80 protein-coding genes, 1 pseudogene and 1 riboswitch are annotated in these 88,900 nt (G+C 47.8%); of the genes and pseudogenes, 55 read left to right on the top strand and 26 right to left on the bottom strand.

Annotated elements, in window-relative coordinates; all coding sequences use genetic code 11:
- Nucleotides 1–600: 600 nt before the first annotated feature.
- From GKZ89_RS14780 to GKZ89_RS14755, 7 genes are all read left to right on the top strand, one after another.
- On the top strand, nucleotides 601–2,430 hold the full coding sequence (locus GKZ89_RS14780) for an IucA/IucC family protein (protein ID WP_155113170.1): 1,830 nt from the start codon (nucleotides 601–603) through the stop codon (nucleotides 2,428–2,430).
- A complete protein-coding gene (locus GKZ89_RS14775) occupies nucleotides 2,411–4,312 on the top strand; it encodes an IucA/IucC family protein (protein ID WP_155113169.1) in 1,902 nt (633 codons plus the stop codon). The genes GKZ89_RS14780 and GKZ89_RS14775 overlap by 20 nt, the downstream gene beginning before the upstream one ends.
- Nucleotides 4,309–5,520, top strand: coding sequence for an MFS transporter (locus GKZ89_RS14770; RefSeq protein WP_155113168.1), 1,212 nt, complete (start codon nucleotides 4,309–4,311; stop codon nucleotides 5,518–5,520). Before GKZ89_RS14775 ends, GKZ89_RS14770 begins: the two co-directional genes overlap by 4 nt.
- 2 nt (nucleotides 5,521–5,522) lie before the next feature.
- Nucleotides 5,523–6,701 (top strand): type III PLP-dependent enzyme, encoded by a 1,179-nt coding sequence (locus GKZ89_RS14765; protein ID WP_155113167.1) that lies wholly within the window; start codon nucleotides 5,523–5,525, stop codon nucleotides 6,699–6,701.
- A 599-nt stretch (nucleotides 6,702–7,300) separates the two neighbouring features.
- On the top strand, nucleotides 7,301–7,408 hold the full coding sequence (locus GKZ89_RS20925) for a YhdX family protein (RefSeq protein ID WP_162356919.1): 108 nt from the start codon (nucleotides 7,301–7,303) through the stop codon (nucleotides 7,406–7,408).
- Between the two features lie 287 nt (nucleotides 7,409–7,695).
- Nucleotides 7,696–8,739 carry a mechanosensitive ion channel family protein gene (locus tag GKZ89_RS14760; RefSeq protein WP_155113180.1) on the top strand — a complete coding sequence of 348 codons (1,044 nt, stop codon included), beginning with the start codon at nucleotides 7,696–7,698 and terminating at the stop codon, nucleotides 8,737–8,739.
- A 29-nt stretch (nucleotides 8,740–8,768) separates the two neighbouring features.
- Entirely contained in the window at nucleotides 8,769–9,527 is a 759-nt protein-coding gene (locus GKZ89_RS14755; protein ID WP_430697392.1) for an NAD-dependent protein deacylase, read from the top strand.
- Nucleotides 9,528–9,543: 16 nt separating this feature from the next.
- Here GKZ89_RS14755 and GKZ89_RS14750 read toward each other — a convergent pair whose 3' ends face one another.
- Nucleotides 9,544–10,380 (bottom strand): polysaccharide deacetylase family protein, encoded by an 837-nt coding sequence (locus GKZ89_RS14750; protein ID WP_155113166.1) that lies wholly within the window; start codon nucleotides 10,378–10,380, stop codon nucleotides 9,544–9,546.
- Between the two features lie 271 nt (nucleotides 10,381–10,651).
- On the opposite strand from GKZ89_RS14750, the pseudogene GKZ89_RS14745 reads away from it, so the two are divergent.
- From GKZ89_RS14745 to nadE, 9 genes and pseudogenes are all read left to right on the top strand, one after another.
- Nucleotides 10,652–11,408 (top strand): annotated as a pseudogene (locus tag GKZ89_RS14745) (SDR family NAD(P)-dependent oxidoreductase).
- Nucleotides 11,409–11,442: 34 nt separating this feature from the next.
- Nucleotides 11,443–11,748, top strand: a complete 306-nt coding sequence (locus tag GKZ89_RS14740) for an ArsR/SmtB family transcription factor (RefSeq protein ID WP_155113165.1) — start codon at nucleotides 11,443–11,445, stop codon at nucleotides 11,746–11,748.
- A 95-nt stretch (nucleotides 11,749–11,843) separates the two neighbouring features.
- On the top strand, nucleotides 11,844–13,226 hold the full coding sequence (locus GKZ89_RS14735; RefSeq protein WP_155113164.1) for an aldehyde dehydrogenase: 1,383 nt from the start codon (nucleotides 11,844–11,846) through the stop codon (nucleotides 13,224–13,226).
- Between the two features lie 151 nt (nucleotides 13,227–13,377).
- Nucleotides 13,378–14,889 (top strand): methyl-accepting chemotaxis protein, encoded by a 1,512-nt coding sequence (locus GKZ89_RS14730; RefSeq protein WP_155113163.1) that lies wholly within the window; start codon nucleotides 13,378–13,380, stop codon nucleotides 14,887–14,889.
- 261 nt (nucleotides 14,890–15,150) lie between these two features.
- The gene (locus GKZ89_RS14725) at nucleotides 15,151–15,921 is read left to right on the top strand and encodes an NUDIX hydrolase (RefSeq protein WP_155113178.1); all 771 of its coding nucleotides are present in this window, start codon (nucleotides 15,151–15,153) and stop codon (nucleotides 15,919–15,921) included.
- 17 nt (nucleotides 15,922–15,938) lie between these two features.
- Nucleotides 15,939–16,487, top strand: a complete 549-nt coding sequence (locus tag GKZ89_RS14720) for a cysteine hydrolase family protein (RefSeq protein ID WP_155113162.1) — start codon at nucleotides 15,939–15,941, stop codon at nucleotides 16,485–16,487.
- A gap of 25 nt (nucleotides 16,488–16,512) precedes the next feature.
- Complete coding sequence (locus tag GKZ89_RS14715) at nucleotides 16,513–17,979, top strand: nicotinate phosphoribosyltransferase (protein WP_155113161.1); 1,467 nt, start codon at nucleotides 16,513–16,515, stop codon at nucleotides 17,977–17,979.
- A gap of 6 nt (nucleotides 17,980–17,985) precedes the next feature.
- On the top strand, nucleotides 17,986–18,600 hold the full coding sequence (nadD, locus tag GKZ89_RS14710; protein WP_155113160.1) for a nicotinate (nicotinamide) nucleotide adenylyltransferase: 615 nt from the start codon (nucleotides 17,986–17,988) through the stop codon (nucleotides 18,598–18,600).
- Nucleotides 18,601–18,618: 18 nt separating this feature from the next.
- Nucleotides 18,619–19,437, top strand: a complete 819-nt coding sequence (gene nadE / locus GKZ89_RS14705; RefSeq protein WP_155113177.1) for an NAD(+) synthase — start codon at nucleotides 18,619–18,621, stop codon at nucleotides 19,435–19,437.
- A 182-nt stretch (nucleotides 19,438–19,619) separates the two neighbouring features.
- Here nadE and GKZ89_RS14700 read toward each other — a convergent pair whose 3' ends face one another.
- Nucleotides 19,620–20,519 (bottom strand): DMT family transporter, encoded by a 900-nt coding sequence (locus GKZ89_RS14700; RefSeq protein ID WP_155113159.1) that lies wholly within the window; start codon nucleotides 20,517–20,519, stop codon nucleotides 19,620–19,622.
- A gap of 172 nt (nucleotides 20,520–20,691) precedes the next feature.
- On the opposite strand from GKZ89_RS14700, the gene GKZ89_RS14695 reads away from it, so the two are divergent.
- Nucleotides 20,692–21,120: a YfmQ family protein gene (locus GKZ89_RS14695; RefSeq protein ID WP_155113158.1), complete on the top strand. Its 429-nt coding sequence runs from the start codon at nucleotides 20,692–20,694 to the stop codon at nucleotides 21,118–21,120.
- A gap of 390 nt (nucleotides 21,121–21,510) precedes the next feature.
- Nucleotides 21,511–21,900 carry a LytTR family DNA-binding domain-containing protein gene (locus GKZ89_RS14690; protein ID WP_155113157.1) on the top strand — a complete coding sequence of 130 codons (390 nt, stop codon included), beginning with the start codon at nucleotides 21,511–21,513 and terminating at the stop codon, nucleotides 21,898–21,900.
- Nucleotides 21,901–21,917: 17 nt separating this feature from the next.
- Here GKZ89_RS14690 and GKZ89_RS14685 read toward each other — a convergent pair whose 3' ends face one another.
- From GKZ89_RS14685 to GKZ89_RS14665, 5 genes are all read right to left on the bottom strand, one after another.
- Entirely contained in the window at nucleotides 21,918–22,202 is a 285-nt protein-coding gene (locus GKZ89_RS14685; protein WP_155113156.1) for a hypothetical protein, read from the bottom strand.
- Entirely contained in the window at nucleotides 22,199–23,095 is an 897-nt protein-coding gene (locus GKZ89_RS14680; protein ID WP_155113155.1) for a zinc metalloprotease, read from the bottom strand. The genes GKZ89_RS14685 and GKZ89_RS14680 overlap by 4 nt, the downstream gene beginning before the upstream one ends.
- Nucleotides 23,092–24,582 (bottom strand): hypothetical protein, encoded by a 1,491-nt coding sequence (locus tag GKZ89_RS14675; protein ID WP_155113154.1) that lies wholly within the window; start codon nucleotides 24,580–24,582, stop codon nucleotides 23,092–23,094. Before GKZ89_RS14675 ends, GKZ89_RS14680 begins: the two co-directional genes overlap by 4 nt.
- Nucleotides 24,560–25,330, bottom strand: a complete 771-nt coding sequence (locus tag GKZ89_RS14670; RefSeq protein ID WP_155113153.1) for an ABC transporter ATP-binding protein — start codon at nucleotides 25,328–25,330, stop codon at nucleotides 24,560–24,562. The genes GKZ89_RS14675 and GKZ89_RS14670 overlap by 23 nt, the downstream gene beginning before the upstream one ends.
- Before the next feature lie 83 nt (nucleotides 25,331–25,413).
- Nucleotides 25,414–25,611 carry a hypothetical protein gene (locus GKZ89_RS14665; protein ID WP_155113152.1) on the bottom strand — a complete coding sequence of 66 codons (198 nt, stop codon included), beginning with the start codon at nucleotides 25,609–25,611 and terminating at the stop codon, nucleotides 25,414–25,416.
- A 231-nt stretch (nucleotides 25,612–25,842) separates the two neighbouring features.
- On the opposite strand from GKZ89_RS14665, the gene GKZ89_RS14660 reads away from it, so the two are divergent.
- From GKZ89_RS14660 to GKZ89_RS14650, 3 genes are all read left to right on the top strand, one after another.
- The gene (locus GKZ89_RS14660) at nucleotides 25,843–26,085 is read left to right on the top strand and encodes a hypothetical protein (protein ID WP_162356917.1); all 243 of its coding nucleotides are present in this window, start codon (nucleotides 25,843–25,845) and stop codon (nucleotides 26,083–26,085) included.
- 9 nt (nucleotides 26,086–26,094) lie between these two features.
- A complete protein-coding gene (locus tag GKZ89_RS14655; RefSeq protein WP_155113151.1) occupies nucleotides 26,095–26,346 on the top strand; it encodes a hypothetical protein in 252 nt (83 codons plus the stop codon).
- Nucleotides 26,347–26,472: 126 nt separating this feature from the next.
- Nucleotides 26,473–26,685: a hypothetical protein gene (locus GKZ89_RS14650; protein WP_155113150.1), complete on the top strand. Its 213-nt coding sequence runs from the start codon at nucleotides 26,473–26,475 to the stop codon at nucleotides 26,683–26,685.
- Here the strand turns inward: GKZ89_RS14650 and GKZ89_RS14645 are convergent.
- Nucleotides 26,673–26,891, bottom strand: a complete 219-nt coding sequence (locus tag GKZ89_RS14645) for a hypothetical protein (RefSeq protein WP_155113149.1) — start codon at nucleotides 26,889–26,891, stop codon at nucleotides 26,673–26,675. The genes GKZ89_RS14650 and GKZ89_RS14645 overlap by 13 nt on opposite strands.
- 80 nt (nucleotides 26,892–26,971) lie before the next feature.
- Between GKZ89_RS14645 and GKZ89_RS14640 the strand changes: the two genes are divergently transcribed.
- Nucleotides 26,972–27,625, top strand: coding sequence for a hypothetical protein (locus GKZ89_RS14640; RefSeq protein WP_155113148.1), 654 nt, complete (start codon nucleotides 26,972–26,974; stop codon nucleotides 27,623–27,625).
- Nucleotides 27,626–28,519: 894 nt separating this feature from the next.
- Here GKZ89_RS14640 and GKZ89_RS14635 read toward each other — a convergent pair.
- Nucleotides 28,520–29,566: a ribonucleotide-diphosphate reductase subunit beta gene (locus tag GKZ89_RS14635; RefSeq protein ID WP_155113147.1), complete on the bottom strand. Its 1,047-nt coding sequence runs from the start codon at nucleotides 29,564–29,566 to the stop codon at nucleotides 28,520–28,522.
- 12 nt (nucleotides 29,567–29,578) lie between these two features.
- The gene (locus GKZ89_RS14630) at nucleotides 29,579–31,858 is read right to left on the bottom strand and encodes a ribonucleoside-diphosphate reductase subunit alpha (RefSeq protein ID WP_155113146.1); all 2,280 of its coding nucleotides are present in this window, start codon (nucleotides 31,856–31,858) and stop codon (nucleotides 29,579–29,581) included.
- A 113-nt stretch (nucleotides 31,859–31,971) separates the two neighbouring features.
- Nucleotides 31,972–32,151: riboswitch (cobalamin riboswitch) on the bottom strand.
- Nucleotides 32,152–32,347: 196 nt separating this feature from the next.
- Between GKZ89_RS14630 and dat the strand changes: the two genes are divergently transcribed.
- Complete coding sequence (gene dat, locus GKZ89_RS14625; RefSeq protein ID WP_162356915.1) at nucleotides 32,348–33,202, top strand: D-amino-acid transaminase; 855 nt, start codon at nucleotides 32,348–32,350, stop codon at nucleotides 33,200–33,202.
- Nucleotides 33,203–33,466: 264 nt separating this feature from the next.
- Here the strand turns inward: dat and bla are convergent, their stop codons facing one another.
- Nucleotides 33,467–34,363, bottom strand: coding sequence for a class A beta-lactamase (gene bla, locus GKZ89_RS14620; protein ID WP_155113145.1), 897 nt, complete (start codon nucleotides 34,361–34,363; stop codon nucleotides 33,467–33,469).
- 261 nt (nucleotides 34,364–34,624) lie between these two features.
- Here bla and GKZ89_RS14615 point away from each other — a divergent pair, with 261 nt between their 5' ends.
- The 3 genes from GKZ89_RS14615 to GKZ89_RS14605 are packed head-to-tail and all read left to right on the top strand — an operon-like array spanning nucleotide 34,625 to nucleotide 37,312.
- Nucleotides 34,625–35,425, top strand: coding sequence for an SGNH/GDSL hydrolase family protein (locus GKZ89_RS14615; protein WP_155113144.1), 801 nt, complete (start codon nucleotides 34,625–34,627; stop codon nucleotides 35,423–35,425).
- A complete protein-coding gene (locus tag GKZ89_RS14610; protein WP_155113143.1) occupies nucleotides 35,422–36,339 on the top strand; it encodes an ABC transporter ATP-binding protein in 918 nt (305 codons plus the stop codon). Before GKZ89_RS14615 ends, GKZ89_RS14610 begins: the two co-directional genes overlap by 4 nt.
- A complete protein-coding gene (locus GKZ89_RS14605) occupies nucleotides 36,332–37,312 on the top strand; it encodes an ABC transporter permease (RefSeq protein WP_155113142.1) in 981 nt (326 codons plus the stop codon). Before GKZ89_RS14610 ends, GKZ89_RS14605 begins: the two co-directional genes overlap by 8 nt.
- Before the next feature lie 242 nt (nucleotides 37,313–37,554).
- Here GKZ89_RS14605 and nhaC read toward each other — a convergent pair whose 3' ends face one another.
- Nucleotides 37,555–38,940: a Na+/H+ antiporter NhaC gene (nhaC, locus tag GKZ89_RS14600; protein WP_155113141.1), complete on the bottom strand. Its 1,386-nt coding sequence runs from the start codon at nucleotides 38,938–38,940 to the stop codon at nucleotides 37,555–37,557.
- 128 nt (nucleotides 38,941–39,068) lie between these two features.
- Nucleotides 39,069–39,593, bottom strand: a complete 525-nt coding sequence (locus tag GKZ89_RS14595; protein ID WP_241680272.1) for a universal stress protein — start codon at nucleotides 39,591–39,593, stop codon at nucleotides 39,069–39,071.
- A gap of 194 nt (nucleotides 39,594–39,787) precedes the next feature.
- On the opposite strand from GKZ89_RS14595, the gene GKZ89_RS14590 reads away from it, so the two are divergent.
- Nucleotides 39,788–41,833 carry a transglycosylase domain-containing protein gene (locus GKZ89_RS14590; RefSeq protein WP_155113139.1) on the top strand — a complete coding sequence of 682 codons (2,046 nt, stop codon included), beginning with the start codon at nucleotides 39,788–39,790 and terminating at the stop codon, nucleotides 41,831–41,833.
- Nucleotides 41,834–42,096: 263 nt separating this feature from the next.
- Here GKZ89_RS14590 and GKZ89_RS14585 read toward each other — a convergent pair whose 3' ends face one another.
- Nucleotides 42,097–42,381, bottom strand: a complete 285-nt coding sequence (locus GKZ89_RS14585; RefSeq protein ID WP_155113138.1) for a hypothetical protein — start codon at nucleotides 42,379–42,381, stop codon at nucleotides 42,097–42,099.
- Nucleotides 42,382–43,027: 646 nt separating this feature from the next.
- On the opposite strand from GKZ89_RS14585, the gene bmrC reads away from it, so the two are divergent.
- Nucleotides 43,028–44,785 (top strand): multidrug ABC transporter ATP-binding protein BmrC, encoded by a 1,758-nt coding sequence (gene bmrC, locus GKZ89_RS14580; protein ID WP_155113137.1) that lies wholly within the window; start codon nucleotides 43,028–43,030, stop codon nucleotides 44,783–44,785.
- Nucleotides 44,782–46,812 (top strand): ABC transporter ATP-binding protein, encoded by a 2,031-nt coding sequence (locus GKZ89_RS14575; RefSeq protein WP_155113136.1) that lies wholly within the window; start codon nucleotides 44,782–44,784, stop codon nucleotides 46,810–46,812. Before bmrC ends, GKZ89_RS14575 begins: the two co-directional genes overlap by 4 nt.
- A gap of 45 nt (nucleotides 46,813–46,857) precedes the next feature.
- Here the strand turns inward: GKZ89_RS14575 and GKZ89_RS14570 are convergent, their stop codons facing one another.
- Both GKZ89_RS14570 and GKZ89_RS14565 read right to left on the bottom strand, forming a co-directional pair.
- Nucleotides 46,858–47,502 carry an NAD(P)-dependent oxidoreductase gene (locus tag GKZ89_RS14570; protein WP_241680270.1) on the bottom strand — a complete coding sequence of 215 codons (645 nt, stop codon included), beginning with the start codon at nucleotides 47,500–47,502 and terminating at the stop codon, nucleotides 46,858–46,860.
- 449 nt (nucleotides 47,503–47,951) lie between these two features.
- The gene (locus GKZ89_RS14565) at nucleotides 47,952–48,155 is read right to left on the bottom strand and encodes an alpha/beta-type small acid-soluble spore protein (RefSeq protein ID WP_155113135.1); all 204 of its coding nucleotides are present in this window, start codon (nucleotides 48,153–48,155) and stop codon (nucleotides 47,952–47,954) included.
- A 235-nt stretch (nucleotides 48,156–48,390) separates the two neighbouring features.
- Between GKZ89_RS14565 and GKZ89_RS14560 the strand changes: the two genes are divergently transcribed.
- Complete coding sequence (locus GKZ89_RS14560; protein WP_155113134.1) at nucleotides 48,391–48,630, top strand: hypothetical protein; 240 nt, start codon at nucleotides 48,391–48,393, stop codon at nucleotides 48,628–48,630.
- Nucleotides 48,631–48,706: 76 nt separating this feature from the next.
- On the opposite strand, the gene GKZ89_RS14555 is transcribed toward GKZ89_RS14560, so the two are convergent.
- Together GKZ89_RS14555 and GKZ89_RS14550 are read right to left on the bottom strand one after the other, a co-directional pair.
- Nucleotides 48,707–49,834 carry an ABC transporter ATP-binding protein gene (locus GKZ89_RS14555; RefSeq protein WP_155113133.1) on the bottom strand — a complete coding sequence of 376 codons (1,128 nt, stop codon included), beginning with the start codon at nucleotides 49,832–49,834 and terminating at the stop codon, nucleotides 48,707–48,709.
- Between the two features lie 128 nt (nucleotides 49,835–49,962).
- Nucleotides 49,963–50,853: a PucR family transcriptional regulator gene (locus GKZ89_RS14550; RefSeq protein ID WP_162356911.1), complete on the bottom strand. Its 891-nt coding sequence runs from the start codon at nucleotides 50,851–50,853 to the stop codon at nucleotides 49,963–49,965.
- A gap of 105 nt (nucleotides 50,854–50,958) precedes the next feature.
- Between GKZ89_RS14550 and GKZ89_RS14545 the strand changes: the two genes are divergently transcribed.
- Nucleotides 50,959–51,255: a DUF3784 domain-containing protein gene (locus GKZ89_RS14545; protein WP_155113131.1), complete on the top strand. Its 297-nt coding sequence runs from the start codon at nucleotides 50,959–50,961 to the stop codon at nucleotides 51,253–51,255.
- Between the two features lie 85 nt (nucleotides 51,256–51,340).
- On the opposite strand, the gene GKZ89_RS14540 is transcribed toward GKZ89_RS14545, so the two are convergent.
- From GKZ89_RS14540 to GKZ89_RS14520, 5 genes are all read right to left on the bottom strand, one after another.
- Nucleotides 51,341–51,550: a YheE family protein gene (locus GKZ89_RS14540; RefSeq protein WP_155113130.1), complete on the bottom strand. Its 210-nt coding sequence runs from the start codon at nucleotides 51,548–51,550 to the stop codon at nucleotides 51,341–51,343.
- 80 nt (nucleotides 51,551–51,630) lie between these two features.
- Entirely contained in the window at nucleotides 51,631–52,659 is a 1,029-nt protein-coding gene (locus GKZ89_RS14535; protein WP_155113129.1) for a YheC/YheD family endospore coat-associated protein, read from the bottom strand.
- Nucleotides 52,656–54,026: a YheC/YheD family endospore coat-associated protein gene (locus tag GKZ89_RS14530; RefSeq protein WP_155113128.1), complete on the bottom strand. Its 1,371-nt coding sequence runs from the start codon at nucleotides 54,024–54,026 to the stop codon at nucleotides 52,656–52,658. The genes GKZ89_RS14535 and GKZ89_RS14530 overlap by 4 nt, the downstream gene beginning before the upstream one ends.
- A gap of 17 nt (nucleotides 54,027–54,043) precedes the next feature.
- Nucleotides 54,044–55,150 carry a YheC/YheD family endospore coat-associated protein gene (locus GKZ89_RS14525; RefSeq protein ID WP_155113127.1) on the bottom strand — a complete coding sequence of 369 codons (1,107 nt, stop codon included), beginning with the start codon at nucleotides 55,148–55,150 and terminating at the stop codon, nucleotides 54,044–54,046.
- Nucleotides 55,151–55,155: 5 nt separating this feature from the next.
- Entirely contained in the window at nucleotides 55,156–56,499 is a 1,344-nt protein-coding gene (locus GKZ89_RS14520) for a YheC/YheD family endospore coat-associated protein (protein ID WP_162356909.1), read from the bottom strand.
- Between the two features lie 115 nt (nucleotides 56,500–56,614).
- On the opposite strand from GKZ89_RS14520, the gene GKZ89_RS14515 reads away from it, so the two are divergent.
- Together GKZ89_RS14515 and GKZ89_RS14510 are read left to right on the top strand one after the other, a co-directional pair.
- Nucleotides 56,615–57,751: a DUF445 domain-containing protein gene (locus tag GKZ89_RS14515; RefSeq protein ID WP_155113125.1), complete on the top strand. Its 1,137-nt coding sequence runs from the start codon at nucleotides 56,615–56,617 to the stop codon at nucleotides 57,749–57,751.
- A 92-nt stretch (nucleotides 57,752–57,843) separates the two neighbouring features.
- On the top strand, nucleotides 57,844–58,191 hold the full coding sequence (locus tag GKZ89_RS14510) for a YlbF/YmcA family competence regulator (protein WP_155113124.1): 348 nt from the start codon (nucleotides 57,844–57,846) through the stop codon (nucleotides 58,189–58,191).
- Nucleotides 58,192–58,788: 597 nt separating this feature from the next.
- Here the strand turns inward: GKZ89_RS14510 and GKZ89_RS14505 are convergent.
- On the bottom strand, nucleotides 58,789–59,748 hold the full coding sequence (locus tag GKZ89_RS14505; protein ID WP_162356907.1) for an acetylxylan esterase: 960 nt from the start codon (nucleotides 59,746–59,748) through the stop codon (nucleotides 58,789–58,791).
- Nucleotides 59,749–59,936: 188 nt separating this feature from the next.
- Here GKZ89_RS14505 and ssuD point away from each other — a divergent pair, with 188 nt between their 5' ends.
- From ssuD to GKZ89_RS14445, 12 genes are all read left to right on the top strand, one after another.
- Nucleotides 59,937–61,007 carry an FMNH2-dependent alkanesulfonate monooxygenase gene (ssuD, locus tag GKZ89_RS14500; protein ID WP_155113122.1) on the top strand — a complete coding sequence of 357 codons (1,071 nt, stop codon included), beginning with the start codon at nucleotides 59,937–59,939 and terminating at the stop codon, nucleotides 61,005–61,007.
- A 436-nt stretch (nucleotides 61,008–61,443) separates the two neighbouring features.
- Nucleotides 61,444–62,679, top strand: coding sequence for an ROK family transcriptional regulator (locus tag GKZ89_RS14495; protein WP_338324935.1), 1,236 nt, complete (start codon nucleotides 61,444–61,446; stop codon nucleotides 62,677–62,679).
- 123 nt (nucleotides 62,680–62,802) lie between these two features.
- On the top strand, nucleotides 62,803–64,110 hold the full coding sequence (locus GKZ89_RS14490; protein ID WP_155113121.1) for an ABC transporter substrate-binding protein: 1,308 nt from the start codon (nucleotides 62,803–62,805) through the stop codon (nucleotides 64,108–64,110).
- Nucleotides 64,111–64,182: 72 nt separating this feature from the next.
- Nucleotides 64,183–65,103 carry a carbohydrate ABC transporter permease gene (locus GKZ89_RS14485; RefSeq protein WP_155113120.1) on the top strand — a complete coding sequence of 307 codons (921 nt, stop codon included), beginning with the start codon at nucleotides 64,183–64,185 and terminating at the stop codon, nucleotides 65,101–65,103.
- Complete coding sequence (locus GKZ89_RS14480) at nucleotides 65,103–65,930, top strand: carbohydrate ABC transporter permease (RefSeq protein ID WP_155113119.1); 828 nt, start codon at nucleotides 65,103–65,105, stop codon at nucleotides 65,928–65,930. Before GKZ89_RS14485 ends, GKZ89_RS14480 begins: the two co-directional genes overlap by 1 nt.
- Nucleotides 65,931–66,532: 602 nt before the next feature.
- Complete coding sequence (locus tag GKZ89_RS14475) at nucleotides 66,533–67,762, top strand: ROK family transcriptional regulator (protein ID WP_155113118.1); 1,230 nt, start codon at nucleotides 66,533–66,535, stop codon at nucleotides 67,760–67,762.
- Nucleotides 67,763–67,803: 41 nt separating this feature from the next.
- Entirely contained in the window at nucleotides 67,804–69,066 is a 1,263-nt protein-coding gene (locus tag GKZ89_RS14470) for an ABC transporter substrate-binding protein (RefSeq protein ID WP_155113117.1), read from the top strand.
- Nucleotides 69,067–69,102: 36 nt separating this feature from the next.
- On the top strand, nucleotides 69,103–69,954 hold the full coding sequence (locus tag GKZ89_RS14465; RefSeq protein WP_155113116.1) for a carbohydrate ABC transporter permease: 852 nt from the start codon (nucleotides 69,103–69,105) through the stop codon (nucleotides 69,952–69,954).
- The gene (locus GKZ89_RS14460; RefSeq protein ID WP_155113115.1) at nucleotides 69,954–70,790 is read left to right on the top strand and encodes a carbohydrate ABC transporter permease; all 837 of its coding nucleotides are present in this window, start codon (nucleotides 69,954–69,956) and stop codon (nucleotides 70,788–70,790) included. The genes GKZ89_RS14465 and GKZ89_RS14460 overlap by 1 nt, the downstream gene beginning before the upstream one ends.
- A gap of 12 nt (nucleotides 70,791–70,802) precedes the next feature.
- Entirely contained in the window at nucleotides 70,803–72,527 is a 1,725-nt protein-coding gene (locus GKZ89_RS14455; protein ID WP_155113114.1) for a glycoside hydrolase family 35 protein, read from the top strand.
- Nucleotides 72,528–72,531: 4 nt separating this feature from the next.
- Nucleotides 72,532–74,757, top strand: coding sequence for an alpha-galactosidase (locus GKZ89_RS14450; protein ID WP_155113113.1), 2,226 nt, complete (start codon nucleotides 72,532–72,534; stop codon nucleotides 74,755–74,757).
- A gap of 78 nt (nucleotides 74,758–74,835) precedes the next feature.
- On the top strand, nucleotides 74,836–75,711 hold the full coding sequence (locus GKZ89_RS14445) for a Cof-type HAD-IIB family hydrolase (RefSeq protein WP_162356905.1): 876 nt from the start codon (nucleotides 74,836–74,838) through the stop codon (nucleotides 75,709–75,711).
- Nucleotides 75,712–75,735: 24 nt separating this feature from the next.
- Here GKZ89_RS14445 and GKZ89_RS14440 read toward each other — a convergent pair whose 3' ends face one another.
- Complete coding sequence (locus GKZ89_RS14440; protein ID WP_155113112.1) at nucleotides 75,736–76,665, bottom strand: S66 peptidase family protein; 930 nt, start codon at nucleotides 76,663–76,665, stop codon at nucleotides 75,736–75,738.
- A 154-nt stretch (nucleotides 76,666–76,819) separates the two neighbouring features.
- On the opposite strand from GKZ89_RS14440, the gene GKZ89_RS14435 reads away from it, so the two are divergent.
- From GKZ89_RS14435 to GKZ89_RS14400, 8 genes are all read left to right on the top strand, one after another.
- Nucleotides 76,820–77,569 carry an alpha/beta fold hydrolase gene (locus tag GKZ89_RS14435; protein ID WP_155113111.1) on the top strand — a complete coding sequence of 250 codons (750 nt, stop codon included), beginning with the start codon at nucleotides 76,820–76,822 and terminating at the stop codon, nucleotides 77,567–77,569.
- A 77-nt stretch (nucleotides 77,570–77,646) separates the two neighbouring features.
- Nucleotides 77,647–79,149 (top strand): coproporphyrinogen III oxidase, encoded by a 1,503-nt coding sequence (locus GKZ89_RS14430; protein ID WP_155113171.1) that lies wholly within the window; start codon nucleotides 77,647–77,649, stop codon nucleotides 79,147–79,149.
- A gap of 144 nt (nucleotides 79,150–79,293) precedes the next feature.
- Nucleotides 79,294–79,731: a GNAT family N-acetyltransferase gene (locus GKZ89_RS14425; RefSeq protein ID WP_155113110.1), complete on the top strand. Its 438-nt coding sequence runs from the start codon at nucleotides 79,294–79,296 to the stop codon at nucleotides 79,729–79,731.
- Between the two features lie 795 nt (nucleotides 79,732–80,526).
- Nucleotides 80,527–82,086: a fatty acid--CoA ligase gene (locus tag GKZ89_RS14420; RefSeq protein ID WP_155113109.1), complete on the top strand. Its 1,560-nt coding sequence runs from the start codon at nucleotides 80,527–80,529 to the stop codon at nucleotides 82,084–82,086.
- Between the two features lie 17 nt (nucleotides 82,087–82,103).
- Nucleotides 82,104–83,252 (top strand): acyl-CoA dehydrogenase family protein, encoded by a 1,149-nt coding sequence (locus GKZ89_RS14415; RefSeq protein WP_155113108.1) that lies wholly within the window; start codon nucleotides 82,104–82,106, stop codon nucleotides 83,250–83,252.
- Nucleotides 83,253–83,263: 11 nt separating this feature from the next.
- The gene (locus GKZ89_RS14410; protein WP_155113107.1) at nucleotides 83,264–84,139 is read left to right on the top strand and encodes a 3-hydroxyacyl-CoA dehydrogenase family protein; all 876 of its coding nucleotides are present in this window, start codon (nucleotides 83,264–83,266) and stop codon (nucleotides 84,137–84,139) included.
- Nucleotides 84,136–85,287 carry a thiolase family protein gene (locus GKZ89_RS14405; protein ID WP_155113106.1) on the top strand — a complete coding sequence of 384 codons (1,152 nt, stop codon included), beginning with the start codon at nucleotides 84,136–84,138 and terminating at the stop codon, nucleotides 85,285–85,287. Before GKZ89_RS14410 ends, GKZ89_RS14405 begins: the two co-directional genes overlap by 4 nt.
- Nucleotides 85,288–85,300: 13 nt before the next feature.
- The gene (locus tag GKZ89_RS14400) at nucleotides 85,301–86,071 is read left to right on the top strand and encodes an enoyl-CoA hydratase (protein ID WP_155113105.1); all 771 of its coding nucleotides are present in this window, start codon (nucleotides 85,301–85,303) and stop codon (nucleotides 86,069–86,071) included.
- Nucleotides 86,072–86,113: 42 nt separating this feature from the next.
- On the opposite strand, the gene GKZ89_RS14395 is transcribed toward GKZ89_RS14400, so the two are convergent.
- Complete coding sequence (locus tag GKZ89_RS14395) at nucleotides 86,114–86,299, bottom strand: YhzD family protein (protein ID WP_155113104.1); 186 nt, start codon at nucleotides 86,297–86,299, stop codon at nucleotides 86,114–86,116.
- Nucleotides 86,300–86,435: 136 nt separating this feature from the next.
- Here GKZ89_RS14395 and GKZ89_RS14390 point away from each other — a divergent pair, with 136 nt between their 5' ends.
- Both GKZ89_RS14390 and GKZ89_RS14385 read left to right on the top strand, forming a co-directional pair.
- Complete coding sequence (locus tag GKZ89_RS14390; RefSeq protein WP_155113103.1) at nucleotides 86,436–87,335, top strand: ABC transporter ATP-binding protein; 900 nt, start codon at nucleotides 86,436–86,438, stop codon at nucleotides 87,333–87,335.
- The gene (locus GKZ89_RS14385) at nucleotides 87,328–88,578 is read left to right on the top strand and encodes an ABC transporter permease (RefSeq protein WP_155113102.1); all 1,251 of its coding nucleotides are present in this window, start codon (nucleotides 87,328–87,330) and stop codon (nucleotides 88,576–88,578) included. The genes GKZ89_RS14390 and GKZ89_RS14385 overlap by 8 nt, the downstream gene beginning before the upstream one ends.
- Nucleotides 88,579–88,900: the final 322 nt, after the last annotated feature.

Raw genomic sequence — 88,900 nt, 5'->3', positions numbered from 1 at the left:
GGAAGCAGAGTCTTCGGTCTCCAGAGCCGCTATTTGGTCCGAAAAGCGCGATTTTCCGGTGAAACGGTCTCAGCGGCAGCTATTTTAGGATTTTCAGCCGATTTGGGGCCGGAATTCCGCAAATAGCGTCTTTCAGGACCGAACGGGAGCAAAAAGATCAAAATTAGCAGAAATAGCGTCTCCTGAGACCGGAAGCAGAGTCTTCGGTCTCCAGGGCCGCTATTTGGTCCGAAAAGCGCGATTTTCCCGCGAAAAGGGTCTCCAAAGCCCTTATCTGATCCACAAAGCGCGATTTCCCCACGAGCCCAGCCGCCATAATTAATTTTCACCACCTCTAAAAACTGCATCATCAGCCGGGAGCGGAACCGTGGTTCTGCTTTTTCTCTGTTCCCGGCCGTAACGGTGGCCGGGCAACAGGCCGACCCTCTATGGTCCCTAGGAAATAGACTCCAGGTACAATGGTTTGCCATCCTTTCTTATTCTCCTAACTGCCTGACGGCTTGCATAGATTAAGACTATTGAAGTATTGATAAGTGGATGAAGATTATTTATGATTAATGAGATTGATTCTCATTATCGAAAGAGAGAGGTCCTTTTCCTATGAATCAAGTGAATCCTTTACATATAGCTAAGATGGGCATTTTGAACAGGCTTGTTCAAAGCCTGATCCGTGAACAGCTTGTTCCATACAGAATCGTTGGAGATGAGCTGTTCATCGATTTACAGCAGAAGGCATCCATCCGTGTTGAGATTAAACAGATGTTTTTTCTTAGCCGGTTTGAGAACGGCCGTATAGAGCTGCTTCAGGGTGGAGCATCAGAAACCATTGAGGAGGCTTCTAAGCTGATCGGCCTTCTGCAAACACATGGTCTTTTTCCTGTAACGGAGGAGGCAGATCATTTCAAGGCGGAATTGCAGAACAGTGAAGAAAATTATGCGATCGGTCTAAGCTCGTTTTACAGGCGCCAGTCTGAGTGGAGTCCGGAAAAGAATACTTTACTGTGGCTGGAGGAGCTGGCAGTAGAGGATGACTCATTCAGTCCGCTCGCTTTTCTTGAACAGCTTGCGGTTCATGGGCATACGCTCCATCCATGCACAAAGACGAAACGGGGGATGAGCAAGGCGGAGGTTAGAGCCTATTCTCCTGAGTGCGGAGGGAGAGCGGATATTGTGTATGCCGCGGTTCATAGAAGCCTGACCGCTTCAAGTCTTCTGCATGGTGAAAAGGTGAAAGAGCTGCTGTTCAGGCAAAACAGCCGGCTTGAATCGGTTTTTACGAACGAGCTTCAGCAGCGGTCGCTGAACCCCGATGATTATGAATGCATCCCGCTTCATCCATGGCAGGCAGAACATACTGTAATGGACCTTTATCAAAACGAATACGAAAGCGGCTTGATTTTGCTGCTAAAGGGTCTCAGGGAGCCGGCTTTAGCACTCGCTTCGCTCCGCACCCTCTTGCCGGAAGGAAAGGGAAGGAACAATCCATTTCATCTGAAAACAGCGATAAACGTGCAGGCAACGAGCGCAGTCCGGACCGTTTCCCCCGCATCCGCCATTCACGGACCGATGTTTTCAAAGCTGTTTAAGGAGCTATCCAGCCAGAAAGGCTTTCCGAAGAATCTGATCCTTCTCGAAGAAGCAGCAGGAATTCATTTTAAAGATCCGGAATCGGAGCTGCGGGAGAAAAATCTGGCAGCCATGATCCGGCTTAATCCGGAGCTTGAAATCAGCATCAGTTCCGGAGAAATCGCTGTGCCTGGTACAGCCTTTATCTCGGATTCTCCAACCGGAAAAGGTTCCTTTCTTTTGGAAGCAGCCGCTTTGTATAAAGAGACGATGGGGATCCCGACGCTTGAGCAGGCCGCAAAAAATTGGATCGGAGACTATGCAAGGGTGCTGTTCGAAGCCCTTTTGCCGATGATGACAAGGTTTGGAATCAGTCTTGAGGCCCATCTTCAGAACAGCATTCCGGTCCTGAAGCGAGGAGTTCCGGTAAGGCTGATGGTACGGGATTTTGGCGGGATCAAGATACTCAATCAGCGTCTGCAAAAATCAGGAAAGCAATTTGTGTTTTTAAAAGAGACCCATGTGGAAGCAGAGAATGAAACAGCCCTTCATGACACAGCAGCCCATGCAATCATTCAAAATCATCTTGGGGAGCTGATTGTTCAGCTTGTTAAAGAACTGCGGATAAATGAAGCCTTTCTGTGGGAAACGGTATATGAGGAAATGGAAAAGGTTTGGAGCAGCCTGAGGGATGATCCTGACATGGAGACAGACAGAAAGGCGATGGCAGGGGATGAGCTTTCCCTGAAAAGCCTTGTCGGGATGAGGCTCCAGTACACGATCGATAACATTTATTCGAAGGTTCCCAATCCGTTTGCCATCGTGAACAAGGGAGGAAGCATGCATGCTGAACTACAAAACTGATGCCAAAAAACATAGAAATCCGTATGCTGCGGGAATGAAGGAATTTATAGAGGAGAAGCTTCCTCATTTGAAACAAGCCTTTCTTGAACAGCTTCCTGCTGCGGAAGAGGCTATATTATACAAATGGGCGGAATCGCTTCTGCGGGAAGATGTACTGCAGCTTAGATCGGGTGCAATTGAATGGGAGCAGAAGCTTCCGGGAAGAGAAAAAGGTGCGCTGTTTCTTTCGGTTCCGCTGAGAGACAGGGCAAATCTTATTTTTTCCTGTTCAGGCAGACATGCCTTTAACCGGTTTATGATCTCCGAGCTTTTTCTGCTGAAGGACGGATTAAAAAAGATCCATTCCTGTCGGGAGCTGCTTGACGTGCTGGAATCTTCCCATCCGTCCTTTTCGGAATTTGAAGGGAACTGGGAAAGCTATGCCGATGAACTGATGAACGGAAGCGCAAACCTGGCGCTCACTTATGCCGTATATGAAGAGAGAAGGAAACATCTGCCGGAAAATCAAAATCTGCTGGAGTATGCCTTAGGGCTCGAAAATCCCTTTCTTTTCTTTGAACAGCTGTGCATTGAAGGACATCACCTGCATCCCGGCACTAAAACGAAAATGGGAATGGAGCCTGAGGAGGTCTACCGTTTTTCTCCGGAACTGAACGGAAAGGTATCCATCTCCTTCATGCTTGGGAAAAAGTCTGCTTTCCTGTGGAAGGTAAAGGATGGAGAGGATCCGAATGAATGCATGTACAGCGGGCTCCCCGGACTGAAAGATAAAGCAGAAGCCTATTGCTGCGCTTCAGGTTTGGATCTGAACGAATGGCTTCTGATTCCAGTGCACCCGTGGCAGCTTAAACACATCGTTCCCGGGCTGTTTGCAGATGAGCTGGAAAATGACATTCTGATTCCAGCTGATTTAGAATGGGAATGCTTTCCGACGACTTCGTTCCGGACAGTCGTTCCAAAGGGAAATGACTGGTTCCTTAAGCTTCCGGTCCATTCCCAGATGACCTCTACGAAAAGGTCCGTTTCAGCACAGACTGCTTTAAACGGGCCTGTCGTGTCCGAGCTTTTGATGGAGATTGTGGAAAAGGAGCCGCAACTGAAGGATACATTCATTCCCGTACCTGAAATATATGGAGCCGCTTTAAAAAGTGAAAATCCATTAAAAAGCCGCAACATGACGGCCATGGTGAGGAGCGGTTTGAAGGAGCTGCTCGGCGAGGGGGAAATTCCGGTTACGGCTTCTTCCTATAACAGCCGTTCGCCCTTTACTGAACGGCTTATCCTCGAAGATCTATTTGCTGCTTTTTGCGAAAAACACAGTCTTAGCCTGAAAGAAGGATTTCAACCCTTTATCAAGTCGTATATATCCATTGTGCTTCCCGGCACACTTACATTGATGACAAAGTACGGCATCGGACTTGAAGGGCACATGCAGAATTCTATTGCCGTTTTTAAAGACGGGAAACCGGTTAAATATCTATTCAGAGACTGGGGCGGAGCGAGAATTTACCGGAAACGTCTGGAGTCTCAAGGGTTCGAGCCGGAATTTATGCCGGGTTCCGTCTCACTGACAGATTCTCTGGATGAAATGCGGAGGAAAATGCATTACACCGCCTATCAGAGCCACTTTGGAGAGGTGTTCCGGATTCTGTCTGTCTTTACTGGCTGCAGCGAGGAAATCCCGTGGAAATGGCTGGCGGAGGAAACAAACATGATCCTGAGCACAATTGGGGGCAGCAATGCAGAGGAGGACCGGGAGTTCTTGTTCAGCCGGGCTGTAAAACACAAAGCCCTTTCCTCGATGAGGCTGTTCCCTGACCGGGACGGGTATGTATATGCAGATGCTCCAAATCCGCTGAATCTGGATTGGACAGTCGGATGATGACCGAATCTTCTGCTTTTCGTTCCCGTGCCTACCGGCTTTTCTATACATCAGGCTTTGCAGGGAGGCTGTGGGAGTGGGCGGATTTTACGGTGCTGAATTGGGCTGTTTTGCAAATGACGCAATCTCCGCTCTACTTGGGGCTGGTCAATGTGTGCCGTCTACTGCCAATCTTCCTGTTCAGCCTGATGGGAGGGGTGCTGGCTGACCGGTATCCGAAAAAGCTTGTACTGCTTCTCAGCCAGCTAATGATCATAGGTACCACCGTTTGGCTCATTTCGGCATGGGACGGGCCGATGACCCTCATTTTAGCGATTGTCTTTATCCGTTCCGCCATTCAGGCTGTAGAAGCACCTGTACGGAATGCCTATCTTGCCGACTTAACCGGGAAGGAACGGTTAACGAGTGCCGTTGCCCACTACAGTTCGATGATTCATGTCGCCCGGCTGCTCGGCCCGGCTGCTGCGGGCATGCTGCTTGGCGCCATGACACCGGAGTTTTTATTTACTGCGTTTCTTGGTTTGCTCGCTGTCTCGTGGGCTGTCATGATTTTTGTTCCGCCTGGACAAGCTGTCCGCAGCCGGAAAGGGAAAGAAGGCGGAGCCGGTTTGCGGGAAGCCATTACATATGTGAAAAAGGATTCCTGCATCCAGGGGCTGCTCCTGCTTTCTGTCATTCCAATGACTTTTGGGTTCCCCTATTCATCCATGCTCCCTATCTTTGCTGATTCGCTGATGGATATAGGCCCGGATGGATTCGGGCTGCTGCTTTCCCTTTCTTCGTTTGGGGCGATTATCGGGACGTGGCTTTTAGCGGGAGGCTGGATTCAGACGAACCACTGGACAATGATTGGTTCTTCCGTCCTGTTTGGTTTGTTCATTATGGGGATGATGACAGCTGCAGCAAGCACATATCTGCTGTTTATGATTGTTTTTTTGATGGGATTGTTCGGACAGCTATACCGGACGCTGAACAGGATTTCTCTGCAGCAGCACGTTCCTGCCCATTACAGAGGAAGGATTTTAAGCATCGCTCTTATGGACAGGGGGTTTATTTCCTTTGGTACCCTGCTTTTTACTCTTCTTGCTGAATGGAATGTGTATTGGAGCGGAATGATGATGGGGCTTTCCTGCTGTGTACTGACCCTTGTCATCGGGATCCTTTTCAGCCGTCCGCTTGGAAGAATGCATAATAATTCGGGAGGATAACGATGCCCAATACTGAACGGCTTATAAAAGAAATGATGAAAATGAAGACTTCCCCTTTTTGCGCGTACCTGTATGATGTGAAGGGGATGGAGGAGCATGCCCGAAACCTCGCTGCTTCCCTGCCGGAGAAGGTAAATCTTTACTATGCCATGAAAGCGAATCCGGATCCTGTATTGCTCCAGACCCTTAACAAGCACGTGGACGGTTTTGAGGCTGCGTCTCTCGGGGAACTGGACAAGCTGTCAGCTTATCCTGATCATCGCAAAGTCATCAGCGGACCGGCAAAAACGGACGATTTTCTTAAGGCAGCGATCGGGAGAGAGATCCGGATGATCCATGCGGAGAGCATATGGGAAGCAGAACGGATCGATCACATCGCCCGGATGATGGGGAAAAAAGTGGGCATCGCTCTCAGGATCAACCTTGAAAAAGCCATCGGAAAAGCGAGGCTGACCATGGCAGGCAAGCCGACACAATTCGGCATCAGCGAGTCAGAGCTGCCGGCTGCGATGGAAGTAATCAAGCAGCTTCCATTTATAGAAGTGAGCGGATTTCACTTTCATTCAGTCTCCAATAATCTGGATGCAGAGGCGCATCTCTCCTTTGCAGCCCAATGCGTTGAACGGGCTAAGCATTGGGAGCTGCTCTATCATCTGCAAATCGATTACGTTAACTTTGGCGGAGGCATTGGCATTGATTATGAACAGACAGATGCCCCGTTTAACTGGGAGCTTTTTGCTGAAAAACTGCCGTCCATTACGGATACGGCACCAGACCGGTGGGAGCTCGTTTTCGAACTTGGAAGATATCTTGCCGGACCGTTTGGATTTTATGCGGCAGAAGTGATGGATGTAAAAGAAAATCACGGCCAAGCCTTTGCGGCAGTAAGGGGAGGAACCCATCATCTCCGTCTTCCGGCAGCCTGGAAAATGAGCCATCCCTTTGAAATCGTGGAGATCGAAGAGTGGCCCTATCCGCTCCGCCGCCCCGAACTCAAGGGTAAGGAGATTTGGATTACGGGCGAGCTCTGCACACCAAACGATGTACTTGTGAGGGGTATGCCCTGTTCTAGAATCCGTGTCGGTGATATTGTCTTGTTTCACCAGGCAGGCGCGTATGCCTGGACCATCTCCCACCACGATTTTCTCAGCCACGGGAAGCCGGAGATGATTTACATGTGAATGTTTCCGGTGACCGATCCCACTCCCCTTCGATTTAATGGGGGGTGTTTTTTTATATTTGGCTTTGTTAAAGCATAGTGTTGATTTTTCATATTTGTTGATTGGAGCGGAAGGCGTGAGACTCCTGCGGGAGCAGCGGGACAGGTGAGACCCCACACTCGCGAAGCGAGGAGGAGGCTCACCGCCCGCCCCGCGGAAAGCGAACGCCTGCAGCGGAAATCAACAGCCAAGTTTAACAGAACTTTATATTTAAGCGATGTGTTGATTCATAAAAAAGGCTGCTGAACAGGGAGGGCAGGCAGGCGGATCCTTAAATCTGCCATCACGGAGCCTGTACGGAGGAGCGGGCGGAAAAAAATTTGGATATTTTCCAACCGAAAATACCCTTTTTTCCTAGAAAGAAATACCTGTTTATTCGAAAAGATTGTTTTTAAAATTAGAGGGAATTCGCCTATTTTCCCTTTTTTACGGCATTGTTGTCGGGATAGTTCGAATGAAGGCGGTTAAACCCTTTGGAGAATTTTCTGAGAAAATTAGGCAATCGGATTTATTTACTTAATATTCTGATAAATTTATGATGTGTAAAAGGAGGCGAGACAATGGGAAAAGGAAGAATTAGAGTGGAGGAGAGTATTAAAGTTGAGACGAATGAAGAGATGTACAAAGCCACCCTCGTTGACCAGAATAACTCTAAGGAGAAGAAATGATCCGGCTTCCATAAACCAACGTTTTCATGCCTTTTCAAGAAACTATACTTAAATCCTGCTTTAAGCTGCCAGGCCCCCCTAAACTGGCGGCTTTTTTAATTTCAGACAGCTTAAAAGAAAAATTAGCCGTTTATTTTTTATTGATACAGGTATAGATAAATAGACACAAAAACAGCTTCTATTAAAACAAATCTATAGTATAATTCTTTTCTGTATTCAGCAATGCCTGTTCGAAAGGGAGAGACTGCAAAGTGGAAAAATGGCTTACATATGAAAATGCAGTGCAGATGGGAATCAGTGTTGGCATCCTGCTGCTGTTTTTAATCTTGAGGAAACTATTCACAAAGTACATTTTTCATTTGATCATGAAGATCAGCAGAAGGACTCCAACGGAGTTTTTTACGCATATTTTGCTTTCATTTGAAAAACCGATCCGATGGCTTTTCGTTTCGATCGGCCTTTACCTGGCCATCATTTATTCTCCATTTTTCACGGAGAGGATGGAGGTTGTCAACGAGATTTACCGGTCCGCCATCGTTGTTGTCATCTCGTGGGGACTGTACAACCTTACAGGGTCTTCTTCCTTGTTTTTTAATAAAGTCAATACAAGGTTCGACTTGCAGATTGACGATATTCTGGTCCCGTTCCTTTCCAAGCTGCTTCGATTTGTCATTGTGGCGCTCAGCTTCAGCATCATTGCCCAGGAATTTGACTACGACGTGAACGGGTTTGTGGCCGGGCTTGGTTTAGGGGGACTCGCCTTTGCGCTGGCTGCAAAGGATACGATCGGGAATTTCCTTGGCGGCATCGTGATTATTACGGAAAAGCCGTTTACGATCGGGGACTGGATTAAAGCACCGAGTGTAGAAGGGGTAGTTGAGGACATCACGTTCCGAAGTACAAAAATTAGAACCTTTGCCCAGGCGCTCGTTACAGTACCGAATATGACGCTTGCCAATGAGCCGATTACAAACTGGACGAAGATGGGAAAAAGACAGATTAATTTTAAAATCGGTGTTACGTATCATACTACTCCGCAGCAAATGAAGGTTTGCGTAAAGAGGATCGAACACATGCTTGATGATCACGACGGTATTGATGATGAATCCTATCAGGTGAGCTTCGATACGTTCGGTGCCAGCAGTCTTGATATCTTGATCAATTGCTTTACGAAAACGACTATCTATGGCGAGCATCTGAAAATTAAGCAGGACATGAACCTGAGAATTATGAGTATATTGGAAGAAGAAGGCGTTGAGTTCGCGTTCCCAAGCCAGACACTTTATATTGAACGGTCGATGGAAGAGGAGAAGCAGCGGCAGTATTCTTAAAAAGGCAGGTTTTTTTTATGAACGGGCAAATTCAGATGCTGTCAGGATGGCTGGAAGAGGCAAACAGGATATCTGTTATGACGGGAGCAGGTGTCAGTACGGAATCCGGAATTCCGGATTTTCGGTCTTCCCGTGGACTATGGACAGAAGACCTTTCCAGAACAGAAGTGATGAGCCGTTCTTATTTCATGAGCCATCCGGAAAAGTTCTGGTTCTATTTTAAAGAGATTTTCCAGACGAAGCTAAGCAGCCAGCATTTGCCGAACAGGGGGCATCTATTTTTAAAAAGGCTCGAGGAGCTTGGAAAAGACGTATCCATCTTCACTCAGAACGTGGATGGACTTCATGAAAAAGCCGGATCCGGGAAAGTGTACAATATGCACGGTTCGATTCAGACAGCAGCCTGTCCGGAGTGCGGTGCCTCCTATGGACTTGATCATATTCATGAAGAGGATGTTCCGAGATGCAGTTCCCGCACTGAAACCGGCGAAAAGTGCGGGACCATCCTTAAATCAGATGTAGTCTTGTTTGGAGATTTTGTTCAGCATATGGAAGAAATCTATTCTTCTGTGGACCAGTCGGATCTGCTTATTGTGATGGGCACCTCGCTTGAAGTATATCCGGTCAATCAGATTCCAAAGGACTTCCGGTACAGGGGAAATAAAAAGATGGTCCTCATTAACCGGGAACCGACCCGGCTGGATCACTTATTTGATCTCGTCATTCATGATTCGATTGGTGACACAGTCGACGAGACGGAACAATGCATGAAGAAAGCCCGGCAGTAAGAAGCCGGGCTTTTTCCTATTGAAGATGGACAGGAATCATTTCCTCCTGTATGGATGCGAAAGAGTATCCTCTTTCTTTCAGCTTCGGAATCAATTGATCCACTGCTTCAGGTGTGACAGGCCGGTCATGCATTAAGATGACGATGGGCTCCTCCGGGAAGTCCTTCGTCCGCTTCTCAGTCTGTTCGAGGACATTTGACACAAAATCCGGCGTGCTGTGTTTCCAGTCGAGACTGTCCACATTCCAATCCCAATACTGAAATCCTTCTGCAAGCAGTGCCTCCTGCTCAGGCTCCGTTAAGTTCGGTTTGCTGCCGTAAGGAGTCCTGACAATACCCGTTGATACGCCGGTCAGCTTTTGGAGCGTGTCATTTGCGGTTTTCATTTCTCCTGTGGCCGATTCGGGACTGGCATAATAAAGATCCGGATTATGGGTTACTCCGTGAAGTCCTGCCGCATGGCCCAGCTGGATCGTTTTCAGCACTTCTTTGCGGTGCTTTCTCATATTCGGCTCCAGCATAAAAAAGGTAGCGGGCGCTTTGTGTTGATCAAGAACCTGGAGCAGTTCATCGGTGGATGCAGAAGGACCATCATCAAATGTAAGAAAGACGGTGTTTTTCCTGATTGATTCAACTTTTTCCGTTCTGGTCCAGTTCATACCCTGAGGGTCCCGTTTGAGCAGTTCTTTTTCGCTTCCATGACTGAGCACAGGGACTTCTCCGGTTTTGATTTTGGCTTTGACAGGTGTATGCCATTCGTTTCCAATCCAAAGAAAGATCAGCGCACCGCATAAGCCTGCAAGCAAGCCTGCTTTTAAGGCTAAGTATTTCACCGTCGGCTGTTTGCTTCCCACTTGAACATCTCCTCTTTGACGTTATTTTCTATGTATCCTTCTAGTAGTGTAACGGAAGATAACCAGATTGTTGTTACAAAAAGGTAACAATTTTGCGACAGGCAGCAAAGGATGGCTGATAAAAGCCTATTGTCCTGATGACTATATAATGGAAATCTCCTTCTGCTGTAATGGAGTTGACATTTATCAGCTGTACGAAGTATACTCGGATTGTAAGTTTAAGTGTTTAAATGTTTAAACATATAAAGGAGGAGATATTTTGAACAGGACCATGCTAATTACTGGAGCATCCGGAGGAATCGGACTTGAATTAGCAAAACTGGCAGCCGCAAATGGATTTTCACTTATACTGGCAGCGAGAAACAGAGCGAAGCTTGAAGCCATTTCAGCAAATCTTACTGAACAATTTGGCATAACTGCAGAGATCGTTCAGGCCGATTTATCAAAGCCTGAAGAAATCAGCAGGATGGCTGCCAGAAAAAGGAATCCGCGTTACACACCTCGTCAACAATGCAGGATTCGGGCTGTACGGCGAGTTTTCGGAAACCAATCTTGAAGAAGAGCTGAATATGATTGACCTGAATGTCCGTTCCCTGACTCATATCACGAAGCTGTTTTTGCCTGAGATCACGGCTGCTAAAGGCGGCATACTGAATATTGCTTCTACTGCAGCCTTTCAGCCCGGCCCGCTCATGGCTGTATACTATGCTACGAAAGCGTATGTGCTGTCCTTTTCAGAAGCTCTTGAAAATGAGCTGGAAGGGGTAAATGTATCTGCCCTTTGTCCCGGCCCAACTGCTACCGGCTTCTCTGAGAGAGCGGAACTCGGCAAATCGAAGCTTTTTAAAAGTGGAACCATGTCTGCAGAAGAGGTAGCAGAAATCGGTTATAAACAGTGGATGAGTGGAAAATCGGTGATCGTTCCTGGCTTTAAGAATAAGCTGCTTGCAGCCTCCGTCCGTATCTTGCCGCGTAAACAAATCACTTCCATCGTCAGAAAAGTGCAGGGAAGAGCAGATGGTGTATAATGGTTGTACTTGATTAAAGAAAGGCTGATTACACATGTCTGAACCAGTTTTAGACCTTTTCCGATCCTGCACACCGATTTTTCAAGCGCTTGGTGATGCAGCGAGACAGGATATTATTTTACAGCTTGCCAGCCAAGACACGTTAACGGTTAATGAAATTGCAGAGCAATCCCATCTTTCCCGGCCTGCGATCTCTCATCATCTGAAGGTTTTAAGAGATAACGGGCTGGTAGCCATTGAGCAAAAAGGGACACAGAGGTACTATTCTCTATCTCTCGGACCATCCGTCGACTTGCTGAAGCAGCTGATCGGAAAAATGGAAGAAGAGTGCGATCTCTGATAAATGCAGATCTGCTCTGTATTAAATGTTTAAAAGTTTGAACGTACGAAAATAATAAACGAGAGTCATTTCTGAATAAAGGAGACGAGAGACGAATGGAAACATCAAGAAGCGAAATCACCGATCTTCTCAGCCGGCAAAAAGCTTATTTTGCTGACCAAAAAACGAAGGATCTTTCCTTCCGGATCGAGCAGCTGGTTAAGCTGAAAGCAGCGATAAAAAAGCATGAGGGTAAAATAACAGAAGCGCTCGCTCTGGATCTGCATAAATCAGAACTAGAGGCTTACTCGACAGAAATTGGGATCCTTTATGAAGAAATCAACTTCACTTTAAAGCGGCTGAAAGGCTGGGCAAAGCCTGAGAGAGTCAGAACAGCATTAACACATACGGGTTCAAAAGGCTTTGTAATAAAAGAACCTTTTGGATCTGTATTGATCATTGCTCCATGGAATTACCCGTTTCAGCTCGCCCTGTCTCCACTCGTAGGCGCTATTGCAGCAGGGAATACGGCGGTCATCAAACCTTCAGAGCTCACACCGAATGTATCAGCGCTCATTAAGGATCTGCTCGGGGAAATCTACACGGATTCTTTTATTGCAACAGTGGAGGGCGGAGTTCCGACGAGTGAGGCACTGCTGGAGCAGCCTTTTGATTATATTTTCTTTACCGGAAGCGTGCCTGTCGGAAAGATCGTCATGGAGGCGGCCTCCAAGCATCTGACTCCTGTCACCCTCGAACTTGGCGGTAAAAGTCCGGTCATTGTCCACAAAGACGCGAACATTACATTGGCGGCAAAACGGATTGTTTTCGGCAAATTTACGAATGCCGGACAGACCTGTATTGCTCCGGATTACCTGCTTGTTCATAAAGAGGTTAAACAGGAACTGCAGGAGGCGATGCAGGAAGCTGTCCTTGAATTCTACGGAGAGAACCCGCTTGAAAGCACGCGCTATTCCAAGATTGTCAGCAAAAGACATTATGACAGGTTAACGGGCTACTTAAGCGACGGAAAAATACTGTTCGGCGGGAATCGGTCGGATGAAGACCACCGGATTGAACCGACGTTCCTCGATAGTCCGGATCCGGCATCCCCAGTCATGAATGAAGAAATTTTCGGACCAATCTTCCCAGTGCTGGAATTTACGGAACTGGAAGAGGCCATCACCTTCATAAATGGGCGGCCGAAGCCCCTCGCACTGTACCTTTTTACAGAAAGCAGGGAAATTGAAAAGGAAGTGCTCGGCAGAGTTTCGTTTGGAGGGGGCTGTGTCAACGACACGCTAATGCATATTGCCACCCCCTATCTCCCGTTTGGAGGAGTGGGAGAGAGCGGAATGGGCAATTATCATGGAAAGTACAGCTTCGACACGTTTTCCCATTCAAAAAGCGTCTTAAAGCAAACGTCAAGGTTCGATTTTTCGTTCCGATACCCTTCAGCTAAAAACGGATTAAAGCTGATCCGCAAGCTGCTCAAATAATCCAGCATGACAGGACGGTTCCCTTTTCGTCCTGTTTTTTTTTTTGGATTTGTCGAAAAATATTAAGGATCTTAAACGCATTAGGCTGATCTGTTTAGGACTATTGTACGTTATAGTAATTGTTAGCAATACTTACAGGAGGAAAAATTCATTGAATGCGTCTAAGAACCGGCTCATGCTCTGGGTTTCTGCAGTGTGCATCATCGTTGCCTGCGGAATTCAGGCCATCCATCGCTTTTGGCCTATGCACTGGAATGAAAGCCATGCGGCCCATTACTCACCAATCCTTTTTACAGCTATTATCTTGCCAATCGTGACACTGACAGCAGCTTTTTTTCTCTATCAAAGGGATCCTGAGCATAGAAAGGTGCCGCTGTTCATTGTTCTTACCCTGACTTTTTCAAGTATGGCCATGATTGTTTCCGGAGAGGGCATGGTCGTTTATCATTTCTCCATTTTTTTCGTTGTGGCACTGGCCGCTTACTATGACAATATTAAACTGATTTCAGTCATGACGGTACTTTTCGCTGTTCCGCATTTGCTTGCGATGTTTGCGTACACCGAATTATTTTTCGGGGATCATCACTACACCTGGTTTATGTTCTTTCTGCACGCTTTCTATCTTGTTCTGACATCTGGCGGCATCTCCTGGCAGATTCATACGAAAAACAAGCTCACGAAAGAACTCGTTGAGAAAAATGAGTGGCAGCAGCAATCCCTTGACCGTTTGACAGAGGAGCTTGCTGTAACAGCAACCCGCATCTTCGAGAGCGTGGGACAGCTTACAGAGAATGCAGAACAGACCGGGAAAATCAGTGCCGAGATAACCGGCACAGCGTCCGAAGTCGCTTCCGGAGCAGTAGCCCAGGTGGAGGATGCGAGACAGAGCGAGGAAAAAATGCATTTCCTCCAAAAAGGGGCTTCTGAAATATCGGCGGCAGCTATTGAAATCAGAAATCTGTCCACAAATGCCGATCACCTTGTGGCGGCGGGGAAATCCTCGGTCGTAGATACAGAGCAGCAAATGGAACAAATCCACCGGACGTTTGAAACACTGTCTCAATCAGTTGCGGCTCTGCATTTGCAGTCAAAGGAAATTGGCGGCATCGTTTCTGAGATAAATGCCATTGCCGACCAAACGAATCTCCTTTCCTTAAACGCAGCCATTGAAGCGGCAAGGGCAGGAGAATCAGGGAAAGGATTCGCTGTTGTGGCATCCGAGGTCCGTAAGCTTGCCGGCCAATCCGGTCAATCCACGGAAAAAATTAAAGAACTCATTGAGACGATCCAGTCCAACATCGACCAGGTCACCCGTGAAATGAATACCGGAACGAACGTTGTTGGAGAAGGGATGAAAAAAGTGAAAGCGACCGCCGCAGCCTTTGAACAAATTGCAGCTGCTTCCACTGAAACAGCGGCCGGAACTGACAGGGTAGCCCACGAGGCATCCGTGCTGATCCGCACCATTCAGGAAGTGAGTGACTCCATCACCGGTATGTCCACCGCTCTAGAACTAAGCCGCGATTCGAGCAGCCATATGATTAGCGGCATGGAAAACCAATCGGAAGCAGTCCGCCACCTGCACAGCATCGCCCGCTCCCTTGCAGACCTCACTGAAAATCTGAATCAACTTGTGACGACGCTTAAGGAAAAAAAAGACTAGAAGGAAAGCAGCCCGCGGGCTGCTTTTTTGCATATGTAAGTCGGCGGCAGACATTCGGAAAAACAGGCCATCCAGTCCGGAAATCAAGGAAATGAAACTAAACTAAACTAAAGGAACCGGTGTCTAAATTCCACATTCAATTCCACCCTTTCCGCCCATCCAAACTGCTTATTTGCAGCAAACGGATTGACATCTCCACTTAACCTCTATACAATACAATTAACAAAATGTTAATTAAAAGATGGTGATTGGTTGAACGAGTTGAATAAAGAAGCAGTTGAGCAATATGATTCGTCGGTGTACCGGACACCGGATGGCTACACCTCGGATATAGCGGTGTTTACGATTCATTCAGAGAAGCGGGAACATAAGCCGCCGGTTGTGAATCTAATGCTGATGCTGATCCGGCGTGCAGAGCAAACAGCTGAGGGGACACCGAATATAGAGGCTGGAAAATGGGCGCTTCCGGGAGGATTTGTGCAGCCGGATGAGACGGCACTCGAGGCAGCCCACAGAGAGCTTGAAGAAGAAACAGGGGTTAAAGGAATTCACATGAAGCATTACGGAATGTATGACCGGCCAGGCCGTGATCCGCGGGGGTGGATTTTATCTAATGCCCACTATGCGATCGTGCCGGAGGATCTGCTCGTAAGCCGGAAGGCGAGCGATGACGCGGAGGATGTTCAGCTTTTCAGGCTGGAAGAACTAAAGACCATTCCTCTGGCATTTGATCATGCAGAGCTGATCGCGGATGCCATTCGCGAAATCCGGTCCGATCTGCTGCAGACCACAGCCGCGAAAAATTTCCTTCCCTCGGAATTCACCTATTCTGAGCTGCAGGCCGTACTGCTGACCGTTACCGATGATCCTGCGATTAAAAGTGAGCAGGCTTTTGCGAGGAAAATTAAAACACTTCCGTTCATTGCTGAAGCAGAGGGGAAAACGACAGCCCGCACTTCTAAGAAGCCTGCAAAACTGTATAAATTTAAAGAAATGGATGTTATTAAGCCGATTTACACGGCACGATATTAATACAAGGGGGAACCGGGATGAAACGGGCGTTGCTTGTGATTGATTACACAAATGATTTTATTGCTGATGAAGGTGCACTGACATGCGGGAAGCCGGGGCAGGAGATAGAAACTGCTTTGGCCGGGATTGCAGAGGAATTTATCCAAAACGGAGACCTGACGGTTTTTGCGGTGGATTTCCATAAAGCCGGAGACCCTCATCATCCTGAAACAGCTCTTTATCCGCCTCATAATGTTGAAGGCACATCCGGGAGAGAGCTCTATGGAAAGCTTCGGGACATTTACAGGCAAAACAAAGATCACGGGCACGTCCTCTGGATGGATAAAACCCGCTACAGTGCATTCGCAGGCACGAATTTGGAAATCCTTCTCAGAGAGCGGGGCATCAGCGAATTGCATCTGACGGGTGTGTGCACCGATATTTGTGTGCTTCATACAGCAGTGGATGCTTATAATAAAGGCTTCAAACTGGTTGTTCATGAAAAAGCGGCTGCGAGCTTTGATCAGGAGGGGCACAGCTGGGCTCTGAGACACTTTAAAGGCAGCTTGAACGCGGAAATAAACTAGCTCTGGATGGAGAGGAGAAAAAGAGATGCACTACAATTATGAGGATGACAGTCTGGCCCTTCACACGGACCTTTATCAGATCAACATGGCAAAAACGTACTGGGAGGACGGAGTGCATAACCGAAATGCCGTTTTTGAACTGTTTTTCAGGAGGCTTCCTTTTGGAAACGGCTACGCAGTTTTTGCAGGCCTTGAGAGGGTGGTGCAATATCTGGAAAACTTCCGTTTTTCAGACAGTGATTTGAAATTCCTGAAAGAACTCGGCTATGAAGAGGAATTTCTCAATTACTTAAAAGGTCTGAGTTTTACAGGATCGGTCCGTTCGATGGAAGAAGGAGAGCTTGTATTCGGCGGAGAGCCGATGATCCGTGTTGAAGCACCGCTCGCAGAAGCGCAGCTGGTCGAAACAGCACTTTTAAATATTGTAAACTTCCAGACCTTGATCGCAACAAAGGCATGCCGCATCAAACAGGCCGTTGGCGATCAGATCGTGATGGAGTTCGGTTCCCGGCGTGCGCATGAAATGGATGCAGCCCTTTGGGGAACCAGGGCAGCCTTTATCGGCGGACTTGAGGCAACGTCCAATGTGCGTGCTGCAAAGCTCTTTGGAATCCCTGCAGCCGGTACGCATGCCCATGCTCTCGTTCAGGCCTACCGTGATGAGTACACGGCTTTTCTAAAATATGCCCAAAGCCACCGGGACTGCGTTTTTCTGGTCGATACATATGATACGCTGAAATCCGGCGTGCCAAACGCAATAAGAGTGGCACAGGAGCTTGGAGACAAAATAAATTTCATCGGCATCCGCCTCGACAGCGGGGATATGGCCTATCTCTCTAAAAAAGCAAGGAAAATGCTGGATGATGCAGGCTTTACGAAAACGCGAATCATCGCTTCCAATGATCTGGATGAAGATACGATTATGAACCTGAAATCCCAGGGCGCGCGGATCGATACATGGGGGATCGGCACGAAGCTGATTACCGCTTATGATCAGCCGGCTCTCGGCGCTGTTTACAAGCTGGTCAGCATTGAAGATGGGGAAGGCGTCATGCAGGATACGATTAAAATCAGCGGAAATCCGGAAAAGGTAACGACGCCCGGCCTAAAAAGAGTTTATCGAATCATCAATACGAACAACCACAAATCAGAAGGGGATTACATCGCTTTGGAAGACGAGCACCCTAATGAAGAAGAGCGGATTAAAATGTTCCACCCAGTCCACACTTATATCAGCAAATTTGTCACCGATTTTGAAGCACGGGATCTTCATCAGGACATTTTCTCGAACGGAAAGCTGATATACGAGCTGCCTGACATACGGGAGATTCAGGCAAAGGTGAAAAACAACCTGGAAGAGCTGTGGGACGAATACAGACGAAAGCTGAATCCAGAAGATTATCCTGTGGATTTAAGTGAAAAGTGCTGGGATAACAAAATGCGGAACATCCACGAGATTAAAGAGAAGGTCGAAAAAATCAGAAGAGGGTGAACGTGCATGGGGAAGATTGGGATTTACGGAAGTTCCTTTGATCCGGTAACGAATGTTCATCTCTGGACTGCGAGCACGGTGGCGCACCGCTGCAAGCTGGACAAAGTGATTTTTCTTCCATGTTCAAGCAAAAGAAAAGACAAACAGCTGAACACGACCGATGAGCACCGGATAGCGATGCTCAGGCTCGCCATGGAGGATAATGAGAAGTTCTTTCTGGATGATTATGAGATGAAACAGGAAAGCTGGAACATCTACACCCATCATACGATGCAGCATTTCCATTCCATCTATCCGGATGATGAAGTTTCTTTCATTATGGGGGCTGATCTGCTTGAAGACATCGCACTCGGAAAATGGAAATACTCCGATGAATTAATCTCCAATAACAAGTTTATCGTGATGGCCCGAAATGGTATAGATATGTTAAAGACCATTTCCAGGTCCCCCTTGCTGAGGAATTTTGATGACGGGACCCGCTTTCACTTGATTGATAAGGGATTGAATATGGAGATCAGCAGCACGTATATCCGGGACGAACTGGGGAAAGGCGGAGAGCCGCGGTATCTTCTCCCTGAAGCCTGCTACGATTATGTAAAAAAACACGGTCTTTACCAATAGCCTGAGGAGGGTTCCATGTTGAATATGCAGAGCCAGATTATGAAGGAATTGAATGTGCAGCAGGAAATCGATCCTGCTCGTGAAATCAGGAAGCGCGTCGAATTTTTAAAAGAGTACCTGAAAAAAACAGGTGCAAAAGGATACGTACTCGGAATCAGCCTTGGACAGGATTCCACTCTTGCCGGGAAACTGAACCAGATGGCCGTGGAGGAGCTGAGGGAAGAGGGATACGATGCCCAGTTCCTGGCCGTAAGACTTCCGTACAATGTTCAAAAGGACGAACATGACGCAAAGCTTGTCTTTGATTTTATTAATCCGGACCGTACGGTTACCTTTAATATTGCTTCTGCAGTGGATGGTTTTACCGATACGTACAACGGGTCCGATGACGAGAGACTCGCGGATTATCATAAAGGCAACGTGAAGGCGAGAATGAGAATGATTGCCCAGTATGCATACGGCGGCCAGCATGGGCTTCTCGTGACGGGAACAGACCATGCCGCTGAAGCGGTAACGGGATTTTTCACGAAGTATGGAGACGGCGGAGCCGATGTTCTTCCGCTGACCGGTTTGACTAAAAGACAAGGAAAGGCGCTGCTGAAGGAGCTTGGCTGTCCGGAAAGCCTGTATATGAAGGCGCCAACCGCCGATTTGCTAGATGACAAGCCCCAGCAGGCGGATGAAACAGAACTCGGCATCACCTATGACGAGCTCGATGATTACCTGGAAGGCAAAGAAGTCTCAAATGACGCAGCGGAGAAAATTGAAAAGCGCTACAAGCTGACGGAGCATAAACGCCAGCTCCCGGCTACGATGTTTGACGGATGGTGGAAGTAAGAAAAGAGGATCAGGAGCCCCCTGATCCTTTTTTTGTTAAGAAATCAATATCCAAGTCGGACTCCAGCGCCTGGCACAAAAGTCCATCAGCCTGTATGCAGTGTTTATTTAAGTGATTTTTACATAAAGAAAAAGCCGGGGTCAAAGGATTCCGGCTTTCGTTCTCTAAGGCTGATCCATTCTTACATCTGCCTGCCGCCAATCGGAACGGTTTCTTTCTTCTTTCTTACAGCCAGGTAGACCCCTGCCAAGATGACGATCAGCCCTATAATTGCATTACCGCTGATTTTTTCTTGTAGAAGCAGCGCTCCCCACAGCAGGGCCGTTACCGGAATGAGAAAGGTGACAGATACCGCCGTTTCAGGTCCGCCCTTTTTCGTTATGTAGAAAAAGAGCAAATGGGCGATGCCTGACCCAAAACAGCCTAAGCCAATAATGGAGACGAGTATGGTTCCATTCGCCATTTCATCAAGGACAAAATAGGTTTCGGAAGCTATCATTCCTGCAAGCCCGACAGCCGATCCGATCAGGAGAGAAATGGTTGTCGTAAACAGCACACCAATGTTTCCGAGATATTTTCTGACGATTTGAGCCGATGTCCCGTAGCATAAGGTGGCAAGCAGCATCGTCCCGACACCGGTAAAATTCTCCTGAAAAAGAGCACCCGTATTGAAGTCAATGAAGATCAAGATACCGGTCATCCCCAAAAACAATCCGAGCCACTGCCTGCCGGAGAGGCTGACAGAGAAAAAAATCATGCCGATCAGGCCGGTCCAAAGCGGCGTCGCCGCGTTCAGGATAGAAGCCGAGCTGCTAGAAATGACGGTTTCACTTAATGCAATCAGCCCCCAGGGAAGCCCGGTGTTAATCATACCGACGATAATAAGCGGGACCCACGGGACTGACCGGGGGAGGCTTTTCCGTTTCAAAAAAAGAATGGGAAGCAGCGGCAAAGCTCCTGCTGCACATCTCAGAAACACCGTTCCCCACACGCCTGCAGGTTCCACAAGAAGTTTAATAAAAACAAATGAAATTCCCCAAATAAAGCTCAGGGAGAGTAAAGCTGCATACACACGAATCATACATGCACCTTCCTGTACTAAGGATGCTTCCTGACTGGACGCTCCCATAAATCTTATCACAGAAGCATCCTGAAAAATGGAACAAAAATTAGACAGCAAGAATTCAACAAATCGACAAAGATAAGCAGTCCGGAGCATGGTACGATAATGGAAAGAACGTAAGGGGAGATGAATGGCTTTGACAACCTCTTTTATTATCATTCTTGTGCTGATCAGTACGCTCAAGCTGGTGCTTGCCAGTCCGCCCACGTTTGTAGTTGAATGGTTTATCGGTAAATTTGAAGTCCACCAAAAGCTTACAGAGAACCCGCTCTCTCTTCGCTTTAACGGAAAGCCGTTAAATGAGAAGGACAGAGTCCGATTCCTGCAATTATTCAATGAGTCTGGCTATTTGGATAAATATGAATTTCCCCCTGAACAAACAGGTACTCCTGTCGTGGTTGAAACAAAGAAAAAAAAGCATGATGTAAAGCTGTATGTGTATATGTACAGCGGGAGAATGGATGTTGTGAAAAAGTTTAAAAAGAAAGAAGTGGTCTATACGCTGCTTTCTGATCAATTGGAGGAAGGTTATCAGGTTTGTACAGAACACGCAGGGTAAAAAAACCCCCGATGCTAAAGAGGCATACCGGGGGTTTTTCTTCATTCTGCAGGAAACAGCTGATAAGCCAAAAGAAGGTCATTGGGGATTAGTCTTCATGTCACGAGTATGTATATTCTTCACTCATTAGTAAATTAATTGACCAATATCCTTCCGCAACCAAGCAGAAAGGGCTAAAAAGTGAAGGGTGGGAAAAAGGCCATGGTTTTTGGTGAAGCTTATCTTTCTGTACGTACACGTTTTGGATAAGGGTTTCGGATCAGATGGTAAGAAATTTGACCTGTTAGAAGAATTTGGTTCCATCTCTTCATTTTTCCTGGATTCATCCTATTGCTTCATTTCATTTGGTAGGATGTAGATGGTAAATACATGACGGAAGGGACCTAAACCATGATCTTGAATTTATCTTCCCAGCATTCCAACCGGTTAGTATTGGTAAAGAAAGCAGAAGTCAACTTCATTGATGTTGAATCCATCCTGTATATTGAGAAGCTTCAAAGAAAGACGTTCATTGTTACACCTTCCCGTTCTTTCACCACCACAACATCCCTTAAAGAAATAACCAGTCTGCTCCCGGCAAGGCTTTTCTTCCGCTCCCATAAGTCCTACCTCGTGAACATCCTTAAAATTAAAGATATTGAGCTGTATTCCAGTGCGTCGTACACGATTAAGTTTTTCGATTATAAAGACCGGGCCATGATGACGAGGGACAAGCTGAATGCCCTGATTGACATGCTGAACAATAGAGATGCATCAGGAAACCATCGATCAGCCACCTAGATGATGCCCCGCCGGTTTCATCTTCCTGTTCCCTCGCTGAACGCTTTGTGCAGCACTGCAGAGAGTGAGGAATTTACGAATCCTCCAAGCAGGGCGATGAGCAGCAGTCCCAGTCCAAAATGAAGCAGATGGCCGCCTTCAGCCATTGCTTCATAGCGGAAAACAGTCAGACCGAGAGGCCTCCAGGAAAAAGAGCCGAAATTGTTCATATCAGAGTATACACCGAGTCCCATTAAAGCGATGACGCTTCCAATTAAAATCAGCACAAAGCCTGCCGTAAAACTGATCACCATTTTTTTCACGCTTTTTCCTCCTTTACTGAAATCAATTTTCTGCCCGTCTTCCAAGCCTGAATCATTCGCTTCCCGTCTTCTGCAAAAGGAAGGAGCGAGATGAGATGGACGAGATTGACGGCTATGATGAGCACCGCAGTGGAAAACGGAAGGACCGGTGTCAATACGAACACTGCAGCAGTCAGTACAGCTGTCAGGAAAGGGATTCCGGGTCCAGCCAGCGAAGTGAGCCATTCGGTTTTGGGATCGGCGAGCGGCCGGACAATTTGAATCCCGCCTCTTCTCGCGGCGATAAAGATGCGGTATAGGCTTCCCGTCTTTTTTTGAAACACCGCATAATGGCCGAATTCATGCAGTGTAAAACTGATAAGAAAAGCGGCGGCCGTCACGGCTCCGTCATATACGGTCAGGAAAGGCAAAACGAAGGACGCCGCTGTAACGAGCAGTCCAAAACCCGCTGCAAAGTGGCCGAAAACGGACACCACGGCTGTCAGGAATAACAGAAGTGTTTTTAAAACAGGGGCACCAGCGGGAATATGGGTCCGCTTCTTTTTTTCCCATCTTACGCCCTGCAGCGTTTTAAAAAAGTACAGAACGGCAATGATGCTGTCTTTTACGATCAAGTCCGGTTTAAGAGGGGTTTTGATGTTCACTAAGTAATTCTGGTTCAGGGAAGCAAGCAGCTCCATAAAATCCCCGAGCACCTCACGGCTGTCCCAGCCACACTCCGCGGATACCTCGTCCGAAATGCGCTCTACAGACTTTTTCCCATCCACTTTCTTCAGCAGTTCAAACGCTGCCCCGCTGATTGGATGGCGGCTGTGCATGCCGCTGTCACAAATTTCAGTTTCCGACATGTCCACCCCAAACGGCCAAACAGGAATCGTTTCAGGTCTGATCATCGTTTTACTCCTTTCGTTTCAAGCGGGATGAGCAGCATAAGGCCCGCGGCAAGATACAGTCCCGCATATGCACCCGGAAACGGTTCATAAGGCTGCCCGAGCATACCCGCCAGACTGACCGCCCCGGCTGCAAAATAGAACAGCAGCATATTCATAAGCTGGCTGCCTGGATTGCTCCGGTTCATCGGCAGAACGGTTCCGATCAGATAGGCAGTAAGAAAAAGGATTTGGGCATTTAAAAAGAATGTGCCAGTGGATGGAGAGATCCCGGTAAGGAAGAGGCAGAGCCGGTATAAACCGAACGTTACGAGCGGCAGGAGGACGAGATGAACAGCGGCCTTGCTGACAGCGTACTCCCATTTGCGGATGCCCGAAGCGTTCAAGTATGGCCACAAACCCTGGTCCCGGCCTCTTGACAGCAGGGAGAAGAGGCAAAAGACGAAGGGAAGTCCATAGCTGATCACTGCTTCGTAAACCGGACCGTACACGAGGAGATTGTATTTTCTTAAACCAAGGCCAAGCCCGGCTAACACGACAAAGGCGAGTGCGCAATAAAATTGAGTTTCATAGTCGCGGGACAGCCGTTTGCCTTCAGTGATGATCAGGCTCAGGATGCGGTTTCGGGAAAAAGGCAGGAACCGGAGCGGCAGAGAGCCCTCCGTTTCATCCGGTCTCCATTCCGATTCAAAACGGAACAATAGTAAAATAGCAGCGCAAAGAATCATACTTGAGCACACCAGCATGGCCGCAAAAAGGAAGGCTCCGGAACTTCCTTCATGAAGCTTTCTGACCGTTTCTCCGAAAAGTGCTCCGGGAAGGAGGGAATCCAGTCCCCATTCTTGTTGTGCAGAAAAGTAAAACAGTCCTCCTGCCAAAATGGCTGAAAGGAAAAAAAGAATTTGATGCAGTGCGAGATGATGAGTCTCAGAACCCCTCCCGGCCCATCTTTTCGTCAGCAGGTGGATCAGCTGCTGCCACAATAACGCGGCAAGAATAGAATGGCCGATTAAAAGAAAGTATAAAAGGATAACGCCGATCTTTTCATATACCGGGAATTGAAGATTGTTTGCGAGCACAAGCAGCATGGGCATAAGTCCAAGAAGCGCAAACAGCCACATGATCAGCAGGACGGGAAGGAGCTGGCCGATCGTCCACGTGCTTTTGCGGACCGGAAGTGTTTCAAGAAGTCTTTTGCCGGCTTTTCCCCGCACTCCCCATTGCCAAAGAGTGACGACTCCGAACAGGGCAAGGAAATAGCTGAATTGAGCATAATTTGACGTATATTCATAGGTTCTGCCCAGATCCAGATTCGCACCGCCTGCAAAAAGCTGGTCCTCTACAAGCCCGTACAGCCGGTACATGCCAAATCCCGCTCCAAAAATGATCAGCAGGGGAACGATGGCAAGTAGCGGATAATCCTTTATCATCTCTAGAAAACGGTTTTTCCAGGTCAGAACGATGACTTTACCAATCTTCCATGAGTCCATGAACGCGCATCCTCTCTGCACCTAAATGATTCATTTTCGTATAGGCTTCCTCAAGTGTCCTCGACTGGCTTGCCTTCAGGAACGGTACAACTTCTGTTTCCTGAACGAGAATGCTGCCTTTATTGATAAAAGCAATCCGGTCACACAGCGTTTCCGCAAAGCCCAGATGATGTGTGGTCACGAGAATCGTTGTGCCTTTTTCCTTCAGCTGCGCCAAAATCTCCTTAACAAGAATAATCATATCCGGATCAAGCCCATTGGTCGGTTCATCAAAAATGAATATCTTTGGCCGGTGCAGGAGAGCGGAGATCAGCTGCACTTTTTTCCGCATTCCGTGCGAATACGATTTCAGCAGCTGGTTGCGGCTTTTCCATATATCAAACAGCTGCAGCCATTCTTTAATCCTGTACATGTAATGGAATTTAGGGATTTTCCGGAGGGATGCGGTAAACTCCAAAAACTCCATCGCGGTTAAATCGTCAACGAGCTCATCTGAATCCGGCACGATCCCTACATTCAGCTTGTAGAGAATGGACGTTCCGGATACCGCCTCATTTAAAATTCTCATGTCGCCCGCTTCACTCCGGATTGAGCCGGTGAGGAGCGAAAGAAGAGTAGTCTTACCCGATCCATTCGGTCCGAGCAACCCGAAAATCTCACCCTTTTTAAGAGAAAGAGATACGTCATGCAGCACTCGATGTTTTCCGAACGACTTGGATACGTGCACAATCTCTATCGTGTGTTCCATTTTCCAGCCACCTTGTTGGACGGTTTACTAATCGTACCCAGCCTGTCCAGCTATGAATTAAGGGATAATCTCACGTGAGTGGTTTATGGATAGATGCAGCCGATTGCTACGCTCTTATCATCTACGTTGTAGCTGCCTTGGAAATTTGCACCGTTTGCCGTACACCAAGCTGCATATCCGCCTGCAGCGATAACAGCTGCAAGAGCTACAACAGTCCAGGTAATTGCTTCGTTCACAGTATGTTCCGCATTGATTGAAACAGCAGGTTTTACGTAATTCATGATTTTGCACCATCCATTCTCAATTTTTATTTCGTTCCTTCAGGCTGGGCACATGTTTACTGTACCAAAATGGAAGATTCTTTCTATGAAGATGGTCTAAAACCGCTTTTTACTTGTCTGAAATAAAGTTTTGAAGACCTGTGGAAGTGGTAAGGAAAGCAGCCGTTTTCACTTAAAATGCCGCTCCTGCATACGCTAAACTAAACGTGGTTTAGAAACGGAGGATGCGATGTGCCGGTATCTGTTGTATTTAACCAAATCAATGTAGTAAGCATGGCTGCTAATGCCATTATCGGTTCCGGGCAGAACAGCCAGCCCGACTGGAATGCCCAAGGGAAATTTAACGCAGGCAACGGAAATTATGTGAACTCATGTGCGATCGGATGCACAAACATCATCAACGACCAGGATCTGTTTGATATGGCGATTTCCCAGCCTGAAGCAATCAATCCGCAGCCGGTTTCCCAGCTGTAAAGAGCCGTAATGAAAAACCTGGCGATTCACTTCAACAGCATCAACATTACGACTCTGTCTGCGAACTCAGGGGTTTTTACCGGCACGAACTCTCAATATGACTGGACTTCCAGTATAAAAAGCAATTACGGGTTCGGAAAAGTAATCGGAATGGATAACCTATCGATCGGAAATATAAATGTGGTGCAGGACGATGACATCATGGACTCAGACTTCACCCAAAATCAGGGCTCTAATGACCAGCCTGTTTATCAAAGCTAGCGAAAGCCATTCTCACCGGATGGTTTTTTCTAATCTTTTTTTGCATACGGTCCCCGTTATTTCTATATATTTGTACTAATAAAGAAGGGAAGTCCGTGGACAAGCCTATCAGGAAGGGTGGATGGCATGGCGAACATCTCGTTCAAGTCGATTTATGTAAATGTTATTCAAAACAGCTCGGGCGTGTTTTACGGTGAAAACCTTCAGTTGAAGTGGAAAAACCGTACGAAGCTGCAAGAAGGATTCGGAAAAATCAGCGGGAATGGCAATCTCATATCAAACAATCTGACGGCATCAGAAATTGCACGGATTAAAGCGAAGAAAAGTCAGCTGTCCTGATTCAGCGGATGCTCATGGAGGACAAGGTGGACATTGTTTTTCACTGTGTTTCTTTTTCCGGTCAAAACGCCAAACCCCGAATGGCTGCCCTCGGTGGCTGCAGTCCACTGCACCTGCCGGTTTTTGCCTATGAAAATTCCTGATTGGCTGGCGATCTCAAGCACGTTCAGATTTTCAAACGAGATACTCGACACATCTAATCTCAACGTTCTTCCCCCTTTTTTAACCTGCAGGCTATTTACGCTATGCACATGCAAGGGGGAACGTGCAAAAGGAATGAAGCGGGATGCAAGAGCGCGAATTACTGCTCATACTGAAGCTTATGGAAAAACGGCTTGATGCTCTGGAACGCCTGCTGAAAACACAGGCCGGTGCAGGACAGACCTTTCATATAGAAAATGTTGAAACGATGAACATCAAGGAGCTCGTTTACCGGCTCGAAAAAGTCGATGTCAAACAGCTGAGTGGAACGATGAACATAGGAAACACCTTTCATCAGGCAGAACAAAGGACGCCACCTGCCGAAAACCTGTCCATCCAGATAAACGGAAAAAACATTCCCTATCAAATGGCCAGAAAACCGAGCCCTCCCCAGCCAGCACCGGATTCCTCAAGCTTCGCCATAGGTGACATCCACATCGGCACAATAGAAGATGCATCCGCAGTGAACTTCGGCAACAACTTCCCCGCCCATTTCTCCAGCAGCAAAAAGCATAACCAAGGCTTCGGCAACATCCTCGGGGACAGCAACGATATCCGTGATATCCTCTCACACCAGGAAGAAAACGACGCAGTCGAACTATTCAGCGAGCAACCTGACAACCCGGAATTGCTGAAATGGCTGAAGGAGAAAGACGAAGAAGGGGATGACGAGGACTCAAACGGAGAGGTGGGAACTCAGCAGCTGCAGGATCAGAGTAAACCGACCGGCGGGGAGTGAGTGCTGTGCGGTGGGATTGGCGGGGGAGTCAGGTGAGGGGTCAATATGTGGTGGGGAAGTCAACTAGTAAGGTGAGGGGGGCAGCGATGGTGGCAGAAAGTCAGCTAGTAAGGTTGAGGGGGCAGCGATGGTGGCAGGAAGTCAGCTAGTAAGGTTGAGGGGTCAGCGATGGTGGCAGGAAGTCAGCTAGTAAGGTGAGGGGGCAGCAAGTGGGAGGGAGTCAGCATTTAATGGTAAAAAGTCAGCAATTGTTGAGAGGAAGTCAGCAATTCACGTGTGAAGGTAAGCAATTGTTGGGGGAAAGTCAGCTAGTAAGGTGGGGGTCAGCGATTGGAGTGGGAAGTCCGCAATTATAGGTGAAAAGTCAGCAATTGTTGAGAGGAAGTCAGCAATTCACGTGTGAAAGTCAGCAATTGTTAGGGAAAAGTCAGCAATTATCGCCAGAAGTCAGCAATTAAGTTACCTGAACCCCTGTTTCAGCTTGAGAAATGCTGCTGCACCAGATCCTGAGGTCAAATTTTCAGCAAAAATTTCGGAATTTCAGCATAAGCGGGTAAAATTTCAGTAAAACTTCGAAAATTTCAGCATAAGTCCTCTAAAAGGCAGCATAAATCATTGGAGCGGCAGTGAAAATGGGGCAGCCGTGCTTCCCAGCTCGGAAATTTGCCTCTCAAAATAAGGATAGCGACGATATTTAGGATATATCGGTCAAAATGAAAATATATCGGTCAAAATCGCTCTAAATTGTCTTTTCGGCAAAATTCGCCGAAAGCCACCGGATGAAAGTGTAGAACCCCCCTCCAAACCAGTCTCCCCACTCACCAAACCTGCCTTCAGCAGCATCCAAGCCAACCAAAAACAGGCCCCTTCCAAAGGGGCCTGTTCAAATATTTCCTACAAATCATCAAATCCATTATCCACATTGTTCACTTTCGTATACTGCCTTGATTTCTGTTCAAAGAAATCAGATTTGCCGAGGTCGACGTCTTCGTACGCTTTGATCCATTTCAGCGGATTGGTGCGGCAGCCTTCGAACGGCCGGCTGAATCCGAGCTGATTGGAGCGGACGTTGGCATAAAATTTAATGTATTCTTCCACGTCTTTCATAATGAGACCTTCCATCTGATCGCCAAGAATGTGGCGGCCCCATTCAATTTCCAGATGGGCTGCTTCGACGATTGTGTTTTCAACAAACGTCTTCAGCTCAGGTGTGTCATACTCTGGATATTGAGTCAGCACCTCTTTGAAAATTTTCACAAACAAGTCGACATGAATCTGTTCATCCCGGTTGATGTAATTGATCATCGTACTCGTAGCGACCATTTTCTGATTGCGTGCCAGGTTATAGAAGAATGCGAAGCCGGAGTAGAAAAACAGGCCTTCGAGAATCACATCGTATACGATGGATTTCAGCAGGTTCTCCACATTCGCATTTTCGGCAAAGGCTTTGTAGCCGTTCGTTACAAAGTCATTGCGTTTCCGCAATATTTCTTCGCTCCGCCAATATTCGAACACCTCATCCTGCTTGCTTTTTGAAACGATGCTGGACAGGACGTAAGAGTAGGAATGATTGTGGATGACTTCCTGCTGGGCAAGCATGATCATCAGTGCATTGATGCTTGAGTCTGTGATGTAGTCGGCTACTTTCCCGGCATAGTCTGTCTGGATGCTGTCGAGCAGAGCAAGCAGGCCGATGATTTTTAGGAATGCTTCCTGTTCATGGTCCTCCAGGTCATTAAACTGTTTTACATCCTGGGACATATTGATTTCAAATGGCGTCCAGAAGTTGGAGAGCATTTTTTTATATTTAGCGTATGCCCACGGATAGGCGACATCGTCCCAGTTCAGAATGTTGGAGCTCCGCCCGTTGATCAGGGCGGTTGAACGGTTGGGTGCATCGGCATCCATCATGGTCCGGGTATTTAAAGCGATATCAGTCATAACAGCTTCCTCCTAGCTCGCACAGGAATCACAGTCTTCAATCAGGCTTGAGGTGGAGCGGATATAGTACGTTGTTTTCAGTCCGGCATTCCAGGCGCTCATATGAAGATCAAGCAGTTCCTTCGCTTTGATCGTATTCAATACATAAAAGTTAAATGAAACCGACTGGTCGATATGGCGCTGTCTCGCTGCATTCTGTTCAATGCTCCAGTGCTGGTCGGTGAAGTAGGCTGATTTATAGTACCAGGTGGTTTCGGGACTCAAGTCAGGTGCTGTGACCGGAATCTTGTAATCCTTCTTTTCCTCTGAATACACCTTTTGGAAAATTGGATCGATGCTTGCGGTGCTTCCGGCGATGATGGAGGTTGAGGCATTGGGAGCGACAGCCATCAAATAGCCGTTGCGCATTCCGTTTTCCGCCACCTGCTCCTGAAGCTCTTTCCATTGCTCTGAGTCATAGCCGCGTGCTTCAAAATAAGTGCCCGTTTCCCAGGCCGATCCTTCAAAAGCCGGGTAAGCCCCTTTCTCCTTTGCGAGCCCTGAGCTTGCCTGAATCGTTAAAAAGGAGATCTTTTCATATAATTTATCCGCATATTGGACAGCTTCTTCGCTTTCCCACTTGATTCCTTCAAGAGCGAGCAGGTGATGCCATCCGAACGTTCCAAGGCCGATCGCCCGGTATTTATGATTTGTCAGCTTCGCTTGCAGAACCGGAATCTTATTTAAATCGATGACATTATCAAGCATGCGGACCTGGATCGGAATCAGCCGTTCAAGCACATTCTCCGTTACCGCCTTTGCCAGGCTGATCGAGGAAAGGTTGCATACGACAAAGTCGCCAGGTGTTTTTACCGTAATGATTTTTCCGTCTTCCGTATATTGTTCATCCATCGTGGTCGCGCTCTGGTTCTGGGTGATTTCGGTGCAGAGATTTGTGCAGTACACCATTCCGGCGTGGCTGTTGGCGTTCATCCGGTTCACCTCATCCCGGTAAAACATGAACGGTGTACCGGACTCAAGCTGGCTGATCATGATCCGTTTCATGATATCAATGGCCGGAACCTTTTCTTTCGGCAGATCGGGGTGGTTGACGCATTCCCAATATTTCTCCCGGAAGCTGCCGCGTCCTTTTTTCTCGTCAAAATAGTCTTCAATGCTGTAGCCCATGATTTTCCGGACTTCATGAGGATCAAACAGGTACCAGTCCGCGCGTTCCTCCACCTGTTCCATAAACAGATCCGGCAGACACACGCCTGTGAACAGGTCGTGGGTGCGGAGCCGCTCATCCCCATTGTTCAGCTTGGAATCAAGGAAAGAAAAGATATCCTTATGCCAGACGTCAAGGTAGACCGCGATCGCGCCTTTTCTCTGGCCGAGCTGGTCGACGCTGACAGCTGTGTTGTTCAGCTGTTTCATCCATGGCAGGACTCCGGAAGAAACTCCTTTAAAGCCGCGGATATCGCTGCCGCGGCTGCGGATTTTTCCAAGATACACGCCGATTCCGCCGCCGCTTTTGGAAAGGTTGGCGATGTCGGTGTTGCTGTCGAAGATGCCCTGCAGGCTGTCATCGATCGTATCAATGAAGCAGCTGGACAGCTGGCCGACTGATTTGCCGGCATTGGATAATGTCGGGGTGGCAACCGTCATATACAGGCTGCTCAATGCCCAGTATGCTTCTTTTACAAGCTGAAGACGGTGTTCCGCAGGCTCTTTTGCCATCAGCGTCATCGCGATGATCATAAAGCGCTCCTGCGGCAGCTCCATCGTCTGTTTCGTGTAATCACGGGCAATATAGCGGTCGGCCAGTGTCCGCAATCCGATATAAGTAAAAAGAAGGTCGCGCTCCGGTTTAATCTCATCCCCGAGCTCGGCGATTTCTTTTGGAGAGTACACCGACGGGATCAGGTCGCCATATATGCCGATGCCGTGAAGACGGTCAACCAGTTCCAGAAAAGAGCCGTATTTGGCTTCTTTCGCATACCCGCGGTTTCGGGCTGCTTCAGTATAAAGCTGGTCAAGGTAGAGTCTTGCGCAGAAATAGGTCCAGTCCGGCTCATGCTCGGAAATATTGGAGAGTGCCTCCAGTATGCTGAGATTGCGGATTTGCTTCTCTGTATATGTATCTCTTGAAGTAATGGAACTTACAGCTCTCTCCGTAAAAGTTCCTAGGTCAAGTGCAGGGAAATCGGCTCCGGCCTTGCGGATCCATTGTGTGAACATCTCTTCATCAAACGGCTTTTTCAGGCCTTTCTCATCTGTAATGGTTGTGATGGTTTTCGTTGTCATAGCCATCCTCCTCCAAGGGAAAATAAAAATCCGCTCTTGGCAATTGAGCGGATCAAACGATAGAATAAAAGAGGATCTTTTACTTCCACCGTTTCATCTTCCCAATCCCCGGGAAAAGCGAAACATATCCAGCATCGGCAGGTCTCCTGACTTGTGCTTCTTCCTACTGTGGACCCTTCCCGTACAAAAATGTACAGTGGCATGTCCAGTTCGTCGCACTTACAGTTGCGGGGACAGTTCCGGCATTTCACCGGATTCCCTTTTAAGCTTTGCTAAGCACCGATTGCTGTGGAATATAAACTATATATAGTAGTATGTTAGATGATTGTTTTCTATATATTGTGTTTGTTATAGATACATATTAAAGGACAAGGATTGTAATTTCAACTCTTTCCCCTCGAAAATATTCTTTTTTATTTAATCCGATGTGCTTGACAAAAATCTGCACATCCATTTGTAATAGAAAGAACAAGTCTGATTTCAGAGGTGCTGTCCGTGAAAATCCTGATGAATACTGAACTGGTCAGCCGGAGCGATGCGAAGGTTGATATTGAAGACAGAGGCTATCAATTCGGTGACGGAATCTATGAGGTAATCCGAGTATATGACGGTGAGATCTTTACCCTCGATGAGCATATGGAGCGGCTGGAGAGAAGCGCGAAGGAAATAAAGATTACCCTTCCATGCAGTTTAAGCGAACTTAAGGAACGCGTAAAAGAACTGGTGTCTGTGAATGCCGTTCACGACGGCGGAATCTATATGCAGGTGACGAGAGGAGTCAGCGCCAGGAATCATTTGTTTCCGGGTGCGGATGTAAAAGCACAGCTGATCGCTTACCCGGTCCCTTCCAAGCGGCCGGAGGAGCTCCAGAAATCCGGGGTGGAAGCGATGACGCTTGAAGACATCCGATGGAAACGCTGTGACATCAAAAGCCTGAATTTGCTTGGGAATATCCTGGCTAAACAGGAAGCTTCAGAAGCAGATAAGTTTGAAGCGGTCATGATCAGGGATGGCATTGTGACAGAAGGCAGTTCCACTAACTTTTATGCGGTAAAGGACGGGACCGTATACACCCATCCTGCGAACCACTATATTCTGAACGGCATTACGAGGATGAAAATTATTGAAGCGTGCGGACATGCCGGAATTCCATTTGAAGAAAAAGGAATCCGGGCAGAGGACCTTCATCAATACGACGAGGTGTTTATCTCCTCCACCACGATCGAAGTGATGCCGGTCATCAGACTGGACAATCTCGAATACAGCGGGGGCAGACCAGGACCGGTAACGCAATCCCTGCAGAAAGCTTTCCGAAATCTTCTGCCTGGCGGAAATGTTTATACCCAATAAAAGCATACGAACAGCAAACCCGGGCTTACTTATAAATAGCCCGGGTTTTATTTGTTTGAGAAAACACGAAAAACAAGAAAAAATATCCAATGTAATGTTGACCTTACATTATAGATGCCATCATATTGGCTGCTTTCAAGACCAAATTTAAAATCGGTTCACAAATGTGATGAGGAACCGATTTTCCCATGATAAATCTGCTTTTCCTGACGCTATCCCTAATGACTAGATCAATGACAAAGTCGTATATAGTTAGAGTGCGCTTTACTCTTTCTGCAGTTGCTCAACTGCTATTTTTGCAGCTTTGGCGATCAGTTCGTCATCATAATCCGCATCCGCATTTTCACGGCTGGAGAGTATCGCAAGAATGATTGGATCATCATCTGGCGGCCATATGACAGCAATATCATTTCGAGTTCCATATGAGCCTGATCCGGTTTTGTCTCCGACTACCCAATCCTCCGGTACACCTGCCCGAATCAAATTGTCTCCCGTAGTGTTTCGTTTCAGCCAGTCATTCAGCAGTTCCTGTTTCTCACCAGAGAGAACGTCACCGAGTGTAAAAGCCTGCAGACTTTCAGCAAGTGCTTTCGGCGTGCTCGTATCCCTCGTTTCCCCAGGGTTCACATCGTTAAGATCCGGCTCGATACGCTCTGGATTGGTCACATCATCACCTATTTCTCTAAGTGCTTCCTTAAATCCTTCAGGTCCTCCGATTGCATCAAAGATGAGATTGGCAGCTGTGTTATCACTGTAACGGATCGATGCATCACTCAACTCCTTTAAAGTCATTCCCTCATTGACATATTTTTCAGTTACGGGATTATAGTTCACTAAATCATCCTCTGTAAAATGGATCTTCTCTTCAAGCTCACCGATCGATTTTTGCTTCAAAAGTGTTCCTACAGCCAGCGCCTTGTGTGCAGAGGCATAAGCAAAGCGTTCATCTGCATTGTAGGAAACAGATTTGCTGCTTCCCGTATTGAGTGCATAAACTCCGAGCTTTGCCTGATACTCCTTTTCCAGCTCCTCAAAACCGCTGCTTTCTTCCGGTTCCTCACTTGAAGCCGGTTCATTTTGATTACCTGAACAACCTGTAATAAACAGAGCCCCCAAAATGAATGCTGTACCTGCAAATTTCCTTATAAAAATTTTTTTCATGCGAACCCTCCATTACATAATCATCCATTTATATCAACCCAGTAATTTGACTTTGTTTGGGTAATCTTAAAAAACCACTTTTTGCTATTGGCTTATACTTATATTGGAAACGGGGTTAGCCTCAATATATCATAGACAGAATGCCTGAATACAGATAAAGACCTTTTCAGCCCAGAGTGTCCAAATAAGCTTTCTTCCTCAATTAAAGGTAAAATGTAAAGTACTATACAATCGAATTTTGCAAAGGATGGTTGCCCGGAAATGAGAAGTGTAAAGATCATAACAGTGCTTTCCCTTGCAGCTTGCCTGCTGTGGGCAGGAAGCCTGGTCTATGCTGTTAACAGCCAGTTGTTTGGAGGGGAAGGACCCCCTCCGGTCAAACCGCCTGCCGGGGACATCGCTGAACCGTTGAGTAAAGAAGGAGAATATAAAGTGGTCGGTCTCGGAGATTCATTAACGAAGGGAATCGGAGACGAAGATGGTAAAGGGTACGCAGGCTATGCGCTGGATGAACTGAAAAAGAAAACCGAACAGGAGATTCAGTTCACAAACCTGGCTGTAGGAGGGTTCACTTCAGCCCAGCTCGAGGAGCAGCTGCAGCAGCCAGAGATCCGGCGGCAGGTCAGCCAGGCAGATTCGATTATCATGACGATCGGCGGCAATGATCTATTTGCCGGGGGAGAGGTGATGAATAATTTGTCTGCTGATGCAGTGAAAGAAACCCGAACCGGCTTTCTCAGCCGCCTGGGGAATATATTTAAGCAGATTCAGGCCGTTAACCCGGAGGCGCAGGTATTTTATGTGGGCTTGTACAACCCGTTCAACGACCTGTCGAGCAGCAAAGTAACGTCCGGGATCGTTCGTGAATGGAACTTTTTTGCCGCGGAAGAAGCAGCCAAATACAAGAATACAGTCTCTGTGCCAACCTATGATTTGTTTGAACAAAATGTAAACGACTACTTGTATGATGATAAATTTCATCCAAACGCGGAGGGGTACAAGCTGATCGGTGAGCGGCTGTCTTCTCTTATCACGTTTAGCAGGGAGGGGGATCAACAATGACAGACAGCCAAGTGACCCTTTCTGTCAGCCGTCTTGAGAAAAAAATCAGGAAGAAACAGATCATCAAAGGAATCAGCTTTGAACTCCGTAAAGGGGAAGTGTTCGGTTTTCTCGGTCCGAACGGAGCAGGAAAAACAACGACCATCCGGATGCTGGTCGGTTTGATCAAACCGACTGCAGGCTCGATCTCGATTTGCGGGCATGATCTCGCCCGGGACTATACGAAAGCGATTCAGAATATCGGCTGCATTGTGGAAAATCCGGAATTGTACACGTATTTAAGCGGTCGGGAGAACCTGGATTATTTCAGGAGGATGATACCCGGAGTATCCAAAGCACGGATTGATGAGGTGGTGCACCTTGTCCGGCTTGAACACCGGATCCATGACCGTGTCAGCACGTATTCCCTCGGAATGAGGCAGAGGCTCGGGATCGCCCAGGCACTTCTGAGCAATCCAAAGGTTCTGATCCTGGACGAACCTACGAATGGACTCGATCCGATGGGAATCAGGGAAATGCGTGAATTCATCCGCTTCCTTGCCGAAAAAGAAGGACTGACCGTTCTCGTCTCGTCTCATTTACTAAGCGAGATTCAGCTCATGTGTGACCGGGTGGCGATCATGTCGAAAGGCAGCATCCTGAAGACCGGGGCCGTTTCAGAACTTTTGACAGAAAAGGAGAGGGTGATCTGGCACGCCGAACCGATCTCAAAAGCAAGGGAACTCTTGTCCCGGGAAACGGAGATCCTTGCAGAAAGTAAAACGGCGGTCATTACAGCGAATAATCCGGACCAGATTAGCCGATGGAATGAGACACTTGTGAGAGAGGGAGTCGCAGTTAAGGGGATCGAAGTCAAGCTGCCTGCACTTGAGGACCTTTTCATCGAGCTGACAGAAGGTGAAGCCATTGATTAACCTGATTTATAATGAAATGATTAAAATTGTCCGTAAAAAAAGATTGTTTATTATTATGGGGATCATTGCGGCGCTTGCAGCACTGTTCACGTATGCCCAGGTAAAAGAGCATCAGGAATCTGTTAAAGAGGCAGGCACTGAGGACTGGCGAACCCAGGTGCAGCAGGAGATCATCAATATGCAGAACAGGCTGAACTCCGGCGGAATATCCGGTGAGTGGAAGGAAATTTTACAGATCCGGGTTAAGCAGCAGCAATACTATCTGGTTCATGATATTAACCCTTCAGCACCCGGTGCCCCGACCTTCATGAAAACCTTTGCCGAGAACTCGATCGATTTGCTGCTGCCGCTTATGGTGATGGTGATCGCGAGCGATCTCGTATCTTCCGAGTACACGAACGGCACAGTGAAGCTTCTGCTGACAAGGCCTGTGAAACGGTGGAAGATCCTTATGAGCAAATACATCACTCTTTTGCTGGCGGTTTCATTTATTGTGCTTGCGACGGGGGTGTTAACTTACGGTGTTTCCGGGATTGCCCTCGGGTATTCAGGCTGGACACTTCCGGTGCTGACCGGCTTCTCGGCTGAAGGGGGACAGCTCGACACGAGTGCAGTACAAATGATGAGTCTTTGGCAGTACATCCTGATGGATTACGGTCTCGTATGGTTTGTGGCAGTCATCGTCGGAACGCTTACGTTTGCCCTTTCTTCTCTAATGAAGAGTACAGCATCTGTCATGGGTGTGATGCTTGCTTCCCTGATCGCCGGAGCGATTTTAGCTAATATGGTTTCGGCATGGGATTCGGCTAAGTACCTCTTCATGGTCAACTTAAACCTGACAGACTATCTGACTGGCATGTCCCCGCCAATTGAGGGAATGTCGCTCGGTTTCTCGATGACCGTCCTGCTCGTGTGGGCGGCAGCCGGACTTGCCGCTTCGTTTTTCTTTTTTACGAGGAAGGATGTTTATTAAATAGGCTTTGTTAAAACATGGTGTTGATTTTTCACACCTGTTGATTGGAGCGGAAGGCGTGAGACTCCGAGCTAAGAGCAGCGGGACAGGTGAGACCCCGCAGTCGCGAAGCGAGGAGGAGGCTCACCGCCCGCCCCTGGATGAGCGAACACCTGCTAGCTGCAATCAACAGCCAAGTTTAACAGAGCTATTAAATAAAAAAACCCGGATTGCTTCTTACCAAGCAATCCGGGTTTTTTCTTTTAAGCTGCGATTTCAGGTGTACCCTTTTTCTTCTCTGGCAAGTATCCATACAGGATGGTTAAGACAGGTGAAAGGTAGAGGAAGAACGCGAACGGCAGGTAGTGGATCACATCCACACCAAGGGACTGGGCGAAAAAGGCGCCGCTCACTCCCCATGGAATCAGCGGATTCACAAGTGTACCCGCATCTTCAAGCGTTCTGGAAAGAAACGTATTCGGAACCTTGCGTTCACTGTAAAGAGGCTTCAATGACTGCCCGGGGATCAGAATGGACATGTATTGTTCTCCGGTTGCCAGGTTCACACTGATGGACGAGGCTGCAGTTGAAGCGACAAGCTGTCCGCGGTTTTTTACTTTTTGAATGAGTCCGTTCATGAGGGATTGAATGATTCCGAGCTTTTCCATCAATCCGCCGAGAGCAAAAGCGATCATGATGAGGGAAATGGACCACATCATCGATTGCAGACCGCCGCGGTTCAAGATTGATGCGGCCTGTTCATTCGCGATTTCAAATTTAGTACCGTTTTGCAGTACGCTCATATACGATCCAAAATCTCCGTTACCGGCGAGTATTCCGGTGACACCCGCTGTCGCGATCCCTGCAATAAGAGTAGGAATAATCGGTTTCCTGAAAACAGCGAGAGCGACGACCAGCACCGGAGACAAAAGGGTAAACCAGCCAGTATTCACTGTGTCCCCAATGGCTTTCATGATCTCCTGCACCTGTCCTGAGCTTGCAGGGTCAATCGAGAGAGAGCGTCCCATGATAAAAAAGATAATAGCTGTCATAATGATGGCAGGAATGGTGGTTTTCGTCATATGCCGGATATGTTCGACGATGGAAACCTCGGCTACCCCTGCTGCGAAGTTTGTTGTATCAGACATTGGCGACATTTTATCTCCGAAGCATGCCCCGCAAATCACAGCTCCAGCGGCCCATTCCAATGGAATTCCGGCTGCAGCGGCAATCCCCATCAATGCAACTCCAACCGTGCTGACTGTTGTGAAGCTGCTTCCTACCAGCATGGACACGAACATACAGCTGATAAGCCCTGTAATCAGCAGGTACTGCGGGTGGATGACAGAAAGTGAAAAATGAATAACGGTTGGAATGGTGCCGCTGAACATCCAGGCTGCAATCAGCATCCCGATCAAGGCAAGGACTAGAATGGGCTGGATCCCATTCTGAATTCCGGCTACTATTCCTTTCTCCAGACTGCTCCACTTCTTTCCTTTAATGATTCCGAAAAGGGCGAGCAGGATGACACACAACAGGAGCGGCAGATGAGGCTCTGTTTTTATTAAGAAGAGACAGGAAAAAATCGTCCCAAGCATGGCCAGCAAAATAATCAATGAAGTTCTAAAACGGATAAAATCGGATTCCATGCAGATCACCTTTCTTTTTTACTTAAACGCTTTTACGCATAAAAGTATTATAGCAGGCCATCATTCATTGTCAATGGAAAGAAAGGGCATGAAAAAAAAGCCGCCTGGCACAGCGGCTTCTCTGATGTTTATTTGGCAATCAATACCGGTATGACGGATTCTTTTGTAACCTTATCACTCACACTGCTGGACACCAGCTTCTTGAAGCCGGAAACTCCGCGGTGTCCGACGATGATCATATCTGCTCCGACTTCTTCTGCATAGGAAAGGATTGAGTCGGAAGGATTTCCTCCCATCACCTTTACCTCGCCGTGGATTTTATTATCACGGAGAATGGATTCAGCTTCAGCTGCCGCATGATTTGTTTCCCTGTCAGCATACTGTTCGCCCGCTGCTTCGTCAATCCTCGTTTCATTCCTCGGATCACTGACCGGCGGCATTGGATAATTCGTTAATCCATCGCCGCTCAGGCGGTTAGCAAAAAAAGGCTGGGCAGAGGATGCTGTAAGTGCCTGGCCGCCCTCATTTTCATTTTCGTAAACATGAAGCACAGATAAATGTGCGTTTAGCTGCTTGCTGAGACTGATTCCTGCAGAAAGCGCTTCCCTGCTGTCGTCTGTACCATTGAACGCTACCAGCAAATGCCGAATCATATTCAATCTTCCCACATCCTTTTTAAGTTTTACCATCTTTCCTTGTATTTACCCTGTTTTTCCAATATTTAATCAACTCCCGGACTACCCCTAGTAATTCCGGTGATGTACCGTATGATTTATCGTTATGTTTAGAAGGGTATTGTTTAAGAGGCTGAAAAGAAGCCCAACTTCCATGAGATTGCGGGGATACTATGAGAAAAAAATTAATCGTTAAAATATCAGCAATTGTCATTCTGATTTCGGTTCTTGCAGGACTGATTGTCCATCAGGCGATGATTGCACGGGCTGATGTGAGCAAGCTTGAAAAATCCATCTACCAGCCTACGGCTATTTATGATCGAGACGGGAAGCTTGCAAGCAAGCTGTCATCCTCGAAAGTAGAATGGATGGATTATGAGGAGATGCCGAAGAATTTTGAACAGGCTCTTATCGCAACAGAAGACAGAGATTATTATGAGCATAACGGCATTGATTACCTCGGGATTGCGAGGGCTGCCTATAAAAATGTAACAGCAGGAGGCGTGGTGGAAGGTGGAAGCACCATTACACAGCAGCTTGCGAAAAATACTTTTTTAAGCCAGGATCAAACCTTTACGCGTAAATTCGATGAGTATTTCCTTGCAAAAAAAATCGAGCAGAAGTATTCAAAAGAAAACATTTTGGAGCTATATGCCAACCAGGTTTATTTTGGCGAAGGGGCATGGGGCCTTAAAAGCGCCGCCCAAACGTATTTTTCCAAAAAACCGGAGGATCTGACAGTTAGTGAATCCGCCGTACTGGTCGGTTTGATTAAAGCACCTTCCAATTATTCTCCTGTGAAGAACTACGATAAATCCATCGAACGCAGGAATGTAGTAATCGGATTGATGGAAGATCAGAAGCTGATCACGAAGGCTGAAGCAGAAAAAGCCAGAGGGGAGGAACTTGCTCTGAAAGAATCTTCCGGTGATCCCCTGAAGGGCAAATACCCTTCCTATGTTGATCAGATCATTGCAGAAGCAAGCAAGCGTTATGGCATTTCCCAGGAAAAGCTTCTGGCAGGCGGCTATAAAATTTACACAGAATTAAATCAGGACATGCAAACCGGCCTTGAAGAAATATTTAAAGATGACAGTCTTTTCCCGGAGAGTAAAACTGATCAGCCAGTGCAGGCAGGATCTGTGCTGATAGATCCCGGGTCTGGTGGAATTCAGGCCCTGATCGGCGGCAGGGGAGAGCATTCGTTCAGGCAGTTCAACCGGGCTACACAACTGAAACGGCAGCCAGGCTCCATATTAAAACCAATCGCAGCTTACACACCGGCAATTGAAAAGGGCTATACCCTTGATGATTCTCTGAAGGATGAAAAGATGGACTTCGGCAGCTATTCACCGTCTAATATTGACGGCCAGTACCGCGGCACAGTCTCTCTTTATGAAGCATTTACAGAAAGCTACAATGTACCGGCTGTTTATGCGTTAAGCAAGGTTGGGATCGACGCAGGTCTGGATGCAGCGAAACGGTTCGGCATTCCTACTACGGAGAATGACCGCCAGTACGGCCTCGCACTCGGAGGCTTACATGAAGGAGTTTCTCCGCTTCAAATGGCTGAAGCCTTTTCTGCTTTTCCAAACAAAGGGGTGCGGAATGAGGCACACTCTATAACAAAAATTGTGGATTCAGAAGGAAAAACAGCAGGTGAATGGGATGGCGCCAAATCAAAGGCAACCAGTGAGTACACTGCAAGAAAAATGACCCAGCTCATGCTTGGAACAGTTAATGAAGGTACAGGGGAAAATGCAAAGATTGACGGCTGGGAGCTTGCAGGCAAAACCGGCTCCACCCAGGATCCGAACGGCGGAGATGGCACGAAAGATCAATGGTTCGCAGGCTATACCCCGAATCTGGCCGGAGCTCTGTGGATCGGCTACGACAAGACCGACGCCGATAACATCCTGGACACAACAAGCAGCCAGACAGCAGCACCTCTATATAAAAAGATTATGGAGCGGGCACTGAAAAACGAAGAAATGGAAAGCTTCAACATCCCGCTTTACAAAGAACCTGAACCCGTTCGACCTGCAGCTGAAAAAGAGAAGGACGAATCGTCAAAAGATCAAGAAAAGCCTTCGGATAAAGAGGACAGCAGGAAAAAAGAACAAAAACCCGAGCAGCAGAAGAAGGATTTAGAAAAGAAGATAAAAGATAAAGTAAAAGAAGAGAAGAAGAAATGGGAAGAGCAATTTAAGAACGGTTAAGCTCAAAAAACCCCCCGCATTGGTATGCGGGGGGTTTTTGGCACGGATTATACCGGCCGCAGAACCCGTTTGCAGTTGTGACCGCCAAAAAGCGGGCGGAACGGACAAATAAAAAAACCTGCTCTTGAGCAGGTTTTACAGCATATTTACGATCCAGGCGATTACAACAATTGCACCAATAACCATAAGAATTGTACGCAGCATAGTAGTTTCTCCTTTGCATTTTTTTTTAGTGTTAGCATTGCAGCGGCTATTATTCAGAATTAGTGAAGCTGCGGAGCCAGATTAACGTCTGAAGGGGAGAAAAGGGTACCCAATTTTTCGCTAACCTTGTCGTAATTCTCTTTATCACAGACGATTTGAAGCTCCTGGTCGCCGGTTAGTGTCAGCAAAAATGCGACAAGAGATGGGAGTTTTGATACATCGACCTTGGACCCTTCGTCTGCATTGATATGTATATCCATATTTAATGATTTAGCAAGCTGATTCAGTTCGATCGCCTGTTCCATACTTAGTGAGGAACCTATGAAATATGTAGCTTTTTCCATATTAGCTCAACCTCCTTTAAAAATTCTAACGAAAAGTAATTGTTATCTATCTAATACCTTAATCAATCATCGTTGAAACTGAAAAACCGAAAAATAGGTCCTTAGACCCCTGGTGTGTAATACCATAGTGTTTTCTGCTTCCTCAAAATTTAAAAAATTTCAAATTGACAAAAAGCTGTCACAAATGGTATCTTTACAAAAGATGTTTACACAAAAATTGGAAAGGAGGGACGCGTTATGGAAAAAGTGGTATGCAGGAAGCCTGTTTCTGATCGCCCAGCATGCGCGGCCCTCCTTATCGTATAGACAGATGATACTCAAGCTGTTCTACATAAGGCATGGTTCTGCGTTTTATAACAGAACCATGCCTTTTCTGATGGAAAAGGCATATCCTCCAAGGTGTGTCTTTTTTTGCTTTCTAAGGCCATAAGGTCTTTTAAAGATAAAGCTGTGTTAAAGCATGCTGTTGATTCTGCTGGAGCGGAAGGCGAATGCCTGCACCGCAGTAAATCAGCCATTTAACAGAGCAAAAGATAAAAAACAAAGGAGGAAGAAAACATGATTCAAAAGAAAATTTCCAGGCTGCTGAATGAGGGAGATCCAGAAAGCGGCTAGTTGGCAACTGAAATAGAAGGGAGCTGAACACATGTTTTCAGTTTTGGGAAAATTAAAATGGTTTTTTAAGAAATACTGGCTGAGGTACACCATTGCGATCGTGCTTCTTCAGCTTGTGAACTTTTTGGAAGTGGTTCCGCCGAAGCTGCTTGGAAACGTTATTGATGAAATAAAAGCAGGAACGTTTTCTGCCGGTTCGCTTACATTTTATGTGCTGCTTTTTCTAGGGCTCGGCGTTGTAACGTACACGATGACTTATTTTTGGATGTACAATTTGTTCGGTGGAGCTCAGCTGATTGAAAGAATTCTCCGTTCGAAATTAATGGGGCATCTGATGAAGATGACGCCCCGGTTTTATGAACAGAACCGGACAGGCGACTTGATGGCCAGAGCGACAAACGACTTGAAAGCCGTGTCACTTACGACCGGTTTCGGGATTCTTACTCTTGTTGATTCAAGTCTTTATATGCTGACGATTCTTTTTTCCATGGTCATCCTGATCAGCTGGAAGCTTACCCTGGCGGCTGTCCTTCCTCTGCCTGTCATGGCATTTGCGATCAGTCTTTATGGCAGGAAGATCCACGAACGGTTTACTCTGGCCCAGGATTCCTTCGGCGATTTAAATGATAAAGTACTGGAATCCGTCCAGGGTGTGCGGGTGCTAAGAGCTTTCGTCCAGGAAAAAGAAGATGTTCAAAGGTTTCAAAACATGACAGATGATGTTTACAGAAAAAATGTGGCCGTGGCCAAAATCGATGCTCTTTTTGATCCGACGGTCAAACTGCTTGTGGGCATGAGTTACTTGATCGGACTCGGCTACGGGGCTTATCTCGTGTTTAATCAGGAGCTGACTCTCGGGGAACTCGTTTCCTTTAATGTGTACCTCGGAATGATGATTTGGCCGATGTTCGCGATCGGTGAACTGATCAATATTATGCAGCGGGGAAATGCTTCACTGGACCGTGTAAATGAGACCCTTGCGTATGAAGCGGATGTGAAAGATCATGAGCATCCCATTTCAATGGACGCGCCGGATGGAATTGAATTCCGGGGTGTTACTTTCCAGTATCCGTCTTCTGCAGCAGAGAATCTGAAGGACCTGTCTTTCCGGGTGGAAAGCGGGGCTACAATCGGCATCGTCGGGAAAACCGGAAGCGGAAAAACAACCATCATCCGGCAGCTGCTTAGACAGTATCCTGCAGGAAGAGGGGAGATCCTGATCGGAGGGGTTCCCATTCAGCGGATTCCGATGGAGACTCTGCATAAATGGATCGGCTATGTACCGCAGGATCACATCCTGTTCTCCAGGACTGTCCGGGAGAACATCTTGTTCGGGAAAAAAGATGGAACCGAAAAGGACGTTCAGCAGGCCATTGATTCTGCTTTTTTCCGAAAGGATGCAGAGCTGCTGCCTGAAGGGCTGAAAACACTTGTTGGAGAAAAAGGGGTAGCCCTTTCCGGAGGCCAGAAGCAGCGGATCTCCATTGCAAGGGCGCTCATCGCCAATCCGGAAATTCTGATTCTTGATGACTCGCTTTCGGCAGTCGATGCCAAAACCGAGACCGCCATCATCGAAAACATCCGGACAGAACGGGCCGGCAAAACGACCTTCATTACTACACACCGTTTGTCAGCAGTCGAGCACGCAGATCAAATTCTCGTCCTTGATGATGGGAAAATCATTGAGCGGGGCACACATAAAGAGTTGATGAAGGAAAACGGATGGTACAAAACCCAGTATGAGCGCCAGCAGGTTGAAGAGCAAAACGAAGGCGGGGTGGGCGCATGAAGACCGGGAACCGATTAGTCCAATATGCACTCTATTATAAAAAGACACTGATTGCCGCACTGCTTATGCTGACGGTAGCCGTGGGGGCAGAGCTTACGGGTCCGATTATTGCCAAGAAAATGATTGATGATCATATCATTGGCATTGAAAAACCATGGTATGAGACATCCGCAGGCGGGAAAGACACAGTCACCTACAACGGAACAAGGTACAAGAGAGAAGACCGCTTTACTGAGGGTGAATCGAAGGGCAGCGAAGTCCGCATTCTCCAGACTGAACTGGATTATTATTTTATTCCGGAAGGTGTAAAACAGGACGGGGAACGAAAAGCGGAAAACGGCCAATTTGTCATCTCAAACCGGGACGGGGAAACCTCCTACCCGGCTGTGAAATTGAGCAAGGATGAATTAATGAAATTTTATGAGCCGGAGGTAAGCGGAATCATCTTCCTGATGACCCTTTATTTCGGCCTCCTGGTACTCGCTTCCTTTTTCAACTACGGCCAGCGCTTCTTCCTTCAGGTCACATCCAACCGGATCATTCAGCGGATGAGGATGGATATCTTTGAACATATCCAGAGGCTGCCGATCAAGTATTTTGATAATCTTCCGGCAGGGAAAGTAGTTGCCCGTGTAACCAATGATACGGAAGCGATCAGGGAATTATATGTAGCGGTGCTCGCGACCTTCTTTACAAGTGCCATTTACATTACAGGGATCTTCATCGCTCTGTTCCTGCTTGAGGTCAAACTTGCACTGATTTGTCTAGCAATTATCCCGATTCTGGTCCTCTGGACCATCGCATACCGGAAATTTTCATCAAACTATAATGAGAAAATCAGGACTCTTGTGAGCGATATCAATGCCATGGTGAATGAGTCCATACAGGGGATGACGATCATCCAGGCATTCCGCCGCCAAAAAGAGATGACGGCAGAGTTCGAACAGCTGAATGAGGCGCATTATACGTATCAAAATAAGCTCCTCAGCATCAATTCACTGCTGTCCCATAATATGGTCGGTTTCATACGGAATGTGGCATTTGTTGCGCTCATCTGGTATTTCGGGGGGGCCTCGCTTGCACCCGGCTCTATGGTTTCACTCGGCGTGCTGTATGCCTTTGTCGATTACTTGAACCGATTGTTCCAGCCGATTTCAGGCATCGTTAATCAGTTTGCCCAGCTTGAGCAGGCACGTGTCGCCTCTAACCGGGTGTTCAGTCTTCTTGATGAGAAGGGGATTGAAGTGGAAGCCGCGGAGAACCCCCGCTATAAAGGAAATGTCTCGTTTGACCATGTTTATTTTGGTTATACAGAAGGGCATGATGTACTGAAAGATATTCACTTTGAGGCGAAACAGGGAGAAACGGTTGCGCTCGTAGGTCATACAGGTTCGGGGAAAAGCTCAATCATGAATCTCCTGTTCCGTTTTTATGATGTGGACCGCGGCAGTATCTCCATTGATGGCGTGAACATTAAAGAAATGTCCAGACAGGAGATCCGGAAGCATATGGGAATCGTCCTTCAGGATCCGTTCCTGTTTACAGGAACGATTGCTTCCAATGTAAGCCTTGAGAATGAGCAAATCCCGAGAGAACAGATTGAAAAAGCCTTAAAGGATGTAGGGGCGGAGCATTTGCTGAAAAGCCTGCCGAAGGGATTCGATGAACCGGTTATCGAAAAGGGAAGCACCCTTTCCTCCGGACAGCGCCAGCTGATCTCTTTTGCAAGAGCACTAGCGTATGATCCTGCCATCCTCATCCTGGATGAGGCGACGGCAAGCATAGATACCGAAACAGAGTTGGCCATCCAGGAAGCACTTGAAGTATTGAAAAAAGGCCGGACCACATTTATCATTGCCCACCGTCTTTCGACGATTAAGAATGCGGACCAGATTCTCGTGCTGGATCGCGGCGAAATCGCAGAAAAAGGCAGCCATGACGAACTGATGAAAGCAGAAGGGAACTATTATCAAATGTATAAGCTGCAGCAGGGAAAGCAAAGCGCAGGCAGCAGTCTCGCAGGATAGTAAAAAGGCCGGTCCGAAGTCTGATGACTTACGGACCGGCCTTTTTTAATAAGCAATACCTGCTCTTTTGAATAGGAAATTCTCCTTTTTCCATTCTTCATAAACAAAGTGCGCCGTATCCTGGACAGAAATTGATGTACCTCCTTCAGGCAGGAAATCTGCTTCCGTCCGGTACGTTTTCGTTAGTTGACCATCCGGAAGATAAGTTGGACACACAATGGTCCACTTCAATCCTGAATTCCGGAGCATGCCGAACACCTTTGCATGTTCTTCTGCGGCCCTGGTTAAACGCCTTTTGGACTCGTCTGACTGAAAGCGGAATAGTGCAGGGTTGCTCCGTGCCTGGAGAATCCCCGCGGTACCAACCGTTACAATGCGCTGTACATCCCATTTTTCAGCAGCCTGAATGATATGACGCATTCCCACTGACAGAGAATCATCGCCATCAGTATTCAGACAGCTGATAATGGAACTGCAGCCTTTAATTGCATCCTCCGTATCTGTTTGGTTCCTGACATTCCCTTTTAAAACAGCTGCATCCAATAGCCCCGGCAGTTTTTCCGGTGACCGCACAAGCAGCTTGAGCGCATGTCCATTTTGATTCATTAAGGAGACCAGTTCACGACCGACTCTCCCTGTACCCCCGAAAACAGCAGTCTGCATTCCCTTCACTTCCTTTACCCGCATCATACCATTTTACCGCTTTTTAAACAGCAAATAACGATACGGCAGGTCTGTTTCCTGCAGAAGAAACAGTAAAACAAAACCGGCAAGTCCCCAATCCAGATGGGCAGACATCACAGTTCACCCCACCCCTCCATGTTTTACTCTATTGTATGAACAAGAGGAGGAGAGGGCTTCTGAAAAAATGTAAAAGTAAGAATAGAGGCGAGGAACCGGTTTCCAGGTCATATCTGGGGATAGTCGTTTTGAATGATGGAATAAGCTGTAGGTGATGGAAAAAGGGCTCGATGTGATGGAAATAGGGCTGTAGGTGTTGGAATCCGGGGTTGCGCTAATGGAATTCAGGATAAATTCAAATCCTCGGATAGACTCCGGCACATGCATCCGGTTCATAAAAACAGCCATATTAAAAAGAGATGCCCGAGAGCATCTCCTTTTTTATCCATGGTATTTAATTAGCGAGCTCCGCCGAAAGACTGCTGAGCCATAGTTACAAGACGTTTAGTGATTTCTCCGCCTACAGAACCGTTAGCACGTGCAGTAGTTTCTGCTCCAAGGTTTACTCCAAACTCAGAAGCGATCTCATATTTCATTTGATCGATAGCTTGTTGTGCACCAGGTACTACTAGTTGGTTTGAGCTGTTGTTGTTGTTTGCCATGTTTTTCAACTCCTTAGCGAAATTTTTTTGGTTGGGTCAGCTGGACCTGCACCAGCCGGAATATCAACGAGGTGATGCTCCTGCTCTGTTCGCTTGACCCATCGCGCTTGCTACAGTAAGTATTATGTTTCGCGGTCTCATTTTTCATCCGCTGATACAATTGGTAAATTATTGAATGGTATTTTTGTTTCATCAGGTGAAAAATACAGGTAAGAACGTGAAGGGATCTGGTTTTATGGAAGTGTGTCCGCTCTGCAACGGATTTGAAGAGAAGGAAATACGTTGTCCAAACTGCGGGATCATGATGACGGATGAAGGAAAAACAACCGATTATCTCGATGAATACAGTGCATATATGGAGATCGATACGATGAAGCTGTTTGACGGGGCGCTGCAGTCGCTTGAACATAAACAGTGTGTGCATCAATTCCATTGCCCCGGCTGTTCACACCGGGAGGAAGCGGTCATTGAATGAATCAGTCTGATGAAAACCGCAAAAAACCCCCGAAACGTTCCATTTCGGGGGTTTTACAATTCTTCTTGATTTATCCTTATGCAAGCACTGCTTTTGCTTCCGTAGCTGGACGGATGCGCAATTCATTGTCTTTATCAAAGAAATGAACCTTGTTCATGTCGAATGCTAATTGAAGGATCTGGCCTGGATCAATATCTGTACGTGAATCAACACGTGCGATAAACTCTTGTCCGGCTACCTGGGAATAAAGCATGGTCTCAGCACCCATCAGCTCGGCAACTTCGATTTTCGCTTCAATTTTAGACCCGATGGAAGCATCGACGAATACTGGCTCGTCATGGATATCTTCAGGACGGATTCCCATGATGATGTCTTTGCCGACATAGCCTTGCTCACGAAGGAACTTCAGCTTTCCTTCAGGAACCGCCACTTTCTCACCATTCATTTCGAAGAAGCCGTCTGTCAGTTTTCCTGTCAGGAAGTTCATGGCAGGAGATCCGATGAAACCGCCGACGAAGACGTTCTCCGGTTTTTCGTATACTTCTTTAGGAGCTCCAACCTGCTGGATCAGACCGTCTTTCATAACGACAAGGCGTGTCGCCATTGTCATGGCTTCTGTCTGGTCATGGGTTACATAGATGGTAGTCGTTTGCAGACGCTGGTGAAGCTTGGAAATCTCAGCACGCATCTGAACGCGGAGCTTTGCATCAAGGTTTGAGAGCGGCTCATCCATCAGGAAGACTTTTGCGTCGCGCACGATGGCACGGCCAAGGGCAACACGCTGGCGCTGACCGCCGGAAAGTGCCTTAGGCTTACGGTCAAGGTATTGTTCAAGTCCGAGGATGCGCGCTGCATCTTTAACGCGGCGGTCGATTTCATCTTTCGGGAACTTACGGAGCTTCAGTCCGAAAGCCATATTGTCATATACGTTCATATGAGGGTAAAGCGCATAGTTCTGGAACACCATCGCGATATCGCGGTCTTTCGGCGCTACATCATTCATGCGTTTTCCATCAATGGAAAAATCACCTTTTGAAATTTCTTCAAGACCTGCGATCATACGGAGAGTCGTAGATTTTCCGCAGCCTGAAGGGCCTACGAATACGATGAATTCTTTATCCTGAATGTGAAGGTTGAAATCGTTGACTGCCGTTACTTTGTTGTCGTAAATTTTATGAATGGAATCCAATACTAATTCTGCCATGTGTCTCTTCCTCCTGTTAGTGCGGATTATTGAAAGCGTTTTATCTATGCTTTCATTCTAGGAGAAGCAGGAGAAGCAGTAAATAGACAAGTTGCACAAAAAAATGAAAGGGCTTTCGTGCACGTTGCCTACTTTTCGAGTTCCTTCTGCAAAATCAGCAGGTACACAGCCAGGGCATTCGTGAAAAATTTAATATCGATGCCGGTGCGCTCGATAAAGCGGTCAATCCGATACTGCAGGCTGTTGCGGTGCATAAAGAGTGCTTTTGCTGCGGATGACACATTTAAATTGCAAAGGAAAAACACTCTCAGTGTTTCGATTAATTCTTTATCTTCCAGTGTCTCAGACAGCCGTTCAGAGACAGCGGTTTTGACTTCGTGAAAGCTGTGTTCTGCTGCCAGCAGCACAGGACAGGCCTCATAAAAAGTCAAAATGCCTGTTTTGGGAGGCTTGAGCGGATACGCACGGAAAAGCTGCTGTTCGGCATGAAATTTCTTGCGCAGGGCGGCGGTACTTTCATGAATCTGCCCGGCAAAAAAGGCCGGTTCAATGAAAAAATCACTTAAAAGAGTGGATGTGAGGGCCGTCATTGCTTCTATGTCAGGCAGGCCGGCAGCATTCTGCTCAATCAGAACAAATGCATCTTCTGAGAGCCAGATAACCACAGCCTCTTCCATAAACCCCCCGGCAGCCTCCATAAAGGAGGCTGCGTCTTCCAGTTTTCCGCTGAACCTGCCGTGAATAAAACGGACAGGCTCCGTTCCAGGCGGTTCCGGATCTTCCCCAAGCAAATAGGAATGCCAGCTTTTTTCCGTATCGTTCAGCCCTAATAAAACAGGACTCATTTCCTGAACGGCAAACAAATTTTGAAGCAATGCTTCTTCACTGTCCGACAGACGGGATTTAGAGATTCCGAAACTTTCCCCGGACTCTGTCAGGAACCAACTATATTCATCCAGCCGGCGCGGAGTACCGGTAAGTAAATCCCGCTGATAATGGTTGATCAATTGCTGGAGCATCCTGCTTTTCTCCTTTACCATGTTCTCACCTAATTATAACAGGTTCATGATTTAACGAAACCTGCGGATGGGGCGGGCCGTATAATGGAAAAGGGGAGGGAGAGTATGATAGAAGGATACCTGGTTTGTGCAGCGGTGGGCATCCTGCTGTTTGTTATGGCTTATCTCATATGGAAGAAAAAGCATCTTTACCTGATTGCAGGGTATTCAGAAGAGGCGTTCAAGGGAGACAAAGAGAAGCTTGCGAGAACGATGGGGCTGTTCTGTGCAGTCATCGGACTGCTGACGCTGTTCCTGCCGTTCGGGCTTGATTTTATCGGAGATGCTGCAGGAATTGCCTTCGGGGCAGTCGTGTACTTGTCCGCTGTCTTCTTGGTGATTTATGTTCAGTTGTTAAAGTAAGAGCCGTTCCTGTGAACAGCAAAAAAGGAGAGCCTCTAAAGCCCTCCCCAGCACCCCAGGATATCTGGATGGGCTGTTTTTTTGATTATTCATATACGTGAAACAGCATCAGCTCATGAATCTGGGAAAGCAGGTGTTCTTCTTCGTCCCCGGGCGGAATGGCAGTGCCCCATTCCACCTGGCCGTTTTTATGGTAAATGCCATCATAATGCGTTCCTTTAAAATAAAAGGATATACGCCAGCCCGGCAGATTTGCCTGTTTAAAGAGTGGTTTCCATTGAAAGTGCTGCACCATTTATTTCACTCCTTTTTCCTCTAGCTTCTTATAAGTATAAATACGGCAAAATAAGAAAAAATCCTTTTGCCATTAACTGGTCAAAAGGATCTCGTTTCTGCTATGTGGATAAATAAGCGCCCCAGAGCCGCAATTCGTGCGGATTCTATTTCAGGTTCATCGAATTTCATCGGCTTGGAGTTAATTTCATAAATATAGAGATTCCCGTTCAGGTCCAATCCGGCATCAACAGAAAATTCGCCGATCAGACCATAGCGGTCCATCAGGGCTTTGCCGGCTGTTTCGATAATAAAATGAAGCTGGTCCTTGCTGACCCGGTGCTCAATCAGATGAAAGGGGACAGCTTCTCCTCCGGCGGGCACATGTGTCGTAAGCTCCTGTTTTCTGGATACGCGGACTCCTGTACCAATTAATTTATGCGTGCATCCATTAAAAATTCCGAGCAGCCTGAGGTCATATTTTTTCCCGTTCAGAAGGTCGGAATCGATGGCTTGCTGAATGATGGCAGGGGAGCCGGCCAATTTTCGCCAAAGCTCAGACACGGTCATCCGGGAAGGGGGATGATCAAGCGTCTCAGCCATCAGGTTCTGCTGATCTTCCGCTGTTATCTTAACGATGCCCTTTCCTTTGCTTTGATTGACCGGCTTTATATAGGCCTGCCCGAGCCTGGCTGTATATTCCTTCAGATCCTCTTCACTTTCCAGCAAGGCGGTGATCGGCAGAAAGGGGCGAAGCAGGGGAACTTCTTGAAGCACGGTCCAGATCTCCCACTTCGTGAAAAAGGAAGGGTTGAACAGGATGATGCGCCGCTTTTTCAAATCTTCGAAAACTTCTTCTGCTTTAATCTCCGCATTTCTTGAAGGGATCCGGTTGTAAATCACATCGGGAAGGGGAGCCTTGATCATTCTCCACTGATGTTTCTCAGCGAAAAAACTGAATCCTTCTGCATATTTCTCCCTGATTCCTTCCGGAGTCAGAATATAACAGAGACCGCCGAGTCTGGAGACTTCGCCGATCAGTTTTTTAAAATAAAACTCACTTCCGGAAAAGGTTTTGCTTTTTTTTCCGGAAGCTGTGAGAATGGCAATTTTCGGCTGTCCGGCTGTCATTGAACAATATCCTCCGGTGACTGAACCGATTTTCTCATCAAAAACATGGCATAATCAAGAAACTGTCTTCTGGAGAGCAAATCCCCGTCCTTTAGCTTCGGATGGGAAAAGATCGACCTTCCAGGCTTTGAGTTCGCCTCAAAAAGCCATACTTTTCCGTTCTGGTCGAGTCCAAGGTCGAAGCCGATTTCACCTATGAGGCCTGGAACGCTGCTGTCTATCCTGCGGCTCAGCAGGATGGCTGCTCCGGTCAGACTGTGAAACACCCGTATCCGTTCCTGCGGATCTTCAAACAGCTCCTCAAGTGTTTTTACCATCCCCCCGCTGTTAACGTGAGTGGTGACACTTCCCCGGCCCGCAACTTTTGCCGCGATGGCGGTTACATTCCATTCTCCCTCCGCATCTTTGTTCGTATGGATCCGGAAGTCCACAGCCTGCTGACCGTGCCGGAGAAGCTCGATCCCCTGTTGTACAAGGTAGGCGTCCAGGAGTCTCCCTTCAAACGAATGCTTGAAAAAGTGCTCAAGAGAGGGGTACTTTCTCAGTTTGTTCTGGCCTGCATCATCCCTGTACTTGCAGATGTAGCATTCATTTTCAGCATTGTAGGAAAGCTGGTATACACCAAGGCCAAGGCTTCCATTTGCCGGCTTTAAATAAATGCTTTTATATCTCGAAAGCATTTCTTCAATTTTCCCGATGCCGGGGCTGAAATACGTCTCGGGTAAATAGGTGAGGGTCTCTGGCAGCTGAACGAGTGTCTGATGTATATCCCATTTGTTGAAAAATCCGGGATTAAACCATGGGATGCCGTACTCTTCAATAAGCCGGCGTTTAACAAGCTTCAGCGCTTTGTGATTTTCCGCTTTTCGGTTCGGAAGCCTGTCATACACAACATTTGGGATGGGCACCTCAAGCTCCTTCCATCCGTCCCGGCTGTATAAGTAGCCCTTGACCGTGCCATCCTCCCAATTGATATGATGGGCACCGAAAACAACTGTATACATCCCGGCTGTCTGATCCAGGCTCATAAATTTCGCGAAAAATAAGGACCGGTCTCCAATTGGCCGAAGAAGCGAATCCGTGAATCCGGCAGTGAAAATGCCGATCAGCGGTCCCAGGTAAAGAATGCCCTCATGAACGAGCACTCTTGTTTTTCCTGCAAAAGGGAGCTTTAACTTTTCTGCCATTACCGGGTGGATGCCAATCATGGATTCCTTTTCGCCGTTCATATCGGCTGTGCACGGAAGACAAAATGTTCCGAATGCCGCATGTGTGATTTCGCTGAAAAGGTTTTGACCGGCCGGGAATACAAATTCAGGTCCGTTTTCCTTTTTATCTAATAAATAGAGAGTGAAAAATTCCGGCATTGGCACTTCTGCTCCTTTCAATCCTGTATCTGATCCTGCTGCTTCAGCGCGGCTGCTTCCTGCTGTCTGATAAGATGCCTGCAATAAGCGAGCGGTGCTTCAAACAGAGCGTCCTTCAGCTCCGGCTTTGTCTGCATAATCAGCTGCCGTCCCGGCTTTGAGTTAATATCAAGAATCCAGATGGATCCGTCCCTTGAGTAGCCGATGTCGAGGCCCAGCTCAAATAAGGGAGAGAATTGCTCTTCCAGAATGACTGGGAGCTTCGCTATGACCGTAGAAAGGTCATCTTGGAACAAATAGGCCTGACGGCGGGACAGCCGGCTGAACCAGTCGTCATAAGACTGTCCTTCACCGCCGCTTCCGAGATTCGAAATATAGGATCCCTGATAGCCTTTGCGGATGCCGCGTCCCCGCTCCTGCCATTTTCCGTCCCCGTCTTTTTGGAGGAGGATCCGGATATCAAACGGATAGCGCGCCCGGTCAGTCAGAGTAAGAAGGGGCTGCATCAAATAGGCATCCCGGGACTGTTCCAAAAATTGATCCATCCATTCCTCGAATTCTTCAATCGCCGGGAAAACCTTTGTTTTTTTATGGACCCCGCTGTGATAGACGGCTTCGATTGTTTTTCCGCTAAGCGATAAGGCGATAATGCCGCGCCCCTGTGAACCCCGAACCGGCTTTAGCATGCACTGCCGTTCACGGAACAGAAGCGGAAAAATCTCTTTTGCAGAAGCGAGAAGAAGAGTGGAAGGCAAATAAAAGGAGAGAGTCGGGTCCTGTTTGATCGCTTGATAAACGGCCCATTTGTCGGGCAGTCCCTTGCCCAGGAATACGGTGTCCGGCCGGGTCTTCAGCCAATCGGCAATTGGCCTTGCTTTCGAAGTATGACTGCTCCTGCTGTAAAAACACCGGTCATAAATAAAAGAAGGGAGAGGCCGCATCGCTTTTTTCCATTCTTCCTTCTCAAACACCCTGCCGCTGATCAGTGTGGAGCCTGGCTGAATGCTTGCCGGGCTGAACTTAAAAAGGGCAAGACCGTATTTCCCGGCTCTCCTGGCTATTTCAGTGGAATACAAATTTTCCGCATCCTCGCGGAGTGTCATAAATCCTACTGTTTCATTCAATTTACTCACACCCCATTTACCATACTTAAATACATACCGTAATCCGCTACCGCCTTTGCAGATGGCCTGATTTTAGGACCATCCATCACATATTCACTGTTTTTGGAGGGCTTGGAATTGACCTCGATCAGCCAGATCCGCTCATCCTCATCTACAGTCAAATCGATGCCGAGCTCCCCGAAACAGCCTTTGCGGTCAATTGCCAGGCATACTTCTTCAGACAGCTCCGCGAGCATCTTGCGGATATGCCGGGCTTTTCTGTCACCGTACAATTCCGTCAGTACCTTTTTGACAGGATAGGCAGCCCCGCCCTGATAGAGGTTGGAAACAAAGGAATTCTCAGCAGAAACTCTTGCTGTCATGGAGGTAACGGTCCATCCCTCTTCTTTTTTATGGCATAAAATACGGAAATCCAGCGGCTTGCCGCGGTATTTCTGGATGCGGATTGTCTCCTGCAGCAGGTATGGCTCTTTTGTCAGACGGGGGTGCATATAAGTGAAAGCGTCTTCTGCCTCACGGAAAAGCAGCGGTCCTCCGGCTGAGGAGGTATCATCCAGCCAGTAGCCATCCTCTGTTTCGCGGAACCTGAAAATCTTTTTTCCCTGGCTTCCATAAACCGGCTTAATAAAAAAATCAGAATAAGACCGTGTATAGTTCTGGTAATCTCTTTTAGAGGTGAGCTTGGCAGAGGCAGGAAGATATGGGAGCAGAACCGGATCGTCCGAAAGCCACTCATGTACTTCCCACTTATTCAAAAAGCGGGAATTAAAAAATGGGATTCCCGCCTGCTTCATTTTTTCCTCCAGCGCTATGAAGTTCAGGCTTAGCTCACTTTTCCGCTGATGCACCCGGTTATGCACGGCATCCGGATACGGCATGGAGGCTTTCCTCCAGCTCCCGTCCCGGAGAATCCAGCCATTTACATAGCCGTCCTGCCAGTCTTTCAAAGAAAAAAGATAAAAAAGGCAACCGGCATTCCTGCAGTAATCCGCCAACTCCCTGCAATAGTCCTCCATGTTCGGAAGGGAAACCGATTCTTTAGAGGAACCAGAACCGATAAGGACCGCAAAAAGCGGACCGATGGCAATGGAATCCCTCCTTACTGAAACAAACAGGCTCCTGCCGCCCGCCATCTCATCAGGTACTGGCAAGGCAGACCTGGATACAGACAGGAAGGAACTGCTATCATTTATAATTACGAGCCGGGCTTTTACACTATTCCTGCCAATTCCAAGATTACACACCCGCGGAAAAGAAGACTTGCCGAACGCAGTCAGCAGGCCTGTGCTGATTTTAACGGAAGGTTCTGTGTCATCATGAAGAAAAAGATCAGTTTTTTTCCACTTCATCGCCATCCCTCATTTGCTAAAAAGCCATAAACAGCACTATAATTTGTTCTAGGCAGATGTTTTACCCGCAGTTTATGGAATAGACGAAAAGTATGTGAAGATATGGAGTGTTACAATGGGCGCAGTATGGACATTTATTTTTATGATTGGAATCGGGGCGGCAATAGGGGGAGTCACTAATCACCTTGCCATCCAGATGCTGTTCAGACCGTACAATCCGGTCTACGTGTTTGGCAAAAGGCTGCCGTTCACACCGGGACTCATCCCGAAACGAAGAGATCAGATGGCAGAGCAAATGGGGAAAATGGTGATTGAACACCTTTTAACTGCCGACAGCCTCAAAAAGAAAATGACCGAGTCCTCGTTCGGACAGGCCTTGGAAGCCTGGGCAGAGAAGCAGGTTTTCAGCTGGCTTGATAAGCAGTACACCGTTCTTGATGTTCTCGGACAGGCCGGAATGGAGAAAGCCGATGAAAAAACCGAGGCCATGATCCTGAGCTTCATCGACAGCAAATGGAAGAGGTTTGAAGAAGAGAACCGCAGCAAAACCCTGTCTGAGCTTATGCCGCCTTTGCTGGAAGAAAAACTGGACACAAAGGCAGGCGAAATCGCACGGTATATCGTTCAATCTGGAGTCAGCTATTTTGAGAGCTTCGAAGGCAGAAACCGCATCAAAAACATGATTGACGACTTCCTGGCTGAACGCGGACGCCTCGGAAGCATGATCCAAATGTTCACCGGCAATATGAACCTGTCTGAATTCATTCAGCCGGAACTGATCAAATTCCTGCGCAACGGGGAAACGGAAGCCTTCATCCAGGACTTGATCACAAACGAATGGAATAAAGCGAAGAAGATGACCTTCAGCGAACTTCAGGAAAAGCTGAACCTGAACGAAACAGCCGCAGACCTGAAAATTCGTGCCGTCCGTTCACTCCGTGTGAAAGAATGGTACAGCAAGCCCGTGAGCGAGCTGGCAGCACCTTACCGTACCGAGATCCGGGAAAAGCATATTCCAAACATCCTCAATCTCCTCATCAGCGGACTCACAAACAATATGGATCAGCTGATGAAACAGCTCAATATCGAGAAGATTGTCAAAGAACAGGTAGATACGTTTTCCACGCAGCGGCTCGAACAAATGGTTCTTTCCATTACAAGCAGCGAGCTGAAAATGATCACCTATCTCGGAGCATTCCTTGGCGGCCTGATCGGGATCATCCAGGCCTGTATTGCCGTTTTCCAGGGATAAACAGCCAGGCTATCCATGAAAAACCCGATCAATTCTGTTATAGTGGGTAGAGGTCCGGAAGAGAGGACCGTAATTCAAAGGAGGGCGAACACATGTCAAACCTATACGATGAGGCCAATGGTCTTGAAAAAGCACTGCGCGAAAGCACCGAATACAAAGAGCTGGTTGCACTTTACGAGCAAGTCAACGCAGACGAATCCGCAAAAAACATGTTTGATAACTTCCGCGACATTCAGCTGAAGCTGCAGCAAAAGCAGATGGCCGGACAGGAAATCACACAAGAGGAAGTCGACCACGCTCAAAAATCAGTGGCTCTCGTCCAGCAGCACGAAACAATCGCCCGACTGATGGAAGCAGAACAGCGCATGAGCATGATCATTGCCGAACTGAACAAAATTATCATGAAACCGCTCGAAGAACTCTACGGCGCGGTGGAATAATGCATATAGGAAAACCGCCTTTTAAAGGGCGGTTTTTTTATTTGAGATTGGGGGAGAGTGGGGCCAGGGATGGGCGCTGGGGAGAGCGGGATGGGCGGAGGCAGAGGAAAAGGAAAAGTGAAAGGGAAGAGGGAGTGTCTGACCCTCACTCTGCTAAAGGACTAAAGCTCCGTCACCACATCCGCGATCCCTTGCCGGGCAAGGCGTGAGCCGGATAGGTCTTAGTCCCCTGCTGCTGTGATGCAAGTGGGGACAGACCCAGTGCCTGTCCCCACGTTCTCTGCCGTACTAAAGCTCCGGCACCGATTCCTGGAACCCTTGCGGCCCAAGGGTGGAACGCGCCACTCCTCCTTCCCCCACTGCGGTGAAGCAGTTGGGGACAGACCCCGGTATAGAGTGACGGGTATGGAGAGCAGAACAGAATTGTGCTCTGTGCACTGACCCCACATTCGCTAAAGCACTAAACCTCCGTCCCCTGCTCCGGCTAGTCCTTTCATACCAAAGGCCCGGCGATTACATGCTTGTTCCCCTGCTCCTTTAAAGCAGTGGGGGTCAGAGCAACCAAGAGCAAACCCGCCAAGAACAGACTCAGCATTCTCATCTTTCCAGCTCATTTTTCACAAACTGCAGCATGTTTCTCTGCACGTGCTCGGTCATTTCATGCCCGGCAAAAGGATGGACGTCCAGTGTTTTTCTGGAGGAAATCCTGTTATACGCTGCAGCGATGCAGTCGGGCAGGCAAACCGTATCTTTTAATCCGATTTGCATATGGACCGGGATGGTGATTTGTTCTGAGTGGTTCAGCACATCAAAGTAGCTGAGGGAGCGGAGCACGGTATCCGTATGCTCCGGGTGCTTATGGATAAAGGCTGCGGCTTCGCTTAATGAGCCCGTTGATTTCATGATGCCAAGATCCATGTGGCACATTCCGGGAAGAGCGGCGGAAACAAATTTCAGCTTTGAATCTGTTAATGCGGCTGCTAGAAGTGCAAGGCCGCCGCCCTGACTAAGCCCCACTGCGAAAAGTTTCGCAGAATCAATATCGGGGTGGGAGTCCGCTGCGCTGATCGCGCGCAAGGCGTCCGATACAATCGAAGAGTAATAGCTGTTTGCGGGGTTCAAAATCCCCTGTGTCACCCATCCCGGAGAGGTTCCATAACTCGTTTTCAGCAGACTTCCAGTTTCGCCCCCCTGCCCGCGGACATCAGCGGCAAAAACAGCGATTCCCATAAGCAGCAGAGCGGCATGCTTTTCTTCAAACCCTTTGCTGTCCCCATAGCCGTGAAAAACGAGGGCACATGGCAGAGGTTTATTTTCAGAAAAGCGGGGAAGAGACAAGCGGGCCCGAATCGGTGTGCCATCGGCTCCATAGTACGTAACATGGTACGTTTCAATAGATGGGAAAATTGAATCTGCTCTTTCATAATGAACGTTCAGACTGTAACTGCCTTCTTGCTCATGCTGTTTCTGCCAGAAGGTTTTCAGACTCTCTCGATCAATAGTAGGTTCAGCTGAATAATTCTTCAGTTCTTCAATCCTTTTTTGAATCGCATTCAACCGGATCAACCCCCTCTACTCAAAGTTCTGGAAAAATAAGAATTTTCCTGCAAATAAAATAGTTTACTTGACTTATCGGAATTATCGACTTTAAAATTAAAACTATAGATTTTCAAACATGTCCTTTTGTGAAAACTCATATATTCTAATGTATAGAGATTACTAATGTGGATGGAAGGGGATTCATCATGAAGATATTCTGGTTTTTTCCAACAGCCGGCGACGGGCAATATTTAGGTACCCGTGCAGGTGAGAGAAAGGCCGACATCAGTTATTTGAAGCAAATTGCATCAGCTTTGGACAACCTTGGATATGAAGGGGCGCTCCTGCCAACCGGAGCAAATTGTGAAGATTCCTGGGTGACGGCTTCTTATCTGGCGTCCGTTACCAATCGGTTAAAATTTCTGATCGCGCTTCGGCCCGGTCTTATGTCACCAACTCTCTCAGCACGTATGTCTGCTACCTTTGACCATTTATCCAACGGCCGCCTGCTCCTGAATGTCGTCACCGGAGGAGATCCGAAAGAACAGGCAGGCTTTGGCAGCTACCACAACCATGATGAACGATATGAAGTCACCGACGAATTTCTGGATATTTGGAGAAAGGTGATGGAAGGCCAGCACGTTAACCATAAAGGCAAGCACCTCGAGGTAACAGGCGCCTACATACCGGAACCGCCTGTTCAAAAACCATACCCGCCGCTTTACTTCGGAGGCTCATCTCCGGCAGGAAAAGAAGTCGGAGCGAAGCACGCGGACGTGTACCTCCTATGGGGACAGCCGCCTGGTCAAATTAAAGAAAAGATTGATGAAATGAAGCAGCGTGCTGCTGCAGAAGGAAGAGAACTGACCTTTGGCATCCGCCTGCATGCAATTGTCAGAGAAACAGAAGAAGAAGCGTGGGAAGCAGCAGAAAGGCTGATCAGCCGCGTTGATGATGCGACGATAAAAGCCTTTGAGGAACGCCACGCCGCTTTTGACTCGACTGCCCAGAAAACACAATCCTCTTTGCACGGCGGATCGAGGCTTCGGGAGAATCTCGAGATTTCCCCCAACCTGTGGGCCGGAGTCGGACTTGCCCGTGAAGGAGCCGGCACCGCTTTAGTTGGAAGCCCGGACATTGTAACAGAAAGACTTCGTGAATACGAAGCCGCAGGCGTAGATACCTTTATCCTTTCCGGGTACCCTCATCTTGAGGAAGCCTACACGTTCGCGGAGCTCGTTTTCCCAAAGCTTAAGAAACAGCCTGCAATCCGGTAACACGCCCGGCCCATTCTGGAGAATGGGCCGGATTTTTTTAAGCAGCGGGGGACAGAGGTATGGAGCCGGGAACCGGTGGTGTACATGGGTTTAAAAGGACTGGTGCCGGAGCTTTCATACGGCAGAGAGAGTGGGGACTGGCACCGGGTCTGTCCCCGCTTGCTTCACCTCATCAGGGGACAGAGACATACATCTGCAAGTCCTTGTACCGCATGGGATAGCGAAGGCGGTGCCAGAGCTTTAGTCCTTTATCAGAGTGAGGGACAGACCCTGCCAAGCCGAGACAAAACCAATCTCCTCCCGCCAGTCTAATAAACATACTTCCCCGCTCCACCAAAAACTTATTGTCAAAAACAAGCAGCCTTGCCATAATGGTTGTAAGCACTTACATAACACCATATAAAATTAACTTAATTAACGAAGGGGGGAGTGGAACGTGACGAATCATATGGTTGGAAGCTTTCAGCTGATGAAATCGCTGAACCGGTCACTGATCTTAAACATCATCAGATCGGCAGGTATGATTTCGAGGGCTGATATTGCAAAGAAGACAAAGCTGACACCTCCAACGGTAACAAATATTACAGGGGGGCTGCTGAGCGAAGGGATCATTCTTGAAGGGCAGACGGGACCGTCCAGCGGAGGGCGTAAGCCGATCATGCTGAGAATTAATTCAAGAAACTTTTTCATTGCGGGTGTGGATGTCGGGGTGAAAAAAATCAGGTTCGGTCTGGCTGATTTAAATGCCGATCTTTCTTATCAAACCGTTGTCCCGATTAGTGAGCGGATGTCAGAGGCTGATCTGGTCCGTGTCATTACGGAGCAGGTTCAAAAGCTGATGAGAGAATCGGCTGTTCCGAAAGAAAAAATGATCGGCATTGGAATTGGCATGCATGGAGTGGTGGACGCAGAGCGGGGGATTTCTGTATTTGCTCCCGGGCTAAAGCTGAAAAACATCCCGCTGAAAACGATGCTGGAAGACGTTTTTCTGATCCCGGTCAAGGTCGAGAACGATGTGAGGGCAATGGCTCTTGGAGAGGCATGGTTCGGTGAGGGCAGGGGATTGGATGATTTAATCTGCATTAATGTCGGATATGGCATCGGGGCAGGCATTATTATGAATGGCCGGCTTTTTCGGGGAAGCCACGGGTTGGCGGGGGAGATCGGCCATACAGTGGCTGATTTGAATGGTCCGCGATGCACGTGTGGAAATTACGGCTGCCTGCAGACTCTTGCTGCCCATGACGGCTTAAAGAATGCAGCGCTGAAGGAGATCATTTTAGGCAGGCCCACCCTGATTTCAGAAATGGCTGATGGGAAACCGGATAAAATCAGCGGGATCGTGATCCATGAAGCAGCGAAGCTTGGGGATGAACTGGCGATTGAGATTCTGCGGGGAGCAGGCAGGTATTTGGGGGCAGCCGTTTCGAACCTGGTCCACATTCTGAATCCGCCAAAAATTATTGTTGGAGGCGGTATTTCGAAGGCTGGAGCCTTTATCCTGGATCCTCTCCGTGAAGTTGTCATGAAGCGTTCCATCAGCGAAGAAGCAAGGAAAACGGTGATTGTGGAATCCGGGCTTGGAGATTCGGCAGGATTGATTGGAGCCTGTACACTGGTTCTTAGCGATCTGTTTTCGCTAAACTATGAAAATACGAAACAAACTGTTTAGAAAACCCTTACATTTTTCAAAAAAATGTGCTATTTTAAAGTCAGTTCATTATATTATTTAATTAAGTAATGGGCTTTTTGTTCAGGGAGAAATGAAAGCGTATACATCCAAAGGGGGATTATGATGAAAAAGGTTTGGGGTATGCTTTTGGCAGCTGTTTTGACAGTTGGGATGCTGGCAGGATGCAGTTCTCAGGGATCCGGAGGAGATGCCGGTGAAGGGGGAGAGCCAAAAGGGGAGATTACAGTTTGGGGATGGAATGTGGCAGCCAGCTCAATGGAACTCGCTGTTGAAAAATTCAATGAAAAGTACCCGGATGTAAAAGTGAAGGTACAGGATATCGGCCGACTTGACTTATACGATAAACTGACCGTCGGACTTGCAGCAAACGGAGCAGGTCTTCCGGATGTGCTGATGGTCGAAAGTGACCGTCTTGATAACTATAAGAAGCAATTCCCTAACGGATTCATGGACTTATCCGCAAAAGGCTATGACAAATATGAAGACAAATTCGGGAAGTCTAAAATTGCCACTGCAAAAAATGAAGACGGAAAGTTTGTGGCGATGCCTTGGGACATCGGCCCGACTGGAGTTTTCTATCGTACTGATCTTTTTGAAAAAGCAGGGGTCGATCCAAAATCAATCGAAACGTGGGATGAATTCCTGGAAGCAGGAAAAGTCATTAAAGAAAAAACCGGTGCCGCTCTCGGCCCGATTGATATCGCTAAAGATGATGCTCTATACCGCATGATGCTCAATCAGCAGGGTGCCTTCTATTTTGATGAAGAAGGAAAAATCGATATGCAGTCGGACGAATCCGTTAAAGCGATGTCGATGATTCAAAAAATGCACCAAAATGAACTTGTAGCAAATGTGGACGGCTGGGATGGAACGGTCACAGCTACCGTGAACGGAACAGTCGCAACGGTTCCGTTCGGAGTGTGGTACACAGGTACAATCATGGAGCAGGCAAAGGATCTGGAAGGCAAGTGGGATGTTATGCCTCTGCCGGCATTTGAAAAAGGCGGAAACCGCAATGCAAACCTTGGCGGATCGGACATTGTCATTCCGGCTGCTTCCAAAAATAAAGATGCTGCCTATGCCTTTGCTGAATTCTTCACAACAGATAAAGCGGTTCAGGTGGAAGTGTTAAAAAAGTATGGCATCTTCCCGTCCCTGCTTGAGACGTATGAGGATTCCTATTTTGATGAGCCGGTGCCTTTCTTTAACAATCAGCCGATCTTCCGTATGTTTGCAGATGAAGTGGAGAACATTCCGGCTGCCAATTATACGAATGATTATCCGCGCGGCTTGAAGTACGCGGCCGACGCACAGGCTGCTGCCCTGCTTGATAAAAAAGACCCTGCAGAAGCGCTGAAGTCTGCGGCCGAGCAGCTGGCCAATGAATCGAAACGCGAGATTAATAAGTAACAGGAAAGAGAAAGGGCTGCTTTAAGGAGACAGCCCTTTTTTTTATCACGATTCTGAAAGGGGGAAGCAGTGATGGCAGAACTTCAGAAGGCCGCCGCGAAGCCGTCATTCCAGCCGGAGCACAGGAAAAGGAGCTGGATTACACCGAAGACCTTTCCCTATATTTTAATCGCTCCAACTGTCATTTTATTTTGTCTGTTTACCATTTATCCCGTCATCTCTTCATTTATCATGAGCTTTCAAAAAAGCGATGGTGCGGGGATGGCTTTCGTAGGCCTGGAAAATTACATCCGGCTTTTCAAGGATCCGCTCTTTTTGACAGCCTTGAAAAATACGTTTTTCATTTTGATCATTCAGGTGCCGATCCAGCTGTTTTTGGCCCTCATTTTGGCATCAGCCTTAAATTCCCGCCTGGTCCGGATGAAGGCGTTTTTCCGGATTTCCTATTTTATGCCGGCTATTACCGCTCTGGTGGCGTATTCCATTGTCTTTATGATCATGCTCGATGAGAACTACGGAATCATTAATTACTTTCTTTCGCTGCTTGGATTGGAAAAAATCGGCTGGCTGACGAGCACAACCTGGTCCAAGGTCGCGCTGATGATCGCGATCACGTGGCGTTGGACAGGCTATAACATGGTCATTTATCTCGCAGGCCTGCAGAATGTCTCTGAATCTCTATATGAAGCAGCAAGCATTGACGGGGCGGGGAAAGTCCGGCAGTTTTTCTATATCACCATACCGCAGCTGCGCCCGATTATCCTTTTTACTTTTGTACTCTCCACAATCGGCACTTTGCAGCTTTTTGACGAACCGTTCATTTTGACAGAAGGCGGGCCGAATAATTCAACACTTACCATCTCGCTGTACTTGTATCAAAATGGCTTTAAGTATTTCGACTTCGGCTATGCATCAGCGATTGCCTATGTATTGGTAATCATGATTGCATTCCTATCCTGGATTCAGATGAAAGTGGCAGGTGACCGGGACTGATGAAAACACAAAAGAATGTTTCGAAAGGACTGCTCTATGCCCTGCTGGTTCTTGGTGTGATCTGTTCGATCGGCCCCTTTTACTGGATGGTGATCGGTGCTTCCCATACGAGCGGGGAGATTTTCCGCGTTCCACCCAACTTCCTTCCGGGGGGAGAGATGCTGAATAATTTCAGGAACCTGAATGAATCGGTCGGAATAATGAAAGTGCTCGGCAACTCACTCATTATTACGCTGCTTTATACAGCTCTCGCGCTGATGATTTGCTCGGCATCGGGGTATGCGTTCGCCAAATTCAAATTTAAAGGGCGGGACACGATCTTTTTTATCCTCCTGCTCGCGATCATGATCCCGTATCATGTAACCCTCATTCCGCTGTTTAAAATGATGGCTGCCCTGAACTGGATCAACACGTATCATGCCGTGATTCTGCCCCATCTCGCCTATCCTTTTGCGATTTTCCTGATGAGGCAGAATATGAAAGCACTCCCGGATTCCCTGCTTGAAGCGTCAAGGGTGGACGGGGCAGGAGAGTTCAGGATTTTCTTTACGATCGTCCTCCCGGTAATGCGGCCATCACTTGCAGCCGTAGCGATTTTCCTGTTCATGTTTCAATGGAACAATTTCCTGTGGCCGCTCGTTATCTTAAATACACAGGATATGTACACACTCCCTGTGGCCTTATCAAGCCTCATCGGCTTGTCAAAAGTGGACTACGGCCAGCTGATGATGGGAACCGCCATCTCCACCCTGCCAATCATGATCTTCTTCCTGCTTCTGCAGCGCCAGTTTATTTCAGGGATGCTGGGGAGTTCTGTGAAGGAATAGGGGATAGCGGTGCTTGTTCCAACCTTTAGAAAAGCTCTGCAGAGAGAAATTCTCTGTGGGGCTTTTCTTTTTGGAGATCAGTCATTGGAAATGGGGACAGGAGACCCCTAATTGAGTTTACTAATTAAGGATTCCTGAGCAATAATTTGTGAAAAAGCTTAAGGATATTAAGAAAAAATAACCAAAGGAGTTCAAACAAGCTCAAGTAAAGCCAATAACAAGGGATAGTCGGCAAAGTGGATTCAATGGATATTTAAAAAATTAAAAATTTTGTATTGGAAAAAAGCTGGTGGAACAAACGATAGAAGGATTTTGGGACAAAGGCTTCTTTAATTGATCTAAGGCCGTTTTCCGTATATGGTTTATAATGTGTTTGGACCAAGGCAGACAGCGGTTTGAAGGATCTGGCTGGTGGAGGATTTCCCCTTTTTTGTAAAGAGGAAAGTTGAAATGTTTGGTTTTTATCTCAATCTTACAATCCCTACTTGCTAAATTTGAAAACGCTTGCCATAATACATGTAAGTGCTTTCGAAGAAACATAGTTAAATTAATTAATATTCTCGTATTTGCAGTTTGCAGCAGCGGGCAAGGAGGATGAGTGGATGGCGAGCCATCTCATAGGCAGCTTTCAATTAATGAAATCGCTTAACCGGACGCTGATTTTGAATATTATCCGGTCAACGGGAGGGATTTCCAGAGCAGATATTGCAAAAAGAACGAAGCTCACCCCGCCGACAGTGACCAATCTGGCTGCAGAACTGCTTAGTGAGGGAATTGTGGTAGAGGGGCAGCATGGTCCATCGAGCGGCGGGCGCAAGCCGATTTTACTGAAGATCAATTCCCGGCAATTTTACGTTGCAGGCATTGATGTCGGAATCAGCAAGATCCGGTTTGCACTGACGGATCTGGATGCCAGGGTTCTGATCAGAAAAACGATTCCCGTCCAGGATTCACCGAAAGAAGCAGACATTATGGATGTCCTCATTCAGGCGATCCGCAGCCTTTCCTCTGAAGTGCCGAAGGGCAAGCTCGTCGGGATTGGCATCGGAATGCATGGGATTGTCAACTCTGCCAAAGGAGTCGCTCTTTATGCTCCGAACTTTAACCTGAAAAACATTCCGCTTAAAGAAAAACTGGAGGAAGAGTTCGGCATTCCTGTGAGAGTAGAGAATGATGCCAGGGCGATGGCCCTCGGTGAGTCGTGGTTCGGCAACGGTGCCGGCGCCGCGGATATGATCTGCATCAATGTCGGGCATGGGATCGGTGCCGGAATTCTTATGGATCATAAGCTTTTCCGGGGAAGACATGGGCTGGCAGGTGAGATCGGCCATACGGTCGCAGATTTGAACGGGCCGCTGTGCACGTGCGGAAATTACGGCTGTCTTCAGGCGGTTGCTGCTCATGACGGGCTGAAACGAGCAGCCATGAGAGAGATATCCTTTGGCAGGAAGACACTGATCACGGATATGATCAGCGGAGACGAAAGCAAGCTGAACGGGGCACTGATTTATCAGGCGGCAATCGCCGGAGATGAATTGGCAGCCGATCTTTTCAGACAGGCAGGCCGCTATCTCGGGACAGCCGTCACCAATCTGATCCACGTCATGAATCCTTCTAAAATCATTATTGGCGGAGGAATATCGAAAGCAGGAGACCTGCTCCTTGATCCGGTCAGGGAGGTAGTCCGGCAGCGTGCGCTGGATCCTGAAGCAAAGAAGACGCCGATTGTGGCTTCCGGACTCGGAGATGAGGCAGCATTGATTGGAGCGGTCACGCTCATATTAGCTGAGATGTTCTCCGTACAATACAAACATCAGACAGAGTTGGTATAAGTTAGTTTCATAAATTAATTAAGTATGTGGAGGCGGATGAAATGAAAAAGTTGAGTTTGCTGCTATGCCTCGCAATGGGGGTCAGTCTTCTTGCCGGCTGCGGCCAGGGCGGGAAGGAAAACAAGAATGAGCTGACGGCCTGGGTCTGGAATGTAAACGTTCCCGTACTGGAAACGGCTGAAAAGAGATTTCAGGAGCAGCATCCTGAGTTTGACCTGAAGATTGTCGAGATGGGAACAAGCGATGTGTATCAAAAGCTGACGACCGGATTGCTTGCCGGCGGACAGGGACTTCCTGATATCGTGCTCGTGGAGGACGACCGGATCCAAGGCTACATCAACTCCTTTCCGGATGCTTTTCTAAACCTGACTGACCAGGGGTTTGATAAAGAAACGGAATCCATGTTTCCTGAGTTCAAAAGAGATCTTGTCTCAAAAGAAGGCGAAATGTATGCGTTCCCATTCGATGCGGGACCGACCGGCGTTTTCTACCGCACTGATATTTTCGATGAAGCAGGTGTAAAGGCTGAAGAAATTAAGACGTGGGATGATTACATTGAAGCAGGCGAAGTGATCAAATCAAAAACAGGCAAGGATCTGATCGGCCTTGATTTAAATGGGGATGACGGTCTGTACCGGATGATGCTCAATCAGCAGGGCACCTTTTATTTTGATGAACAGATGAAACCGAATCTGACTTCGGCAGAATCTGTTCAAGCAATGGAGGTTCACAAAAAGCTGAAAGAAGCAGACCTGGTTAAGAATACAGTGGGCTGGGATGCATGGATCAGCTCCATGGTTCAGGGAGACGTAGCAACAGCGCCATCAGGTGCGTGGCTTGCAGGCTCCATTACCCAGCAGGGCAAGGATTCTGCAGGGAAATGGGGAGTCATTCCGCTTCCGGCCTTTGAAGAGGGAGCAAACCGTGCTTCAAATCTCGGGGGAAGCAACTACACCATTATGAAGTCGTCTAAAAATCCTGAACTGGCCTATGACTTCCTTGAATATTTCTCTACTGATGAACAGACACAGCTTGAAGCGATGAAAGGCGGATTATTCCCGTCGCTCACGACCATTTACGATGAAGAACTTTTTACAGAAGGCGTAGATTTCTTCGGCGGACAGGCAGTATGGAAGACGCTGGCTGACCAGATGACAGATATTCCTTCCGTGAACTATACAGGTGATTTCCCATATGCGAAGGATGAAGCGGTAAAAGCGCAGTCTGAAGCGACGAGCGGAAAGAAATCGATTGAAGAGGCGTTTAAAGCAGCCCAGAAGAGGCTGAAGAACAGAATGCTTTAACAAATTACGATCCTAATGATAAAGGCGGGTTGGCATATGACAAAATCCAGGTTATTTCCATATTGGTTTCTGGCGCCTGCGCTAGTAATGTTTTTAATCTTCACCGTTTACCCGGTAGCAGCTTCTCTCATTCTAAGCTTTCAGAAATTTGAAGCAGGCTCCTATGTATTTAACGGGTTCAACAACTATATCCGCCTGTTCAATGATGAGATTTTCTGGACGGCACTGAAAAATACGTTCATCATCTTTATTTTCCAAGTGCCCCTTATGCTTTTGCTTGCGTTGGTGCTGGCGGGGGCGCTGAACAGCCAGCTTTTAAGGCTGAAAGGGTTCTTCCGGGTTTCTTTTTTCCTTCCGGCTGTAACGTCCCTTGTAGCGTATTCGATTCTTTTTTCCATCATGCTGCAGGAGGAAGGAATCATAAACAATGCACTCAGCTACCTTGGGATCGCGGCGATTCCATGGCTGTCCGACGGGTTTTGGGCGAAAGCATCGATTATCCTTGCGATGACGTGGAGATGGACAGGCTACAACATGGTCATCTTCCTGGCAGCCCTGCAGAATATTCCGGAGGAAATCTATGAAGCTGCTTCCCTTGATGGAGCGGGGAAAATCAGACAGTTCTTTTATATCACCATCCCTCAGCTGAAGCCGGTTATTCTCTTTGCCGGAACGCTGAGTACGATTGGGACGCTGCAGCTGTTCGATGAACCGTTCAACCTGACGAAAGGCGGACCGGCCGATGCAACGATGACGCTCGGACTTTATATTTATCAGAATGGATTTGAGTACTTCCAGTTTGGCTACGCATCAGCCATCGCTTATGTCGTTGTCGTGCTGGTTGCGATCTTGACATTTATCCAATTTAAAGTGGCAGGTGACCGATAATGGAAGCAGTGAAAAAGCGGGGGAATCTTCCCCAGAAAATAGGAATGTACGCATTGCTCGGAATTTTCCTGATCATTTCCATCTTCCCGTTCTACTGGATGTTCATCGGTTCGACGAATGAATCGGGAAAAATGTTTACGAATCCGCCTACGTTCCTTCCGGGGACGAAGCTGATTGAAAACTATCAGAATCTGAATGCAACGATTGACGTGACACGGGTATTGTTCAACTCTTTGTTTGTATCCCTGCTCTATGTAGTAGCGGCTCTGATCGTCTGTTCACTTGCAGCCTATGCTCTCGCTAAATTTGAATTTAAAGGGCGCAATCTCATCTTCACCGCTTTTCTGCTGTCGATGATGATCCCGTATCAGGCTACTTTGATTCCTTTGTTCCAGATGATGTCTTCAGCCGGCTGGCTCAATACGTATTTTGCCGTCATTGCACCGCAGATCTGCTATCCGTTTGCGATCTTCCTGCTGCGCCAGAATTTCCTGGCCTTCCCGACTGAGCTGATTGAAGCAGCAAGACTTGACGGGGCAGGAGAACTTAAAATTTTCGCGAAGGTAGTTATGCCGGCGATGAGGCCATCTCTTGCTGCTGCGTCAATCTTCCTGTTCATGACGCAATGGAACAATTTCCTCTGGCCGCTCGTCGTACTGAATGATGCATCGATGCACACGTTCCCGGTTGCGTTATCCAGTCTGCTCGGCTTGTCGTATATCGACTATGGCCAGGTCATGATGGGCGTGTCCATCGCGACAATCCCGATCATCATTTTCTTCCTCGTTCTCCAAAAGCAGTTCATCTCAGGAATGCTTGGAAGCGCGGTAAAATAAAGGAGGTACAACATGCTGACAGAAAAGAATGGAAGTTTTCAACTGAACGGAGAGCCTTTTCAGATCCTCTCAGGAAGCATCCACTATTTTCGGGTCGTACCGGAATACTGGGAGGACAGGCTAAGCAAGCTGAAGATGCTCGGGCTGAATACGGTGGAAACGTATATTCCATGGAATGTTCATGAACCCGTAAAAGGAGAATTCCAGTTTGAAGGCATGGCTGATTTAGAGCAGTTCATCAAGACTGCAGACGGGCTGGGGCTTCATGTGATCCTTCGCCCCGCCCCCTATATATGCGCGGAGTGGGAATTCGGCGGTCTGCCAGCCTGGCTGCTTAGACAGGATCTGGAGCTCCGCAGCTCCGATCCGGTTTTCTTGAAGCACCTGACCGATTATTTTAACGTGCTGCTGCCTAAGCTGGTGCCTTATTTAACGACAAACGGCGGTCCGGTGATTGCCGTGCAGATCGAAAATGAATACGGCGCCTACGGCAATGACCGGAGCTATTTGCAGCATGTGCATGAACTGTACAAAAAAGCAAGAATCGATGTGCTGCTGTTCACCTCAGACGGACCGGACTTTATCAGGCACGGATCCATTGATGAAGCGGTAACGACGCTCAACTTCGGCTCGAAAGCAGAGGAAGCGTTTGAGGAACTGGAAGCATTCAAGCCCGGTTCGCCGCTCATGTGTGCGGAATACTGGATTGGCTGGTTCGACCATTGGGGCGGAAAGCATCATACGAGAAGTGCAGAAGATGCAGCGGACGTTTACCGGACGATGCTGAAAAGAGGCGCTTCCGTAAACTTTTACATGTTCCATGGGGGAACGAATTTCGGCTTCATGAACGGAGCCAACCATTATGAGGAATACACACCGACGATCACCAGCTATGATTACGATGCGCTGCTGACCGAGTGGGGCGATCCGTCGGAAAAATACTTTGCAGTGAAAAATGTGCTTAAAGAATTTACTCAGGTTCCTGAGCAGGATCCTGAGCCTGTCTTAAAAAAATCTTACGGGAAGATTCAGCTTCAAGAGAATATGAGTTTGTTTGATTACATTCAAAATCAGAAGCCGATCAAAGCTCTCGCTCCGCGTTCGATGGAGGAATATGATCATCATTACGGGCTCATCCTCTACCGAACCACTGTAGAGAAACAGGGTGATTTGGAGCTGGATGTGACGCCGATCCGGGACAGAGCTTTTATTTATGTGAACGGAAAGCTTGAGAAAACCGTTTACCGCAATGATCTGGAAAAAACGATCACACTGCCGTTCAGTGAGCCGTCGAACCAGCTGGAGATCCTTGTTGAAAACATGGGACGCGTCAATTACGGGAAGCATCTGAAGGACCGGAAAGGGGTCCTTAAAAATCTATGGCTCGGAGCACAGTACTGGTTTGATTGGGAGATTGTCCCTGTTGAACTTGATCGAATCAATTGGACAGCCGGACCGGATACGAGGTATCCCCGCTTTTTCAGAGGGGAGCTGCAGGTTGAATCAACAGCTGACACATTTATCGATATGGCAGGCTGGACGAAAGGATACGTATGGATCAATGGATTTAATCTAGGCCGCTACTGGCCTGCTGAAGGACCGCAGACTAAGCTGTATATTCCGGGGCCGCTCCTTAAAGAAGGGGCAAACGAAGTGACCGTTCTTGAATTGGAAGGAACCGGAGAACCGGAAGTCTGGTTCTCCGATAAACCGGGATTAGGAGAAGGAGAGGAATAGCGCTATGCTAATTTTTGTAAATGAATCCAGCAAACAGTTCCACCTGACGAACGGCGAGATTAGCTATATTTTTCATGTGATGAAAAATGGAGAACTCGGCCAGCTTTATTATGGAAAAGCATTGAAGCATCAGGACGACTTCTCCCGCTTCCAAAATGCTTCCGTTCCTACTCCGGCGAGCTGCCATGTGGAAAAGGATGATCCGGCTTTTTCCCTTGAAACACTGAGGCAGGAATATCCGGGATATGGAACGACCGATTTCCGGGAGCCTGCTCTCTCCATCCGGAGAGAAAGCGGAAGCTCTGTCCACCGCTTTCAATATGAGCGTTATGAAAAGAGCAAAGGGAAGGGCCCCATTCCGGGAATGCCGGCAACCTTTGCGGAAGAGGATGAGGCAGAAACGCTTTCCATTATTCTTCTTGATCAGACAGCTGGCTTGAAGCTGACCCTCTGCTATACGATTTTTAAAAACGTTCCCGTTATTGCAAGAAGAACCATTTTGGAGAACACAGGAGACGAAACCGTTCAGCTTGAACGGATAATGAGTCTTTCTCTCGATTTGAATGATAAAGAGTATACGATGCTGCATCTGTCCGGAACATGGTCAAGGGAACGCCATTTGAAAGAACGCAAGCTTGAGGCGGGAATCCAGTCGGTTTCCAGTGCCAGAGGAGCAAGCTCCCATCATCATAATCCGTTTCTCGCCTTGAAGCGCCCTGAAACGACAGAAACTCTTGGCGAAGCCATTGGATTTCACTTTATTTACAGCGGGAATTTTCTGGCACAGGCAGAAGTGGACCATTATGAGACGACCAGGGTTTTAATGGGGATCAACCCCTTTCAGTTTAACTGGCGCTTGAGCCCCGGGGCTGTATTTTATTCTCCGGAAGCGGTCATGACCTATTCGGATAAAGGACTGAACGGACTGACCCAAAGTGTCCATGATTTGTTCCGGGATCATTTGATTTCCCGGAATTGGCGGAGCCGCATCCGTCCGGTGCTCATCAACAACTGGGAAGCGACCTATTTCGATTTTAATGCGGAAAAAATCACAGCCATCGCCCGGCAGGCAAAAGAGCTTGGGGTCGAGCTTTTTGTTCTCGATGATGGCTGGTTTGGCAAACGGAACGACGATACAACTTCACTTGGAGACTGGTATACAGATAAAGCGAAGCTGCCGGAAGGGCTTGATGCCCTGGCGGAGGCGATCCGCGATGAGGGCCTTGAATTCGGGCTGTGGTTTGAGCCTGAAATGATCAGTGAGGAAAGTGATTTGTTTGAAAGGCATCCTGACTGGGCCGTCCAGGATCCGGACCGTCCCAAATCCTACGGCCGCAACCAGTGGGTTCTGGATTACACCCGGAAAGAAGTTGTCAATTATTTGTATGAGCGCATGTCCTCTTTTATCCGCTCAGCTAAATTAAGCTATATTAAATGGGATATGAACCGGAATATCACAGAAGCCTACTCTGCAGCACTTGGCCGAGACAGACAGGGGGAGTTTTTCCACCGCTACATTCTCGGAGTGTATGACCTGTATGAGCGGCTGACTTCTGAATTCCCGGATGTTCTGTTTGAATCGTGTGCAGGAGGCGGCGGACGCTTTGACGCCGGCATGCTGTATTATGCTCCCCAGGCGTGGACAAGCGATGACACCGATGCAGCAGAAAGGCTGAAGATTCAATACGGGTCTTCATTTGTGTATCCGGTCTACAGCATGGGCTCGCACGTATCCGATATCCCGAATCACCAGACGCTCCGCAGCACCTCGCTTAAGATGCGCGGAGACACGGCCTATTTCGGGACATTCGGCTATGAACTGGATCCGAACAAGATGACGGATGAGGAAAAAGAAGAGGTAAAGCAGCAGATCCTTCAATATAAAAAGTACCGTGAACTGGTCAGGGATGGGGATTTTTACAGGCTCAGAAGTCCCTTTGACTCAAATGAGACGATTTGGATGATCACTGCAAAAGATCAGTCATCCGCACTTGCAGGGTGGTACAAGACGCTTGCTGTCCCGAATCCGAAAAAAGAACAGGTGATCAAGCTTGCAGGCCTTGATCCGGATGCTTTGTATTCAATTGAAGGGTATTCTGAACCTTACCGGGGCGATGAACTGATGAGGAGAGGGCTGAACCTGTCTCCGGAATTTAATGGAGCGAACGGAAAGCATGCCCTTAGAGGCGGCGATTTTCAATCTGAAATCTTTTTCCTGAAAAAAATATAGCGGCTTGGTCTGCCCCTCTTTCCCCCTGCATACGCTGATAGGGGAGCTGTATCAGACATCACGAGAGGGGGAGCCATTGTGGTTTACCGCATGCTTGCATTGAACATAGACGGAACGCTGCTTCGCTCTAATGGACGCCTGCACCAGGCGACAAAGGAAGCGATTGAATTTGTACAAAAAAAGGATGTATATGTAACCCTTGTTACGAACAGGCATTTCCAGTCGGCAAGGAAACTTGCCAGAGCACTGAAAATCGATGCCATCCTTGTCACGCACAGCGGAGCGTTTATCTCTGATAAAATTGATGAACCGCTTTTTGAAAGAAGATTGGGAGAGGAAATGACGTATAACCTCGTCCAAGTGCTGGAGAATTACGAATGCCATATCCGGATCATCCATGAACGGTATTGCATCGGGAACCGTGTGAAGGTAACACCTCACATGACAGGGAGTACAGTCATTCAGTCGTCCGAACCGCTGTTTTATCCGAATCAGTATGTCGAGTCTCTTGGCGATGCGCTAAGGGATGAACCGATAAATGCCCCGAAGCTTGAGGTGCTGTTCCAGAACAAACGGGAAAAAGAGGCAGCGTCGAATTTCCTAAAGGAATCTTTCCCGGAAATCACCTTATCAGACCGCAACAAACTCCGGTTTGATCTAACAGCAAAAGGGGTCTCCAAAGCATCCGGCCTGAGTCTGCTCTGCAGCCATCTCGGCATCCCGATGAGTGAAACGGTGGCCATCGGGGACGGTCCTGATGACCGTGATCTCATTCAAAATGCCGGCCTCGGGGTAGCGATGGGCCAGGCGCCGTTTGAAGTGAAACAGGCAGCGGACTGGATCACCCGTTCAAATGAGGAATCCGGTGTCGCCTACATGATTAAAGAGCATTTCAGAAAACAGCACCGTCTCGGATATATGGATAAAATGAAAATAGCGGATAAAAAAAGCTGACCAATTTGGTTAGCTTTTTTCCGTTCAGGAAACCGGTTTTACGCCCGGCTCCAAAATGGTAAACGTATTATTTTCTGTGTTGAGATTTGCACGTGTACCGATAGGTATCGCTGCTTTATAGGTCCCATGGGCAGTCGTGACGTTCGTCATTAAAGGTTTTCCGAGCGGAATGAAAAAATCGGTAATGAGGTCTTCAAACGTTTTTCCATAGGCTTCTCCGCATTTGGTGCACTCGCCGAGAACGATGCCGGCGCACTCTTCGAATTTCCCGGCAAGCTTCAGGTGGTTTACATACCGGTACACTTTATTGACCGGCTCTTCAATTTCCTCGAGGAATATGATCTTACCGGCAGTATCTATATCATAGATGGTCCCAATCGTGTCATCGAATGAAGTGATGTTCCCTCCAACGGTCTGCCCGGTTACATTGCCAGGTACACGGCTTACCTGGGGAATGCCGGGCGGGTTCGCGATCCTGCGCGGAGACTGCAAGGTGGCGACAGCTGCAAAAAACTGCTCGAAATTATAAGCTGGTGTTTCAGGGGTGAAATCGAGCAGCAGCAGGCTTTGAAAGGTAATCAAACCCGTGTATTGCAGCAGGACATTCTGAAGAACAGTGATGTCGCTGTACCCGCTTAAAATCTTAGGATTCTGCCGGATGACCGCATAGTCCAGATAAGGGAGGATGCCTGCAACGCCCACTCCCCCGCGCGAAGGAAGTATCATTTTCACATCCGGGTCGGCAAACATCTTCATTAAATCTCCTGCCCGCTGCTCATCGGAAGAGCTTAAATAACCCTCTTCTGAATACACATAATCTCCGAGCACGATGTTGAAGCCCATTTGGCGCAGTATGGAAATGCCCTGGTCAATTTTCGCGCGTTCCAGCGGACTCCCAAGCGTTACGATGCCTATTGTGTCACCCTGCAGCAGAATCGGCGGTCTCTCGGCCATGTTTAGCCCTCCTTATGCTCGCTTCGCTGAAATATGTATATGAGGAAGCAGGCCGAAAAAGAAGGGAGGGCCTGTTCCCAATTGACAGTGATTCATTGACCGCTGACTGATGCTCAGGTAGGATGGAGAGGTCAGACAATATAGGAGGGCTTACATGGATTTGCATGCCGAAATAAAAGGCAGCGGACGCCCCATCATTCTCATTCACGGTTCTGGAACAGACCTGCGTGAGTGGGTATTTATTGTTCCTTATCTTCAAAAAACATGCCGGGTTATCGCCTACGATATGCGCGGATCCGGCAAATCCCCCTCTCCGGCCGGGCCAATGGATCATGTGAAAGATTTACAGATGGTGATGGACGATCTTCATCTTACGAAAGCGATCATCGTCGGCCACTCCAGAGGAGGCCAGGTCGCTTGCGATTTTGCTCTGGCCGATCCATCAAGAATTGACAAGCTGATCCTGATTTCTCCCAATCTGACCGGTTATACCTATTCCTCTGAGTATGAAAATTGGCTCAGCAAGATCGTTTCAGCAAAGAACAATATCCCCCTGGTCACGGACTTAATCCTGCAAGGAAAACATCACACGGTCGTAGCTGCTTCGAGACACTATGCGTTCTTGAAGGAAATGGTCTTTCATTACGTAAAGAAAACGCTTACAGAGTGGAAGTCCTATGAAATGCATTGGCCTGAGCCGCCTGCCATCCTCCGTTTAAAAGAAATGAAGCCACCCACTTTATTTATTCAAGGTACAAGAGAATTTGAGGATATGTACCAGATCAAGGAGCATTATTCACAGATTCCTTCTATTGAAAGCATCCTGATTCCCAAAGCCGACAGCATGACAACCCTGACCCATCCGGAAGAAATAGCCGAAAACATTCTCGCTTTTATGCAGTAGGGTTCACCGCATTGTGTTTCATGCAGTCATCATGTAAACTAAGGACAGTTTTTAAATTTTTCTAAAAGGTGATTATGTTGCGTATTTTGATAAAAGGAATTCAGGACGAGCGTTTCCATCGTCCGCTCACGCTGATTTCCAATCTTTTTTTTGAAGAAACCGAGCTGGTATTTGATGAAGAAAGCAGCCTTTCTGTATCATTTGATATCAAAGACCGCGGTGATTCTGCTGCTATTACAGGCGTACTCTCAGCAGAAGGCAGGGAGTACAGAACCGGGCATTCAAAAAGCCTGGACCCATTAACATCAGATAAGGAACGCTTTAAACAAATAAAAAATACGTTAGCCCATGTCTACCTTATGCTTCTTCAGGAGCATACCGGCATCATCCAGCAGTGGGGCATTCTGACAGGTATGCGTCCGGTCAAACTGCTTCACAAAATGCTGCAGGAGGGAATGTCCAAGGAGGCAGCCCATACAAGGCTCCGTGATGAGTATTTAATTACGGATCAAAAGATCAGACTGATGCAGAGCATCGTCGACCGCCAGCTAAAAGTCATTCCTGATTTGTACGAACTGGGAAGAGAAATCAGCATCTATATCGGAATTCCATTCTGCCCGACCAAATGTGCCTATTGCACATTCCCTGCTTTTGCGATGAATGGAAAACAGGGCCGGGTAGATTCCTTCCTTGGAGGACTTCATTATGAAATGGAAGAGATCGGCAAGTATTTAAAAGAGAGCGGCATCAAAATTACTACAGTGTACTATGGCGGAGGCACTCCGACAAGCATCTCAGCAGAAGAGATGGATATGCTGTACGAACGCATGCTGGCAGTTTTTCCGGATGTGAAACAGATCCGGGAAATTACAGTAGAAGCCGGCCGGCCCGACACGATCACACCTGAAAAGCTGGATATCCTGAAAAAGTACAGCATTGACCGGATCAGCATCAACCCGCAATCCTATACCCAGGAGACATTAAAAGCAATCGGCCGCCATCATACTGTGGAAGAAACCATCGAGAAGTTTCACCTCGCCCGCAGGCATGGCATGAACAACATCAATATGGATCTTATCATCGGACTGCCTAACGAAGGAATCGAAGAGATGGCCCATTCACTGGCAGAAACGGAAAAGCTCATGCCTGAATCGCTCACTGTCCATACCCTCTCCTTCAAGCGCGCATCCGAAATGACACAAAACAAAAAGCGCTACAAAGTCGCGAGCCGCGAAGAAACAAGCAAGATGATGGACCTGGCTGTTGACTGGACAACCGAAAACGGCTATGAGCCGTATTATCTGTACCGCCAGAAAAACATCCTCGGCAACCTTGAAAACGTGGGCTACGCACTGGAAGGCCAGGATTCTCTCTACAACATCATGATTATGGAAGAACAGCAGACGATTCTCGGACTCGGCTGCGGCGCAGCGAGCAAATTCCGCCATCCCGAAACCGGCAAAATCGCGCACTTCAACAACCCAAAAGACCCGAAATCCTACAATGACGGGTACAAGCACTACACCGAAGAAAAGATCCGGATAATGAAGGAGCTTTTTGGGGTGAGAGAACAGGTGTAAAGGGGAAAGCCCGGGCGGCAGAGCCGGGCTTTTTTTGGCTTAATGTTCCCTGGAATCAACCTGGCTATTAACCTGTAACTTTACAGAAGTGGCCACGTCTCTTAAAATAAAGACTCTTGCTGCTTGCAAACAGGAGGCGTTAATATGTTTGAAATTAAACAGATTCAATCTGCGGAAGCAATCCTGCTCCGCCACAGGGTGATCTCACCTGACAGCCCGGTGGATGAGGCTCGCTATTCCGGCGATGACCTTACCGGGACCATTCACATAGGGGCATATGCAAAGGACCGGCTAGTCGGCACCGCCTCATTTTTTAAAGAACCGCATAAAAAGCTAAGCGGAGAAAACATGTACCGCCTAAGGGGACTCGCCATCGATCCCGCTCACCGGAATGAATTGAGAGGGCAGACACTGATCCTCTTCGGAGAAAACCTGCTCGCCCAAAACGGCATCGATCTTCTATGGTGCACAACAAAGATATCCAATCTGCCTTATTACCAGCATCTTGGATTTCAGGAAACCTCCTATACATTTAATGATGGAGAAAAAGGCATACAGGTACTGCTGCAAAAGCATATGTAAAACGTAGACAGAGGCAAGGTGTGATCGGTGAAAGATTCGCAGATTATGCTGCGGGGGAGCGGAACGGGGATCCGGTCAGGAGATTGAGAGGTACCCTAAAACGGTTAGATTCGCGGGAGTGCGGTGGACTGGAGAGCCGTTAATTGGGACCTCTTCCGCTCAGCCCCCGCGCTGGTTGAGAATGGAGGGAATTAGCGGTACTTGGATCCGGTCCGTCCCACTTCCGGTCTCCAGAGCCGCTATTTCCCTTAAGTAAGCCCTCTCAAATACGTTTTCGGTCCCAGACGCAACTAATCAGCACATTTCCCCTCGAATCCGGGCAATTCCCCCAAAATAGCGTCCCCTGAGACCGAACCGGCCGAAAATCGAGGATTTCTTCGCAAATAGCGTCCCCTGAGACCGAACCGGCCTGAAATCGAGGTTTCCCTCGCAAATAGCGTCCCCTGAGACCGAACCCGCCGAAAATCGAGGATTTCTTCGTAAATAGCGTCCCCTGAGACCGAACCCGCCGAAAATTGAGGATTTCTTCGCAAATAGCGTCCTCTGAGACCGAACCGGCCTGAAATCGAGGTTTCCCTCGCAAATAGCGTCCCCTGAGACCGAACCAATCCCAAAAATCTCTGGCTCCCCTGAAAATAATGTACCAGCAGCCGTTATCACCCAATAAATCCCATCGAATTTTTTCTCCCTCTCTAAAGAAGGATTTTGAGTGCCTGATAGAAAAGTATATAAAGGCAGAGTTGATTTTAATGCAAAAATGTAAGCGATTCCAATTTATCAGGGGGGATTCATTCGATGTATTCATCAATCGGAAAGCTTTTCGATTTGGCAGCGGAGAAAAACCGGGATAAGGAAGCACTCGCAGATGTTTCACGTGGTGTGAGGAGAACATTTAAGGAATGGCAGGGAGAAGTTAATCAATGTGCGAATGCATTGCTTGATGCAGGTGTTCGAAAAGGAGACCGTGTCTCAACGTTTCTTTTCAACTGCGCGGAGCTTGCAACGGTTTTCTTTGCCTGTGCTAAAATCGGGGCGGTTTTGAACCCGGTTAATTTCCGGTTAAAAGCAAAAGAAGCGGCCTTTATTTTAAACGATTGTTCACCCAAGCTCGTTCTTTTCGAAAAAGCGCTGCAACCGGAAATAGATGCACTGCATGAAGAATTCCCCCGTGTTCAATTTTGGTCCATCGATTCAGAGCCTCCTTCTTATGCCGGTTCTTATCAGGAAAAAATAAAAGCAGCTTCTGATTCTCCTGTTGAGATGGAGATTTCTGAAAACGACCTTTATGCCATCATGTATACGAGCGGAACAACTGGGCGGCCAAAGGGTGTCCTCCACCGTCACCGTGACATGATTGATCAGGCGATGGTCTGTTCAATTGCTCTCAGGCTCACTCCGAATGACTGCGGGCTAGTGGCTGCTCCAATGTTTCATTGTGCAGAACTGCATTGCTGTCTTCTCCCGAGAGTCCTTCTCGGTGCAAAGAATGTCATTCTTCATCACTTTGATCCAAAGCTTGTTCTCCAGACGATTAAAGAAGAAAAAGTTACGCTGATGTTCGGGGCACCGACGATGTGGAACATGCTTCTTCAGGAGGATTTGCAAACTGCTGATTTCAGCAGCATGAGAATCGGCCTTTATGGCGCTGCTCCCATGGCACCGGTTCTCGTGAAACAGCTGAAGGAACAGGCCGGGATTGAACTGATTCAGGCATACGGAATGACGGAAATGGGGCCGGCTGTCACCTTTCTTGCAGAGGACGAGCAGCTTTCAAAAGCGGGTTCTGCCGGAAGAGTGTGCTTCGGCCATGAGCTAATTATAGCCAGACCAAGAGAAGATGGTCCTGCTGATCCGGATGACCGCCTCGAGCCTTATGAAGTGGGTGAAATCCTTGTAAAGGGGCCGTCAGTTATGGCCGGTTACTACAAAAGGCCGGAAGCAAGTGAAAAAGCTCTGTATAAAGGCTGGTATCATTCAGGTGATCTCGGCTATCTGGACCGGGATGGATATTTGTTTGTCGCGGACCGGGTCGACGACATGATTATCAGTGGCGGCGAGAATGTATACCCTCGTGAAGTGGAAGATGCTCTTCATGCCCATTCAGGCGTTCTGGACGCAGCGGTATTAGGGGAGCCGGATGAAAAATGGGGAGAAAAAGTCGTTGCGTATATCGTGAAAAAAGATCCTTCTGTTACAGAGGATGAACTGGAGCAGTTCTGCAAAACCGGCAGCAGCCTGGCAGATTACAAAAGGCCGCGCAAGTATATTTTTACGGACCAGCTTCCGAGAAACGCGAGCGGCAAGATTCAGAAGTTTTTGCTGAGGGAGCAGCTTGCTAAGCAGCTTAATAGTTAATAGAAAGGAAGATGAAGATGACGGCGCCTGCTTTTATAAAAGAAGAACACGCGATATTCAGAAGCTCATTGAAAAAATTCCTGCAAAAAGAGGCGCTGCCCCATTACGCACAATGGGAAAAAGACAGGATCATCCCGAGAGAGTTCTGGAGAAAGGCAGGAAGGGAAGGGTATCTTTGCCCCTGGGTTGATGAAGAATACGGCGGATACAATGCCGACTTCGGGTATTCCGTCATTTTAAATGAAGAGATGGAGAAGATCGGATCGAGTCTGATCGGCTTTGGACTTCACAGTGATATTACGGTTCCTTATCTAAATGAATACGGAACGCCTGAACAGAAAAAACGGTGGCTCCCGGGCTGTGTGACCGGAGACATCATAACGGCGATTGCCATGACTGAGCCTGGAGCGGGTTCTGATCTGGCCGGGATCAAAACCACTGCCGTAAAAGAGAACGGGTATTACCGCCTGAACGGGCAAAAAACGTTCATTACGAACGGCATTCATGCTGACCTTGTCGTTGTCGTCTGCAAAACAGACCCTTCCGCCGAACCTGCCCATAAAGGGATCAGCCTGCTCGTCGTTGAAAAAGAAACGATCGGCTTTCATAAGGGGAAAAAGCTCGATAAAGTCGGTCTGCATGCCCAGGACACAGCAGAGCTATATTTTGAAGATGCGATGATTCCAGAGGGGAATTTGCTTGGGGAAGAGGGAAAAGGCTTTTACTGTTTAATGGAAATGCTGCAGCAGGAAAGGCTGCTGGTCGGGATTTGTGCCCAGGCTTCAGCTGAGCGGATCCTTGAGCTGACTTCAGCGTATGTCAGGGAACGGGAAGCTTTCGGAAAGCCAATCAGCAAGCTGCAGACCATCCAGTTCCGTCTTGCTGAAATGGCAACGGAAGTCCAAGTGGGCCGTTCGTTTTTAAACGATGCGATTCAGGAGCATATGGCCGGGAAGGATGCCGTTCAGAAAGTATCCATGGCTAAATGGTGGCTGACGGAGATGGCGAAGCGGGTTGCTTCTGAAGGGATGCAGTTGCATGGGGGATACGGCTATATGGAAGAATACGAGGTTGCGAGGCGCTACCGCGATATTCCAGTGATGGCGATCTATGCCGGTACCAATGAGATCATGAAATCAATCATTGCGAAAAAGATGGGATTATAGGGGGAGACAGCATGGGATTAACAAAAATCGCTGTAATCGGAGCAGGATTAATGGGAAGCGGGATTGCGCAGTCGCTCGCGATGGGGGGAAAGGAAGTTCTCCTCTATGATTCTTCCGGCAAAGCACTTGAAAAAGGGGGAGCTGCTATCCGGAAAAGCCTGGACCGTTTTGTGAAGAGCGGCTCTTTGACAGAAGCGGAGTCCGGGGAAGTGCTGCAGAGAATCAGGCCGGTACACGATGTATGGTCTACTGTGAAGGATGCCTGGCTTGTCATTGAAGCAGTGCCGGAGTCACTTTCCTTAAAGAAGCTTGTTTTCGAAGAGCTCGACCGGCTTGCCCCTGTAGAAGCCATCCTCGCCACCAATACGTCTGAATTGAGTGTGACAGCCATCGCTGCAGCTACGGAGAGGCCGGAAAAGGTACTAGGCATGCATTGGTTCAATCCGGCTCCGGTCATGAAGCTGATCGAGCTTGTAAAAGGGGAAGACACAGCTCAGGAAACCATCGAACGGGTACAGGACGTTTCCCGGGAAATCGGAAAGGAAACAGTCGTGGTGAAGGACCGGCAGGGATTTGTTACGACAAGGGCGATCGCTGCCCATATGCTTGAATGCATGAGAATGTATGAAGAGCAGGTAGCTGAACCGGAAGATATCGATAAAGCGATCCGGCTCGGTCTGAACTACCCGATGGGTCCTCTAGAACTGGCTGACCTGGTCGGACTTGATACGATGCTGTTCGTGTGTGAAGGAATGGCTGCTGCATACGGTGACCGTTTTCTCGCCCCGCAAAGTCTCCGGAAGCTCGTGGAGGCCGGTCACTATGGACGGAAAACCGGAAAAGGGTTCTACACATACGCCGGACAAAGGGAGACGAGTCCATCATGAGGGAAACGGTCATTATCGAAGCTGTGAGGACGCCGGCAGGGAAGCGGAAAGGAATGTTCCGTGAAACTCATCCCGTTCATCTTGCTTCAAGTGTGCTGAAGGAAGTTACACGGAGGGCGAATCTTGATCCCTCCTTCATCGAGGATGTTGTTATGGGATGCGTCAGTCCGATCGGCGAACAGGGGTTAAATATCGGCAGGCTTGCTGCGCTTGATGCCGGTTTTCCGGTAACCGTTCCCGCGGTGCAGCTGAACCGGATGTGCGGCTCCGGGCTGCAGGCCATCCAGTTTGCGAGTCAGGAGATTGCTTCGGGTGATATGGACATGACCATCGCAGCGGGTGTGGAGAGTATGACAAAGGTTCCGATCCTCAGTGACGGAAACGAAGCAACGATTCCATCCTCTTTAAAAGAGAAGTATGCGTTCGTCCATCAGGGAGTCTCAGCCGAGCTGATCGCTGAAAAGTACGGCTTGACGCGCGCAGAGCTTGATCAGTTTTCACTGCAGAGCCATCAAAAGGCAGTCGCGGCACGGGACGGGGGAAGGTTCGACCGGGAACTGTTCGCGGTTCAAGGTCTGGACAAGGAAGGGAACCAGTTTACAGCCGCTATGGATGAAGGCCCAAGAGAAGACACGTCCTTTGAAGCGCTTCAATCTCTTAAACCGGTATTTAAGGAAGATGGTGTCATAACTGCCGGCAACGCCAGCCAAATGAGCGACGGGGCAGCGGCTATTCTGCTCATGGAAAAAGAGAAAGCGCTAGAACTTGGTTTCAAGCCCCGGGCAAGAATTGTGGCGAATACAGTGGTTGGCTCCGATCCGATCCTGATGCTGGACGGAGTCATCCCGGCAACGAGAAAGGTATTGAATAAAGCCGGGCTGACGGTTCAAGACATTGACCTCTTTGAGATCAATGAAGCGTTTGCCCCGGTCGTATTAGCCTGGATGAAGGAATTAGGGCCGGATAAAGAGAATGTAAATGTAAACGGAGGGGCGATCGCTCTGGGCCATCCGCTGGGAGCGACAGGGGTTAAACTGATGACAACGCTGCTTCATGAGCTGGAACGAAGGAATGGGCGCTACGGCTGCCTGACCATCTGCATCGGCCATGGAATGGCAGTAGCAACGATCATTGAACGACTAAGCTAAAGGGGATGAAGCAATGAATACTGTAAATGTTGCGTATGAGGGAAGAATCGCCAGAGTGGAGATGAACAGACCGGATGTGCTGAATGCGATGGACACGGTCATGCTGAACGAACTTTTGGCTGCATTTAAAGAAGTAAGGGAAAGCAAAGCAGATGTTCTTGTCCTTTCGGGTGCCGGAAGAGGTTTTTCATCCGGAGGGGACATTAAATCTATGCTATCCAATATGGATGCATCCGCGTTTCCGGAAGTCATGAAGACCATTTCCAAAATGGTTCTGGAGCTGTATACGATGCCGAAGCTGACCATCAGTGCCATTCATGGAGCCGCGGCAGGACTGGGGTTCAGTCTGGCGCTCGCTTGTGACCATGTGATGGCACATGAGACCGCAATCGTCTCGATGAATTTTATCGGCATCGGACTGATCCCTGATGGAGGCGGGCACTTTTTTATGGAAAAGCGCCTGGGAGAAACAAAGGCGAAGCAAATGATCTGGGAAGGCAAAAGGCTTGGAGCAGAGGAAGCGCTCCGGCTCGGTCTGATCGATCAGATGGTACCGGGTGATCTCAGAGCCGCTGTTGAAGAAAAGGCATCGGAATGGCTCGAAAAACCGGTGGCGGCTATGATTGAAACAAAAGGGATTTATACGTCCAGAAGTGCTGGAATCCTTGAAGCCGTCTTGAGTATGGAAACCTCTTCCCAATACAAAATGCGCCAGACAGAGGATCACCAGGAAGGCATCTCTTCCTTTCTTGAGAAGAGGCAGCCGCAGTTCACCGGTAAATAATCTAAAAGAAAAAGTCCGGATTTCAAGGATCCGGACTTTTTCTTATCTCTCAAATAAAACCAGCTTTCCGCCTGCATCAACACAACGGTGCGTTTTTTTTGCGTAGTTTTTTTCTTCAAGCTTCCTGCTGCCGATTTCCTTCGCTTCCTGCTCATTGCCTGCTTCAAAGCTCTCATCAAGCAGTTTCTCTCCGTTTTTCTCAAACACTGTTAAGTAGTAAGTTCCCATTATGCTGAATCCCCTTTTCTGTGTAATCCTTTACTATTTCGCAGAGGGAAAGGGAAAATCCTTTTTTCTGCTTCATTAGAATTAAATGAAACTTATTTCCAGCTCTTTCGTAACTAGTAGCGGGAGGGATACATACATGGCATTGACACTTGAACATGTGACAAAAAGGTTTGGCAGCCACACCGCTGTAAACGATTTGAGTCTGGAGATACCTGAGAAAGAAATTTTCGGGTTTCTTGGAGCGAACGGAGCGGGAAAAACGACCACATTCAGGATGGTGCTCGGCCTCTTGAATCCGAGCGCCGGTGCAATAAACTGGAAAGGCAATCCCATCAACTACGGAGTGACCGATCAAATTGGCTATCTGCCTGAAGAAAGAGGACTGTACCCGAAGCTGAAGGTGAAAGATCAGCTGCAGTATTTGGCTAAGCTTAAGGGAATGGGCAAGCATGAATCGGAAAAAGAGCTCGGCCGCTGGCTGGACCGGTTTAAAGTTCCGGAATATTTGAACAAAAAGGTAGAAGAGCTTTCGAAGGGAAATCAGCAAAAAATCCAGTTTATATCGGCTGTTCTGCATAATCCAAAGCTTCTCATTCTGGATGAGCCCTTTTCAGGTCTTGATCCGGTAAATGTTGAGCTGCTGAAAGAAGCTGTTGAAGAACTGCGGCAGCAGGGAACATCGATTGTTTTTTCTAGCCACAGGATGGAGCATGTTGAGGAACTCTGCAATCATTTGTGCATCATGCAAAAAGGCTCCCCAGTCGTCCATGGAAGCCTTAAAGAAATCAAAAGGTCATTTGGGAAGAAGAACGTTAGTATCCATGCAGACTTTGACCTCGACTATCTGGGTGAAATTCCCGGTGTGCTCAAGCATAAAAAAACGTCAGAAGGCATCCGCCTTCAAGTGAGCGGAGAAGAAGTATCTCAGGATTTATTTTCAGCAATCCACCAAAAAGGATTTGTCCGTAAATTTGTGCTGGAAGAACCTTCACTGAATGATATTTTCATTGAAAAGGCAGGTGCTTCCTATGAGTAAGTTCTGGGTTGTCCTCTTTTATACGTATTCCAACAAAATAAAATCAAGATCTTTCCTTATTACGACAGCCATCACCCTCGTTTTGATTTTCGGTATCTCAAACCTGCAGAATATCATGGGCGCCTTCAACAAAGATGAGGCAGTAAAAGTTACTGTGATTGATGAAGAAGGCAGCCTGTATGAGCCATTTGCACAAAATGCAAAAACGCTCGACCCCGATCTTGAAATCAGTCAGACTAATGAAAAGGAAGACGCACTTACTCAGAAGGTGCTAGACGGCAGTCTGAATGCCTACGTCATTCTGAAAAATGATGCACAGGGACTTCCGGCAGGATCTTTTTATGCGGAATCGGTAGTAAATGCTGAAGTTTCCTTTACCCTTGACCAGGCCCTTCAGCAAACGAAAACGGCGGTCGGAACAGAAAGACTCGGGATCGACCCGGCACAGGTGAGTGAACTGCTTGCACCGGTTGAAATGGAAAAAACAGCCCTTCAGGAGAACGCAAAATCCGCTGAAGAACTGAATCAGGCCCGCGGACTCGTGTATGTGATGCTGTTTATCATTTACTTTTCGGTCATCACCTATGCGAGCATGATTGCGATGGAAGTGGCGACTGAAAAGTCTTCAAGGGTCATGGAAATCCTCATCTCCAGCATTTCTCCCATTCAGCAGATGTTTGCAAAAATTCTGGGGATCGCTTTTGTGAGCTTAACCCAGCTTGCCATCATGATTGGAGGAGGCTACCTTGCCGTTCGCGGCAAAATGGAGGAAATCGACGCTATAAGCGGCGGGGTGATGGGCATTTCCAGCACCTCTCCAGCCACAATCGTATACGGTGTCGTGTTTTTCCTTCTCGGCTATTTCCTGTTTGCCACCCTTGCAGCCTTCCTTGGCTCTCTTGTAAGCAGAATCGAAGACGTCCAGCAAATGATCACACCGATGATTTTTATCGTAGTCGCAGGATTCCTGATCGCGATGTTCAACCTTGGAAATCCGGACAATTCATTTGTCACTGTTACATCATTCATCCCGTTCTTCGCCCCGATGATCATGTTCCTCCGAGTCGGCATGCTTGATGTGCCGTTCTGGGAAGCAGGACTCTCCATCCTGATCCTGCTCGGCACGATTTTTATTCTGGCCTATTTCGGAGCCAGAGTATATAAAGGCGGAGTTCTCATGTATGGAAAATCCAACTCGCTGAAGGATATTAGAAAAGCAGCAAGTCTGGGGAAAGACAGCTGAAGGTAAACAGCCGGCAGGATGCGATCCTGCCGGCTGTTTTAGTATTCCGTTGTAGGCGAATTGCAGTTTTTCTGGAAAAACTCGAAAAGTCGATATATGCCACAAATGACCGATAAAATCCTGAAATGACCGATATATTCAAATTTTGACCGATATATCAAGATTTTGACCGATATAATAAAAATTTGACCGATATCTGAAATTAAAGCCTCTCAAAAGCAGTAAAGTACTGCCCGGCTCACTGCATCGGTTGAGCCCCCTAACTTTGGACACTCTCTTCCGAATTCTAATGTTTTCTCCGTTTTTCAAAGAGCGATCTTTC

The organism is Metabacillus mangrovi (assembly GCF_009711125.1).
Lineage (GTDB): Bacteria > Bacillota > Bacilli > Bacillales > Bacillaceae > Metabacillus_B > Metabacillus_B mangrovi.
Note: the sequence above shows the minus strand (reverse complement) of the source record. Positions and strands in the feature narration are given on the sequence as shown.

What these genes read in the sequence shown, in the direction of transcription:
- GKZ89_RS14565 (WP_155113135.1), bottom strand. Translation starts at nt 48,155, where the DNA reads ATGGCAAACAACAACAACAGCTCAAACCAACTAGTAGTACCTGGTGCA.
- GKZ89_RS14410 (WP_155113107.1), top strand. Translation starts at nt 83,264, where the DNA reads ATGGGATTAACAAAAATCGCTGTAATCGGAGCAGGATTAATGGGAAGC.
- GKZ89_RS14695 (WP_155113158.1), top strand. Translation starts at nt 20,692, where the DNA reads ATGGCTTTGACAACCTCTTTTATTATCATTCTTGTGCTGATCAGTACG.
- GKZ89_RS14435 (WP_155113111.1), top strand. Translation starts at nt 76,820, where the DNA reads ATGGATTTGCATGCCGAAATAAAAGGCAGCGGACGCCCCATCATTCTC.
- GKZ89_RS14415 (WP_155113108.1), top strand. Translation starts at nt 82,104, where the DNA reads ATGACGGCGCCTGCTTTTATAAAAGAAGAACACGCGATATTCAGAAGC.
- GKZ89_RS14775 (WP_155113169.1), top strand. Translation starts at nt 2,411, where the DNA reads ATGCTGAACTACAAAACTGATGCCAAAAAACATAGAAATCCGTATGCT.
- GKZ89_RS14535 (WP_155113129.1), bottom strand. Translation starts at nt 52,659, where the DNA reads ATGACAGCCGGACAGCCGAAAATTGCCATTCTCACAGCTTCCGGAAAA.
- GKZ89_RS14490 (WP_155113121.1), top strand. Translation starts at nt 62,803, where the DNA reads ATGAAAAAGGTTTGGGGTATGCTTTTGGCAGCTGTTTTGACAGTTGGG.
- GKZ89_RS14570 (WP_241680270.1), bottom strand. Translation starts at nt 47,502, where the DNA reads ATGATGCGGGTAAAGGAAGTGAAGGGAATGCAGACTGCTGTTTTCGGG.
- GKZ89_RS14555 (WP_155113133.1), bottom strand. Translation starts at nt 49,834, where the DNA reads ATGGCAGAATTAGTATTGGATTCCATTCATAAAATTTACGACAACAAA.
- GKZ89_RS20925 (WP_162356919.1), top strand. Translation starts at nt 7,301, where the DNA reads ATGGGAAAAGGAAGAATTAGAGTGGAGGAGAGTATTAAAGTTGAGACG.
- GKZ89_RS14385 (WP_155113102.1), top strand. Translation starts at nt 87,328, where the DNA reads ATGAGTAAGTTCTGGGTTGTCCTCTTTTATACGTATTCCAACAAAATA.
- GKZ89_RS14715 (WP_155113161.1), top strand. Translation starts at nt 16,513, where the DNA reads ATGCACTACAATTATGAGGATGACAGTCTGGCCCTTCACACGGACCTT.
- GKZ89_RS14780 (WP_155113170.1), top strand. Translation starts at nt 601, where the DNA reads ATGAATCAAGTGAATCCTTTACATATAGCTAAGATGGGCATTTTGAAC.
- GKZ89_RS14470 (WP_155113117.1), top strand. Translation starts at nt 67,804, where the DNA reads ATGAAAAAGTTGAGTTTGCTGCTATGCCTCGCAATGGGGGTCAGTCTT.
- GKZ89_RS14635 (WP_155113147.1), bottom strand. Translation starts at nt 29,566, where the DNA reads ATGACTGATATCGCTTTAAATACCCGGACCATGATGGATGCCGATGCA.
- GKZ89_RS14540 (WP_155113130.1), bottom strand. Translation starts at nt 51,550, where the DNA reads ATGGTGCAGCACTTTCAATGGAAACCACTCTTTAAACAGGCAAATCTG.
- GKZ89_RS14405 (WP_155113106.1), top strand. Translation starts at nt 84,136, where the DNA reads ATGAGGGAAACGGTCATTATCGAAGCTGTGAGGACGCCGGCAGGGAAG.
- GKZ89_RS14480 (WP_155113119.1), top strand. Translation starts at nt 65,103, where the DNA reads ATGAAAACACAAAAGAATGTTTCGAAAGGACTGCTCTATGCCCTGCTG.
- GKZ89_RS14465 (WP_155113116.1), top strand. Translation starts at nt 69,103, where the DNA reads ATGACAAAATCCAGGTTATTTCCATATTGGTTTCTGGCGCCTGCGCTA.
- nhaC (WP_155113141.1), bottom strand. Translation starts at nt 38,940, where the DNA reads ATGGAATCCGATTTTATCCGTTTTAGAACTTCATTGATTATTTTGCTG.
- bmrC (WP_155113137.1), top strand. Translation starts at nt 43,028, where the DNA reads ATGTTTTCAGTTTTGGGAAAATTAAAATGGTTTTTTAAGAAATACTGG.
- GKZ89_RS14670 (WP_155113153.1), bottom strand. Translation starts at nt 25,330, where the DNA reads ATGGAACACACGATAGAGATTGTGCACGTATCCAAGTCGTTCGGAAAA.
- GKZ89_RS14545 (WP_155113131.1), top strand. Translation starts at nt 50,959, where the DNA reads ATGATAGAAGGATACCTGGTTTGTGCAGCGGTGGGCATCCTGCTGTTT.
- GKZ89_RS14550 (WP_162356911.1), bottom strand. Translation starts at nt 50,853, where the DNA reads ATGCTCCAGCAATTGATCAACCATTATCAGCGGGATTTACTTACCGGT.
- GKZ89_RS14760 (WP_155113180.1), top strand. Translation starts at nt 7,696, where the DNA reads ATGGGAATCAGTGTTGGCATCCTGCTGCTGTTTTTAATCTTGAGGAAA.
- GKZ89_RS14485 (WP_155113120.1), top strand. Translation starts at nt 64,183, where the DNA reads ATGGCAGAACTTCAGAAGGCCGCCGCGAAGCCGTCATTCCAGCCGGAG.
- GKZ89_RS14460 (WP_155113115.1), top strand. Translation starts at nt 69,954, where the DNA reads ATGGAAGCAGTGAAAAAGCGGGGGAATCTTCCCCAGAAAATAGGAATG.
- GKZ89_RS14510 (WP_155113124.1), top strand. Translation starts at nt 57,844, where the DNA reads ATGTCAAACCTATACGATGAGGCCAATGGTCTTGAAAAAGCACTGCGC.
- GKZ89_RS14390 (WP_155113103.1), top strand. Translation starts at nt 86,436, where the DNA reads ATGGCATTGACACTTGAACATGTGACAAAAAGGTTTGGCAGCCACACC.
- GKZ89_RS14630 (WP_155113146.1), bottom strand. Translation starts at nt 31,858, where the DNA reads ATGGCTATGACAACGAAAACCATCACAACCATTACAGATGAGAAAGGC.
- GKZ89_RS14675 (WP_155113154.1), bottom strand. Translation starts at nt 24,582, where the DNA reads ATGGACTCATGGAAGATTGGTAAAGTCATCGTTCTGACCTGGAAAAAC.
- GKZ89_RS14690 (WP_155113157.1), top strand. Translation starts at nt 21,511, where the DNA reads ATGATCTTGAATTTATCTTCCCAGCATTCCAACCGGTTAGTATTGGTA.
- GKZ89_RS14420 (WP_155113109.1), top strand. Translation starts at nt 80,527, where the DNA reads ATGTATTCATCAATCGGAAAGCTTTTCGATTTGGCAGCGGAGAAAAAC.
- GKZ89_RS14560 (WP_155113134.1), top strand. Translation starts at nt 48,391, where the DNA reads ATGGAAGTGTGTCCGCTCTGCAACGGATTTGAAGAGAAGGAAATACGT.
- GKZ89_RS14735 (WP_155113164.1), top strand. Translation starts at nt 11,844, where the DNA reads ATGGAAACATCAAGAAGCGAAATCACCGATCTTCTCAGCCGGCAAAAA.
- GKZ89_RS14440 (WP_155113112.1), bottom strand. Translation starts at nt 76,665, where the DNA reads ATGGCCGAGAGACCGCCGATTCTGCTGCAGGGTGACACAATAGGCATC.
- GKZ89_RS14515 (WP_155113125.1), top strand. Translation starts at nt 56,615, where the DNA reads ATGGGCGCAGTATGGACATTTATTTTTATGATTGGAATCGGGGCGGCA.
- GKZ89_RS14530 (WP_155113128.1), bottom strand. Translation starts at nt 54,026, where the DNA reads ATGCCGGAATTTTTCACTCTCTATTTATTAGATAAAAAGGAAAACGGA.
- GKZ89_RS14595 (WP_241680272.1), bottom strand. Translation starts at nt 39,593, where the DNA reads ATGATTCGGCATTTGCTGGTAGCGTTCAATGGTACAGACGACAGCAGG.
- GKZ89_RS14640 (WP_155113148.1), top strand. Translation starts at nt 26,972, where the DNA reads ATGCAAGAGCGCGAATTACTGCTCATACTGAAGCTTATGGAAAAACGG.
- GKZ89_RS14770 (WP_155113168.1), top strand. Translation starts at nt 4,309, where the DNA reads ATGATGACCGAATCTTCTGCTTTTCGTTCCCGTGCCTACCGGCTTTTC.
- GKZ89_RS14720 (WP_155113162.1), top strand. Translation starts at nt 15,939, where the DNA reads ATGAAACGGGCGTTGCTTGTGATTGATTACACAAATGATTTTATTGCT.
- GKZ89_RS14455 (WP_155113114.1), top strand. Translation starts at nt 70,803, where the DNA reads ATGCTGACAGAAAAGAATGGAAGTTTTCAACTGAACGGAGAGCCTTTT.
- GKZ89_RS14475 (WP_155113118.1), top strand. Translation starts at nt 66,533, where the DNA reads ATGGCGAGCCATCTCATAGGCAGCTTTCAATTAATGAAATCGCTTAAC.
- GKZ89_RS14590 (WP_155113139.1), top strand. Translation starts at nt 39,788, where the DNA reads ATGAGAAAAAAATTAATCGTTAAAATATCAGCAATTGTCATTCTGATT.
- GKZ89_RS14610 (WP_155113143.1), top strand. Translation starts at nt 35,422, where the DNA reads ATGACAGACAGCCAAGTGACCCTTTCTGTCAGCCGTCTTGAGAAAAAA.
- GKZ89_RS14740 (WP_155113165.1), top strand. Translation starts at nt 11,443, where the DNA reads ATGTCTGAACCAGTTTTAGACCTTTTCCGATCCTGCACACCGATTTTT.
- GKZ89_RS14575 (WP_155113136.1), top strand. Translation starts at nt 44,782, where the DNA reads ATGAAGACCGGGAACCGATTAGTCCAATATGCACTCTATTATAAAAAG.
- ssuD (WP_155113122.1), top strand. Translation starts at nt 59,937, where the DNA reads ATGAAGATATTCTGGTTTTTTCCAACAGCCGGCGACGGGCAATATTTA.
- GKZ89_RS14680 (WP_155113155.1), bottom strand. Translation starts at nt 23,095, where the DNA reads ATGATCAGACCTGAAACGATTCCTGTTTGGCCGTTTGGGGTGGACATG.
- GKZ89_RS14395 (WP_155113104.1), bottom strand. Translation starts at nt 86,299, where the DNA reads ATGGGAACTTACTACTTAACAGTGTTTGAGAAAAACGGAGAGAAACTG.
- GKZ89_RS14765 (WP_155113167.1), top strand. Translation starts at nt 5,523, where the DNA reads ATGCCCAATACTGAACGGCTTATAAAAGAAATGATGAAAATGAAGACT.
- GKZ89_RS14520 (WP_162356909.1), bottom strand. Translation starts at nt 56,499, where the DNA reads ATGAAGTGGAAAAAAACTGATCTTTTTCTTCATGATGACACAGAACCT.
- GKZ89_RS14700 (WP_155113159.1), bottom strand. Translation starts at nt 20,519, where the DNA reads ATGATTCGTGTGTATGCAGCTTTACTCTCCCTGAGCTTTATTTGGGGA.
- nadD (WP_155113160.1), top strand. Translation starts at nt 17,986, where the DNA reads ATGGGGAAGATTGGGATTTACGGAAGTTCCTTTGATCCGGTAACGAAT.
- GKZ89_RS14585 (WP_155113138.1), bottom strand. Translation starts at nt 42,381, where the DNA reads ATGGAAAAAGCTACATATTTCATAGGTTCCTCACTAAGTATGGAACAG.
- GKZ89_RS14425 (WP_155113110.1), top strand. Translation starts at nt 79,294, where the DNA reads ATGTTTGAAATTAAACAGATTCAATCTGCGGAAGCAATCCTGCTCCGC.
- GKZ89_RS14400 (WP_155113105.1), top strand. Translation starts at nt 85,301, where the DNA reads ATGAATACTGTAAATGTTGCGTATGAGGGAAGAATCGCCAGAGTGGAG.
- bla (WP_155113145.1), bottom strand. Translation starts at nt 34,363, where the DNA reads ATGAAAAAAATTTTTATAAGGAAATTTGCAGGTACAGCATTCATTTTG.
- GKZ89_RS14450 (WP_155113113.1), top strand. Translation starts at nt 72,532, where the DNA reads ATGCTAATTTTTGTAAATGAATCCAGCAAACAGTTCCACCTGACGAAC.
- GKZ89_RS14665 (WP_155113152.1), bottom strand. Translation starts at nt 25,611, where the DNA reads ATGAATTACGTAAAACCTGCTGTTTCAATCAATGCGGAACATACTGTG.
- GKZ89_RS14615 (WP_155113144.1), top strand. Translation starts at nt 34,625, where the DNA reads ATGAGAAGTGTAAAGATCATAACAGTGCTTTCCCTTGCAGCTTGCCTG.
- GKZ89_RS14655 (WP_155113151.1), top strand. Translation starts at nt 26,095, where the DNA reads ATGAAAAACCTGGCGATTCACTTCAACAGCATCAACATTACGACTCTG.
- GKZ89_RS14650 (WP_155113150.1), top strand. Translation starts at nt 26,473, where the DNA reads ATGGCGAACATCTCGTTCAAGTCGATTTATGTAAATGTTATTCAAAAC.